Consider the following 115,343-nt stretch of genomic DNA (forward strand, 5'->3'; position numbering starts at 1 on the left):
GCCACTGTCGCCTGGCTCGCGGGTCCTGATAGCCCTAATCCGGGTCTATCAACGCCTGATCAGTCCGCTGCTTGGGCCGCATTGCCGTTTCACTCCAACGTGTTCAAGCTACGGAATTGAGGCATTGCGCAGGTTTGGAGTGATAAAAGGCAGTTGGTTGACGGTGAAACGCGTATTAAAATGCCACCCTTTACACCCTGGTGGTGACGATCCCGTCCCGCCCGGACCATTTGATACCAGAGAACACTAACGATGGATTCGCAACGCAATCTTTTAGTCATCGCTTTGCTGTTCGTGTCTTTCATGATCTGGCAAGCCTGGGAGCAGGATAAAAATCCTCAACCTCAGACCCAACAGACCACGCAGACAACGACCACCGCAGCGGGTAGCGCCGCCGACCAGGGCGTACCGGCCAGTGGCCAGGGGAAACTGATTACGGTTAAGACTGACGTGCTTGATCTGACCATCAACACCCGTGGTGGTGATGTGGAACAGGCCCTGCTGCCAGCTTACCCGAAAGAACTCGGTTCCAGCGAACCGTTCCAACTGCTGGAAACTACGCCGCAGTTTATCTATCAGGCTCAGAGCGGTCTGACAGGTCGTGACGGCCCGGATAACCCGGCTAACGGTCCACGTCCGCTGTACAACGTCGAAAAAGACGCCTTTGTACTGGCTGATGGTCAGAACGAGCTGCAGATCCCGATGACCTATACGGATGCCGCGGGTAATACCTTTACCAAAACGTTTGTCCTCAAACGTGGTGACTATGCGGTTAACGTGAACTACAGCGTGCAGAACGCCAGCGAGAAACCGCTGGAGATCGCCACCTTTGGTCAGTTGAAGCAATCCATCAATCTGCCGTCTCATCGTGACACCGGAAGCAGCAACTTCGCACTGCATACTTTCCGTGGCGCAGCGTACTCCACGCCAGATGAGAAATATGAAAAATACAAATTTGACACCATCGCGGATAACGAAAACCTGAACGTCAATGCGAAAGACGGTTGGGTCGCGATGCTGCAACAGTATTTTGCAACGGCATGGGTGCCACGTAACGACGGTACCAACAACTTCTACACCGCGAACCTGGGCAACGGCATTGCCGCTATCGGCTATAAATCTCAGCCGGTACTGGTTCAGCCAGGCCAGTCTGGCGCAATGACCAGCACCCTGTGGGTTGGCCCGGAAATTCAGGATAAAATGGCGGCCGTTGCACCGCACCTGGATCTGACCGTAGATTACGGTTGGTTGTGGTTCATCTCTCAGCCGCTGTTTAAACTGCTGAAATGGATCCATAGCTTCGTCGGTAACTGGGGCTTCTCCATTATCATCATCACCTTTATCGTTCGTGGCATCATGTACCCGCTGACCAAAGCGCAGTACACCTCCATGGCGAAGATGCGTATGCTGCAGCCGAAGATTCAGGCAATGCGTGAGCGTCTGGGCGATGACAAACAGCGTCAGAGTCAGGAGATGATGGCACTGTACAAGGCTGAGAAGGTTAACCCACTGGGTGGCTGCTTCCCGCTGATCATCCAGATGCCTATCTTCCTGGCGTTGTACTACATGCTGATGGGCTCCGTGGAACTGCGTCATGCGCCGTTTGCCTTGTGGATCCATGACTTATCTGCACAGGACCCGTACTACATCCTGCCGATCCTGATGGGTGTAACGATGTTCTTCATCCAGAAGATGTCGCCGACCACCGTGACCGACCCGATGCAGCAGAAGATCATGACCTTTATGCCGGTCATCTTCACCGTGTTCTTCCTGTGGTTCCCGTCAGGTCTGGTGCTGTACTACATCGTCAGCAACCTGGTGACCATTATTCAGCAGCAGCTGATTTACCGTGGTCTGGAAAAACGTGGTCTGCATAGCCGCGAGAAGAAAAAATCCTGATTCGGTTGTAGGCCGGGTAAGCGAAGCGCCACCCGGCGGAAGGAACAGTAAAAAAGGGCGGTCATCAGACCGCCTTTTTTACATTTACGAAGAGAACTATCATGAGCCATAACGACACTATCGTCGCCCAGGCAACCCCACCGGGACGCGGTGGTGTTGGTATTCTGCGTATCTCCGGCCTGAAGGCGCGTGAGGTAGCCGAAGCCGTTCTGGGCAAGCTGCCCAAACCTCGTTACGCCGACTATCTGCCGTTTAAAGATGCCGACGGTACTGCGCTGGACCAGGGGATCGCCCTGTGGTTTCCCGGCCCTAACTCGTTTACCGGCGAGGACGTACTGGAGTTGCAGGGACACGGCGGGCCGGTCATTCTCGACCTGCTGTTAAAACGTATTCTGACGCTGCCGGGTCTGCGTATTGCCCGACCCGGCGAGTTCTCTGAACGCGCGTTTCTCAATGATAAGCTCGACTTAGCCCAGGCGGAGGCAATTGCCGACCTGATTGACGCCAGCTCAGAGCAGGCCGCGCGCTCGGCGTTGAACTCGTTACAGGGGGCGTTTTCCGCCCGCGTTAACCATCTGGTGGAAGCACTCACTCACCTGCGCATCTATGTTGAAGCGGCCATCGACTTTCCGGATGAAGAGATAGACTTCCTGTCCGATGGCAAAATCGAAGCGCAGTTGAATGGCGTGATTGCCGACCTCGATGCCGTCCGCGCTGAAGCGCGTCAGGGGAGCCTACTGCGTGAAGGAATGAAGGTGGTTATTGCCGGACGCCCTAATGCCGGAAAATCGAGCCTTCTGAACGCGCTGGCGGGCCGTGAAGCCGCCATTGTTACCGACATCGCCGGTACCACGCGCGACGTGCTGCGTGAACACATCCATATCGACGGCATGCCACTGCACATTATCGACACAGCCGGTCTGCGAGAGGCCAGCGACGAAGTCGAACGTATCGGTATTGAGCGTGCCTGGCAGGAAATTGAGCAGGCGGATCGCGTACTGTTCATGGTGGATGGTACTACCACGGATGCCGTTGACCCGACTGATATCTGGCCGGACTTCATCGCCCGTTTGCCGTCAAAACTGCCGATTACCGTGGTACGTAACAAAGCGGATATCACCGGCGAGCCGCTGGGTATCAGCGAGGTGAATGGTCACTCACTGGTTCGCCTTTCGGCACGTACCGGTGAAGGCGTGGACGTGCTGCGTAACCATCTCAAACAGAGCATGGGTTTCGATACCAATATGGAAGGCGGTTTCCTGGCCCGTCGTCGTCACCTGCAGGCGCTGGCAGAAGCCGCTGAGCATCTCCAGCAGGGCAAAGCTCAACTGTTAGGCGCGTGGGCGGGTGAACTACTGGCTGAAGAGCTACGTCTGGCGCAGCAAAGCTTAAGTGAGATAACCGGTGAGTTTACCTCCGACGATCTGCTGGGACGGATTTTCTCCAGCTTCTGTATCGGTAAGTAATCCCGTAGCCCCGAATTAATCGACGGTTAATTCGGGGCGTTATCGTTTTATAAGAGGATCCCTTTTTATGGAACATAAACGTTTACTTGACTGCACGGCGTCAGATTTCGCGTGCATGGACAAAACCGCGCTGCTGTATGCAATCCGCGCCAGTGAAGGCCGCATCCTGGTCAGTGAAACTATCGCCATTACCCAACCGCTGCTCAATAACGTCACCAATGCCGAACTTGCCGCGTCGCAGGGGGCGGACATTCTGCTGATTAACATGTTCGATAGCGAAGCACCGTTGATCCAGGGAATGCCTGCCGGTACTGCACCGGATCAGACGTTGCATGAACTGCAGCGCCTGACCGGTCGCATCATTGGCGTCAACCTGGAGGCCGTTGATCCTGAGTTTGCCATTGCGCATGATGACATCTGGAAGATGAAGCCAGGCCGTGCCGCAACCGCAGAGAATGCCCGCAAACTGGTCGAGATGGGGGCGAAGATCCTGGTACTGACGGGAAATCCCAATAACGGCGTCAGCAATCACTCTCTGGGAAAAGCCGTGAAAGCGATCCGCGAAGCCGCGGGTGACCGCGCCATTATCATCACCGGTAAAATGCACGGTGCAGGCATCGTGCGTGAGAGCGGCAGCGCGATTATCAGCGAAAGTGACGTCGCCGCATTTGCGGAGCAAGGCGCAGATATTGTGCTCATACCGGCTCCGGGAACCGTGCCTGGCATGAGCCAGCAAAAGGTAGAGTCGCTGATCGCGTGTGCGCACGCGCACGGTGCGCTGGCAATGACGGCAATCGGCACCTCTCAGGAGGGCGCAGACGTCAGTACGATTCGCCAGATAGCCCTGATGAGTAAGATGGCGGGGGCAGATCTCCATCATATTGGCGATACCGGCTATATGGGGATGGCATTGCCAGAAAATATCCTGGCCTATAGCGTAGCGATTCGTGGCGTCAGGCATACCTATACGCGTATCGCGCGTTCGGTGAATCGTTAACGTAATATTGTAATTAGGATTTTATTGAATGATCCTTAATTAATTCGATTTTAATTTAACTGTGATTTTTATCACAGTTAAATTATTCTCTCATAGACAAATATTTTCATTACCATAATGTAGCCTTGTGTCTAAAGAGGATAACTCATCATGATTATCTTAAGTTCATACATCATTTCAAAATGGTTTAATGTTGACAATAAAATTGTCAATCACCACCCTTAAGTTTCCCTGCCTTTATTTTGCCAGAGCATAGGCTATTCGTAGTCTGTTCATTTGGCACATTTCAAACATAACTCAATTCCTCATTGTGGTTGCATATCGCAACGCCACGTATGCCTGTTCGTTTTTTAAAACGAAAAGACAGTCATGGCTGAAATAAATGTGGAATGAATTGTGCCGGGCATATATATGCCCGTATGTCGACGTATTGATTCAATACCGTCAAATAAATTAAAGGATTATGTCATGGATAACTTTAAACATTTACCAGAACCCTTCCGTATTCGTGTTATTGAACCGGTAAAACGTACAACCAGAGATCATCGGGATAACGCAATCATTAAATCAGGAATGAACCCTTTTCTGTTGGATAGTGAAGATGTCTTTATTGACCTGCTAACCGATAGTGGTACTGGCGCAGTGACACAGAATATGCAAGCTGCAATGTTGCGTGGAGATGAAGCTTACAGCGGCAGTCGCAGTTATTATGCGCTGTCTGAAGCAGTGAAAACCATTTTCGGCTATCAATATACTATTCCAACGCATCAGGGCCGCGGTGCAGAGCAAATTTATATTCCAGTATTAATCAAAAAGCGTGAGCAGGAAAAAGGGTTAGACAGAAGTAAAATGGTGGCATTCTCCAACTACTTCTTCGACACCACCCAGGGACACAGTCAAATCAACGGCTGCACCGTACGCAACGTGTATATCAAAGAGGCTTTTGATACCGGCGTTCGTTACGACTTTAAGGGAAATTTTGATCTCGATGGATTAGAGCGCGGCATTCAGGAAGTTGGCGCAAACAACGTACCGTATATTGTGGCGACCATCACAAGCAACTCTGCGGGTGGGCAACCTGTTTCATTAGCCAACCTGAAAGCCATGTATAATATCGCTAAAAAATATGATATTCCGGTGGTGATGGACTCCGCACGTTTTGCCGAGAATGCTTATTTTATCCAGAAACGCGAAGCAGAATACAGGGACTGGAGCATCGAAGAAATTACCCGCGAAACCTACAAATATGCCGATATGCTGGCAATGTCCGCGAAAAAAGATGCGATGGTGCCGATGGGTGGCTTACTGTGCGTTAAAGACGACCGCTATTTTGACGTTTATACCGAGTGCAGAACCCTGTGCGTCGTACAGGAAGGCTTCCCAACTTACGGTGGTCTGGAAGGTGGGGCAATGGAGCGTCTTGCGGTGGGCCTGGTTGATGGCATGAATCAGGACTGGCTGGCCTATCGTATCGCACAGGTACAATATTTGGTCGATGGCCTCGAAGCGATTGGTGTCACCTGCCAACAGGCTGGCGGACATGCGGCATTTGTGGATGCGGGTAAATTATTGCCGCACATTCCGGCAGAACAGTTCCCGGCTCAGGCTCTCGCTTGCGAACTTTATAGAGTGGCCGGTATTCGGGCCGTTGAAATCGGGTCATTCTTATTAGGCAGAGATCCTAAAACTGGTAAGCAGCTACCTTGTCCGGCTGAGCTCCTGCGTTTAACTATCCCCAGGGCGACATATACCCAATCTCATATGGACTTCATTATCGAAGCCTTTGAGCATGTCAAAGAAAATGCAGTGAACATTAAAGGGCTAACCTTCACTTACGAACCTAAAGTATTACGTCATTTCACCGCTAAACTGAAAGAAGTTTAATTATAAATATTATGGGTGGTTATACGATAATAACCACCCCAGCGATAAATCCACTTCCTTTACATTGTTGCATAATTAAAAGGTTATAGGCTCACTATAATTAATGAGGCATCATGGAAGAAAATTCGAACGCTAAACATTCCTCCTTTTGGGGAATTATGGTTATAGCCGGCACGGTGATTGGCGGGGGGATGTTTGCTCTCCCCGTTGATTTGTCGGGTGCATGGTTTTTTTGGGGGGCGTTTATCTTAATCATCGCCTGGTTTTCAATGTTGCATTCTGGACTCTTGTTATTAGAGGCAAATTTAAATTACCCCGTCGGATCCAGTTTTAACACTATCACCAAAGATCTTATTGGCAATAAATGGAACATTGTGAGTGGATTTACAGTCGCCTTTGTTCTCTATATTCTCACTTACGCCTATATATCTGCAAATGGTGCCATCATTAGTGAAACGATCTCAATGAATATGGGATATCGCGTTAACCCCAGAATTGTCGGGATCTGTACCGCCATTTTTGTCGCCAGCGTGCTGTGGATCAGTTCACTGGCAGCCAGCCGAATCACCTCCCTGTTCCTGGGAATTAAAATCATCTCTTTTATAATCGTTTTTGGATCGTTTTTCTTCCAGGTCGATTTTTCTATATTGCGGGATACGGCAGGCCAGGCCCAAAACGACGCCTCCTATTTCCCCTATATTTTTATGGCGCTACCGGTATGTCTGGCATCATTTGGCTTTCACGGAAACATTCCCAGCCTGATCATCTGCTATGGCAAGAGAAAAGATAAATTAATAAAAAGCATTGTCTTTGGTTCTTTGCTGGCGTTGGTGATTTATCTATTCTGGTTGTATTGCACCATGGGTAACATTTCACGGGAAAGCTTCAGTGAGATCATCGCCTCAGGTGGTAATGTTGACTCATTAGTGAAGTCATTCCTCGGTACCAGACAAAGCGGAATCATCGAATTTTGTCTGCTGGTTTTTTCAAACCTGGCCGTTGCCAGCTCCTTTTTTGGCGTGACTTTGGGGCTATTTGACTATCTTGCGGATCTGTTCAAATTCGACAATTCATCAGTGGGTCGTTTTAAAACCGTCTTGTTAACCTTCCTGCCTCCGGCGCTTTTATACTTAATCTTCCCGAACGGTTTTATCTATGGCATCGGCGGTGCAGGGCTGTGCGCAACGATATGGGCGGTGATCATCCCTGCGGTACTGGCTCTGAAAGCCCGGAAGAAATTTCCCAATAAAATGTTTACCGTCTGGGGCGGCCTCATCATTCCAACCATCGTTATCCTGTTCGGCGTAGCAGTCATTGTTTGCTGGTTTGGCAACGTCTTCCACCTCTTACCCCGATTCAGTTAACTCGCTGTATCTCCAGGCTGACATGCCGCCTCATTCAAGGCGGTATGTCCTTTCAGGAAATTGCTATTTGAAAGAGACGTGCCCGCCCATGCATGACACCTCTCACTCACCATGGGGAAACGTGTCAGTGATCCTCACCTTTGTGGATACCTCTCTAGCGAAACACGAGTTGATCCACACGACTGTCATCACCATAACCAACTCCACCAAGCCCCCCTTGTCGCCCATCCTCTGCCATTCAATGCCGCGTGCTGGAAAAACGGTTGATACCTTTTCCCCACTCTGGCACAACCGCAGCAGCCATAGCCCGAGATTCATCTGGTTAAGAGAGAACATCAACGCCCTGTATCACGACCGGTCCTGACGCAAAAACAGCCAATATGCACCAGGAAATGTAAATGCGCGTAAGGGAGGCTGATTCAGTCGTACTTTTTGGCGATTTACTCTGTCTATAAACCGAGTAAATGTTACTCTCGTCATTATCAACGACCATTAATCATGGAGAGAAAAATGGCGACCCATTTTGCCAGAGGGATCCTGACGGAGGGACACCTGATTTCTATGCGTCTCCCGTCATCCTGCCATCATGAAGCACGAAGACTGCCAACACATCGCCAGACCCGTTTTCTGGCATCCCGAGGCCTTCTCGCCGAGCTGATGTTTATGCTGTATGGCACGCTCGAGTTACCGGAAATCGTATACAAAGCCAAAGGTAAGCCGGCGTTTCGCGATAAAAATTTGCCGAGTTTTTCCATCGCCTATGCTGGCAATATGGTCGGCGTGACGCTGACAACCGAAAGGGGAATGTGGACTGGATATGGAACTCCAGCGCGCTACCCGAGGATTCATCAGCCCCCATTCCGTTGAGGTCCCGGCCTTTTCCAGCATTGAAAATCTGTGGATCAGCAAGCAAAACGATCCGGACGAAGCGCGTGCACAGATGATCACCTTGCGTCAGAGCGTCCTGAAACTGACGGGGGACGTCCGCAATGACGATCCGCGCGAGCTGCAGCTACTACCGGGTGCCGGGCGTCTGAAATGTGCACATGTTACCCAGATTGAAGCCATCTGTGATGCCGAAGACCTGCTGGTATGGTCGGTTGCGGTTACACCAGGCATTGATAAACTTCAGCTTTGGGAGTTTGATGGTAAGCAGGGCTGGAAAAGCCTGCCTGATATCCAGACCCGTGCGAATGCGCCAACGGGTCGTCTGATGCGATTCGCGCAATTATCTGCTGCGACGTCTTATACGCATAACTGATGGAGTTACCATGTCTGAAACGTTGAATGTTGTTACGTTACTGGGAAGCCTGCGCAAAGGTTCATTTAACGGTATGGTTGCCCGTACGCTGCCGAAAATAGCCCCGGCGGGGATGGAAGTGAGTGCGTTACCGTCTATCGGTGATATCCCACTTTACGATGCCGACGTGCAACAGGAAGAAGGTTTTCCGGCAAGCGTCGAAGCACTGGCTGAACAAATTCGCAATGCCGATGGCGTGGTTATCGTCACTCCTGAATATAACTACTCGGTGCCGGGTGGTCTGAAAAACGCCATCGACTGGCTGTCGCGCCTGCCCGATCAGCCACTTTCCGGCAAACCGGTGCTTATCCAGACCAGTTCAATGGGGGCGATTGGCGGTGCACGCTGCCAGTATCACCTGCGCCAGATTCTGGTCTTCCTGGATGCGATGGTGATGAACAAGCCCGAATTTATGGGCGGTGTGATTCAGAACAAAGTGGACCCGCAGACGGGTGAAGTGATCGATCAGAGTACCCTGGACCATCTGACTGGCCAGCTCACCGCGTTTGGCGACTATATCCAGCGGGTTAAAGCCTAATAAAAAGCCCGCTGGCGCTAGCGCTTACCGGGCCGACACTCTCCTGTAGGTCAGGTAGGCGTAGCGCTACCTGACACCACAAACTACATCCAGCGCGTGAAGGCGTAAAACCATCCGGCCTACGATCGCAATTTATAGGCCGGATAAGCGCAGCGTCATCCGGCAACGGCAACGGCAACGGCAAGAAGTTAGTGTGCGTCGATAAACACAATCTTCAGCACAAACAACAGCGCCACAACCACCACGCACGGGCTCAGATCGCGCAGACGACCGGTACCAATTTTCATCACGCAGTAAGAGATAAAGCCCAGCGCGATCCCTTCAGTAATTGAGAAGCTGAATGGCATCATCACGGCAGTGATAAACGCCGGCACAGATTCAGTAAGGTCATCCCACTTCACGCGCGCCAGGCTGGAGGTCATTAACACGCCAACGTAAATCAGCGCACCTGCAGCCGCATAGCCCGGCACCATCCCCGCCAGCGGCGACAGGAAGATAACCAACAGGAACAGCAAACCCACGATCACAGCGGTCAGGCCGGTGCGCCCACCGACAGAAACGCCGGAAGAGGACTCGATATAAGCGGTGACGGAAGAGGTACCGATAAATGCCCCGGTCACGGAGGAGACGCTATCAACAAACAGCGCCTGTTTCATGCGCGGGAATTTCCCTTTTTCATCCGCCAGACCGGCTTTGTCAGTCACGCCGATCAGTGTCCCGGAGGAGTCAAACAGGTTAACCAGCATGAAAGAGAAAATCACCCCAGCCAGACCGATGTTAAACGAGCCTGCCAGATCGACATGCCCAATCACCGACGAGACGCTCGGCGGCGCAGAGACAATACCGTTATAGTGCACATCACCCAGCATCCAGCCCAACAGCGTGGTGACGATGATAGACACCAGCACGGCAGCGTGAATGTTACGTGACGCCAGGATAGCGATGATAAAGAAACCGAGCACGCCCAACAGTACGCTGTGGGAGGTCAGATTACCGATGCTCACCAGCGTTTCAGGATTCGCGACGATCACGCCTGCGTTTTTCAGACCCATCATGCCGATGAATAAACCGATACCACTGGTAATACCCACACGCAGACTGACCGGAATATTGGCAATCATCCAGTAACGCACGCGGAAGATAGTCAGCAGCAGCAGACCGACGGCGCCCCAGAAAATCGCCCCCATACCGACCTGCCACGACAGACCCATCGCGCCGACCACAACGAAGGCAAAGAACGCATTCAGCCCCATCGCGGGCGCCAGCGCCACCGGCAGATTAGCAAACAGACCCATCAAAATGCTGCCAAACGCGGCAATCAGACAGGTGGTCACAAAGACGGCGCTGGTGTCCATGCCAGCCACGCCCAGAATTTGCGGGTTAACAAAAACGATGTAAACCATCGTCAGGAAGGTGGTAAAACCGGCTATCACTTCGGTCCGTGCCGTCGTGCCATGTTCGCGCAGTTTAAACACGCGTTCCAGCATCCCCTGACCAGACGTCTGGGTTGTGTGTTGTTGACTCATTATCAATTTCCAAACAAGGAGGGAAAATTCGTCGCTATCCTATACCAAAATGCGACAATAGGGGGTGATTGTGAGATGTTTTTTTCATTGCATTTGCTTATACGGCAACGATTGCGTTGCACAATCAGGCAGTACGTAAACGTTAAACTAGTGAAAAGGGAAAGGCATGTCCGGAATTGAAGCGGTATTTTTCGACTGTGACGGTACGCTGGTCGACAGTGAAGTGATCTGTTCCCGCGCGTATGTCGCAATGTTCCAGGAATTCGGTATCACCCTCGATCTCGAAGAAACTTTTAAACGCTTTAAGGGCGTAAAACTCTACGAAATCATTGATATCATAAATGAGGAACATGGGGTGACGTTGGCAAAAGCCGACTTAGAACCCGTCTACCGCGCCGAGGTCGCACGCCTGTTCGACTCAGAGCTGGAAGTGATCCCTGGTGCGAATACACTGCTGGACAGCATGACGGTGCCGATGTGCGTGGTCTCTAACGGTCCGGTCAGCAAAATGCAGCACTCGCTGGGTAAACTGGGCATGCTGCACCATTTCCCGGACAAGCTGTACAGCGGTTACGATATTCAACGCTGGAAGCCCGATCCGGCGCTGATGTTCCATGCGGCAAAAGCCATGAACGTTAACGCACAGAACTGCATTCTGGTAGACGACTCTTCTGCGGGTGCACAGTCAGGAATTGATGCAGGAATGGAAGTGTTCTACTTCTGCGCCGATCCGCATAACAAACCGATCGATCATCCGAAAGTGACAACCTTTACCAGCCTGGAACAGTTGCCAGCGTTGTGGAAGGCGCGCGGGTGGAATATTACGCGATAATAAAAAAGCCGGATGGCGTTCGCGCTTATCCGGCCTACAGGATCCATGGTTTTGTAGGGCGGGTAAGCGAAGCGCCACCCGCCAAAAAAATCACTCTTTCGGATCTTTACCCGCCAGCAGCTTATCCAGCTCATCGCCACCCACGTGGCGGAAATCCTGACCCTTCACGAAGTAAAAAATGTATTCGCAGATATTCTGGCAGCGGTCGCCAATACGCTCAATAGAGCGTGCGCAGAACAACGCGGTCAGCACGCTGGGAATCGTACGCGAATCTTCCATCATATAGGTCATCAGTTGACGTACGATCCCTTCGTATTCCTGGTCAACTTTCTTGTCTTCACGGTAGATACGAACCGCTTCGTCCAGATCCATACGCGCAAACGCATCCAGCACGTCGTGCAGCATCTGTATGGTATGACGACCCAGTGACTCCAGGCTCACCAACAGCGGCTGGTGCTGCTGGGAGAATTTCTCCAGCGCAGTACGACAAATTTTATCCGCCACGTCGCCAATACGCTCCAGCTCGGCGATGGTTTTGATGATAGCCATCACCAGACGCAGGTCGCTCGCCGTGGGCTGACGCTTGGCGATGATGCGAACACAGGCTTCATCGATCGCCACTTCCATCATGTTGACGTGCTTATCGCCATCAACAACGCGTTTCGCCAGCTCGCTGTCCTGATTGTGCATCGCGGTAATAGCATCAGAAAGCTGCTGCTCAACCATGCCGCCCATCGTCATTACCTGAGTGCGGATGCTTTCCAGTTCGGCGTTGAACTGACCGGAAATGTGTTTATTAAGGTTTAAATTGTCCATCATTTCTCCAGATGCCCGGGCATATCAACCGTAGCGGCCAGTAATGTAATCTTCGGTTTGTTTCTTCGCGGGCTTAGTGAACAGGTCGTCCGTGTTGCTGAACTCAATCAACTCGCCCAGGTACATAAACGCCGTATGGTCGGAACAACGCGCAGCCTGCTGCATGTTGTGGGTCACGATCACCACGGTGTAATCCTGTTTCAGCTCAGTAATCAGCTCTTCGATACGACCCGTTGAGATAGGATCCAGCGCTGAACATGGCTCATCCAGCAGCAAGACTTCCGGGCGAATGGCGATACCCCGCGCGATGCACAGACGCTGCTGCTGACCACCGGAGAGAGAGTACCCGCTCTGGTGCAATTTATCTTTGGTTTCATTCCACAGTGCGGCCTTGGTCAACGCCCACTGCACGCGCTCATCCATATCCGCACGGGACAGCTTCTCAAACAGACGCACGCCAAAAGCGATGTTGTCGTAGATAGACATCGGGAACGGCGTCGGCTTCTGGAATACCATCCCAACTTTGGCACGCAGCAGAGCGATATCCTGGGTGTTGGTGAGGATATTGTCACCATCCAGCAGAATTTCACCTTCCGCACGCTGTTCCGGATACAGTTCAAACATCTTGTTGAACGTACGCAGCAGCGTCGATTTACCGCAGCCAGAGGGCCCGATAAACGCCGTCACCTGATTCTTCGCGATATCCAGGTTGATGTTCTTCAGGGCATGGAATTTGCCGTAGTAGAAGTTCAAATCACGAACCTGAATCTTACCCGGAGCAGTATCAACCATACTCATTTCAATCTATTCCTTATTCATCATGCCTGATGGCGCTGCGCTTATCAGGCCTACGAAGAGGTAGGCCGGATAAGGCATTTGTGCCGCCATCCGGCAGTTTTTAACCGTGTTTACTCTTGGCGAAAATAACGCGTGCCAGAATGTTCAGCAGCAGTACGCACAGCGTAATGATCAGCACCCCGGCCCACGCCAGTTGCTGCCATTCAGCAAACGGGCTCATCGCAAATTTAAAGATGGTGACCGGCAGGTTGGCGATCGGCTGCATCATGTCGGTACTCCAGAACTGGTTGGAGAGCGCAGTAAACAGCAGCGGGGCGGTTTCACCCGCGATACGCGCAATCGCCAGCAGGATACCGGTCATAATCCCGGAAACAGACGCTTTCAACGTAATCGCGGAGATCATTTTCCACTTCGGCGTCCCCAGCGCATAAGCCGCTTCACGCAGGCTGTCCGGCACCAGTTTCAACATGTTCTCGGTGGTTCGAATCACGATAGGCACCTGCAGCAGCGCCAGCGCGATTACGCCCGCCCAGCCGGAGAAATGCTCCATCTGCGCCACCACGATGGTGTACACGAACAGACCAACCACAATAGACGGGGCGGAAAGCAGAATATCGTTGATGAAACGAATCACTTCCGCCAGCCACGATTTACGACCATATTCCGCCAGATAAATCCCGGCCATGATGCCCAACGGCGTACCAAACACGGTCGCCCAGAGGATCAACAAACCACTGCCCGCCAGGGCATTCGCCAGACCGCCACCCGTCGTGTTCGGCGGCGGCGTCATTTCGGTGAACAGCGCCAGCGACATTCCGTCGATACCGCGGGTAATCGTGGACATCAGTATCCAGACGAGCCAGAACAGGCCAAACGCCATCGTCGCCATTGAGAGCGTCAGCGCGATACGGTTTTTCATCCGGCGACGCGCCTGCATTTTGCGGCGGGATTCCGCCAGCGCTGCGGTGGTTTGCATTTCAAGCGTAGCCATTAGCGTGCCCCCTCGTTCTTCGCAAGGCGCAAAATCATAAACTTAGACGCTGCCAGCACGATGAAGGTAATCACAAACAGAATCAGCCCCAGTTCCATCAACGCCGCAACGTGCAGACCGGATTCCGCTTCCGCAAATTCATTCGCCAGCGCCGAGGTAATGCTGTTACCAGGCATATACAGCGACGCGCTGTCGAGCTGGTAGGTATTACCGATGATAAAGGTGACCGCCATCGTTTCACCCAGAGCACGACCCAGCCCCAGCATGATGCCGCCAATCACCCCATTTTTGGTGAACGGCAGTACGATGCGCCAGATAACCTCCCAGGTGGTGCAGCCGATACCGTAGGCAGACTCTTTCATCATCACCGGCGTTTGTTCGAACACATCACGCATTACCGCCGCAATGTAGGGAATTATCATGATGGCGAGGATCACCCCTGCCGCCAGAATACCGATACCAAACGCCGGGCCGGAGAACAGCGCGCCAACAAACGGAATGTTGGAAAGGATATTCCCGACCGGTTCCTGGAAATAAGTCGCAAACAACGGCGCAAAGATAAACAGGCCCCACATGCCGTATACGATACTCGGGATAGCCGCCAGCAGTTCAATTGCGATGCCCAGCGGGCGACGCAGCCAGCCAGGCGCAAGTTCCGTCAAAAACAGGGCAATGCCGAAGCTCACCGGAACGGCGATCAGCAGTGCGATAAAGGAGGTGACCAGCGTACCGTAGATCGGTACCAGCGCACCGTAGATGTCGTTTGGCGCGTCCCAGTCTTTCGTCCAGAGGAATGAGAAACCAAATTTCTCAATGCTGGGCCAGGAGGAGATGATCAGAGAGACAATAATGCCACCCAACATCAATAGCACAATCAGCGCAGCCAGTTTTACCAGCGCGCTGAAGATTTTGTCACCCTTTTTACCCGGCGGGTTAAAAGCAGGCTTGGTTGCAGCCATAAATCACTCTTTCCATTAAACGCGTTTACGAAGTTGCCCCAGCCGGATGGCGCTACGCTTATCCGGCCTACAAAGCGGACCTACATTCACAACTGTAGGGCGGATAAGCGTAGCGCCATCCGCCAATTCGTCAAAGATATTCTGTTAGTACAGCGCTTTACCGCTGCTGTCTTTCACATTGGTCTTCCATGCCGCACGGATCTGCTCAACCACGCTGTCCGGCAGGCTGGCGTAATCCAGGTCATTAGCCTGTTTGCCGCCATTTTTGTATGCCCAGTCGAAGAATTTCAGCACTTCAGCACCCTGCTCAGGTTTCTTCTGCTCTTTGTGAACCAGGATGAAAGTGGTGGAAGTAATTGGCCACGCACCGTCACCTTTCTGGTTCGTCAGATCCTGCGCGAAGGATTTGCTCCAGTCAGCACCTTTCGCGGCGTTGGCGAAGTTCTCTTCGGTCGGGCTAACCGGTTTGCCATCAGCTGAAATCAGCTTGGTATACGCCAGGTTGTTCTGCTTAGCGTAAGCGTATTCAACGTAACCGATGGAGCCTGGCAGACGCTGTACGAACGCGGCGATACCGTCGTTACCTTTACCGCCGAGGCCTGTCGGCCAGTTAACGGTAGAGCCTGCGCCCACTTTGGTCTTCCACTCTTCGTTGACTTTTGCCAGATAGCTGGTGAAGACGAAGGAGGTACCGGAACCATCAGCACGACGCACGACGGCGATGTTCTGAGAAGGCAATTTCACGCCCGGGTTCAGTTTGGTGATGGCTTCATCATCCCACTTCTTAATTTTACCCAGGTAGATGTCACCCAGCGTTTTACCATCCAGCACCAGTTCGCCAGACTTCAGACCCGGGATGTTCACCGCCAGTACCACGCCGCCAATAACGGTCGGGAACTGGAACAGGCCTTCCTGATTCAGTTTTTCGTCAGACAGCGGCGCATCAGAGGCACCGAAATCAACGGTATTCGCTGTAATTTGTTTAACACCACCGGAGGAGCCGATACCCTGGTAGTTGACTTTACTACCGGTCTCTTTCTGATAAGTATCAGCCCATTTGGCATACACCGGCGCAGGAAAAGTTGCACCTGCACCTGTCAGACTTGCTGCTGCTAACGCAGAGAAAGCGCTCATAGATAAGGTCGCGGCGACAACAGTTGCGACAGTGGTACGCATAACTTTCATAATGTCTCCTGCAAGATTTTCGTAAATCATTGTTAAGTGGCTACGATGAGCAAAATAGGACAAACAGGTGACAGTTAAATGTACGAAATATGACAGTTTTATGACAATGAAAATTTAAGTTAAATATAAATCATTTTTTTACTATTTATCATAAAGTTAACTAACACTATGACAATAGCTTTTCAGGAAAATTTTATTTCTGTGACACTGAAAAAAGTAGCTGAAGATGACGATTTGTCACATTAAAACGGCAGGAGAATTGATTAAAAACAGAGCGGAAGTGAAAAAAATGCCCCGCTTTCGCAGGGCATGAACGTTTTACTCGACGGTAACCGATTTAGCCAGGTTACGCGGCTGATCTACGTCGGTGCCTTTAATCAGCGCCACGTGATAGGCCAGCAGTTGTAGCGGCACGGTGTAGAAGATCGGTGCAATCACCTCTTCTACATGCGGCATCTCAATGATATGCATATTGTCGCTGCTGGCAAAACCGGCGTCCTGATCGGCGAAGACATACAGCTGGCCACCACGGGCGCGCACTTCTTCGATGTTGGACTTCAGTTTTTCCAGCAGTTCGTTGTTCGGGGCAACAACGATAACCGGCATATCGGCATCAATCAGCGCCAGTGGGCCGTGTTTCAGCTCACCTGCCGCATAGGCTTCTGCGTGAATGTAGGAGATCTCTTTCAGCTTCAACGCGCCTTCCAGCGCGATCGGATACTGATCGCCACGGCCCAGGAACAGAGCGTGATGTTTGTCAGAGAAATCTTCAGCCAACGCTTCAATGCGCTTGTCCTGAGAAAGCATTTGCTCGATACGGCTCGGCAGCGCCTGCAGACCATGAACGATGTCATGCTCAATGGACGCATCCAGACCTTTCAGGCGCGCCAGTTTCGCCACCAGCATCAGCAGAACGGTTAACTGAGTGGTAAACGCTTTCGTTGACGCCACGCCGATTTCCGTGCCGGCGTTGGTCATCATCGCCAGATCCGATTCACGCACCAGAGAAGATCCCGGAACGTTACAGATGGCGAGCGAGCCCAGATAGCCCAGCTCTTTCGACAAACGCAGGCCAGCCAGCGTATCTGCCGTTTCGCCAGACTGAGACAGGGTGATCATCAGGCTGTTACGGCGTACTGCTGATTTGCGGTAACGGAATTCTGAGGCGATTTCAACGTCGCACGGAATACCGGCCAGCGATTCAAACCAGTAGCGAGAAACCATCCCGGAGTTATAGGACGTCCCACACGCGATGATCTGGATATGCTCAACCTGAGACAACAGCTCGTTGGCCTTCGATCCAAGTTCGCTTAAATCTACTTCGCCGTGGCTAATGCGCCCGGTCAGAGTGTTTTTAATCGCGTTCGGCTGTTCGTAGATCTCTTTCTGCATGTAGTGGCGATAGATACCTTTATCACCCGCGTCATATTGCAGATTAGATTCAATGTCCTGACGTTTCACGTCCGCGCCAGTTTTATCAAAAATCGCGACAGAACGACGGGTCACTTCCGCAATATCGCCTTCTTCAAGGAAGATAAAGCGACGGGTTACCGGCAGCAGCGCCAACTGATCGGAGGCGATAAAGTTCTCGCCCATACCCAGACCGATAACCAGCGGACTACCCGAACGCGCAGCCAGCAACGTATCCGGATGACGGGTATCCATGATAACCGTACCGTACGCACCGCGCAGTTGCGGGATGGTGCGCAGCACGGCATCACGCAGTGTACCGCCCTGTTCCAGTTCCCAGTGCACTAAGTGAGCAATCACTTCGGTGTCTGTTTCTGAAACGAAGGTATAGCCGCGCGCTTTCAGTTCTTCACGCAGCGGTTCATGGTTTTCGATGATGCCGTTATGCACCACCACAATGTGTTCAGAAACATGCGGATGCGCGTTTGCTTCCGAAGGTTCGCCATGCGTAGCCCAACGGGTGTGAGCAATACCGGTGCCACCGTGCAGCGGATGTTCTTCCGCAGCCTGAGACAGCATCTGTACTTTACCCAGACGACGCAGACGGGTCATATGCCCTTCTGCGTCCACCACGGCCAGACCAGCAGAGTCGTAACCGCGGTATTCCAGACGACGTAAACCTTCAAGAAGGATTTCAGCTACATCACGTTGCGCGATAGCGCCAACAATTCCACACATATTTTTTTATTCCGAATCAAGGCATTATGCCTGTCGTTGTCTTTCGACCTGTATGCCCGTTTTTCGGGCGCCCCGAGCCTTGTAGAGAGTGGGGTTATTTTTATAGGTACTGCTTTTGGGCGGGAGGTATATGTTTACTTCCTCTCCCGGGTTTGCCTGATGACGGCTACGCCTTATCAGGCCTACTCAATCGTAGGGCGGGTAAGCGTAGCGCCACCCGCCTTATTGTTACTTTTTCTTCACCGGACGCTTCCAGCCCTGCTTATGCACCTGTGGCACACGGCTGATGACCAGTTCATTATCAGCGACGTCACGGGTGACGGTGGTCCCCGCTGCAATGGTCACCCCATTACCCACGGTCACCGGTGCCACCAGCTGGGTATCGGATCCGACAAACACATCATCGCCAATGATGGTTTTAAACTTGTTCGCGCCATCGTAGTTGCAGGTGATCGTACCTGCGCCAATATTCACGTTATCGCCAATTTCCGCATCGCCCAGATAGGTCAGGTGACCGGCTTTCGAGCCTTTACCGAGACGCGCTTTCTTCATCTCAACGAAGTTGCCCACGTGAGCACCTTCCATCAGCTGTGCACCAGGACGCAAACGAGCGAACGGCCCAATAGTGCATGCCGCGTCCAGATGGGCATCTTCCACCACGCTGTACGGACTGATTTCACAGTCATCGCCAATGACGCTGTTTTTAATGACGCAACCCGTCCCAATCTTCACGCGATGACCAAGCGTGACGTGACCTTCGATGATAACGTTAGTATCAATTTCGACATCTCGCCCGTGAGCGAGCGTACCGCGCAGGTCAAAACGCGCCGGATCGCGCAGCATCACGCCCGCCAGCAGCAGTTTTTCCGCTTGCTCGGACTGATAAACGCGTTCCAGACGGGAAAGTTGCAGACGGTTGTTTACACCTTCAACTTCACTCAGACGATCGGGATGAACTGCCGCGATTTCACGACCTTCCTGATAAGCCAGCGCAATGATATCGGTGATGTAGTATTCACCCTGTGCATTGTTATTGGTCAGTTTAGACAGCCAGCGCTTCATGTCAGCGCCGTTTGCAATCAGTATCCCGGTATTGATTTCCTGGATCTGACGCTGTTCATCGCTGGCATCTTTATGCTCAACGATACCGGTCACTTTGCCATTTTCACGCGTGATACGACCATAGCCGCTCGGATCGTCCAGCTTAACCGTGAGCAGACCAATCCCCCCCTGGGGTTTAGCATCGCGCAGGCGCTGTAAGGTTTCAATCGAGATCAGCGGGACGTCGCCGTAGAGCATTAAAATGTCTTCATCATCGCCAAAGAAAGGCGCTGCCTGCTGCATAGCGTGGCCTGTGCCCAACTGCTCCGCCTGCAACACCCAGTTCAGGTTGTCTTCTTTCAGGCTTTTTTTAAGCAGTTCGCCACCGTGGCCGTAAACGAGGTGCACCTGTGATGAACCTAATTCATTAGCAACATCAATGACATGCTGAACCATCGATTTCCCGGCAAGGGTATGCAGTACTTTTGGAAGATCGGAATACATACGTGTGCCTTTGCCTGCGGCAAGGATCACTACGCTCATCGCTTTATTCAACATACGCGTCCTGACTGTAATTTGAGAACGAATTTATACCGTTTCACGTTGAAATACTACATTTTTTTCATCGTGAAATGGGCAGAGGATAAAACGCACAATCGCGAGTTTTCCCCAACGGAGATAGAGACATTTTCGTCCATTGCTGCGGCTTTTGTCTTCTGAAAAGTCACCTGATACCGTGATTAACACGCCAGGCCAATGTTTTTGCTCTTTTTTTGATCCATAAAGAAAGATGACGCAACAGTACAAAAATAGCAGGCAAAAAAAAACCAGCCTGAAATCAGACTGGTTTTTGTTTTTCAACCCGGTGTTACATCGCTTTTTTGGTCAACTCGATAACGCGCAGTTTCGCGATCGCTTTGGCCAGTTCCGCTGATGCCTGAGCGTAATCCACGTCACCATGAGAGCTCTTAATATGCTCTTCAGCCTTACGTTTCGCTTCCAGGGCTCTCGCTTCATCGAGATCCTGCCCGCGAATCGCGGTATCAGCCAGTACGGTCACGCTGCCAGGTTGCACTTCGAGAATGCCGCCAGACAGGTAGATAAACTCTTCATGACCGAACTGTTTAACGATGCGGATCATACCAGGCTTAATGGCGGTGAGCAGTGGGGCATGCCCAGGGAAAATCCCCAGTTCACCTTCACTACCCGTTACCTGGATTTTCTCGACCAGACCAGAGAACATTTGTTGCTCTGCGCTGACGACGTCCAGGTGGTAAGTCATTGCCATATCACCCTCCGATTAAGGCGTTAAAGTTTTTTGGCTTTTTCTACGGCTTCGTCGATAGAACCAACCATGTAGAACGCCTGCTCTGGCAGGTGGTCATACTCGCCTTCCATGATGCCTTTAAAGCCACGGATGGTGTCTTTCAGGGAAACGTATTTACCCGGAGAACCGGTGAATACTTCCGCAACGAAGAACGGCTGGGACAGGAAGCGCTGGATCTTACGCGCACGTGCTACCACCAGTTTGTCTTCTTCAGACAGTTCATCCATACCCAGGATGGCGATGATGTCTTTCAGTTCCTGATAACGTTGCAGCAGGGACTGTACGCCACGCGCGGTGTCGTAGTGTTCCTGACCAACCACCAGTGGATCCAGCTGACGGCTGGTGGAATCCAGCGGGTCAACGGCCGGGTAGATACCCAGAGACGCGATCTGACGGCTCAGTACCACGGTTGCATCTAAGTGAGCAAAGGTGGTGGCTGGTGACGGGTCAGTCAAGTCATCCGCAGGTACATATACCGCCTGAACGGAGGTAATAGAACCGGTTTTGGTAGAGGTGATACGTTCCTGCAGAACACCCATCTCTTCCGCCAGGGTCGGCTGGTAACCTACCGCTGATGGCATACGGCCCAGCAGTGCGGAAACTTCCGTACCGGCCAGGGTGTAACGATAGATGTTATCGACAAACAGCAGTACGTCACGACCTTCGTCACGGAATTTCTCTGCCATGGTCAGACCGGTCAGCGCAACGCGCAGACGGTTTCCCGGCGGCTCGTTCATCTGGCCATATACCAGGGATACTTTATCCAGAACGTTGGAGTCGGTCATTTCGTGGTAGAAGTCGTTACCCTCACGAGTACGTTCACCTACGCCCGCAAACACAGAGTAACCGGAGTGCTCGATCGCGATGTTACGGATGAGCTCCATCATGTTTACGGTTTTACCTACACCCGCACCACCGAACAGACCGACTTTACCGCCCTTCGCAAACGGACACATCAAGTCGATAACTTTGATACCGGTTTCCAGCAGTTCCTGAGAGCTGGACAGCTCTTCATAGGACGGCGCTGCGCGGTGGATAGCCCAACGCTCTTCTTCACCGATATCGCCTTTCATGTCGATCGGGTGACCCAGGACGTTCATGATACGACCCAGGGTTGCTTTACCTACCGGGACTTCGATCGGGTGCTCGAGGTCTTTCACTTCCAGACCACGACGCAGACCGTCGGAAGAACCCATTGCGATGGTACGTACGATACCGCCGCCGAGCTGCTGCTGAACTTCCAGCACCAGACTCTCTTTACCATTCATAACCTCAAGAGCATCGTACACGCGCGGTACGGCATCCTGAGGGAATTCGACGTCAACCACGGCGCCGATTACCTGGACAATTTTTCCAGTAGCCATCTTGAATCCTCTACGAATTAACCTGGTTATACCGCGGATGCACCACCGACGATTTCGGTGAGTTCCTGAGTAATGCTGGCCTGACGAGCTTTGTTGTATACCAACTGCAGCTCTTTAATCAGGCTGCCGCCATTGTCGGTCGCGGCTTTCATCGCCACCATACGTGCGGCCTGCTCGCTGGCCAGGTTTTCTACCACGCCCTGATAAACCTGAGACTCAACGTAACGACGCAGCAGGGTATCCAGCAGCGGTTTCGGATCGGGTTCATACAGGTAATCCCAGGCTTTTTGTTTTAACTCTTCATCTTCTGATGCCGGTAATGGCAGCAGTTGAGTGAGAGTCGGAACCTGAGACATGGTGTTGATAAATTTGTTGCTGACAACGTACAGTCTGTCCAGACGACCTTCATCGTAGGCCTGCAGCATCACTTTAACCGGACCGATCAGTTCGGACAGGGAAGGGTTATCCCCCATACCGGTTACCTGAGCAACCACGTTACCACCAACGGAATTAAAGAAAGACACGCCCTTAGAGCCGATCATTGCGATATCGCACTGAACGCCTTTATCGGACCATGTTTTCATATCCGCCAGCAGCTTTTTGAACAGGTTAATGTTCAAGCCACCGCACAGACCACGGTCAGTCGACACCACCAGGTAGCCCACGCGTTTAACGTCGCGTTCTTCCAGGTACGGGTGCTTATATTCCAGATTACCATTCGCAAGGTGACCAATCACTTTGCGCATGGTCTCTGCATAAGGACGGCTGGCCGCCATGCGATCCTGCGATTTACGCATTTTGGAAGCGGCGACCATCTCCATCGCTTTAGTGATCTTCTGCGTGTTCTGGACGCTTGCGATCTTACTACGTATCTCTTTTGCGCCGGCCATGAGCTTCTCCTCAATGCCTTGCGGCCTGTCCTAAGACAAGCCGCCAGACGTTACCAGGACTGGGTTGCTTTGAAGGAATCGAGGATAGCTTTCAGCTTGCCTTCGATTTCGTCGTTATAGCCACCGGACTGGTTAATCTCTTGCATCAGCGGAGCGTGATCACGGTCGACGTAAGCCAGCAGAGCGGCTTCGAAGCTACCGATTTTCGCCAGTTCCACATCTTCGAGGTAACCGCGTTCAGCCGCAAACAGCACCACGCCCTGTTGTGCAACAGACATTGGGGCATACTGTTTCTGCTTCAGCAGTTCAGTTACTTTCTGACCGTGGCTCAGCTGCTTACGAGTAGCTTCATCCAGGTCGGAAGCGAACTGAGAAAACGCTGCCAGTTCACGATACTGTGCCAGCGCGGTACGAATACCACCGGACAGTTTCTTGATGATCTTGGTCTGCGCTGCGCCACCTACACGAGATACGGAGATACCCGGGTTAACAGCCGGACGAATACCGGAGTTGAACAGGTTGGTTTCCAGGAAGATCTGACCATCGGTAATAGAAATTACGTTGGTCGGAACGAACGCAGAAACGTCACCCGCCTGGGTTTCGATAATCGGCAGAGCGGTCAGGGAGCCGGTTTTACCTTTCACTTCACCATTGGTGAATTTCTCAACGTATTCCGCGTTAACGCGGGATGCGCGCTCCAGCAGACGGGAGTGGAGGTAGAATACGTCACCCGGGAAGGCTTCACGTCCTGGCGGACGACGGAGCAGCAGGGAAACCTGACGGTAAGCAACAGCCTGTTTAGACAGGTCATCATAAACGATCAGAGCATCTTCACCGCGGTCACGGAAGTATTCGCCCATTGCACAACCGGCATACGGCGCCAGGTATTGCAGTGCAGCAGATTCAGACGCGGTCGCCACCACAACAATGGTGTTGGCAAGTGCACCGTGTTCTTCCAGCTTACGAACCACGTTAGAAATAGTGGACGCTTTCTGGCCGATAGCCACGTACACACATTTGATGCCGGAGTCACGCTGGTTGATGATGGCATCGATTGCCATCGCGGTTTTACCGGTCTGACGGTCACCGATGATCAACTCACGCTGACCACGACCGATTGGGATCATGGCATCAACGGATTTATAACCGGTCTGCACCGGCTGATCGACGGACTGACGTTCGATTACGCCCGGTGCGATAACTTCGATTGGCGAGAAGCCATCGTTATCAACCGGACCTTTACCGTCAATCGGAGAACCCAGCGTGTTCACCACACGACCCAGCAGGCCACGGCCAACCGGAACTTCCAGAATACGCCCAGTACACTTAACCTTCATGCCTTCGGCGAGGTCAGCGTATGGACCCATCACCACTGCACCCACGGAGTCGCGCTCCAGGTTCAGTGCGATAGCGTAACGGTTACCCGGCAGGGAAATCATCTCACCCTGCATACAATCGGCCAGGCCGTGAATGCGGATAACACCGTCACTTACAGAAACAATAGTACCTTCGTTGTGAGCTTCACTCACAACATTGAACTGAGCAATGCGCTGCTTGATCAGTTCGCTGATTTCGGTGGAATTCAGTTGCATGCTCCAGTCCCCTTAAGACTGCAAGACGTCTGCAAGGCGTTCAAGACGGCCGCGTACGCTGCCATCAATGACCATATCACCCGCACGGATGATTACGCCCGCCATTACAGACTTATCGATTTTGCAATTCAGCTTAACTTTGCGTGACAGACGTTTTTCCATCGCAGCACTAATCTTCGCAAGCTGTTCTTCACTCAGTTCGTTCGCGGACGTGACTTCTACCTCAGAGATAGACTCACTCGCGGCACGCAGGTGAATAAACTGCTCAAGAACATCCGGGAGCGCGTTCAGACGGTTATTTTCAGCCATCACCTTAATCAGGTTCTGACCGTTTTCGTCCAGTTGCTCACCGCAAACTGCGATAAACGACTTAGCGAGCGTTTCCGGCGCCAGCGCGCCAGAGAGAAGCTCTGCCATTTGTTCGTTCTTAGTCACCTCAGCGGCAAACGCCAGCATGTCCTGCCAGCGCTCTACACATTGGTGTTCAACGGCAAAGTCAAAAGCTGCTTTGGCGTAGGGGCGAGCTACCGTAATAAATTCAGACATCAGCCCCTCCCTCCTTACAGTTCAGCGACAAGTTTATCCACGATGTCGCTGTTAGCAGCTTCATCCACGGAACGTTCGATGATCTTCTCGGCGCCAGCAACAGCCAGGATAGCAACTTGCTTACGCAGCTCTTCACGGGCACGTTTACGCTCGGCATCAATTTCCGCCTGCGCCTGGGCCACGATTTTAGTACGTTCCTGCTCTGCTTCCGTTTTGGCTTCGTCCAGGATCTGAGCGCGACGTTTGTTCGCCTGCTCGATGATTACCTGAGCTTCCGCCTTCGCTTTTTTCAGCTGGTCGGTCGCGCTGGCCTTTGCAAGGTCAAGATCCTTGTGTGCGCGTTCAGCAGAAGCGAGACCGTCAGCAATTTCTTTTTGACGCTTCTCGATGGCAGCCATTAACGGCGGCCATACATACTTCATGCAGAACAGAACAAACAGGACAAACGCGATGGCCTGGCCGAGGATTGTTGCGTTAAGATTCACAGCACAATGCCTCTATTTAGTTAACGTTCTGATATTGCTCTTAATTCAAGCAACGCTTACTACGCGACAGCGAACATCACGTACAGACCCAGACCTACAGCGATCATCGGGATAGCATCCACCAGACCCATAACGATAAAGAACTGAGTACGCAGCAGAGGAATCAGATCAGGTTGACGCGCTGCGCCTTCCAGGAATTTACCCCCGAGGATGCCGATACCGATCGCAGCACCGATTGCCGCCAGACCCATCATCACAGCGGCAGCCATGTACAGCAGATCCATATTCAGGTTTTCCATGACAGTCTCCAGTTTGTTTCAGTTAAAACGTAGTAGTGTTGGTAAATTAATGCTCTTCAGACGCCATCGACAGATAGACAATCGTCAGAACCATGAAGATGAAGGCTTGCAGCGTAATAATCAGGATGTGGAAAATGGCCCAGGGCACATTCAGGATCCACTGTGACCACCACGGCAACAGACCAGCAATCAGAATGAAAATCAGCTCACCGGCATACATGTTGCCGAACAGTCGCAGACCGAGAGAAACCGGTTTAGATAGCAGACTTACCCCTTCAAGGATTAAGTTGACAGGGATGAACGCCCAGTGATTGAACGGCTGCAGCGTCAACTCTTTCGTGAAGCCACCGATGCCTTTCATTTTGATGCTGTAGAACAGAATGAGGATAAATACGCCGAGCGCCATGGACAGGGTAATGTTCACGTCAGCAGACGGAACCACACGCAGTGCAGGCAGACCGAAGATATGCTCGCCGATGTACGGCAGCAAGTCGATTGGCAGTAAGTCCATCAGGTTCATCAGGAATACCCAGACGAAGATAGTCAGGGCCAGCGGTGCAATCAGCTTGCTTTTGCCATGGTACATGTCTTTCACGCTACCATGCACAAAGCCGATTACCAGCTCAATCGCGGTCTGAAACTTACCTGGTACGCCGCTGGTCGCCTTTTTGGCCACGCTGCGGAACATAAGCAGGAACAACAGACCCAGCACCACCGAGAAAAACATGGAGTCAATATTGATCGTCCAGAAGGTGGCTGGGGGGTTATACGGATCTACCAGCGAGAATGTACGCAGGTCCAGCTGAAGGTTGTTCAGGTGGTGTCCTATGTAATCCTGCGGCGTCATATTTTCTGAAGCCATGATGCCTTTTACCCTTTGTTGTTAATTACAGCCGGCGCCAGTATCTGAACCACCAGCACCAAAACCCACGTAACTATTAGCGGCAAAAATACCGCCTTGAAAACCGCCAGCGCCACCACCAGCAACATCAGCATCGCTAACACCTTGAAGGCTTCGCCGAAGGCGAACGTCCAGGCCACTCGGCCTTTAGCAGGTGTATGCGCCTGGTGACGCCAGGCAAATATCATAAACAACACGTTAGGCAGAAAGACTGCCATACCGCCGCATATTGCGGAAGTGCCCCAGAAGAGGTCTTTGAGGCTGAACAGCAATCCACTTGCTACTACCGCCAGAAACTGAATGAACAGAAGCTTACGAGCAACGTTTCGACTCAAGAGCGACACAGACATCACGTTTTTAACTCCTGCTCCCTTCGAGGTATGCCGCGTGTCGTATAAAACGTTCTTTAAGGCTTAGAGTCAAGCATCAAAAAGCGGTCAAATTATACGGTGCGCCCTCGTGATTTCAAACAATAAGTAGCTAAAAGGTGAATAAATGTTTAAATATTTTTCCCTGGCCCACATTTATGACTTTTAGCCAAACTGTGAACGATCATGCAAAACTGCAAATAGCGCGTAAACACTGGTGTTAAAGCGTGCTTCAGATCACACATTGAGCATATTCGCCCCGACGGTATTTATTTACTTGGCAAATGATGCCTTTTCAACTTTCTGATATTTAAGCCTAAAATCACTCACTCTTTTAAAAACGACTGATTACATCTCAAAAACCAATCATTGACATTTTTAATAAAAATTCAACACCAGGGAGTGGTTCTCTACCTGGATTTTTAGCAGCCTGATATTTTCAGTGTTGACTAATTTTGTCTTTAGCCAAAAACGCCACGTTGCTCTGTTGATAATAGACAGTGAACGTGGCGTTAAGTGTAACGACTTATATCAGCAAAAATGTCTCAGTGTTTTAACAACAAAAAGTCCGATTTTTTTCTATTTTTTTTGATAAATATTAAATTTTGTTTGGCTTAATCACCACCAAATGGCGTTCACCTTCCAAATGCGGTACCTGGAGTTTAATGACAGCCTCAACGCAAAACTCAGCAGGCAGCGACGCAATCTCATCTTCCGGCAACTGACCTTTCAGCGCATAAAAACGGCCTTTCTCGTCTGGCAGGTGATGACACCAGCTCACCATGTCATTGAGTGATGCGAACGCCCGGCTGATCACACCATCAAACGGCGGTTCAGCGGGAAATTCTTCAACCCGACTCTGTACCGGCGTGATGTTATCCAGTTTCAGCTCATGCTGGACCTGACGCAGGAAACGCACGCGTTTACCGAGACTGTCGAGCAGGGTGAAATGCGCTTGTGGACGCACAATGGACAACGGTATTCCTGGCAATCCCGGTCCGGTACCGACATCAATAAAACGCTCCCCCTGCAAATGCGGCGCAACGATAATGCTGTCGAGGATGTGACGAACCAGCATCTCGTTGGGATCCCGCACCGAAGTCAGGTTGTACGCTTTGTTCCATTTGTGCAGCATCTCAACATACGCAATCAGCTGATTTTTCTGGTGATCGGTAAGTGAAATGCCGGCGTCTGCCAGCAGGCGAGAGAGTTTGTTGAGCACGGTGATTACCTGTTCTACATAATTAGCCCGGTAAGCGAAACGCTACCGGGCAATATTCAACACATTAAGCGCTGCGGCGCAGCATACCCTGTTTTTTCAGCCACACCAGCAGAATGGAGATGGCCGCAGGCGTAACGCCGGAGATACGCGATGCCTGACCGATCGAAACCGGCTTGTGATCGTTCAGCTTGGCAATCACTTCGTTCGACAGGCCGGACACCTGACGGTAATCCAGCGTCGCAGGCAGCAGCGTGTTTTCATTGCGCAGCTGTTTTTCGATCTCATCCTGCTGACGTGCGATATAACCTTCGTACTTCACCTGGATTTCTACCTGCTCAGCGGCCTGCACGTCTTCCAGTGCGGGTGCAAAAGGGGTCAGGGTCGTGAGCTGCGCATAGGTCATTTCCGGACGTCGCAGCAGATCTTCACCACTGGCTTCACGAGACAGCGGCGCGGTAAGGTGAGCGTTCACTTCGTTGGCTGATTCCGCCGCAGGCGTCACCCAGGTGGATTTCAGACGTTGACGTTCACGTTCGATGTTCTCCAGCTTCTCGTTGAAGCGAGCCCAGCGGGCGTCATCCACCAGCCCCAGTTCACGACCCATTTCGGTCAGACGCAGATCGGCGTTGTCTTCACGCAGCATCAGACGGTATTCAGCGCGCGAGGTGAACATGCGGTACGGCTCTTTGGTTCCCAGCGTGCACAAGTCGTCGACCAGTACGCCGAGATAGGCCTGAGAACGCGCCGGTGCCCAGCCCTCTTTGTCCGCGGACAGGCGTGCAGCGTTGAGCCCTGCAAGCAGTCCCTGCGCAGCGGCTTCTTCGTAGCCAGTGGTACCGTTAATTTGTCCGGCAAAGAACAGCCCCTGGATGAATTTGCTTTCCAGCGTCGGTTTCAGGTCACGCGGATCGAAAAAGTCGTACTCAATGGCATAACCCGGACGGACGATTTTCGCGTTCTCCATCCCTTCCATGGAACGGACAATCTGCATCTGCACGTCGAAAGGCAGGCTGGTGGAGATCCCGTTCGGGTAAATTTCGTTAGAGGTTAGCCCTTCCGGCTCCAGGAAGATCTGGTGCTGGTTCCTGTCGGCAAAGCGCATCACTTTGTCTTCGATCGATGGGCAGTAACGCGGGCCGATCCCTTCGATCACGCCAGCATACATCGGGCTACGATCGAGGTTATTGCGGATCACGTCATGGGTTTTCTCATTGGTGTGCGTGATATAGCACGGCACCTGCTGTGGGTGTTGGGCTGCATTGCCCATGAACGAGAAGACCGGCATCGGGTTATCGCCATGTTGCTGCGCCAGCACGCTGAAATTAATCGTGCGCGCATCGATACGTGGCGGCGTGCCGGTTTTAAGACGGCTTACGCGCAGCGGCAGTTCTCGCAGGCGGCGAGAGAGTGGAATGGACGGCGGATCGCCAGCACGGCCACCGCTGTAATTATCCAGACCAATATGAATTTTGCCGTCGAGGAATGTCCCGACGGTCAGCACCACGGCTTTGGCGCGGAACTTCAGCCCCATCTGGGTCACGGCGCCAACGACACGATCGTTTTCGACGATAAGATCTTCAACCGCCTGCTGGAAAATCATCAGGTTCGGTTGGTTCTCCAGCGCGGTACGCACCGCCTGACGATACAGCACACGATCCGCCTGAGCACGGGTGGCGCGGACCGCGGGCCCTTTGCTCGCGTTTAGTATCCTAAACTGGATCCCCGCCTGGTCGATCGCTTTTGCCATCAGCCCGCCGAGCGCATCCACTTCTTTTACCAGGTGTCCCTTCCCAATACCGCCAATCGCCGGGTTGCAGCTCATCTGCCCCAACGTGTCGATATTGTGTGTCAAAAGCAGGGTTTGTTGACCCATACGCGCTGCGGCCATCGCGGCCTCAGTGCCTGCATGACCCCCGCCAATGATGATGACGTCAAAAGGATCCTGATAAAACATGGTAATTGCCTCGCATAACGCGGTGTGAAAATGGATTGAAGCCCGGGCGGTGGATTCTACTCAACTTTGTCGGCTTGAGAAAGACCCCGGGATCCTGGGTATTAAAAAGAAGATCTTTTTATTTAGAGATCTGTTCTATTGTGATCTCTTATTAGGATCGCCACTCGCTGTGGATAAGCCGGATCCGGGCATTAAGATCAATACGTTGGTAAGGATCATTAGCTGTGAATGATCGGTGATCCTGGTCCGTATAAGCTGGGATCAAAATGAAGGGTTATACACAACTCAAAAACTGAACAACGGTTATTCTTTGGATAACTACCGGTTAATCCAAGGTTCCTGACAGAGTTATCCACACTTAATCGCACGATCTTTACACTTATTTGAGTAAATTAATCCAGGATCCCAGCCAGGCTTCTGCCGGATCTTCCGGAATATCGTGTTCAAGGATGTTGATCTTCAGCGTTTCGCCAATCTGTTTGGCGCCTGAAAGCTTCAGTTCAGCTTCGATCTTCTCGATAGCGCCACAGAAGGTGTCATATTCACGACTGCCGATACCGATCGCGCCAAAACGAACCTGCGACAGATCCGGTTTTTGCGACTGAAGATCTTCATATAAAGGAACAAGGTTATCCGGAATGTCCCCCGCGCCGTGCGTGGAGCTAATGACCAGCCAGATCCCCGTTGCAGACAGAGAGTCTAACAGCGGACCGTGCAGTGTTTCGGTTGAAAAACCGGCATCTTCCAGCTTTTCAGCCAGGTGTTCTGCAACATATTCAGCGCCGCCGAGGGTGCTGCCGCTAATAAGAGTAATGTCAGCCATACGAGCCCATCCTTTTAAAAGCCTATCCCATTAGGCTATTTTATTCGTCATTTTGGCTCCGGGCAGTGCTCGAAATCCTCACGTACTGTAGTACGCTCCGGTTTCTGTGCGCTGGCCGCAGCCAAACTGATTTCAACAACTACGCCTACTGGGATAGGCTTACGAGGCTGCATTGTACGCTGTGAACGAGCTGGGATCTACCTGTGGAAAAATGTGGGATTAAAATTGGCGATCACGGCCTGATGGTACGCATGATAGGGTTTTGCAGGACGATCAACGTCTCGGTGGACTGAATTTCATCAATTGTTTGGATCTTGTTGATAAGTACATGCTGGAGCGCATCGATCGACCGACACATGACCTTGATAAAGATGCTGTAGTGGCCGGTGGTGTAGTACGCCTCGGTGACTTCATCCAGACTCTCCAGTCTGGCCAGCGCCGAAGGGTAGTCTTTGGCGCTTTTGAGGATGATGCCGATAAAGCAGCCGACGTCGTAACCAAGTTGCTTCGGACTGACATCAATACGCGCGCCGGTAATGATCCCCGCCTGCTTCATTTTTTCTACACGGACGTGAATGGTCCCCGGACTGACGCCAAACTGTTTCGCCAGTTCGGCGTAGGCGGTACGGGCATTTTCCATTAAGGCATCCAGAATGCCGCGGTCCAGATTGTCGATCTGATAATTTTCCATAGGTTTTTCTTATGTGTATTAATGATTCACTCTATTTTAGCGGTTTATTTTAACGAATCAAAATCGAATGCGGCTTTTTGTTTGTAGATTATTGAATATTGCCCCCATTCTGTTGCTTAATCATAGGCAACAGGACGCAGGAGTAATACAAATGAAAACCGCTTACATTGCCAAACAACGCCAAATTAGCTTCGTGAAATCTCACTTCTCTCGTCAACTGGAGGAGCGTCTGGGTCTGATTGAAGTCCAGGCACCGATCCTTAGCCGTGTAGGGGATGGCACGCAGGATAACTTGTCGGGCTGTGAAAAAGCGGTGCAGGTGAAAGTGAAAGCGCTGCCAGATGCCCAGTTTGAAGTAGTTCATTCACTGGCTAAATGGAAACGTCAAACTCTGGGACAACACGACTTCAGCGCGGGCGAAGGGCTCTACACGCACATGAAAGCCCTGCGCCCGGATGAAGATCGTCTCTCTCCGCTCCACTCGGTCTATGTCGATCAGTGGGACTGGGAACGCGTGATGGGCGACGGCGAGCGTCAATTCTCCACTCTGAAAAGCACGGTAGAGGCTATCTGGGCGGGAATTAAAGCGACCGAAGCGGCGGTAAGCAAAGAATTTGGTCTGGCACCGTTCCTGCCAGAGCAGATCCACTTTGTTCACAGCCAGAAATTACTGAGCCGTTATCCGGGTCTTGATGCAAAAGGTCGTGAACGTGCGATCGCCAAAGAGTTAGGTGCGGTCTTCCTGGTGGGGATTGGCGGCAAGCTCAGCGACGGTCACCGCCATGACGTTCGTGCGCCGGACTATGATGACTGGAGTTCTGCATCCGAACTGGGGTATGCCGGTCTGAACGGCGACATCCTGGTCTGGAACCCGGTGCTGGAAGATGCGTTCGAGCTTTCTTCCATGGGGATCCGTGTCGATGCCGATGCGCTGAAACATCAACTTCGGCTGACCGGTGATGAAGATCGCCTGAGTCTGGAATGGCACCAGGCGCTGCTGCGTGGTGAAATGCCGCAGACTATTGGCGGTGGCATTGGCCAGTCGCGTTTAACCATGCTGCTGCTGCAACTGCCGCACATTGGCCAGGTTCAGTGCGGCGTATGGCCCGCACAGGTTCGTGAAAGCGTTGCCTCTTTGCTGTAATCTTATCGCCGCCAGCGTCTGAGCAGGCGGCTTCGCATCCCGGTATCAAAGCGCCAGATATGATCGAAAATGCGCATGATGCCGGGTTTGCCATGTGCTGACATTGCCACCGCATGAAAGCGATGCTGATGGACACGCTGTAACTCCCCGACTTTACTTACCACGTCGTCAGGCAAGCGCTGGGCGATAAAATCTGAAATCACCACCGCATCAGCATCAAACCATTCCCGTCCCTGCATGCGTTCAATAATGGCGCGAAAACAGCTGGCGATGTCCGTACCGCCGCGAAATCGTTGGCTCAGAAAGCGGATAGCTTGCTCAATACCTTGCGGACCGGAAAGCTCGTAGCGCACCACTTCCGTGGAAAACAACATAATGAAGCAGCGACGGTTATCGGCAAGGGCGATGCGCATTAAGGCCAGGCAAAAGGCCTTCGCGCACTGTTCATTAAAGCCGCCCATCGAACCGGAGGCGTCTACACACACAATGAACGGTCCGCGTGGCTGTTCGTCGAAATCCTGATGAATTACAGGTCGCTCGGTTACCTTCTCGCGCCAGGCTTCACCGTGTAGACGATAAGTGAGCAACTGCTTTTCCACCAGCCGCCGGTAGAACTCATACTCCAGTTCCGTTATGCCGAGCGTGGCCAGTTCCGGCGGCAACAGACGTAAAATATCGTCACTCTGCTGTATACCGTCAACCTGCTCGGGTACCGTTGCAGGCTCGCGCACCAGCGTGCGAAAGGTCTCCATCGGTGCATCTTTTCGCGGGACGGATTTGGCTTCTCTGGAGCGGCCCAGTTGCTCAGCCAGCCGCATCAGCTCTGGCTGTTCGCTCAGGAAATCACCGTACTTCACGATCAACTGATAATCACCCCGTCTGAGCTGGCCTGCGCTCATATCCCACAGCCGACCTGCAGCGGTCTCGTTTTCCGCCAGAACCGGATCCAGTTGACCGCTCAGGGTCATTCGTTCCTGAACTTCACTGAGCAGTTGCTCACGTTCTTCTTCAAGCAACTGTTGATTGAGCGTGGTGGCCTGCACCACCAGACTTAAGCGCCAGCGCTGCAAAAAGAGCGTGTGCAGGGCGGGAGTGAATATGGCGTTGCTGTCCACCAGTTGCTGTGCCTGTCCGCCATACGGTGAGTGCAGGCGGTGCAAAAGTGTCAGTATTTGTGGTAGCTGGACGATAAACTGCGGGGTGGAGAGGAGCTGGCTTTGCTGATAACACATCACCTCTTCCGTCAGCTCCGGCGGAACGCGCGCGTCCTTTAACCGACTGCGTAGCGCTTCGCGCCAGCGCGGTAGATCGTTGGTGATTGCCGCTTTCAGGCGGGGGAATTTTTCAAAAAAAACCGCCAGCTGTGGCGAGGCCAGCAGCGCGAGGATCATCTCTTCGATCATCCCCTCTTCACTGACGGCTAACATGACATTGAGCGTATCCAGTGTCAGCATTGTTGCGCCTGGCGGATCTGCTCACCCACATCCTGAAGGCTGGCCTCGATACGACCTAACCAGTCGCTATGAATAAACAGGCACTTTTGTTGCTCGCTAAAGCGGGTATGCTGCTGACGCCAGTCGTTTTCCAGCTCTTCCAGTTGCTGCTTAATCTCGCCTGGCATGGCCTCTTCCGATGAACCAGGAAGTGCCAGTCGCGTGCCCTGTAAACTGACATCACGTACCACCAGATGCTGGGCGCTATCGACTTCCATATTCAACGTCTGGGCAAATCCGATCCCGTTGAGTTTGCCGCGGATCTCGCCCCCTTTCGCCAGCCATTGCTCCAGCGCACTGCGTTCAAAAGCGATATGGATCACTTCCATATCGTGCAGTTTCAGCGGTTTTTGCAGGAGCAGCGTCAGGTTTGCTGCGGTAACCTCGGCTGGCAAATCGTAATGCGGACGGCGACTGAACATGCCCCCCTGACGCAGCACCGTAAAAGCGGTTTTATCGCTTTGCTGCTGCTGCAACTGAATGCGTCGCTGAACGATACCGCCGAGGCGCGTCAGCATTGCCTGCTGTTGCCAGGCGTGCCCGGTCATCAATATTTCGAGCTGCTGTTGCATCAGGTTCAGGCTCTGGGCGTCATACCACAGGCAATCCTTCAGCAGGATGAGATCAATAGGGGCGACAGCGTCGCGTCCGCTAAAGAAAGCGCTGGCCTGTAACAGACGAATGGCTTTTTTCCAGCGGCGGTCTGAGACGTAGGGCGCATTCGGCAGATTATCCAGTTGCTGGCGCAGTGTAAAAATCAGCTCAAAAACATGATCGGGCAGCGTAATGGCGCCAATGTCCTTCTGCCACCGGTAATACTCTTCATCGCTCACCTGTAGCGAGGCGGGAACCGGGTTTTCGCTTTCGTTATGTTGGCCGATCAGCAGGGAACGAAAGTTGGCTTTATCCTGCACTTTGTCCAACCAGAGGCGGATCAGCATACGGTCGTACAGCGCTTCCAGGCTGCTGTCTGCTTCCGGCAGTTCGTTGGAGGCCGCCACCAGCAGACGCATAGGGATTTTCTCTTCGTGCGCGCCGTTGCGAAAATGACGTTCGTTAATGGCGGTCAGCAAGGTATTGAGGATTGCCGGACCGGCTTTCCAGATCTCATCGAGAAAAACGATTTCCGCTTCAGGAAGGTAGCCCGCGGTTAAGCGTTCGTAACGACCTTCATCTTTTAGCGCCTGAATAGAGAGCGGGCCAAAAACCTCTTCCGGCGTGGAGAAACGCGTCATCAGATATTCAAATGCGCGGGCATTCTGGAAGGCAAACTTCAGCCGACGGGCGATTAAGCTTTTGGCTATCCCCGGAGGGCCAAGCAGGAAAACACTTTCGCCGCTCAGGGCGGCCAGCAGGCAAAGCCGGATGGCGTGACTGCGCTCATAGAGACCTTTTTCCAGCGCATTGCTCAGGCGGGAAATTCTTTCCGCTAATAAATGTGGGTGAGCCATAATAGAGTGGCGTCCTTTCATTAAATATACTGCGTTAACAGCGAGTATAGCCGTTTCAGCTCAGAGGCTGAACTTGTCCAGGAGGCTGTTTATTTTTCTTTGAGCCAGGTTAATCTGGACTCATTTAGGGGTACGATTTTGCTTTGAATCGTGCATACTGTGCGCTTTTTGTGGGCCAAGGGACTACGCACACATTTCTTTATATATGAAAGACTAGTCTATGAGCACTGATAATAAGCAATCATTGTCTGCGGTAACCCTCGCAGCCATTGGGGTTGTCTACGGTGATATTGGTACCAGCCCACTTTATACACTTCGTGAATGTTTGTCCGGTCAGTTTGGTTTTGGCGTTGAACGCGATGCCGTTTTTGGTTTTTTGTCGCTGATTTTCTGGCTACTCATCTTTGTGGTTTCCATTAAGTATCTGACTTTCGTCATGCGTGCAGATAACGCTGGTGAAGGGGGGATCCTGACGCTGATGTCGCTGGCGGGACGTAATACCTCCGCGCGAATGACCTCTATGCTGGTCATCATGGGCTTAATTGGCGGCAGCTTCTTTTATGGCGAGGTGGTGATCACCCCGGCCATCTCGGTGATGTCGGCCATTGAAGGTCTGGAGATCATCGCGCCACAACTGGATACCTGGATTGTCCCGCTGTCGATTATCGTCCTGACGCTGCTGTTTATGATTCAGAAGCACGGTACCGGGATGGTGGGGAAGTTGTTTGCGCCCATTATGCTGGCCTGGTTTTTGATTCTGGCTGTACTTGGCCTACGCAGTATTATTGCCAATCCGGAAGTGCTGCAGGCGTTGAACCCAATGTGGGCGGTCCATTTTTTCCTTGAATACAAGACCGTCTCCTTTATCGCGCTTGGTGCAGTGGTGCTGTCGATTACCGGCGTTGAAGCGTTGTATGCCGATATGGGGCATTTTGGTAAGTTCCCTATTCGCCTGGCATGGTTTACGGTGGTCCTGCCATCGCTGGTGCTCAACTACTTTGGCCAGGGGGCGCTGCTATTAAAACACCCGGAAGCGATAAAAAACCCGTTCTTCCTGCTGGCGCCGGACTGGGCATTGATTCCCCTGCTGATCGTTGCGGCACTGGCGACGGTGATCGCTTCACAGGCGGTAATTTCAGGCGTCTTCTCGCTGACGCGTCAGGCGGTTCGTCTGGGATATCTGTCGCCCATGCGCATCATTCATACGTCAGAAATGGAGTCCGGGCAGATCTATATTCCGTTCGTCAACTGGATGCTCTATATCGCGGTGGTGATAGTGATTGTCAGCTTCGAGCACTCCAGTAACCTGGCGGCAGCGTACGGGATCGCCGTAACCGGTACGATGGTACTGACTTCGATTCTCTCGACAACCGTGGCGCGTAAAAACTGGCACTGGAATAAGTATTTCGTGGCGCTGATCCTCGTCGCGTTCCTGTGTATCGATATTCCGCTGTTCTCGGCAAACCTCGATAAACTGCTGTCAGGCGGTTGGCTGCCGCTGTCGCTGGGGCTGGTGATGTTCACCATCATGACCACCTGGAAGAGCGAACGTTTCCGCCTGTTGCGCCGTATGCACGAGCACGGTAACTCTCTGGAAGCGATGATCGCCTCGCTGGAGAAATCCCCGCCGGTACGCGTACCGGGCACTGCGGTGTATATGTCTCGCGCGCTGAACGTGATCCCCTTTGCCCTGATGCATAACCTCAAGCACAACAAGGTGTTGCATGAGCGGGTTATCCTGCTGACGCTGCGTACTGAAGATGCGCCGTACGTGCATAACGTCCGTCGTGTGCAGATTGAGCAGTTGTCACCGACCTTCTGGCGCGTCGTTGCCAGCTACGGCTGGCGTGAAACGCCGAATGTTGAAGAGGTCTTCCACCGCTGCGGTCTGGAAGGGTTGAGCTGCCGGATGATGGAGACGTCGTTCTTTATGTCGCACGAGTCGTTAATCGTCGGCAAGCGTCCCTGGTATTTACGTTTGCGTGGCAAACTCTATCTTCTTCTCCAGCGTAACGCCCTGCGCGCGCCCGATCAGTTTGAAATCCCGCCTAACCGCGTGATTGAACTGGGGACACAGGTCGAGATTTAATATCTGCAACACCTTCGCCCGGCGGCGCTGCGCTTTCACGGGCCTACGAAAATGGTAGGCCGGGTAAGCGCTGCGCCACCCGGCAAAAAACCTCTCCACATGCCACTCTATTTCACTTAGCGAAACGTTTCGACGGCGATCACAAATCTGTTACGTCATGATGGTTATTTGCTCACATCTCAGACTACACTAAACACCAGCGAAACGTTTCGCTAGTGGAGCAAGAAAATGAAGAAAGGCACAGTACTCAATTCAGAGATTTCATCGGTTATCTCCCGTCTGGGGCATACCGATACGCTGGTGGTGTGTGATGCAGGTTTACCCATCCCACACAGTACAACACGTATCGATATGGCATTAACCCAGGGCGTACCTTCTTTTATGCAGGTACTGGATGTGGTGACCCGTGAAATGCAGGTTGAATCGGCCATTCTCGCAACGGAAATTAAACAACATAATCCGCAACTCCACGAAACGTTGCTCAGCCACATTGAGCAACTGCAACAACACCAGGGAAACACCATAGAAATTCGTTACACCACGCATGAACAATTTAAAAAACAAACCGCAGACAGTCAGGCGGTAATTCGCAGCGGGGAGTGTTCCCCGTATGCGAATATCATTCTCTGTGCTGGCGTCACTTTCTGAGGCCGTCATGGACGCATTACTGCAACTCAAAGGGATCGATAAAGCGTTCCCTGGCGTGAAAGCGCTATCCGGCGCCGCACTCAATGTTTACCCCGGTCGCGTGATGGCGCTGGTGGGGGAAAACGGTGCCGGCAAATCCACCATGATGAAGGTGCTGACGGGCATTTATACCCGCGATGCCGGTTCACTGTTGTGGCTGGGGAAAGAAACGACCTTTAACGGTCCTAAATCATCCCAGGAAGCGGGGATCGGCATCATCCATCAGGAACTTAACCTGATCCCGCAACTTACCATTGCGGAGAATATTTTCCTCGGCCGCGAATTCGTTAACCGCTTCGGCAAAATAGACTGGAAGAAGATGTATGCCGAAGCGGACCTTCTGTTAGCTAAACTCAACCTGCGCTTTAAGAGCGACCGTCTGGTGGGTGAATTGTCGATTGGCGACCAGCAGATGGTCGAAATCGCCAAAGTGCTGAGCTTTGAGTCGAAAGTCATCATTATGGATGAGCCAACGGATGCGCTCACCGACACCGAAACCGAATCCCTGTTCCGCGTGATCCGCGAACTGAAGTCGCAGGGACGCGGTATTGTCTATATTTCTCACCGAATGAAAGAGATCTTCGAGATTTGCGATGACGTGACCGTTTTCCGGGACGGACAGTTTATTGCCGAACGTGAAGTGGCCTCACTGACCGAAGATTCGCTGATTGAGATGATGGTGGGCCGTAAGCTCGAAGAACAGTATCCGCGCCTGGATAAAGCGCCGGGTGAAGTCCGCCTGAAGGTCGATAACCTGTGCGGACCAGGCGTGAACGATGTCTCTTTTACCCTGCGTAAAGGTGAAATCTTAGGGATTTCGGGCCTGATGGGGGCCGGACGTACCGAACTAATGAAAGTTCTGTATGGTGCACTGCCGCGTACCAGCGGGTATGTCACGCTCGATGGACATGAAGTGGTTGCGCGTTCCCCGCAGGACGGACTGGCAAACGGCATTGTCTATATTTCTGAAGACCGCAAGCGCGACGGTTTAGTGCTCGGCATGTCGGTGAAAGAGAATATGTCGCTGACCGCGCTGCGCTATTTCAGCCGCAGCGGCGGTAGTCTTAAGCATAAAGATGAGCAGCAGGCGGTGAGCGATTTTATTCGCCTGTTCAATGTGAAAACTCCGTCGATGGAACAGGCTATTGGGTTGCTGTCCGGGGGCAACCAGCAGAAAGTGGCGATTGCCCGTGGCCTGATGACCCGACCGAAGGTGTTGATCCTCGATGAGCCCACCCGCGGTGTGGACGTCGGGGCCAAGAAAGAAATTTATCAGTTAATTAACCAGTTTAAGGCCGACGGCCTGAGCATCATTCTGGTCTCATCTGAGATGCCAGAAGTATTAGGCATGAGCGATCGCATTATCGTCATGCATGAAGGGCATCTCGGCGGTGAATTCACTCGCGAGCAGGCCACCCAGGAAGTTCTGATGGCTGCCGCTGTGGGCAAGCTTAATCGCGTGAATCAGGAGTAAAAAAGATGACTACCCAGGCTGTTTCTGGTCGCCGTTATTTCACCAAAGCGTGGTTGATGGAGCAAAAGTCTCTCATCGCCCTGCTGGTGCTGATCGCGATTGTCTCGACGTTGAGCCCTAACTTTTTTACCGTCAATAACCTGTTCAACATTCTTCAGCAGACATCCGTGAACGCCATTATGGCGGTGGGGATGACGCTGGTTATTCTGACGTCGGGTATCGATCTGTCAGTCGGTTCCCTGCTGGCGCTCACCGGCGCGGTTGCGGCTTCAATTGTAGGGATTGAAGTTAACGCGCTGGTGGCCGTTGCAGCAGCCCTGGCATTAGGTGCCGCTGTAGGCGCAGTAACGGGCGTGATTGTGGCGAAAGGCCGTGTGCAGGCGTTTATCGCCACGCTGGTCATGATGCTGCTGCTGCGCGGAGTGACGATGGTGTACACCAACGGGAGTCCGGTTAACACGGGCTTTACCGATAACGCCGATCTGTTTGGCTGGTTCGGCATTGGCCGTCCGCTGGGTGTGCCGACGCCAGTCTGGATCATGGGGATTGTTTTCCTGGCGGCATGGTACATGTTGCACCACACTCGTCTGGGTCGCTATATCTATGCGCTGGGCGGTAACGAAGCGGCAACGCGTCTGTCCGGTATCAGCGTCAGTAAAATCAAGATTATCGTCTATTCACTGTGTGGGCTGCTGGCGTCGCTGGCCGGTATCATTGAAGTGGCGCGTCTCTCCTCTGCCCAGCCGACTGCCGGTACAGGCTATGAGCTGGATGCCATCGCGGCCGTTGTGCTGGGTGGGACCAGTCTGGCGGGCGGCAAAGGACGTATTGTTGGGACCTTGATCGGCGCATTAATTCTGGGTTTCCTCAATAATGGTTTGAATTTGTTAGGTGTTTCCTCCTATTACCAGATGATCGTCAAAGCGGTGGTGATTTTGCTGGCGGTGCTGGTAGACAACAAAAAGCAGTAACAACGACTACAGGACATCTTAAATATGAACATGAAAAAACTGGCTACCCTGGTTTCTGCTGTTGCGCTAAGCGCCACCGTGAGCGCGAACGCAATGGCGAAAGATACCATTGCGCTGGTGGTCTCTACGCTTAACAACCCGTTCTTCGTCTCGCTGAAAGATGGGGCGCAGAAAGAAGCTGATAAACTGGGTTACAACCTGGTGGTACTGGACTCCCAGAACAACCCGGCGAAAGAGTTGGCGAACGTTCAGGATTTAACCGTACGTGGTACCAAAATTCTGCTGATCAACCCGACGGATTCCGACGCGGTGGGTAACGCAGTGAAAATGGCGAACCAGGCCAATATCCCGGTCATCACCCTTGACCGTCAGGCAACCAAAGGCGACGTCGTTAGCCACATCGCGTCTGATAACGTACTGGGTGGGAAAATCGCCGGTGATTACATCGCCAAAAAAGCGGGTGAAGGTGCGAAAGTTATTGAACTGCAAGGTATTGCCGGGACTTCAGCGGCGCGTGAGCGTGGTGAAGGTTTCCAGCAGGCCGTTGCGGCACACAAATTTAACGTCCTGGCCAGTCAGCCAGCAGACTTCGACCGTACTAAAGGTCTGAACGTGATGCAGAACCTGCTGACTGCGCATCCGGACGTGCAGGCTGTCTTTGCACAGAACGATGAAATGGCACTGGGTGCGCTGCGTGCTCTGCAAACCGCAGGTAAATCTGATGTGATGGTGGTCGGATTTGACGGTACGCCTGATGGCGAAAAAGCGGTAAATGATGGCAAACTGGCTGCGACTATCGCACAGTTACCGGACCAGATCGGCGCGAAAGGCGTTGAGACGGCAGATAAGGTACTGAAAGGCGAGAAAGTTCAGGCCAAGTACCCTGTTGACCTGAAGCTGGTCATCAAGCAGTAACTGGCGATTCAGGCGACCGCGCGTTGCCTGAGGGACTAAATATAAAGAAAAGAAAGTGTGGCATACGCCACCGGGTAATACCGGTGGCGATCTCTGATGGACACCCCGAACATGAAAACCGCAGGCAATCTTGTCGTTCTTGGCAGTATTAATGCCGACCATATCCTGAACCTTAAAACATTCCCGACGCCAGGTGAAACCGTCACCGGAAACCACTATCAGGTGGCTTTTGGCGGTAAAGGCGCGAATCAGGCGGTGGCTGCGGGTCGCAGTGGGGCGAATATTGCGTTCATTGCCTGCACGGGCGATGACGATGTTGGACGTAACATCCGCAAACAGCTTATTAGTGACAACATTGATGTCGAACCGGTCAGCGTCATCAGCGGTGATTCCACCGGCGTGGCGCTGATTTTTGTGAATGGCGACGGTGAAAACGTTATTGGTATCCATGCTGGCGCTAATGCGGCGCTTTCCCCTGCGTTAGTCGAGGTGCAGCGCGAGCGTATTGCTCAGGCATCCGCCTTGTTGATGCAACTTGAGTCGCCGATCGAAAGCGTGCTGACGGCCGCGAAAATCGCAAAGCAAAACAACACGATTGTGGCGCTGAATCCGGCTCCGGCACGTGAGTTATCTGACGAACTGCTGGCGCTGGTGGATATCATCACCCCGAACGAAACTGAAGCGGAAAAGCTGACGGGGATCCGTGTCGAAAACGATGAAGACGCGGCGAAAGCAGCCCAGGTCCTGCACGAGAAAGGCATTCATACCGTTCTGATTACGTTAGGGAGCCGGGGCGTCTGGGTCAGTGTGAATGGCGAAGGCCGCCGGGTTCCTGGATTTAAAGTTGACGCTGTCGATACTATCGCTGCGGGCGATACCTTCAACGGCGCGCTGATCACCGCTCTGCTGGAAGAAAAGCCGCTGTCTGACGCGATTCGCTTTGCCCATGCCGCTGCGGCGATTGCTGTGACCCGTAAAGGCGCGCAGCCTTCCGTGCCGTGGCGTGATGAAATTGAGGCGTTTTTAGGTCAGCAGAGGTAACGCTTGGCTACCATGAAGGATGTTGCCCGCCTGGCGGGCGTTTCCACCTCGACCGTTTCGCACGTCATTAATAAGGATCGCTTTGTCAGTGAAGCGATAACTGAAAAAGTTGATGCAGCGATCAAGTCATTAAATTACGCGCCTTCTGCGCTGGCGCGTAGCCTGAAGCTGAATCAGACGCGTACCATCGGCATGCTGATCACGGCGAGTACCAACCCTTTTTACTCCGAACTGGTGCGTGGCGTTGAGCGCAGTTGTTTTGAGCGCGGCTATAGCCTGGTGTTATGCAATACCGAAGGCGATGAGCAGCGCATGAACCGTAATCTGGAAACCCTGATGCAAAAGCGGGTGGACGGCTTACTGTTGCTCTGTACCGAAACACACCAGCCGTCGCGTGAAATCATGCAGCGCTACCCCTCAATCCCTACCGTTATGATGGACTGGTCGCCTTTTGATGGTGAAGGGGATAGCGATCTTATTCAGGATAACTCGTTACTCGGTGGCGACCTGGCTACGCAGCATCTTATTGATAAAGGCTTTACTCGCATCGCCTGTATTACCGGGCCGCTTGATAAAACCCCTGCGCGGTTGCGTCTGGAAGGGTATCGCGCTGCGATGAAGCGCGCCGGGCTGGTTATCCCGGACGGTTACGAAATTACCGGTGATTTTGAATTTGGCGGTGGGTTTGAGGCCATGCAGAAACTGCTTTCTCATCAACCTCGTCCGCACGCTGTTTTTGCCGGCAACGATGCGATGGCGGTAGGTGCTTATCAGGCGTTGTATCAGGCCGGATTGCGAATTCCGCAGGATATGGCGGTGATTGGCTACGACGACATAGAACTGGCGCGTTACATGACGCCGCCGCTTACCACCATTCATCAACCAAAAGATGAACTGGGTGAATTGGCCATCGATGTGCTGATTCATCGTATGGCGCAACCCGCCCTACAACAGCAGCGTCTGCAACTTACTCCTGTTCTGATGGCGCGGGGCTCGGTGTAGGCTTGTGTCGCTCTTTGATCAGGTTGCGACCATCTTTGGCTCTCAGCAACATGAACATCAGGGCTGACACGACAGTAATCGCGCCCATCGTAATAAAGGTGTAGTGGAACTGTTCGACCGTATTGGTTCCCTCCATCCCTTCATAGATGCGTAGTACCGCTGCGCTGATCGCCACCCCTAAACTGATGGACAACTGCTGCGTAACAGCCAGTACGCTGTTGCCGCTGCTGGCGTTGTCATCAGTCAGATCGGCCAGCGTAATCGTGTTCATCGCGGTGAATTGCGTTGACATCGCCATCCCCAGAATGAACAACGGTAGAATTAACAGCCAGACGGGCATGGCGGGGGATTGCAGAGAGAACTGCGCGATCATTAGCCCAATGAAGACAGTGATGCCCACCAGTGTGGTTCGATAACCCAGACGGCGCAGCACTTGCGTTACCATCGATTTCGCCAGTATTGAGCCCAGTGCGGTGGGCGCCATCATGCAACCGGCAATCAGCGCCGGGAAGCCAAATCCCACCTGTAACATCAGCGGCATCAGGAACGGCACACATCCCGTCCCAAGACGGGTAGCAAGGTTGCCGGAAATACCGACAGAGAAGGTGCGGGTCTTAAACAATGACAGCGATATCAGCGGAGTCGGGTGGCGTCGCGCGTGACGAACATAAGCCAGCAGTAACAGAATGCTCAACAGGATAATGGTCAGCGCTATCCAGGTGGCGACAATTTTCTCGCCAAACAACTCCATCCCGCTGGAAAAGAGGACCAGGCTCAGACCAAAAAGAAAGAAGCCGGTCATATCAAATTTGCGCCGTGGGGTAGTGAAGTTCGGCATATATTTGCGCGCATACAGAATGCCGGCGACGCCTATCGGAATATTGATCAGGAAAATCCAGTGCCAGCTGGCCCAGGTAACCAGAACGCCACCCAGTACCGGACCCAGGATGGGGCCGACCAGTCCAGGCATAGTCACAAAGTTCAGCACCGGCAGCAGTTCGCTGCGCGGGTAAGCTCTTAATAATGCCAGGCGTGCAACCGGCATCATCATTGCGCCACCAATCCCCTGAATCACGCGAAAAAGGACCAGCTCCGGTAGCGTACTCGAAAGTGCGCAGGCGAGGGAACCGAGCGTAAACAGGCTGACGGCAACCATGAATACACGTCGGGTGCCGAAGCGATCGGCCAGCCATCCACTTACTGGGATCAACATAGCAACCGTCAGGGTGTAACTGATAATCGCAGACTGCATTGCCAGGGGGGAGCGATTGAGGCTCTGGGCGATAGCGGGTAAAGCGGTATTAAGGATGGTGGCGTCCAGTGCTTGCATGAAGAAGGCCATTGCCGCTATCCACGGCAATCCAGCCATACTGCGTGCTTTTTTGTTGGTCATGCACAATCCTGGTCGTTTTCTGGACGTTCATTCGGGGCTATCAGCAGAGCCTGACAAGCCTTAAACGCACCGTCGCCGTCGCTTTGTGCAATGGCGTCGACAATGGCCTGATGCAAATCCAGCTTCACAACGGTGTTATAAGTAATTGAATTAAAGTAGGTGTGGTAGACAGAATGAAACAACGAAGCAAAAGAGGTTAAGAACGGGTTCGCGCTCATTTCGTAAATATGCTCATGCCAGGCCATATCCACTTCAATCCAGCGTTCGCGCTTAAAGTTCTTTTTCAGCGCGACCATCTCTTCCATTAATGTATTCAGATGTGCTTTTTGCTCCGCTGTGCCAATTGTCGCTGCCAGCGAGCACGCCTGAGGCTCCAGGCTGATACGCATCACCAGAAAGTGTTCGATAACCTGCTGAAAATTTTCTTCGGTCATCCACCAGGTGAGTAATTCCTGATCGAGGAAGTTCCAGTTTGCCTGTGGCATCACGCGGGTGCCAATACGAGGGCGCGGCAGCACCATCCCTTTGGCAGTTAATGTTTTGACTGCTTCCCGAACGGCGGTCCGGCTTACACCAAACTGTTCGCCCAGTTCTATTTCGCCAGGGAGAATAGTGCCAGGGGCATATTCACCTTTGAGGATCTGCTGCGCGAGCTTCTCAGCCAGAACATAGGAAAGGTTTTTTTGTGCAGCCAGCTGCTGTGCGCTTAAAGACATTACGCTTTGTCCTTTATCTTTTTCTTACTCATTAGTATGCCACCAGGAAGTGTGATTGCGGTTGCAAAAACAGCAAAACGCTTATTTTATGGCATGTTAATACCCGTTTTGGATAAATATTACGCACTCGGAAAATTATTTTAAATTTCCCCTTGTCAGCCTGAAATAACTCCCTATAATGCGCCTCCACTGACACGGAACAACGGCACGCAAGCCGCCGGGTCAGCGGGGTTCAGAGATGAACGCCCACAGAGAAAAGCGAAATAAATGCTTGACTCTGAAGCGGGAAAGCGTATTATGCACACCCCGCGCCGCTGAGAAAAAAGCGAAGCGGCACTGCTCTTTAACAATTTATCAGACAATCTGTGTGGGCACTCAAAGTGACATGGATTCTTAATGTCTTCGGACAATAAATGAATACCAAGTCTCAAAGAGTGAACACGTAATTCATTACGAAGTTTAATTCTACGAGCATCAAACTTAAATTGAAGAGTTTGATCATGGCTCAGATTGAACGCTGGCGGCAGGCCTAACACATGCAAGTCGAACGGTAACAGGAAGCAGCTTGCTGCTTTGCTGACGAGTGGCGGACGGGTGAGTAATGTCTGGGAAACTGCCCGATGGAGGGGGATAACTACTGGAAACGGTAGCTAATACCGCATAACGTCGCAAGACCAAAGAGGGGGACCTTCGGGCCTCTTGCCATCGGATGTGCCCAGATGGGATTAGCTAGTTGGTGAGGTAACGGCTCACCAAGGCGACGATCCCTAGCTGGTCTGAGAGGATGACCAGCCACACTGGAACTGAGACACGGTCCAGACTCCTACGGGAGGCAGCAGTGGGGAATATTGCACAATGGGCGCAAGCCTGATGCAGCCATGCCGCGTGTATGAAGAAGGCCTTCGGGTTGTAAAGTACTTTCAGCGGGGAGGAAGGTGTTGTGGTTAATAACCGCAGCAATTGACGTTACCCGCAGAAGAAGCACCGGCTAACTCCGTGCCAGCAGCCGCGGTAATACGGAGGGTGCAAGCGTTAATCGGAATTACTGGGCGTAAAGCGCACGCAGGCGGTCTGTCAAGTCGGATGTGAAATCCCCGGGCTCAACCTGGGAACTGCATTCGAAACTGGCAGGCTTGAGTCTCGTAGAGGGGGGTAGAATTCCAGGTGTAGCGGTGAAATGCGTAGAGATCTGGAGGAATACCGGTGGCGAAGGCGGCCCCCTGGACGAAGACTGACGCTCAGGTGCGAAAGCGTGGGGAGCAAACAGGATTAGATACCCTGGTAGTCCACGCCGTAAACGATGTCTATTTGGAGGTTGTTCCCTTGAGGAGTGGCTTCCGGAGCTAACGCGTTAAATAGACCGCCTGGGGAGTACGGCCGCAAGGTTAAAACTCAAATGAATTGACGGGGGCCCGCACAAGCGGTGGAGCATGTGGTTTAATTCGATGCAACGCGAAGAACCTTACCTGGTCTTGACATCCACAGAACCTTGTAGAGATACGAGGGTGCCTTCGGGAACTGTGAGACAGGTGCTGCATGGCTGTCGTCAGCTCGTGTTGTGAAATGTTGGGTTAAGTCCCGCAACGAGCGCAACCCTTATCCTTTGTTGCCAGCGGTCCGGCCGGGAACTCAAAGGAGACTGCCAGTGATAAACTGGAGGAAGGTGGGGATGACGTCAAGTCATCATGGCCCTTACGACCAGGGCTACACACGTGCTACAATGGCATATACAAAGAGAAGCGACCTCGCGAGAGTAAGCGGACCTCATAAAGTATGTCGTAGTCCGGATTGGAGTCTGCAACTCGACTCCATGAAGTCGGAATCGCTAGTAATCGTGGATCAGAATGCCACGGTGAATACGTTCCCGGGCCTTGTACACACCGCCCGTCACACCATGGGAGTGGGTTGCAAAAGAAGTAGGTAGCTTAACCTTCGGGAGGGCGCTTACCACTTTGTGATTCATGACTGGGGTGAAGTCGTAACAAGGTAACCGTAGGGGAACCTGCGGTTGGATCACCTCCTTACCTTAAAGAACCTGCCTTTGTAGTGCTCACACAGATTGTCTGATGAAAAGTGAATAGCAAGACGGCTACGAAGTCGTGACACATCGTGTCCCCTTCGTCTAGCGGTTAGGACTCCGCCCTTTCACGGCGGCAACAGGGGTTCGAATCCCCTAGGGGACGCCACTTGCTGGCTGTGAGTGAAAGGCACAACCAATCAGTATCTCAAAACTGACTTCAGAGTCATGTTTGAGATATTTGCTCTTTAAAAATCTGGATCAAGCTGAAAATTGAAACGACACACAGTCAATGTGTGTTCGAGTCTCTCAAATTTTCGCAACGCTGACGGTGTTTTACGAAACATCTTCGGGTTGTGAGGTTAAGCGACTAAGCGTACACGGTGGATGCCCTGGCAGTCAGAGGCGATGAAGGACGTGCTAATCTGCGAAAAGCGTCGGTAAGGTGATATGAACCGTTATAGCCGGCGATGTCCGAATGGGGAAACCCAGTGCAATTCGTTGCACTATCGTTAAGTGAATATATAGCTTAACGAGGCGAACCGGGGGAACTGAAACATCTAAGTACCCCGAGGAAAAGAAATCAACCGAGATTCCCCCAGTAGCGGCGAGCGAACGGGGAGCAGCCCAGAGCCTGAATCAGCATGTGTGTTAGTGGAACGGTCTGGAAAGGCCGGCGATACAGGGTGACAGCCCCGTACACAAAAGTGCATGTGTTGTGAGCTCGATGAGTAGGGCGGGACACGTGGTATCCTGTCTGAATATGGGGGGACCATCCTCCAAGGCTAAATACTCCTGACTGACCGATAGTGAACCAGTACCGTGAGGGAAAGGCGAAAAGAACCCCGGCGAGGGGAGTGAAAAAGAACCTGAAACCGTGTACGTACAAGCAGTGGGAGCCTCTTTATGGGGTGACTGCGTACCTTTTGTATAATGGGTCAGCGACTTATATTCTGTAGCAAGGTTAACCGAATAGGGGAGCCGAAGGGAAACCGAGTCTTAACTGGGCGTTAAGTTGCAGGGTATAGACCCGAAACCCGGTGATCTAGCCATGGGCAGGTTGAAGGTTGGGTAACACTAACTGGAGGACCGAACCGACTAATGTTGAAAAATTAGCGGATGACTTGTGGCTGGGGGTGAAAGGCCAATCAAACCGGGAGATAGCTGGTTCTCCCCGAAAGCTATTTAGGTAGCGCCTCGTGAACTCATCTTCGGGGGTAGAGCACTGTTTCGGCTAGGGGGTCATCCCGACTTACCAACCCGATGCAAACTGCGAATACCGAAGAATGTTATCACGGGAGACACACGGCGGGTGCTAACGTCCGTCGTGAAGAGGGAAACAACCCAGACCGCCAGCTAAGGTCCCAAAGTCATGGTTAAGTGGGAAACGATGTGGGAAGGCTCAGACAGCCAGGATGTTGGCTTAGAAGCAGCCATCATTTAAAGAAAGCGTAATAGCTCACTGGTCGAGTCGGCCTGCGCGGAAGATGTAACGGGGCTAAACCATGCACCGAAGCTGCGGCAGCGACACTATGTGTTGTTGGGTAGGGGAGCGTTCTGTAAGCCTGTGAAGGTGTGCTGTGAGGCATGCTGGAGGTATCAGAAGTGCGAATGCTGACATAAGTAACGATAAAGCGGGTGAAAAGCCCGCTCGCCGGAAGACCAAGGGTTCCTGTCCAACGTTAATCGGGGCAGGGTGAGTCGACCCCTAAGGCGAGGCCGAAAGGCGTAGTCGATGGGAAACAGGTTAATATTCCTGTACTTGGTGTTACTGCGAAGGGGGGACGGAGAAGGCTATGTTGGCCGGGCGACGGTTGTCCCGGTTTAAGCGTGTAGGTGTGTGTTCCAGGTAAATCCGGTTCACTTTAACACTGAGGCGTGATGACGAGGCACTACGGTGCTGAAGTAACAAATGCCCTGCTTCCAGGAAAAGCCTCTAAGCATCAGGTAACATCAAATCGTACCCCAAACCGACACAGGTGGTCAGGTAGAGAATACCAAGGCGCTTGAGAGAACTCGGGTGAAGGAACTAGGCAAAATGGTGCCGTAACTTCGGGAGAAGGCACGCTGATATGTAGGTGAAGTGATTTACTCATGGAGCTGAAATCAGTCGAAGATACCAGCTGGCTGCAACTGTTTATTAAAAACACAGCACTGTGCAAACACGAAAGTGGACGTATACGGTGTGACGCCTGCCCGGTGCCGGAAGGTTAATTGATGGGGTTATCCTTAGGGAGAAGCTCTTGATCGAAGCCCCGGTAAACGGCGGCCGTAACTATAACGGTCCTAAGGTAGCGAAATTCCTTGTCGGGTAAGTTCCGACCTGCACGAATGGCGTAATGATGGCCAGGCTGTCTCCACCCGAGACTCAGTGAAATTGAACTCGCTGTGAAGATGCAGTGTACCCGCGGCAAGACGGAAAGACCCCGTGAACCTTTACTATAGCTTGACACTGAACACTGGTCCTTGATGTGTAGGATAGGTGGGAGGCTTTGAAGTGTGGACGCCAGTCTGCATGGAGCCAACCTTGAAATACCACCCTTTAATGGCTGGTGTTCTAACGTGGGCCCGTAATCCGGGTTGCGGACAGTGTCTGGTGGGTAGTTTGACTGGGGCGGTCTCCTCCTAAAGAGTAACGGAGGAGCACGAAGGTTAGCTAATCCTGGTCGGACATCAGGAGGTTAGTGCAAAGGCATAAGCTAGCTTGACTGCGAGCGTGACGGCGCGAGCAGGTGCGAAAGCAGGTCTTAGTGATCCGGTGGTTCTGAATGGAAGGGCCATCGCTCAACGGATAAAAGGTACTCCGGGGATAACAGGCTGATACCGCCCAAGAGTTCATATCGACGGCGGTGTTTGGCACCTCGATGTCGGCTCATCACATCCTGGGGCTGAAGTAGGTCCCAAGGGTATGGCTGTTCGCCATTTAAAGTGGTACGCGAGCTGGGTTTAGAACGTCGTGAGACAGTTCGGTCCCTATCTGCCGTGGGCGCTGGAGAATTGAGGGGGGCTGCTCCTAGTACGAGAGGACCGGAGTGGACGCATCACTGGTGTTCGGGTTGTCATGCCAATGGCACTGCCCGGTAGCTAAATGCGGAAAAGATAAGTGCTGAAAGCATCTAAGCACGAAACTTGCCCCGAGATGAGTTCTCCCTGACCCTTTAAGGGTCCTGAAGGAACGTTGAAGACGACGACGTTGATAGGCCGGGTGTGTAAGCGCAGCGATGCGTTGAGCTAACCGGTACTAATGAACCGTGAGGCTTAACCTTACAACGCCGAAGCTGTTTTGGCGGATTTGAGAGAATTTTCAGTTCAGCTTGATAACAGATTATGTCACTTCGAGGAAACGGGGTGATAAAACAGAATTTGCCTGGCGGCTGTAGCGCGGTGGTCCCACCTGACCCCATGCCGAACTCAGAAGTGAAACGCCGTAGCGCCGATGGTAGTGTGGGGTCTCCCCATGTGAGAGTAGGGAACTGCCAGGCATCAAATTAAGCAGTAAACTGGTGTAAAAATCAGTGGTTGTAGAAAAATTCGGTGGAGCGGTAGTTCAGTTGGTTAGAATACCTGCCTGTCACGCAGGGGGTCGCGGGTTCGAGTCCCGTCCGTTCCGCCACCCTAATTAGGGGCGTAGTTCAATTGGTAGAGCACCGGTCTCCAAAACCGGGTGTTGGGAGTTCGAGTCTCTCCGCCCCTGCCAGAAAATAATCCTTAGCATTTGCTAAGGATTTTTTTTATCTATAGAACGCCTCTCCAGATACCGATCTCTTCCTTTAATGGCATCCTTGCCAACGTCATTTACACTTACTCTTCCAGTACCTCTACCTTTAGAAGATCTTTGATCAGCGCATGTTTATCGCTATTTTGCAGCCAAATAGCGTACAACGGACGCGAAAGTGTTGCGCTGTCTGCTACGGTATGCAACTCGCCCTTTTCTTTGGCCCAACGCGTGGGTAACCAGGTGCAACCATTCAGAGCGTGGAGTTGCTGTCTGGCCAGTTCAGCAGAACTGGTGGTAAGTACCGGAATTTCATCGGCGGCTATTAATCCCACTTCATTCTGTTGAAAATCCGGCCCCCACTCCAGACGCAGATAATTAAGCGCCTCTTTCATCGTCGAAGGGCTGGTGCAATATAACGCCAGGGTGAAATACCCCAGTAACTGGCTGCTAAATTCATCCATTTTTGGGGCTTCTGTGGTGATAAGTAGATCAAGCTGGCGTTCATGTAACTGTTTTACCAGTGACTGACGCTGTGCGATGCGGGCCTCGAATTGCAGACCGTTCTGGGGCTCTTGTGACTGGTACAAGCGCCCTAACCAGCCGTTAAGCATACACTCCCACAGCGACGCACTGGCACCGATTGAAAACTCATTATGCCTTGATGTATGGGCGACCTCTTTACGTGCCGCCTGCCATGTATTCATCAGCGTTTCTGCATAAGGCAGAAGCTTCTCGCCGGCCGCCGTTAAGCGGATATTATTTCTGTGACGGGTAAAAAGATTCACACCGAGTTGGTTTTCCAACTGTCTGATGCGAAAGCTAACCGCCGACTGAGTCAGGTAGAGCGCTTCCGCAGCCCGGCCAAAGTGGCGCGTTCGGCTAACTTCCAGGAAAGTTTTTAACAATTCCGTATCCACAGTGCTCTCCGCAAAATTATTTGTCGTTATGATTTAAATGTTTTGTTTTACACTCTGTCAAGCGTAACTAATACTCCGCGCCATAAATAGCTCGGCCAAAAGAATTAGGAGCGTGCAGGATGGCGGAAAGCTTTACGACGACTAATCGATATTTCGACAATAAATATTATCCACGCGGTTTCTCTCGTCATGGTGATTTCACCATCAAAGAGGCGCAACTGCTTGAACGTCATGGTTATGCCTTCAATGAGCTGGATCTGGGCAAACGTGAGCCGGTTACCGAAGAAGAGAGGCTCTTTGTTGCGGTATGTCGTGGTGAACGTGAGCCAGTGACCGAAGCGGAACGTGTCTGGTCTAAATACATGACGCGTATCAAGCGTCCAAAACGTTTCCACACCTTGTCCGGCGGTAAACCGCAGATGGAAGGTGCTGAGGACTACACAGAGTCTGATGACTAGTAAAAAAAGGGCCCAGGCCCTTTTTTTATATCAGTTGTTTCTGCAAGTGAGCAAGCAGTCGATCTATCGCCCGGTAGCTGACCGCTTCCTGCAAGTGTCGCCGCGAAATATGTTCGGCTTGCGCAAGGTCGGCAATGGTCCTTGAGACCTTTAATAAACGCTGCCAGGCCCGTATGGACAACCCAAGATGGATGAGTGTCTCCTCAAGCCACAGAGCATCTTCATCCGATAACGGACAGTGTTCACGTATCTCCCTGTTTTGCAGGAGCGCATTCAGTTTGCCCTGGCGTTTATGCTGACGTTCCTGCGCGGCAATGACCCGCTGTTTAACCGTAAAGCTGTTTTCTCCTTTTACACCGGGCTGGCTGAGTATCCCTGGCGGTGGTAAAGGGATTTCGAGAGAAAGATCAAAGCGGTCCAGAAAGGGACCTGAGAGCCGACTGAGATAACGTAATGTCTGTTCTGGTGTACTCCGGTTATGGTTACCCTGATAGTGTCCTGTGGGACTGGGATTCATTGCAGCCACCAGTTGAAAGCGCGCAGGATAGGTGATCTTAGCGCGCGTACGTGAAAGGTGGATCTGGCCAGACTCTATGGGTTCACGTAGGGCATCTAATGTTCGTCGTTCAAACTCAGGCAATTCATCAAGAAACAGTATGCCGTTGTGTGCCAACGAAATTTCGCCGGGTACGGGGATGGAACCGCCACCTACCATCGCTGTCAGGGATGCGCTGTGGTGCGGCGCGCGAAAAGGTCGCTGCTTCCACAGTTTTTGCACGCTGGTTGAGTTGACCAGGCTGAGGATGGCGGCGCTTTCCAGGGCCTCCTCATTACTCAACGCCGGTAACAGACCATTAAGGCGGCTGGCAAGCATCGTTTTCCCTGTACCCGGTGGGCCAACTAACAGCAGGTTATGCCCGCCTGCGGCGGTGATCTCAAGGCTGCGCTTTCCTTGCTCCTGACCAATAACATCGCTGAGATCGTCAGATGACGCGCAGGTCGTCCCGTCGCTAACTCCAGGATGGCTAAGATCATGCTTTCCTTCCAGGAATGCACAGACGTCTTGTAAATGATCGGCAATCAGACATCCCTCGCCATCAATCAGTCCAACCTCTTCTTCATTCTCTTTTGCCACAATAATGCCTCTTCCCGCTCGTATCGCTTCGGTTGCACTGGATATGGCGCCGGGAACGCCGCGTAATGCGCCTGTAAGCGCTAATTCACCCACTAACTCATATTGGTCGAGTTTATGTGTTGTAAGCTGCTCAGATGCAACCAGAAGCGCCACAGCAATAGGTAAATCATATCGCCCGCCCTCTTTAGGAAGATCGGCAGGGGCGAGATTGATGGTGATTTTCTTTGCGGGAAAGTCATATCCGCTATTAATGATCGCGCTGCGTACTCGGTCGCGCGCCTCTTTGACGGTTGTTTCTGGTAACCCCACCAGTGTTAAACCGGGCAGACCGTTACTGATATGTACTTCGATGGTAATCGCCGGTGCATTCACCCCCAGCGCAGCGCGTGTATGAACAATTGACAGTGACATAATCCCTCCAGGTGTCACTATTATGTCTGAACTCTTCTCTGCAATATCATTGCAGAATGGCGTTTATTCGCTGTGGTTTCCGCACTTTTAATGCAATTTGTCTGAGCTTTCTGTTTTACTGGAAGGGGGCTCACAGTCAGTTTTCCCCCTTCCCTGGCGCTTTGAAAAAGGGGTTTACTTCCGCCCCGGAAGTGAAATTTTTTCAATTCCTGGTTTTTGCATAAAAAACAATGGGTTTTCGCTAATCTGTTAGCTGAGTCAGAAAAATGAAAAGAAAAAAATCTTGTGCTATTGGCGAAATCTATGGTAACTCTTTAGGTATTCCTTCGAACAAGATGCAAGAATAGACAAAAATGACAGCCCTTCTACGAGTGATTAGCCTGGTCGTGATTAGCGTGGTGGTGATTATTATCCCATCGTGCGGGGCTGCACTTGGACGAGGAAAGGCTTAAAAATCAAGCCTTAACGAACTAAGACCCCCGCACCGAAAGGTCCGGGGGTTTTTTTTGACCTTAAAAACACAACAGAGGAACAGAAAATGAATAACAGCATAAAATTCTGTTTCTTAAGATTTACGACGGGGAACTAACTATGAATGGAGCACAGTGGGTGGTACATGCGTTGCGTGCACAGGGTGTCGAGACAGTATTCGGCTATCCCGGTGGCGCAATTATGCCGGTCTACGATGCGTTGTACGACGGTGGCGTGGAACACCTGCTGTGCCGACACGAACAGGGAGCGGCGATCGCTGCCATCGGTTATGCCCGTTCCACCGGTAAAACCGGAGTCTGCATTGCCACCTCTGGTCCCGGGGCAACCAACCTGATCACCGGACTTGCAGATGCACTGTTAGATTCGGTCCCTGTTGTGGCGATCACCGGGCAGGTTGCTGCGCCGCTTATCGGTACCGATGCGTTTCAGGAAGTGGACGTATTGGGGCTGTCCCTGGCCTGTACCAAGCACAGTTTTCTGGTGCAGTCGCTGGAAGAGTTGCCGCGCATCATGGCTGAGGCGTTTGAAGTCGCTAACTCTGGTCGTCCCGGCCCGGTTCTGGTGGATATCCCAAAAGATATCCAACTAGCCCGAGGGGAGTTGGAGCCGTACTTCACGACTGTCGAAAATGCGGCCGTTTTCCCTCACGCCGACGTTGAGCGGGCGCGAAAAATGCTGGCCCAGGCGCAAAAACCGATGCTGTACGTGGGGGGCGGTGTCGGGATGGCGCAGGCGGTTCCAGCGCTGCGTGAGTTTATTGCGGTAACGCAAATGCCGGTTGCCTGTACGCTGAAAGGATTGGGTGCTGTCGAGGCGGACTATCCTTACTATCAGGGGATGCTGGGCATGCATGGCACCAAAGCCGCGAACTTCGCCGTGCAGGAGTGTGATTTGCTGATTGCGGTAGGCGCTCGTTTTGATGACCGGGTGACCGGCAAACTGGATACCTTCGCGCCGCACGCCAGTGTGATTCATATGGATATCGACCCGGCTGAACTGAACAAACTGCGCCGGGCGCATGTCACCTTGCAGGGCGATTTGAATGCGTTGCTGCCAGCTCTGCAACAGACGCTCAACATCAATGAATGGCGTCAGCGTAATGCGGAACTGCGTACTGACCACACCTGGCGCTACGATCATCCAGGGGAAGCTATCTATGCGCCACTGCTGTTGAAACAACTGTCGGATCGTAAACCAGCCAACTGTGTGGTGACGACAGATGTCGGTCAGCATCAGATGTGGTCCGCGCAACATATGACGTACACTCGCCCGGAGAATTTCATCACCTCCAGCGGTTTAGGTACGATGGGCTTTGGTTTACCGGCTGCCGTTGGGGCGCAGGTTGCGCGACCGGACGACACCGTTATCTGTATCTCCGGTGACGGCTCCTTCATGATGAATGTTCAGGAGCTGGGCACCGTAAAACGTAAGCAGTTACCGTTGAAGATTGTCTTACTGGATAACCAACGGTTAGGTATGGTTCGACAATGGCAGCAGCTGTTTTTCCAGGAACGATATAGCGAAACCACCCTGACCGATAACCCCGATTTCCTCACGTTAGCCAGCGCCTTCGGCATCCCTGGCCAACACATCACCCGAAAAGACCAGGTTGAAGCGGCACTCGATACCCTGCTGAACAGCGACGGGCCATACCTGCTTCATGTCTCAATCGACGAACTTGAGAATGTCTGGCCACTGGTGCCGCCCGGCGCCAGCAATTCTGAAATGCTGGAGAAATTATCATGATGCAACATCAGGTCGCCGTAGAAGCTCGCTTTAATCCGGAAACACTGGAACGCGTATTACGTGTGGTACGCCATCGTGGTTTTCAGGTGTGCGCCATGAATATGGGCTCCGCTCGGGACGCGCAGAATATAAATATTGAATTGACCGTTGCCAGTCCGCTGTCGGTCGACTTACTGTTTAGTCAGTTAAGTAAGCTGGTCGATGTGGCACATGTTGCCATCTGCCAGAGCACAACCACATCACAACAAATCCGCGCGTAAGCGCAACAGGAAGAAGAAATGACGACGAAAAAAGCTGATTACATTTGGTTCAATGGCGAGATGGTTCGTTGGGAAGAGGCGAAAGTTCACGTGATGTCCCACGCGCTGCACTACGGTACGTCTGTATTTGAAGGCATCCGTTGCTATGACTCGCACAAAGGCCCGGTGGTGTTCCGTCATCGCGAACATATGCAGCGCCTGCATGATTCAGCCAAAATTTATCGTTTCCCGGTCTCCCAGAGTGTGGATGAGCTGATGGAAGCCTGCCGTGAGGTGATCCGTAAAAACAACCTGACCAGCGCCTATATTCGTCCACTGGTGTTTGTTGGCGATGTGGGGATGGGCGTGAATCCACCTCCGGGATACACCACTGACGTCATTATCGCCGCGTTCCCGTGGGGTGCGTACCTGGGTGCCGAAGCGCTGGAACAAGGGATCGATGCGATGGTTTCCTCGTGGAACCGTGCCGCGCCAAACACAATCCCGACTGCGGCAAAAGCGGGGGGGAACTACCTCTCGTCACTGCTGGTAGGTAGCGAAGCACGTCGTCATGGCTATCAGGAAGGCATCGCGCTGGATGTGAATGGCTACATTTCTGAAGGTGCCGGTGAAAACTTGTTTGAGGTGAAAGACGGTGTGCTGTTTACCCCGCCATTTACCTCTTCCGCGCTGCCGGGGATCACCCGTGACGCTATCATCAAACTGGCGAAAGAACTGGGTATTGAAGTCCGCGAGCAGGTTCTGTCCCGCGAATCCCTGTATCTGGCGGATGAAGTGTTCATGTCCGGTACAGCGGCGGAAATCACGCCGGTTCGCAGCGTTGACGGTATCCAGGTAGGCGAAGGCCGCTGTGGACCTGTCACCAAACGCGTCCAGCAAGCTTTCTTCGGTCTGTTTACTGGCGAAACCGAGGACAAATGGGGCTGGTTGGATTCAGTAAACCAATAACAAAATTAATATTTCCCCCAAATAATTCACGTTGCAGGAAGGCGGCAACGCAGCGAGTTCCCAGGAGCTTACTTTAGTAAGTGACTGGGATGAGCGAGGCAGCCAACGCACCTGCGGCGTGAAGTATATAGGGGGAAAGACAGACGGGAGTTAATCAAGCATGCCTAAGTACCGTTCCGCCACCACTACTCATGGCCGCAATATGGCAGGAGCCCGCGCGCTGTGGCGCGCAACCGGAATGACCGATGCCGATTTCGGCAAACCGATCATTGCCGTCGTGAACTCATTCACCCAGTTTGTGCCAGGGCACGTGCATTTGCGCGATCTCGGTAAGCTGGTCGCTGAACAGATTGAAGCATCGGGCGGCGTGGCTAAAGAGTTCAACACCATTGCCGTGGATGATGGTATCGCCATGGGCCACGGGGGCATGCTTTATTCACTGCCGTCGCGCGAACTGATCGCTGATTCGGTGGAGTACATGGTGAATGCCCATTGCGCCGATGCAATGGTCTGTATTTCCAACTGCGACAAAATCACCCCGGGGATGCTGATGGCCTCTCTGCGCCTGAACATTCCGGTGATCTTTGTTTCCGGTGGTCCGATGGAGGCCGGGAAAACCAAGCTTTCTGACAAAATCATCAAGCTCGATCTGGTTGATGCCATGATTCAGGGAGCGGACCCGAAAGTCTCTGACGATCAGAGCAATCAGGTTGAACGCTCTGCCTGCCCGACCTGCGGCTCCTGTTCCGGGATGTTTACCGCGAACTCGATGAACTGCCTGACCGAAGCGCTGGGCCTGTCGCAGCCGGGTAACGGCTCGCTGCTGGCGACCCATGCCGACCGTAAGCAGTTGTTCCTCAATGCCGGTAAACGCATTGTTGAACTGACCAAACGTTATTACGAGCAGGATGACACCTCTGCGCTACCGCGCAATATTGCCTGCAAGGCGGCGTTTGAAAATGCGATGACGCTGGATATCGCGATGGGCGGCTCCACCAATACTGTTCTGCACCTGCTGGCAGCGGCGCAGGAGGCGGAGATCGACTTCACGATGAGTGATATCGACAAGCTTTCCCGTAAAGTGCCGCAGCTGTGCAAAGTGGCGCCGAGTACGCAGAAATACCACATGGAAGATGTTCACCGTGCGGGCGGCGTGTTGGGGATTCTGGGCGAACTGGATCGTGCGAGCCTGTTGAACCGGGACGTGAAAAACGTGTTGGGGCTGACGCTGCCGCAAACCCTTGAGCAGTACGACATCACGGTGACGCAAGATGATGCCGTGAAGCAGATGTTCCGCGCGGGTCCGGCGGGTATTCGCACCACAGAAGCGTTCTCACAGGATTGCCGCTGGGACTCGCTGGATGACGATCGCGCCGAAGGCTGTATCCGCTCGCTGGAACATGCTTACAGCAAAGACGGTGGCCTGGCGGTACTTTACGGTAACTTCGCGGAAAATGGCTGCATTGTCAAAACTGCCGGCGTGGATGACAGCATTCTGAAATTCACTGGCCCGGCCAAAGTGTATGAAAGCCAGGATGAGGCGGTTGACGCGATCCTCGGCGGCAAAGTGGTGGCAGGCGACGTGGTCGTAATCCGCTACGAAGGGCCAAAAGGCGGGCCAGGGATGCAGGAAATGCTCTACCCAACGACTTTCCTTAAATCGATGGGCCTCGGCAAAGCGTGTGCGCTGGTCACCGACGGTCGTTTCTCTGGCGGCACCTCCGGCCTCTCCATTGGTCACGTTTCACCGGAAGCGGCCAGCGGCGGTAATATCGCGATCATTGAAGATGGCGACATGATTGCTATTGATATTCCAAACCGTGGCATTCAGCTGCAGTTGAGCGATGCGGAAATTGCTGCGCGTCGTGAAGCGCAGGAAGCTCGCGGCGACAAAGCCTGGACACCGAAAGATCGTCAGCGCCAGGTGTCGTTTGCGCTGCGCGCCTATGCCAGCCTGGCGACCAGCGCCGATAAAGGCGCGGTACGCGATAAATCGAAACTGGGAGGCTGATGATGGCCGAATCACAACCTCTGTCAGCTGCCCCGGAAGGGGCAGAATATCTGCGCGCGGTGCTCCGCGCGCCGGTATACGAAGCCGCGCAGGTGACACCGCTGCAAAAAATGGAAAAGCTTTCGTCGCGCCTTGATAACGTGATTCTTGTGAAGCGTGAAGACCGACAGCCGGTTCACAGCTTCAAGCTTCGCGGTGCTTACGCGATGATGGCGGGGCTGACCGAGGCGCAAAAAGCTCACGGGGTGATCACCGCGTCTGCGGGCAACCATGCCCAGGGCGTGGCGTTCTCTTCCGCTCGTCTGGGCGTAAAGGCACTGATCGTGATGCCTGTTGCGACGGCGGATATCAAAGTCGATGCCGTTCGTGGTTTCGGCGGCGAAGTGCTGCTGCATGGTGCAAACTTTGATGAAGCAAAAGCGAAAGCGATTGAACTGTCGCAGCAGCAGGGTTTTACCTGGGTTCCACCGTTCGATCATCCAATGGTGATCGCCGGTCAGGGGACGCTGGCGCTGGAATTGCTCCAACAGGATGCTCATCTCGATCGCGTGTTTGTGCCGGTTGGCGGCGGCGGTCTGGCGGCGGGCGTCGCGGTACTGATCAAACAGCTGATGCCGCAAATCAAAGTCATTGCGGTGGAGGCGGAAGACTCCGCCTGTCTGAAAGCGGCGCTGGAGGCGGGTCATCCGGTCGATCTTCCCCGCGTCGGCCTGTTTGCAGAAGGCGTGGCGGTGAAGCGCATTGGGGATGAAACCTTTCGTCTGTGTCAGGAATATCTCGACGACATCATCACCGTGGATAGCGATGCGATTTGCGCGGCGATGAAAGACCTGTTTGAAGATGTGCGCGCAGTGGCAGAGCCTTCCGGCGCGCTGGCGCTGGCGGGAATGAAAAAGTACGTTGCCCAGCACAACATTCGCGGCGAACGTCTGGCGCATATCCTTTCCGGCGCTAACGTCAATTTCCACGGCCTGCGCTATGTTTCTGAGCGTTGCGAACTGGGCGAACAGCGCGAAGCGCTACTGGCGGTAACCATTCCGGAAGAAAAAGGTAGCTTCCTGAAGTTTTGCCAGTTGCTGGGCGGTCGCTCGGTCACCGAGTTTAACTATCGCTTTGCCGATGATAAGAACGCCTGCATTTTTGTCGGCGTTCGGCTGAGCAGGGGCATGGAAGAACGCACCGAGATCCTGAATCTGCTGCGCGACGGCGGCTATAGCGTGGTCGATCTCTCCGATGACGAAATGGCGAAACTGCACGTGCGCTACATGGTTGGTGGGCGTCCCTCTAAGCCGCTACAGGAGCGCTTATTCAGCTTCGAGTTTCCGGAATCTCCAGGCGCGCTGCTCAAGTTTTTGCATACGCTGGGCACCCACTGGAATATCTCATTATTCCATTACCGTAGTCACGGCACGGATTATGGCCGTGTACTGGCTGCGTTTGAACTGGGCGAGCACGAACCGGATTTCGAAACGCGACTGCAAGAACTGGGTTATGAGTGTCACGACGAAACAAACAACCCGGCATTCCGCTTTTTCCTCGCGGGTTAAGTGCTGCAGAACGAGGGATAACCTGAGTGGTTATCCCTCGCCATTTATTTTTCCCCTCTCTTAACCTTCTGCGTTGAATATTTTTGTTGTTAATGAATCTCTACCATAAAAATGTGATGTAATTCATAATAAAAAGCTCACCATGTTGCGCTAGACTTAGCTCATCTTTTGGGGGCAATACTCATCGCTTAACCATCGTTCCTGAATTAATATTGTCCTCAGTTAATTTTTAGCAGTTAGAGAGGATATTCGGATGAAAACGGATATAGTGAATGAGAATGAGCAGGGATGTGAATATTTTATGCCTCAACTCACGTTTCTCAATAAGCATTACAGTAATGCTACTGATTTTTTTTCTTCTATATTTTTATTGTTGAAAGAGAAAGGTTACGTCCGCGACTCTTTCCTTGACGCCATTCTTACTCGAGAGCAATTGTATCCTACAGGTCTACCTACGTCGCCAGTGGCCATTGCACTCCCTCATACTGACCCGCAACATATTCTCCATCCCTTTATCTCTGTGACACGTTTATCGCATCCCATCGCCTGGCAGGAAATGGGGAATAACGATAACACGCTCTATATTCAATTTATTGTCCTTCTGGGTTTTATTGACCACAGCAGTCACTTGACTGCGCTGCAAAAATTGATGGATTGCCTTGCTGATGAAGAGGTCGTCCAGGCGCTATGTGAAATAGACGATGTAGAGACCTTTCTCTGTGCTCTCACATCAAGACTGCAATTAAATAAGGATTTATGAGATGAAAAAAGTCATTGTTGCATGTGGAAGCGGCGTTGCGACCTCACAGACAGTTGCCAGTAAAGTGATGCGCTTATTGAATGAACGCAATCAGACGCACATTAAAGTTGAAGTTGTTGATCTTAAATCTCTCGAGAGCCATATCAAAGATAGTGCTGCTTATATCGCAATTACTAAAGTCGATAAACAATATCCTATCCCCGTGATTAACGGTATTGCATTTTTGACCGGTATGGGTATGGAGCAAGAATTACAAAAGATCATTGATGCCTGTAAATAAGGCGTAGCTCTTTAATCCGTATAATTATTTTTAGTGGGGAAGTGCTATGGACTTTCTTGGTGTAGTCATAAATTACATTCTGAATTTAGGTGCGCCGGTTTTTGTGCCCTTTATTATGCTGTTAGCCGGGTTGGTGGTACGGATGAAATTCCGTGATGCTGCTTCGGCAGCGATTACGCTGGGCGTGGCGTTTGTGGGAATGAGTATGCTGATCGGTTTTATGGTTGATGCTATCGGCGTTGCCGCACAAACAATGATGAATCGTACTGGTCTGGAACTGAGTATCGTTGATGGCGGCTGGACGACGATGGCGAATATTTCCTGGGCCTGGCCTTACGCTTTCGCTATGTTCCCGCTTCAGGTTGGCGTGAACATTGTGATGCTGATGCTGAACAAGACCAATACGTTTAACGCGGATCTCTGGAACGTCTGGGGAAAAATTTTCACCGCCTTTATCGTCGTCAGCGTCACCACCCCGCTGTTCGGTGCTGCCTGGAGCCTGGCATTAGCATTCCTCATTGCCGCCTTCCAGATTATCGTTGAACTTAACGCTGGGGACATTCACCAACACCGTATAGAAAAACTAACGGGTATACCCGGGGTGACCTGTACTCACCGTATGGTGTTCTTTGGCGCGATTTACTATCCGTTCGATCTGTTGCTGCGTAAAATCCCCGTATGTAATAAACCTATGGACGCCACGGCACTGCGCACCAAAGTAGGGGTGTTCGCGGAAAACCACATTATTGGTTTTATTCTGGGGATCTTGTTCGGGATTATTGCGGGCTACAGTGTAGCGAAAACGCTGACGCTGGGCGTCCAGGCTGCCACTGCACTTGTGCTGTTCCCGATGATTTCTAAGCTCTTTATGCAAGCGCTGTCACCGATCTCAGAAGCGATCAGTGATTACATGAACAAGAAATTCTCTGGGCGTAAGTTGTTTGTCGGAATTGACTGGCCGTTTATGGGGGGGGCCAGTGAAATCTGGTTCGCCATTATTGTTGCCATTCCTTTCACACTCATCTGGGCGTTGATTCTGCCCGGCAATAAGATTTTACCTTTCGCCGGTATTATCAACATTTCCCTGATCGTCCCGGCCTATCTGGTGACGAGGGGTAATACCTTGCGCATGGTGATCCTGAGTATTATTGGCGTACCGTTCTTCTTGTTTGTCGGGACGCAGTTCGCCCCAATGATCACCGAACTGGGACAAGCAACAAAGGCGATTACTATTCCGGCGGGTCAACTTATTTCAAACAGCTCAATTGATGCACCGGTCTTTACCTACGCCTTTTCTTTCTTGTTTAAATTCCTTGAAGGCAACCTTGTTCCGCTGATTTTCGCCATCTGGTGGGGATGCGGCTACTTCTTCTACTCCCGCGAATTACGCCGTGAAAGCAGCCTGGCGCAGCAGGAAGCCGAGCAGCAGGAGAAGATTCAACAAGCGTAACACGGGATTTTATCTCCCTGTCCGGCGGCAGAATCCGTTGCCGGACTTTCTCATCTCAGGAGAGTCGACATGGCTATGGATAAACGAGTCGTAGCGGTTCTGGACGCCATCGTGAACGAGCCCGGCATTACAGGGACGAAACTTGAAGAGCAGTTTCGCCTGACGCGAAAGCAATTAAGCTATACGTTGAAGAAGGTGAATGACTATCTGGAATCAAACCATTTTGATCGTATCAATCGTCTGAAAACCGGGAAGTTGCATATCCCGCGCCATGTGATTGAGCATTTTCGACAGAATCAGACTGCGCAAACCGATCATCGTTATCTCTTTTCAGAAGAGGAACGTGGGCAAATGATCATTTTCATGCTGCTGACGCGTAGCGAAAGACTGTCGCTACTGCATCTCTCTTCATCGCTGGGGGTGAGTCAGAACACCATCATTACTGACCTGAAAAAGGTGCGCCTGGAGGTGATTACGCACAGTCTGGAGATTAGCTATGACCGGGGTAATGGTTACCATATTCTTGGTGAGGAACTGGAGAAACGCTATCTTCTGCTGAACTGCCTGCGTCGAGTGCTGGAAATTCCTGTCGCGAAAAATATCATTGCGCAATACAACAATGTGATGAGTGAGCATCTGGAAAAGGTGGGGCAAATTTTTAGTGAAATTGAGAAGCGTTTTAAAATTCAATTTACCGACCGTCAACTTCAGGAATTGATCTATTTTATCAGTTTTGTCCTACACCGAATTAAATCCGGTAAGCACCTGGTCACAATTCCAGGCAGTTATGCTGATATCATTCGCAGCAGAGAATTTACCCTGATGCAAAGTGTTGTTAGTAAAATAAATATTAATAGTGATAATGAACTTATTTTTCTTACAGCATTGATACAAAGCTCTAATATTCAGAGTATCGCCGATAAATACTTTCATCTTGATACTATCTTGCTGGAAAGTGTAGTTTCAGTGGTTGATAGTTTTGAAAAAATAAGCTGTGTCACGATTAAAGAGAAAAACGAACTCATTGAAAAAATCTATCAGCACTGGAAGCCAGCCTATTATCGCATCCGTTATCATTTGCCTAATACCAGCAGTGTTTATGATCTGGTCGTAAAAGAATTTAGCCATCTGCACGAGATGGTGCGCCGTGCGGCAGTTCCGTTTGAGAAGCTATTACACTGCGTCATTCCCGATGAGGAGATGGCTTTTCTGACGGTGCTGTTTGGTGGTTGGCTGACGCGTGAAGGTGTTATCCACCAAATTAATCTACAGAAAACAGCGGTGGTGGTGTGTGAAAATAGTGCAACCATCTCAACTTATCTGTTTTTGACGTTGCAGGTATTGTTCCCGGAACTGCACTTTACCCATGTGTTGTCCCGACGCGAGTTTGAGCGCTACACCGGGCATTATGATGTGGTCTTCTCCACCACTCATCTGAATACCAGCAAAATCGTTTTTGTGGTAAATCCATCCATCAGCAACATCCATAAAAGCGCCTTTCGCAACCACGTGATCAGTGCGCTACAGGGCGTAGACCCAAACATTATCCAGATTGAACAGCTACTGCTGATTTTCGAGCGCTTTGGCAACATCATCGATCACAAAGGACTGCAGAGGGCGCTTGCCAGCTATATCTACGATGAGAATAACACCGCAAACGCGGTAGGCAGCATGGAGCCACCAACGCCGTCGCTGACCGATTTGCTCACGAAAGAACACGTCCAGTTTGTCGCTGAACTACCCGACTCCTGGCAGATGGCAATAACTCTTGCTTCGGAATCTTTGTTGCGCTCTGGAGTGATTGAGTCACGCTACGTGCAGATCATGCTGCACAAAATTACCGAGGAGCAACCCTGGATCATGCTGGCCGACGGGGTAATTATTGCCCATGCAGGCGTTGATGATGGCGCGCTGGATACCGGCATGGCGCTATTACGCCTGCCCTATAAGATTGCTATTGCCGATTATATGCAGGCCGATATTATCATCGTCCTCGCCACCCATAATCCGCAGAAGCACCTTAAGGCGCTTGCGCAATTAAATGAATTTCTTGAGTTCTATGATGGCGGAAATGTTATTCGCCGTGCGTTGGATGAATATGCGCTAATTAATGAATTAGTCCACCATCATTAAATATTAAAACTCTGCTGCAGTTTCTCGCTGCAGCGATATATCACGGCAATGGTTGTCGCGATAGCGCTCGCCCTTACCATCTGACACAGGATAAATATTATGTTAGAGATTCAGAAAAAACACGTCGTTGAAATGGCCAGAACCGCTCAACAGTGGGGATTATGTAAACATAAAGCGGGTAATTCCAGCGTAAGAGATAAAGACTCAGGGCTTATTCTGGTGACCCCGACCACCCTCGATAAAATGCAGCTAACCCCCAGAGATATTGTCGTGATGGACGTTGAGGCGAACGTGATTGAAAGTGAAGCCGGTTTACGCCCAACCAGTGAATGTCTGATGCATATTGAGATCTATAAGGCGCGACCAGACATTTTCGCCATTTCCCATACTCACTCCCTCTATGCTACCTCATTTGCCGTGCTGAATAAGCCTATCCCGGCAGTGGTGTATGAATGTGCAATCCTCAATCTGAAAGATGGGATGATCCCAGTGGCGCCATATGGTCGCCCGGGCACGCTCGCATTGTCGACCAGTGTGATTGAACCGATTAAACGTGCCGACGCTATTCTGATGGAAAAACATGGCGCTATTGGCGTGGACAAAGATCCGTATGAGGCCGTGCTGAAATCTGCCTACCTCGAAGAGATGGCGCAGATTTATTACCACGCGCTGGTTATTAACGGGGGTAAAGAGCCAGAGTCCTTCGCTGCGGAAGAGTTGCAGCGCTGGGCGTACCCGTCACAGATTAAATTTGTCTGCTAATCGACGTCCCCGCCCACCGGGCGGGAAATTCATGGAGAGAACGCATGAAAAAATTTATCAATCAGGCAGAGGATTTTATTCCGGAGATGCTGGAAGGTATTTATCTGGCGCACCCTGACCGCTTCGGTTTCGTTAATGACGATCGGCATTGTCTGGTGACCGCGCGCCCGGTACCGGGAAAGGTCGGCATCATCACCGGTGGAGGTTCCGGACACTTGCCGTTGTTTCTGGGGTATGTCGGTCGGGGGATGCTGGACGGTTGCGCGATTGGCGATGTGTTCCAGTCACCCTCACCGGAGCAGATTCTGGCTGTCACTCAGGCGGTGGATAGCGGCGCGGGCGTGCTTTACCTTTACGGCAACTACAATGGCGATATTTTTAATTTTGACATCGCGGCGGAAATGGCCGACATGGAGAGCGATATTCGTACCCGTACCGTGGTCGCTGCTGACGATTCGGCTGGTGCGGCCTCGGGCAGCGAAGGGGTGATAACGCGACGCGGCGTGGCAGGGATTTTCTTTGTCTACAAATGCGCAGGGGCGGCGGCGGCCAGAATGGATGACCTCGATACGGTACAGCGTATCGCCCAAAAAGCCGGGGATCGCGTGCGTACGCTAGGTGTGGCGCTGTCGCCATGTATCGTCCCGCGAATGGGTAAACCGGGTTTTCACATTGGCGACAATGAGATGGAAATCGGTATGGGTATTCACGGTGAAAGTGGGATCCGTCGTGGACCGCTGCTGAGCGCCGGGAAGATTGCCGAAGAGATGATGTCCTGGTTGCTGGCCGACTCGCCTTGCCAGCAGGGTGATGAAGTGGCGGTCCTGATTAACGGTCTTGGCGCGACGCCGCTGGAAGAGCTGTATCTGATGTACCGCCATGTGCATCAGATTCTGGCACAGAGCAATATTCGTGTCTTCCGAGTCTGGGTTGGTGAGTTTGCTACGGCAATGGAGATGGCCGGGATGTCCATTAGTCTAATGCCGTTGGATGACGAGCTGAAGTCGCTACTGAATGCCGAAGCCGATACGCCGATGTTCCGGCAGTTATCGGCTTAAGGGGGCGAGATGGTGTTAGATGTTGAAAGCCTGCGCCCGCTTTTTGCCGAGTGGGCCCACGTGATGCAGAGTAACAAACAGGTGCTGACAGAACTGGATAGCGTGGTCGGCGACGGAGATCTGGGGCTGACCATGAGCGATGGTTTTGCGGCGGCGTATGCCTGTGCGCAGCAGAGTGACGAGTGCGATTTGGGGCGCTTTTTTTATAAGGTGGGCAAGGTAATGGCATCAGCGGTGCCCTCTACGATGGGCACGCTGATGGCCTCTGGCCTGATGCAGGTGGGCAAAGTGCTAAAGGGGCGAGAGACCCTGACTCTGTCAGATGCTGGCGTGTTGTTTCAGGCCTGGTTTGACGGCGTACAGCAGCGTGGTAAGGCGCAGCCGGGCGAAAAGACTTTTCTTGACGGTATGGTTCCGGCGCTGGCAGCGCTGCGTTCACCTGCTGCGCCACTGAAACAGGCACGAGAAGCGTTGTGGCTGGCGCAGCAGGGCGTGCAGCAGACCACCACTATGGTGGCTAAACATGGTCGTGCGGCTATCCACGGTGAGCGTTCCCGATCGTTTGTCGACCCGGGCGCGATGGTCGCCCAGCTTTTGATACAGGGTTATTTTAACTTTGTTCAGGCTATTTGCCCGGCTGACGGGCGGTGAAAAAGGAATTGCTACTATGTTGAAAGAGGTTGTGAGGATCAGTAATCAGCACGGTATTCACGCGCGCCCGGCAGGCGTTCTGGCTAAAGCCTGTGCTCAGTATCAATCACGGATTGAGATGATCTACGACGGCAAAACCATTAAGGGGAAAAGTATCATGAGCATCCTGGGTGCGGGGATCAAAGGAAAAGGTTCGCTGGAGATCATTTGCAGCGGTAGCGATGAAGAAGAAGCGATGGAGGAGCTGAAGATATTGTTTGCTGAAGGTTTTGGTTTTGACTAATGCGTCTCCAGAAACAACCTTAAAAACCGGCATACAGCGCCGGTTTTTTGTTTTCTGTTAACCAGACTAATTGGCGAATTCGGCCATAAACTGCAGAATCAACGCCATCGACACAGCGCCAGGATCGCAATGACCAATGGACCGTTCGCCGAGATTTTTTGCGCGGCCAAAACGTGCGACCATTGCGGAAGTGCTCTCTGCACCTGCCATCGCTGCCTGGGCGCAGTGTGATAACGCTTGCGGTAGCGGCAGGGCAATGTCGATTTCGGCCTGTTCTGATGCAGCAGCCAGAGCATCGACCATGGTTTTATCCCCTGGCTTCGCACCACCACGCTGATGGATAGCGTTACTACCAGCGTTCAGCCACTTTGCCAACGTGGTGGCGTCAAACTCAACACAACCCGTCAATTCTTTCCCTCCCGCGCGGAACAAGGTGCCGAAGATGGCACCGGAAGCGCCGCCCATGCTGGTCATCAGTCGTGTACCACTTTTCAGCAGGCATTCCCCGATATCCGTTGGAGAAAAATCTGGAGATGCGAGTTGCGCATGCAGGGCTGTGAAGCCGCGCTTGATACCAATGCCGTGATCGCCGTCGCCAATCATCTGATCGAGCGTGGTCAAGCGAGGCTCGCTGGCGATCATGCCTTCTGATACGTGTAGCAGGCAGGCGATAAATTGTGTGGTATTCATCTTATTTTCTCCAGCCTGGGGTGTTGATGGGATAGTCGTACAGTCGCTGCATTTCGTCATCCAGACGCAGCATACTGAGCGAAAAACCGGACATCTCCAGTGAAGTACAGAAGTGGCCAACCTGTACGTCATAGGTCGTGATACCACGCTCATTCAGCGCCATACCAACCTTACGGGTTATCACCATCAGTTCGGTGTTGCTTAAGGAGCCCAGATTATTGACGCTGATACAAATCTTATCGCCGCGGGTGAAGGGCAGATCGGCGCACAACCGTGCGATCATCATCTCGACCAGTTCATCAGTATGTGGCATGGGAATACGGCACAATCCCGGTTCACCATGAATGCCGATACCCAGCTCGATCTCGTTATCCGCCAGCGTAAAGTTAAAAGTGTCGGACTGAGGTAGCGCACAGCCGCTGAGCGCCACACCGAGAGTACGTGTATTGTGGTTGGCTTTCTGCGCCAGCGCTTCCAGCGCAGGCAACGAGTAGTGCTCAAACTGCGCCGCCGCCCCTGCCAGTTTGTACAAAAACGCCAGCCCACCGACACCTCTACGGTCGGATATTCTTTCTGGCGGTGCAGAGGCGATATCATCAGTGGCGCGAACAGTACGGCACTCAATGCCCTCTTCCGCCAGAATTTCAGCGGCGATGTCAAAGTTCATGCCATCACCTGAATAGTTGCCGTAGAGGAAAAGCACGCCGTTGCCCTGATGGACTGCGCGGCTGGCTTCGATAATCTGGTCGGGAGAGGGCGAGGTAAAGACCTCGCCCAGCGCGCAGGCATCGATACCACCTTCGCCAACAAATCCAGCAAATGTCGGCTCGTGGCCGCTGCCACCGCCGCTGACAATCACTACCTGCTCATCCTGCGGCATGGTGCGATAAACTGCGCAGTACTCCGGCAAGGTGTGAATTTTTCCCATCCCGACGTACTCCAGCCCCTGCAGGATTTCACTGCGGATATTATCGGTATTATTGAACAGCTTTTTCGGTTTTTGCATCGTCTCACCCTCTCGTAAGGTACTGTTTCTTTAGTGACGATTTTACCTGTGACGCTCGCTCAGCCCTGGTTCCTTTGATACCAATTAATCTCCTGCCTGAGGGGCATGATTTCAGGTTGCTATTTGAGGATTTTCTGGATAGTTATGAGGGAGGTAATAGACATCGTTAAGCGAGGCAAGCAGATGGCTGGACGCTTTCAGGGATTTGCACAGGAAGGGCTGACGTTTCTTCAGCAGGTAAAAATTGAAAACGATAAAACGTGGTTCGAGGAGCACCGTTTTATTTACGATCGCAGCATACTCACGCCGTTTCGGGCACTGGTGGATGACTTAGCGCCGGTGATGTCAGAGATTGATCCGCTGCTGGAAACCCGTTCCGCTATCGGCAAAACGCTATCGCGTATTCACCGTGATACCCGTTTTTCCCATGACAAATCGCTTTACCGCAGCCGGATGTGGCTGACCTTCAAACGTTCAGCCAAGAACTGGACCGATGCCCCCGCGTATTTTTTTGAAATCAGCCCGGATACATTGCGTTACGGACTGGGTTATTACAGCGCCAGTAAGCCGACGATGGATCTGTTTCGTCATACGCTAAAACAGCGGCCCACGCAGTTTCTGGAAGTGGCTGACTGTTGTCGGGCGCCGTTTGAGCTGGTGGGGGAGCGCTATAAGCGACTGCTGGTAAAGGATCTTGATCCGACGATTTCCGACTGGTATCACCGTAAATCCTTTGCGGCAATGGCAACGGATACTGATGTGGAAAAACTCTTCCGCGCCGATCTGGTGACGCTGCTGGCTGACGGTTTCCGCCAACTGGAACCGCTGTACCAATGGTTAATGCAGGTAGAAACCCTGAAGCAAATAGACCCGGCGGATCTGTAACCGTTACCGACCTTCGTCGATTTTCCTCTCAAGGACAATTTTCCAGAACGCGTCGATGAGCGGCTCATGCAGCCGCTTTTTCGGTGCGCAGACGCCCAGCTCAAACGGCGTTTTCTCATCGCTACGTTCCAGAATCATCACGCGATTGCGCACCGGTTCGGGGCTGTTTTCCAGTACCACTTCGGGCAACAACGCCACACCGCAGCCAAGCGCGACCATCGACACCATCGCTTCATGACCGCCCACGGTGGCGTAAATTTGCGGATTGCTGATTTTATGACGACGGAACCACAGTTCAATGCGGCGGCGCACCGGTCCCTGATCGGCCATGATGAAGGGCACTGTAGACCAGTCGGGTTTCTCCACTGACACCTGATTGCGTACCGGGCAGGGTAGCGCCGGGGCAATGAGCACCACCGCCAGATTTTCCAGCATCGAAAACGCCACCGCGCCGGGCAGTGTCTCCGGCTTTCCGGCAATCGCCAGATCCGCTTCGCCGGTCACTACCTTTTCCATTGCATCGGCGGCGTCGCCGGTGGTGAGCTTTATTTCTACCGAGGGATGTTCAGCGCGAAATCTGTCGAGGATCGGTGGCAGATGGCTATAGGCTGCGGTAACCGAACAGAAGATATGCAATTCACCCGACAACGACGGGCCTTGCTGATCGAGGGTGTGGCGCAGCTGCTGATACTGCAATAGCGTCTGTTGGGCAAACGTTCGCAGCTCTTCACCCGCTTCGGTCAGCGTGACCGTGCGGTTATCGCGGACAAACAGCGGCTGGCCGAGGTCTTCCTCAAGGCGTTGGATCTGCCGTGATAACGTCGAAGGGCTGACGTGCATGGCCCGCGCGCTGCGGCCAAAGTGGCGGCTTTCCGCCAGATGCAGGAACATTTTCAGATCGCGTAAATCCACGGACTTCACTCCACCTTTTGACATTGCAAATATTGCAACGTGACGTTGTGAATATATCAATTTCCGCAATAAATTTCCTGTTGTAAGGTGGTTTCAATCTCGCAAAACGCGAACCGAACAATAAGACAGTACAACATCACGAGGAATCACCATGGCTAACTACTTCAACACACTGAATTTGCGTCAGCAGCTGGCGCAACTGGGTAAATGTCGCTTTATGGGCCGCGACGAATTTGCCGATGGTGCAAGCTACCTTCAGGGTAAAAAAGTGGTCATCGTCGGCTGTGGCGCGCAGGGCCTGAACCAGGGTCTGAACATGCGTGATTCCGGGCTGGATATCTCCTATGCGCTGCGTAAAGAGGCGATTGCTGAGAAGCGCGCGTCCTGGCGTAAAGCGACGGAAAACGGCTTCAAAGTGGGCACTTACGAGGAGCTGATCCCGCAGGCGGATCTGGTGGTTAACCTGACGCCAGACAAACAGCACTCCGACGTGGTGCGCTCTGTACAACCGCTGATGAAAGACGGCGCAGCGCTGGGTTACTCTCACGGCTTCAACATTGTTGAAGTGGGCGAGCAGATCCGTAAAGACATCACCGTGGTGATGGTAGCGCCGAAGTGTCCGGGTACCGAAGTGCGTGAAGAGTACAAACGTGGTTTCGGCGTGCCGACGCTTATCGCGGTTCACCCGGAAAACGATCCGAAAGGCGAAGGCATGGCGATTGCGAAAGCCTGGGCTGCGGCGACCGGTGGTCATCGTGCGGGTGTACTGGAATCCTCTTTCGTTGCGGAAGTGAAATCGGACCTGATGGGCGAGCAGACCATTCTGTGCGGTATGCTGCAGGCCGGTTCTCTGTTGTGCTTCGATAAGCTGGTGGAAGAAGGCACCGATCCGGCCTATGCCGAAAAACTGATTCAGTTCGGCTGGGAAACCATCACCGAAGCGCTGAAGCAGGGCGGTATCACGCTGATGATGGACCGCCTGTCCAACCCGGCGAAACTGCGCGCTTACGCACTCTCCGAACAGCTGAAAGCGATTATGGCACCGCTGTTCCAGAAACATATGGACGACATCATCTCCGGTGAGTTCTCTTCCGGCATGATGGCGGACTGGGCCAACGACGATAAGAAACTGCTGACCTGGCGTGAAGAGACCGGTAAAACCGCGTTTGAAACCGCCCCGCAGTTTGACGGAAAAATCGGCGAGCAGGAGTACTTCGATAAAGGCGTACTGATGATCGCCATGGTGAAAGCGGGCGTTGAGCTGGCGTTTGAAACGATGGTGGATTCCGGCATCATTGAAGAATCTGCGTACTACGAATCACTGCACGAGCTGCCGCTGATTGCGAACACCATCGCGCGTAAGCGTCTGTACGAAATGAACGTGGTCATTTCTGATACCGCAGAATACGGTAACTACCTGTTCTCTTACGCTTGCGTACCGCTGCTCAAAGAGTTCATGACCACGCTGCAGGCAGGCGATTTGGGTAAAGCGATCGCCGAAGGCGCGGTGGATAACGCGCAGTTGCGTGATGTGAACGAAGCCATCCGCAGCCATGCTATCGAGCAGGTAGGTAAGAAACTGCGTGGGTATATGACGGATATGAAGCGCATTGCTGTTGCGGGTTAAGGCCTGACAAGAATTGCCGGATGGCGCTACGCTTATCCGGCCTACGAAACGGTCATTTTTTTGTAGGCCGGATAAGGCGTTTACGCCGTCATCCGGCAAAAAAAGCCCAGAGTCTGAACGCTCTGGGCTTTTGCTTAGTTACGGTACAGCACTTTAATGATGTGGTAACCGAACTGGGTGTGCAGCGGGCCGGTAGGCTCCAGCACCGGGCAGGAAAAGACCACTTTATCGAACGCCGGAACCATCTGGCCCTGACGGAATTCGCCTAAGTCACCGCCTCTTTTGCCTGACGGGCAGATAGAGTGTTTCTTCGCCAGTTTGCCGAAGTCGGCGCCGTTTTTAATCTGTTCCAGAAGATCCTGTGCCAGTTTCTCTTCTTTAACCAGGATATGCAGTGCTGCTGCGGTTTTTGCCATTATTACGTTCTCATGTCTCAAAGGTTGCCCGCCACTTTATCATTCCTCTGGGCGTCAGACATATACTCTTCGCCAGCGCAGGACAGATGTCTCATCGGGTGTATTGAATCGGGAGATAGACAGCACTTTCGTCGGGTGTATTCCTGAGAGGCGGGACAGCGGTCCTGTCTTTCCGTCAGTGGAGAGAGATAACATGGACACAATGAAAAAAGCAGATTTTTCAGGCGACTGGCTTATCGGGTTAACTCAGGTTGTACATGACCCTCTGTTGTATGAACTCCTCAAATACTGCCCGCTGGAGGTCATGCAGCGCTGGCGTTTTGACGATATCCCGTGCGGCGCGCTGATTTGTCGTCAGGGCGAGGTCTGTCGACAGTTTTCACTGATTGTATCAGGTGAAGTGGATGTCTTTTACGAGGCTGAAGATGGTCGTCGTTATCGACAGGCGCATTACTGCAAAGGTGACATGCTGGGAGAGCTGGAGATATTTGAGTCGCGGCATTACATCTGCTCGGTGGTGGCTGTGGGTCATGTCCAGCTGCTAAGTCTGTCGCAGGAACATTTTAGTCACTGGCTGGCTCTGGATAATCATTTCAACCAGCGAATGTTGCGCTTCTTTAGTCAGCAATATTATCAGCTGTCGAAAAAGGCCAGTAGCGACAATTTATATTCACTGCACCAGCGGGTATGCCAGGCATTATGGCTGCGATATCAACACAATAAATCGACGTCTATTTTGTTGGATAAACAAAATCTGAGTCAGGAATTTGCAGCAACTACACGCAGTATTAACCGTATTTTGCACGATCTTAAATCATTGAAAATTATTGATAGCGATGGGGATCGTATTGTTCTGCTGGCTCCTGAAAAACTGAAGCAGGAGGCGGAGAGTTAAACGCCCTGGGGCGTAAGGAGACGAGAGATGCAACCCCATATTCGATTAAGCAAAAGCATGACGAGGGCAAAGTATGCGCTATTGCCTGGCGATCCTGAACGGGTGGATCGGATAGTCCGTTTCCTTGATAACCCCGAAATGCTGGGACAAAACCGGGAGTTTCGCGCGGCGCGTGGTGAATATAAGGGCGTTGAAATTCTGGTGCTATCGACGGGAATAGGCGGACCCTCGACCGCTATCGCGGTTGAGGAGTTACGCCAGATTGGCATCGACACGCTGATCCGGATCGGAAGTTGCGGAGCATTGCAGGATACGCTGGCGCTGGGCGAGGTGATTATCGCCCACGGCGCGGTCGCGGATGATGGCACCAGTAAAACCTATGCGCCAGCCAGCTATCCGGCATGTGCGGATCCGCAACTTACGGCAACGCTGATGCAGCTGGCGTTGCAAATGAACATTCCCGCGAGTTGTGGACTGGTGCGCAGCCACGACAGTTTTTACACCGACCGCGAGGCTGAACTGGATGCCGAATGGTCCGCCCGCGGTATCCTTGGCGCCGATATGGAGACGGCCGCACTGATGGTGGTCGGTGCATTACGCGGGTTACGTACGGCGTCGTTGCTCAATGTGGTTGTCGCCCATAACGGCTGTCTGGACAGCAGTATCAACAATTATGTGCAACAAGAAACGCTGTGTCAGCAGGGGGAAGTTCATCAGATTTCCCTGGCGTTACAGGCCATTTACTTCGACAGTCAGCAAGGAGAGCAATGATGGACTTTTTCAGTATTAACAACGTAATGGTCAACATTCCTCTCGGAGAGGGCGGGTACGCACTCTCATGGATTGAGGCGATCGGTACCGTTTTTGGTTTACTGTGTATCTGGTGCGCCAGCAGGGAAAAAATTATTAATTACCTGTTCGGCCTGATTAACGTCACCCTGTTTGCCGCAATCTTTTTCCAGATCCAACTGTATGCCAGTTTGCTGCTTCAGGTGTTCTTCTTTGCGGCGAATATCTACGGCTGGTATGCGTGGAGTCGCCAGAATGAGGAACAAGAGGCGGCGTTGAAGGTTCGCTGGCTTTCCCGGCAGCAAACGCTGGTGCTGGGCAGTGTCTGCATTGTCGCTATCCTGTTGATGACGTTGTTTATTGATCCGGTATTTGCGACGCTCACCCGGATCATGATTGCGCTGTTGCACACCGTGGGGATGTCAGTGGCAATGCCTGAACTACAGCCGGATGCTTTCCCGTTCTGGGATTCTACTATGCTGGTGCTGTCGATTGCCGCAATGGTGTTAATGACCCGCAAGTATGTGGAAAACTGGTTGCTGTGGGTGCTCATTGATGTCATTAGCGTGGTGATTTATGCGGTTCAGGGCGTTTATGCCATGTCGCTTGAGTATGTTCTGCTGACAGCCATTGCGGTGATGGGTTCTTACAGCTGGATTCTGAGCGCGAAACGTAACGGCTATACGCCACTCGCTGCCAGCGCATCCTGATTGATATTTTTCAGGCTGCCTGACAGGCAGCCTCAGACCGCTGACAAAGAAGGATAAAACGTGGTTTTTCCTTCTTTGTGGTTATCAGCCGAAAATCAATACATTGATTTTCCTGGTTTATAATTAGGTTATCTCTGCTTACCCGGTATCGGGATGAGGTTTGTCATCACTCTCAGGCTGCCTGACAGGCAGCCTGTTACTCCCTTGGCCTCGCTTTCTGCTACAATTCGTCCCCCGTTCGAAGATTGAGCACTTTTTCCTATGCGTTTAAATCCCGGCCAACAACAAGCTGTCGAATTCGTCACCGGACCTTGCCTGGTGCTGGCGGGTGCGGGTTCCGGTAAGACTCGCGTTATCACCAATAAGATTGCTCACCTGATCCGTGGCTGCGGCTATCAGGCGCGGCACATTGCGGCTGTGACTTTTACCAACAAAGCGGCGCGTGAGATGAAAGAGCGTGTCGGACAGACGTTGGGGCGCAAAGAAGCGCGCGGGTTAATGATCTCCACTTTCCATACGCTGGGGCTGGAGGTGATTAAACGCGAATACGCCGCGCTGGGGATGAAATCGAATTTCTCGCTGTTTGACGATACGGACCAGGTTGCGCTGCTAAAAGACCTGACGGAAGGGCTGATTGAAGACGACAAAGTTGTGCTGCAACAGCTGATATCGACAATCTCAAACTGGAAGAACGATCTCAAAACGCCGGCGCAGGCGGCAGCCAGTGCGAAAGGCGAACGCGATCGTATCTTCGCGCACTGCTACGGTCTGTACGATGCGCATATGAAAGCCTGTAACGTCCTCGACTTTGACGATCTGATTTTGCTGCCGACGTTGCTGCTACAGCGCAATGAAGAAGTGCGCGAGCGCTGGCAGAACAAGATTCGCTACCTGCTGGTGGATGAATATCAGGATACCAACACCAGTCAGTACGAGCTGGTGAAACTGCTGGTGGGAAACCGGGCGCGATTCACCGTCGTGGGTGATGACGATCAGTCGATCTACTCCTGGCGCGGTGCGCGTCCGCAAAATCTGGTGCTGTTAAGTCAGGATTTCCCGGCGTTACAGGTGATCAAACTGGAGCAAAACTACCGCTCTTCCGGGCGGATCCTGAAGGCGGCGAACATCCTCATTGCCAACAACCCTCACGTTTTTGAAAAGCGTCTCTTTTCCGAACTGGGATACGGCGCAGAGCTCAAAGTCCTGAGTGCGAATAATGAGGAACACGAAGCCGAGCGGGTGACCGGGGAGCTGATCGCCCATCACTTTGTGAATAAAACGGAATATAAAGATTACGCCATTCTGTATCGTGGCAATCACCAGGCGCGGGTGTTTGAAAAATTCCTCATGCAGAACCGTATTCCATACAAAATCTCCGGCGGGACGTCGTTCTTCTCACGCCCGGAGATTAAAGATTTGCTGGCTTATCTACGGGTATTGACCAACCCGGATGATGACAGCGCGTTCCTGCGGATTGTGAATACGCCAAAACGTGAAATCGGCCCCGCCACGCTGCAAAAGCTGGGCGAATGGGCGATGACACGTAACAAAAGCCTGTTTACCGCCAGTTTTGATTTGGGATTGAGCCAGACGCTCACCGGGCGCGGCTATGACTCGCTCACCCGTTTTACCCACTGGCTGGGCGATGTTCAAAGGCTGGCTGAACGTGAGCCGATCGCCGCCGTCCGCGATCTCATCCACGGAATAGATTACGAATCCTGGCTTTATGAAACCTCCCCCAGCCCAAAAGCGGCTGAAATGCGTATGAAAAACGTCAACCAGCTGTTTAGCTGGATGACCGAAATGCTGGAAGGAAGCGAACTGGATGAGCCCATGACGCTCACTCAGGTTGTCACGCGTTTCACGCTGCGCGACATGATGGAGCGCGGCGAGAGTGAGGAAGAGCTGGACCAGGTGCAACTGATGACGCTGCACGCCTCGAAAGGGCTGGAGTTCCCGTATGTGTTTATGGTGGGAATGGAAGAAGGATTCCTGCCACACCAGAGCAGTATCGATGAAGACAACATCGACGAAGAGCGACGCCTGGCCTATGTTGGGATCACCCGTGCGCAGAAAGAGCTGATTTTTACGCTGTGTAAAGAGCGGCGTCAGTATGGTGAACTGGTGCGCCCGGAGCCGAGCCGCTTCCTGCTGGAGTTACCGCAGGACGATCTGATCTGGGAGCAGGAGCGTAAAGTGGTGAGCGCCGAAGAGCGAATGCAGAAAGGGCAAAGCCATTTGGCGAATCTGAAAGCCATGATGGCGGCAAAGCGCGGCCAATAAAATAATGCCGGGTGGCGGCTTCGCCTTACCCGGCCTACAATTTATTTATATATCAAAGAATTGAAAAATCTCTCTGTAGGTCGGATAAGCGTAGCGCCATCCGACATCAGGTTTACCCGCCGCTTTCTTACTGTACTTCTAAAGGCCAGTGGACATAGCTCTGCCACTGGCTTTCTTGTTCAATCAACTCTTTCCCAAGCGGATGCTGTTCCAGCCAGTCCGGCGGCAGCGTTAAGGCGAGAATTTCATTCGACGCCTGCAGCGTAATGGCCGGCACCAGATCGTCACGACGGCGGCTGGCAAAGATAATCGCCAGTCTGAGCAGACGGCAGAGATGCTCCGCCACGCGCGGCGGTACGGCGTTTTGCTGATGTAACGACGAGAGATCGACCGGGTTGGTCTGATTTAACAGCAGCGTGGCGAGCAGTTTTTTCTGTGCAGGTGTGAAGCCCGGCAAATCCAGATTGCGAACCAGATAGGCGGCATGCGAAGGCGCTTGCTTGAAATCAACGCTCAGGCCTATCTCATGCAGTTGGCAGGCGCTGATCAGCAGTTCGCGACTGATCGGCTCAAGATGCCACTCATTTTCTACCTGATCGAGAAAACTCACCGCCAGATTCGCGACGCGATGCGCCTGTTCGGTATCTACCATAAACCGGCGTTGAATGTTACGCAGCGTGCGGCTGCGAATATCCTGATCCACTGCGAGATGCAGCATTCCGTAGACCAGTCCTTCGCGCAACGCCCCACCGGCCAGGGTCATGCATTGAATATTAAGTTCGGTGAAGATCGCGATCAGAATGGCCAACCCGCTGGGGAACACCAGCGCGCGTTCCAGAGTTAACCCTTCAATTTCCAGCTCTTCCAGACGGCCACAGTGAATGGCTCGCTGTTTCAACTGCTGCAATTTTGCCAGCGTGATGCGCTCATCCATCCCCTGCGCCATCATGATTTCCTGCAACGCCTGAACGGTACCGGAGGCTCCGACGCAGACTTTCCAGCCATGATAGCGAAGTTCATCGGCAACCGGACGCAGCACATCTCGCGCGGCTTTTTCCGCTTCGTCGAAATTTTCTTGCGCCAGATTGCGATCGGTAAAGTAGCGTTCAAGCCAGGTGACACAGCCCATCGACAGGCTGAACAACGAGGTGGTTTGTGCGCCTGTTCCGGTGACCAGTTCGGTGCTGGCACCGCCAATATCGACGACCAGACGCTGATCCGCTCCGCCAGTGGTGTGCGCCACGCCCTGATAAATCAGGCGCGCTTCTTCTTCACCGCTGATGACCTGAACCGAACAACCGAGGATTTCCTGCGCTTTAGCGATAAACTCGCTGGCATTCACTGCGATACGCAAGGTTGCCGTGGCGACCACGCGGATTTGAGGCTGTGGAATATCCTGAAGGCGCTCAGCGAACAGACGCAGGCATTGCCAACCGCGCTCCATTGCATCAGCAGAAAGGACATTGTTACTGTTCAGACCGGCGGCCAGACGCACTTTGCGTTTAATGCGCGTGAGCGTCTGGATACTGCCCGCTACCTCGCGTACTACCAGCATATGAAAACTATTGGAACCGAGATCAATGGCTGCGTACAACGAGGTAGAGTTCATACACTTCATCCTTCAACCTGTATCTGTGTTGGCTGCATTCTCTCACCCGAATCACTGACTAAAGTAAGCTCATCGTGATGCGTTTTCTTGCCGCCTTGATACAGGCTGAATAATTTTGTGTATGGCATAACTTTTCTTAACCTGAGCGACGACGATTACGCGGGGCTCCGCCAGAGCGACGCGGGCCATTGCCAGGACGCGTGCGCGTCAGGCGCAGCGGCTTCGGCAGGTTGTTCATCAACGCATCCGGATTATATTTACTCACCGGAATTGAGTGACCAATGTAGGTTTCAATTGCGGGCAGGTTCAGGGCGTACTCTTCACAGGCCAGGCTGATGGAGTGACCGCTTGCGCCAGCACGGCCCGTACGACCAATACGGTGTACGTAGTCTTCGCAATCGTCCGGCAGATCGTAGTTAAAGACGTGCGTGACGGCAGGAATGTGCAGGCCGCGCGCGGCGACGTCGGTCGCTACCAGAATATCCAGATCGCCACGGGTGAATTCGTCGAGGATACGCAGACGTTTTTTCTGCGCTACGTCGCCAGTCAGCAAGCCGACGCGATGACCGTCAGCGGCAAGGCTACCCCAGATATCTTCGCAACGGTGTTTGGTGTTCGCGAAGACGATGGCGCGATCCGGCCACTCTTCTTCGATCAGCGTTTGCAGTAAGCGCATTTTCTCTTCGTTAGACGGATAGAAAAGCTCTTCTTTAATACGGTGACCCGTTTTTTGTTCCGGCTCGACTTCAACGTATTCGGCGTTGTTCATTTGTTCGAACGCCAGTTCACGCACGCGGTAAGAAAGGGTGGCAGAGAACAACATGTTCAGGCGCTGGTTGGCCGGCGGCATGCGGCGGAACAGCCAGCGGATATCTTTAATAAAGCCCAGATCGTACATGCGATCGGCTTCATCGAGGACCACCACCTGGATGGCGCCCAGATTGATGTGATTCTGTTTCGCGTAGTCGATCAGACGACCCGTGGTGCCGATTAAAATATCGACGCCGCTTTCCAGCACTTTCAGCTGTTTGTCGTAACCGTCACCGCCGTAAGCGAGGCCCAGCTTCAGACCGGTCGTCTGTGCCAGCGGCTCGGCATCGGCGTGGATCTGCACGGCTAACTCACGCGTCGGCGCCATAATTAAGGCACGTGGCTGGTTCACCTTGCGATCGTCAATCGCGGGATGAGAGAGAAGATAATGAAACGTTGACGTCAGGAACGCCATCGTTTTTCCGGTACCGGTTTGCGCCTGCCCTGCAACATCGCGACCAGCCAGCGTAAGCGGCAGTGCGAGGGCCTGAATGGGCGTGCAGTTATGAAAGCCTTTATTTTCAAGGGCTTCAATAACCTTTGGGTGCAGGGCGAAGTCGGAAAACTTCTGTTCTGTTAAATGTGTTTTGCTCATAGTGTGGTAGAATATCAGCTTACTATTGCTTTACGAAAGCGTATCCGGTGAAATAAAGTCAACCTTTAGTTGGTTAATGCTATACACAAATCATTCATGATGCGTCGAGGCGGCAAGCAAATGCGTCCACAGGAGCGTACAGAGTACGTGACTGGGGCGATGAGCGAAGCCAACAAAGAGGCCGCTTGAAGGATGATGTTGTATATACCAACACACCAGGCTTTTTCCTGTGGAGTTTATATGAGCGATAAAATTATTCACCTGACTGACGACAGTTTTGACACGGATGTACTCAAAGCGGACGGGGCGATCCTCGTTGATTTCTGGGCAGAGTGGTGCGGACCGTGCAAAATGATCGCCCCGATTCTGGATGAAATCGCTGACGAATATCAGGGTAAATTGACGGTTGCTAAACTGAACATTGACCAAAACCCAGGCACCGCGCCGAAGTATGGTATCCGTGGCATCCCGACCCTGCTGCTGTTTAAAAACGGTGAAGTTGCAGCAACCAAAGTGGGCGCACTGTCCAAAGGTCAGTTGAAAGAGTTCCTCGACGCTAACCTGGCGTAAGCCGGACGTCTCATGTTCGGGCGACCAGGATCCTAAATGATTCGGATGACTGGACGCCCGACGTGAGTCGTGCTAAGTTAGTGTTGACTTCGAATTAAACATACCTTATTTAAGTTTGAATCTTGATAACTCCAATACTTCCCGTTTTTTCTCGCACGAGAAGTGGACAGATTCCTGGCTTATCATTCAATCCGTCTTGTCGTTTCAGTTCTGCGTACTTTCCTGTGACCAGACAGCGAACAGACATGAGTTGATGGCCGCAAACAGGCATGGATGACCCTGCCATACCATTCACAACATTAAGTTCGAGATTTACCCCAAGTTTAAGAACTCACACCACTATGAATCTTACCGAATTAAAGAATACGCCGGTTTCTGAGCTGATCACTCTCGGCGAAAATATGGGGCTGGAAAACCTGGCTCGTATGCGTAAGCAGGACATTATTTTTGCCATCCTGAAGCAGCACGCAAAGAGTGGCGAAGATATCTTTGGTGACGGTGTGCTGGAGATATTGCAGGATGGATTTGGTTTCCTCCGTTCTGCAGACAGCTCCTATCTCGCCGGTCCTGATGACATCTACGTTTCCCCCAGCCAAATCCGCCGTTTCAACCTCCGCACTGGTGATACCATTTCTGGTAAGATTCGCCCGCCAAAAGAAGGCGAACGCTACTTTGCGCTGCTGAAAGTTAACGAAGTTAACTATGACAAACCGGAAAACGCCCGTAACAAAATTCTCTTCGAAAACTTAACCCCGCTGCACGCAAACTCTCGTCTGCGTATGGAACGTGGTAACGGTTCTACTGAAGACTTAACGGCGCGCGTTCTGGATCTGGCTTCGCCAATCGGTCGTGGTCAGCGTGGTCTGATCGTCGCACCGCCGAAAGCCGGTAAAACCATGCTGCTGCAAAACATTGCGCAGAGCATCGCTTACAACCACCCAGACTGTGTGCTGATGGTGCTGCTTATCGACGAACGTCCGGAAGAAGTGACCGAGATGCAGCGTCTGGTGAAAGGTGAAGTTGTTGCTTCTACCTTTGACGAACCGGCATCCCGTCACGTTCAGGTTGCGGAAATGGTTATCGAGAAAGCGAAACGTCTGGTTGAACATAAAAAAGACGTTATCATTCTGCTCGACTCCATCACCCGTCTGGCGCGCGCTTACAACACCGTGGTTCCGGCTTCCGGTAAAGTGCTGACCGGTGGTGTGGACGCTAACGCCCTGCATCGTCCGAAGCGTTTCTTCGGTGCGGCACGTAACGTGGAAGAGGGCGGCAGCCTGACCATCATCGCCACGGCGCTGATCGATACCGGTTCTAAGATGGATGAAGTTATCTACGAAGAGTTTAAAGGCACCGGTAACATGGAGCTGCACCTCTCTCGTAAGATTGCTGAAAAACGCGTCTTCCCGGCTATCGACTACAACCGTTCCGGTACCCGTAAAGAAGAGCTGCTCACCACTCAGGAAGAGCTGCAGAAAATGTGGATCCTGCGTAAGATTATTCACCCGATGGGCGAAATCGACGCAATGGAATTCCTCATTAATAAACTGGCGATGACCAAGACTAACGACGACTTCTTCGACATGATGAAGCGCTCGTAAACTCGCTCTCAGCCGAAAACGCCACGTTTTTACGTGGCGTTTTGCTTTTATGTCTGTAATCTTAACGACAAGCAAACAAATAATGGGTTATCACCCCCCGTCGCGTGCACGTCAGTCATCAAGTGCGACGCATGGTTAATAATTATACAAAACAGACGGTTCGGGATGGAGTTTCCCTTCTGAATACAGACCGTCGTGGTTATACTTCTGCTAATAATTTTCTCTGAGAGCACGCATTGTGAATTTACTGACAGTCAGTACTGATCTCATCAGTATTTTTTTATTCACGACACTGTTCCTGTTTTTTGCACGCAAGGTCGCAAAAAAGGTCGGTTTAGTGGATAAACCCAACTTCCGTAAACGCCACCAGGGATTGATACCGTTGGTTGGGGGCATCTCAGTTTATGCGGGGATTTGTTTCACATTCAGCATTGTGAATGTTTATATTCCCCATGCGGCTCTCTATCTGGCTTGTGCCGGTGTACTGGTCTTTATCGGCGCACTGGACGATCGCTTTGATATTAGCGTAAAAATTCGTGCCACCATTCAGGCCGCTATCGGCGTGATCATGATGGTGGTGGGCAAGCTTTACCTCAGTAGCCTCGGCTATATCTTTGGTCCGTGGGAGATGGTGCTCGGGCCATTTGGTTATTTCCTCACACTCTTCGCCGTATGGGCTGCGATCAACGCATTCAACATGGTGGATGGTATCGACGGCTTATTAGGCGGACTCTCAAGCGTCTCATTTGCCGCGATGGGACTTATCCTGTGGTTTGATGGACAGACAAGTCTGGCTATCTGGTGCTTTGCCATGATCGCCGCCATCCTGCCATATATTCTGCTGAACCTCGGTGCACTCGGCCGTCGCTATAAAGTGTTTATGGGCGACGCTGGCAGCACGCTGATTGGTTTTACCGTTATCTGGATCCTGCTAGAAACTACCCAGGGGAAAACGCACCCGATAAGCCCGGTGACCGCACTGTGGATCATCGCCATTCCGCTGATGGATATGGTGGCCATCATGTACCGTCGTCTGCGTAAAGGGATGAGCCCGTTCTCGCCAGACCGTCAGCATATTCATCATTTGATCATGCGCGCAGGCTTTACTTCACGTCAGGCGTTTGTCCTGATCACGCTTGCCGCCGCGATACTGGCCTCGATTGGCGTGCTTGCGGAATATTCTCATTTTGTCCCGGAATGGGCCATGTTGGTGCTCTTTTTGCTAGCATTCTTCCTCTACGGTTACTGCATTAAACGTGCCTGGAAGGTGGCGAGGTTCATCAAACGCATGAAGCGCAGATTACGAAGAAACCGTGATAACAATCCGAAATTAACCAAGTAAATGAGGGTGCGATGACTCAACCATTGCCGGGGGCACACGCTGTGAGCGCTGAGAATGAACTGGATATACGTGGGTTGTTTCGTACCTTGTGGGCCGGGAAGGTGTGGATTGTCGGTATCGCGCTGTTATTCGCGCTGATCGCGCTGGCGTATACTTTTTTTGCTCGTCAGGAGTGGAGTGCGACCGCAATCTCCGATCGCCCCACGGTGAATATGCTGGGCGGTTACTATTCCCAGCAGCAGTTTTTGCGGAATCTGGACATAAAAGCCGATAACGCGTCAGGCGATCAACCTTCGGTCATGGATGAAGCTTATAAAGAGTTCGTGATGCAACTGGCCTCCTGGGATACGCGCCGCGACTTCTGGCTGCAAACCGACTACTACAAGCAGCGAATGGTCGGCAACAGCAAAGCCGATGCCGCCATGCTTGATGAGATGATCAATAACATTCAGTTCACCCCCGGTGATTTCGCCCGCGCGATTAACGACAGCGTCAAACTCATTGCCGAAACCGCGCCTGATGCGAACAATTTGCTGCGTCAGTATGTGGCGTTCTCCAGTCAGCGCGCGGCAAGCCATCTCAACGAAGAACTAAAAGGCGCGTGGGCCGCGCGGACCGTGCAAATGAAGGCGCAGGTCAAACGTCAGGAAGAGGTGGCGAAAGCTATTTTCTCTCGCCGCGTGAGCAGTATTGAGCAGGCGCTTAAGATCGCTGAACAGCACAATATCTCCCGCAGTGCGACCGATGTGCCGGCAGATGAATTACCGGATTCTGAGCTGTTTCTGCTCGGACGTCCGATGCTCCAGGCACGCCTTGAAAATTTACGGGCGGTTGGTCCCTCATTCGACCTGGACTACTTCCAGAATCGAGCCATGCTAAATACATTGAATGTGGGGCCAACTCTGGACCCGCGTTTTCAGACCTATCGCTATTTGCGTACGCCGGAAGAACCGGTAAAACGCGATAGCCCGCGCCGTGCCTTCCTGATGGTGATGTGGGGCATCGTGGGGGGGCTTATCGGCGCAGGTGTTGCGTTAACCCGCCGCCGCACGATTTAGCACGACTGCCGCAGTGAGGGGCTGGGCCCTCACTGACTATTCGAAGAGAATCGATGTGAAAGTACTGACTGTATTTGGCACGCGACCGGAAGCCATAAAAATGGCACCTCTGGTGCATGCGCTGGCAAAGGATCCTGATTTCGACGCAAAAGTCTGCGTCACCGCGCAGCACCGGGAGATGCTCGATCAGGTATTGAACCTCTTTTCTATTGTCCCTGACTACGATCTCAACATCATGCAGCCAGGTCAGGGGTTGACAGAAATTACCTGTCGGATACTGGAAGGGCTGAAGCCTATCCTCGCTGACTTCAAGCCGGATGTGGTGTTGGTTCACGGAGATACCACTACCACCATTGCGACCAGTCTGGCCGCGTTTTACCAGCGCATACCGGTAGGTCATGTCGAAGCCGGGCTACGCACTGGCGATCTCTATTCCCCGTGGCCGGAAGAAGCAAACCGTACGCTAACCGGGCATCTGGCGATGTATCACTTTGCACCGACGGAGAACTCACGGCAAAACCTGCTGCGCGAGAACATCGCCGACAGTCGTATCTTTGTCACCGGCAATACGGTGATTGATGCGCTGATCTGGGTGCGCGACCGCGTTCTGGCGAGCAATACGCTGCGTTCAGAACTGGCCGAACAGTATCCGTTCCTCAGCTCTGATAAGAAGCTGATCCTGGTGACCGGTCATCGTCGTGAAAGCTTTGGTCGCGGGTTTGAGCAGATTTGCCATGCCCTGGCGGAGATTGCGGCCGTCAATCAGGATGTGCAGATTGTCTACCCAGTGCACCTGAACCCGAACGTCAGCGAGCCGGTCAACCGTATTCTCGGCCATGTTAAAAACGTGACGCTGATTGAACCGCAGGACTATCTGCCCTTTGTCTGGCTGATGAATCACGCCTGGCTGATTCTGACGGACTCCGGCGGGATTCAGGAAGAGGCCCCGTCACTGGGTAAACCGGTGCTGGTGATGCGCGAAACGACCGAACGCCCCGAGGCCATTACCGCGGGTACTGTGCGTCTGGTGGGGACAGACCCACAGCGCATTGTTGAAGAAGTCACGCGTTTGCTGCATGACGAAAATGAATATCAGACCATGAGCCGCGCCCATAACCCTTACGGTGACGGGCAGGCCTGTGGCCGTATTTTACACGCGTTAAAAAACAATCGGGTATCGCTATGAGTTTTTCTACCATTTCTGTTATTGGGCTGGGATATATCGGTTTGCCGACGGCGGCTGCCTTTGCTTCGCGCCAAAAGCAGGTGATTGGGGTGGACGTTAACCCGCATGCGGTGGAGACCATCAATCGCGGTGAAATCCATATTGTTGAGCCGGATCTGGATAACGTGGTGAAAACAGCGGTGGAAGGCGGCTTCCTGCGCGCCACCACCACGCCCGTTGACGCTGATGCGTATCTGATTGCAGTGCCGACGCCGTTTAAAGGCGAACATGAGCCGGACATGACCTATGTCGAAGCGGCGGCGAAATCCGTTGCGCCGGTGCTGAAAAAGGGCGCGCTGGTGATCCTCGAGTCGACCTCTCCGGTCGGTGCGACCGAACAGATGGCGGCGTGGCTGGCAGAAATGCGCCCGGATCTCACTTTCCCGCAACAGGCTGGAGAGCAGGCGGATGTGAATATCGCCTATTGTCCTGAGCGTGTGCTGCCGGGGCAGGTGATGGTGGAACTGATCAAGAATGACCGGGTGATCGGCGGCATGACGCCGGTGTGCTCGGCGCGCGCCAGTGAACTGTACAAGATATTCCTTGAAGGCGAGTGCGTGGTGACGAATTCCCGTACGGCAGAAATGTGTAAGCTGACGGAAAACAGCTTCCGCGACGTCAATATCGCCTTTGCCAACGAACTGTCGCTGATTTGCGCCGAGCAGGGGATTAACGTCTGGGAGCTGATTCGCCTGGCGAACCGCCATCCGCGTGTCAACATTCTCCAGCCGGGACCGGGCGTCGGCGGGCACTGTATTGCTGTCGATCCGTGGTTTATTGTGGCGCAGAATCCGCAGCAGTCGCGTCTGATTCGTACCGCGCGTGAAGTGAACGACAGCAAACCGCACTGGGTTGTCGGTCAGGTCAAAGCCGCCGTTGCGGACTGCCTGGCGGCGACGGACAAGCGCGCCAGCGAAGTGAAAATCGCCTGCTTCGGCCTTGCATTCAAACCCAATATCGACGATCTGCGTGAAAGCCCGGCGATGGGGATCGCGAAAAGTATCGCCCAGTGGCACAGCGGTGAAACGCTGGTGGTGGAACCGAATATCCACCAACTGCCGAAAAAGCTGGATGGTCTTTGCACACTGGCAGAACTTAACGATGCGCTGGCCACTGCCGACGTGCTGGTGATGTTGGTCGATCACAGCCCGTTTAAAGCCATCCCGGGTGATGCCGTGCATCAGCAGTACATCGTGGATACCAAAGGAGTGTGGCGTTAATGAAACGGATTCTGGTGACTGGTGGCGCAGGTTTCATCGGTTCAGCGGTGGTACGGCATATCATTAATGAGACGGCGGATGCGGTGGTGGTGGTGGATAAACTCACCTACGCCGGCAATCTGATGTCGCTGGCGCCGGTAGCGCAGAGCGAGCGCTTTGCCTTCGAGAAAGTGGATATTTGCGATCGCGCCTCGCTGGATCGGGTTTTTCAACAGTATCAGCCAGACTGCGTGATGCATCTGGCTGCCGAAAGCCATGTCGATCGCTCTATCGACGGCCCGGCGGCGTTTATCGAAACCAACATTGTTGGTACCTACACGCTGCTGGAAGCGGCGCGGGCGTACTGGGGTGAACGGGCTGATGAGAAAAAATCGGCGTTTCGCTTCCATCATATCTCGACGGATGAAGTGTATGGCGATTTGCACTCGACGGATGATTTCTTTACTGAGACGACGCCGTACGCCCCAAGCAGCCCCTATTCCGCGTCAAAAGCCAGTAGCGATCACCTGGTGCGCGCCTGGCTGCGTACCTACGGCTTCCCGACGCTTATCACCAACTGCTCTAACAACTATGGCCCATACCACTTCCCGGAAAAACTGATCCCGTTGATGACGCTCAATGCGCTGGCGGGTAAACCGCTGCCCGTGTATGGCAACGGACAGCAGATCCGCGACTGGCTCTATGTGGACGATCACGCCAGAGCGCTGTACTGCGTGGCGACCACCGGGGAAATCGGTGAAACGTATAACATCGGCGGTCATAACGAGCGTAAGAATCTGGATGTGGTTGAGACGATTTGCGACCTGCTGGAAGAACTGGCACCGAACAAACCGCAGGGTATCGCGCACTACCGCGACCTGATTACCTTTGTGGACGATCGTCCTGGTCACGACTTACGTTACGCCATTGACGCGTCGAAAATCGCCCGTGAGCTTGGCTGGACGCCGCAGGAAACCTTTGAAAGCGGTATGCGTAAAACCGTGCAGTGGTATCTGGCGAATGAGGCCTGGTGGAAGCCCGTGCAGGATGGCAGCTATCAGGGCCAACGTTTGGGTCTGAAGGGGTGATTACCCGGAGGAAGAAGGCATGAAAGGTATCATTCTGGCGGGAGGGTCCGGCACCCGTCTGCATCCTATCACGCGCGGCGTGTCTAAACAGCTGCTGCCCATTTACGATAAACCGATGATTTATTATCCGTTATCGGTGCTCATGCTGGCAGGCATTCGCGAGATCCTGATTATTACCACGCCGGAAGATAAAGGGTACTTTCAGCGCCTGTTGGGTGACGGTTCTGAATTCGGCATTCATCTGCAGTATGCCGAACAACCGAGTCCGGATGGTCTGGCGCAAGCGTTTATCATCGGTGAGACGTTCCTTAACGGTGAACCTTCCTGCCTGGTGTTAGGCGATAATATCTTCTTCGGTCAGGGGTTTAGCCCCAAATTGCGTCATGTGGCTGCGCGTACCGAAGGGGCAACCGTGTTTGGCTATCAGGTGATGGATCCGGAACGGTTTGGCGTGGTGGAGTTTGATGACAATTTCCGCGCCGTCTCGTTAGAAGAGAAACCGAAGCAGCCTAAATCTAACTGGGCGGTGACCGGACTTTATTTCTACGACCGCAACGTGGTGGAGTACGCAAAGCGTGTGAAACCGTCTGAACGCGGCGAACTGGAGATCACCTCTATCAACCAGATGTATCTTGAAGCGGGCGATCTGACGGTTGAGTTGCTGGGGCGCGGTTTTGCCTGGCTCGATACCGGGACGCATGACAGCCTGATTGAGGCGAGTACCTTTGTGCAGACGGTTGAAAAGCGTCAGGGATTCAAAATTGCCTGTCTGGAAGAGATTGCCTGGCGCAATGGCTGGCTGGATGATGACGGCGTGAGACGTGCCGCCAGCGCCTTAGCGAAAACGGGCTACGGCCAATATTTGCTGGAGCTGCTTCGTGCACGTCCGCGCCAGTATTGAACCGCTGGGTTGGGAAAACCGCTTCTTTGGCGTGGACAGTGCGATTGTCCGGCTGGATCCCGTGGCGCCGTTTTTAACCGCTGAAGTCTTACAGCCCTGGTCACGGGTGCAGGCTAAAATTCCGGCGGCCAATACCGCCGCGCTGGATGCCTTGCAACAGCTTGGCTTTGCGCTGGTGGAAGGGGAAGTGGATCTTGCCGTCAGCGTCGGGAAAACCTGCGGGCAAACCGGCGCAGAAATTGCACAACTGACGGACATTCCGGCATTGCGTCAACTCGCTGCGGCGGCCTTTGCGCAAAGTCGCTTTCGTGCGCCGTGGTACGCGCCTGACGCCAGCGCCCGCTTTTATGCACAGTGGATTGAAAACGCGGTACACGGCACGTTTGATCATCAGTGTCTGGTGCTTCGTACCTCAAACGGCGATATTCGCGGCTATGTTTCACTGCGCGAACTTGGTGACCGTGAGGCGCGCATCGGCTTACTCGCCGGGCATGGCGCAGGAGCCGAGCTGATGCAGGCGGCGCTGGGCTGGGCGCAGGCGCGCGGCAAAACAACATTGCGGGTGGCGACCCAGATGGGCAACACCGCCGCGCTTAAACGTTATATACAAAGCGGTGCGAATGTAGAAAGCACCGCGTACTGGTTATACAGGTGACAACATGATTCCGTTTAACGCACCGCCGGTGGTGGGAACCGAACTCGACTATATGCAGTCTGCGATGGGCAGCGGCAAACTGTGCGGCGATGGCGGCTTTACTCGTCGTTGTCAGCAGTGGCTGGAGCAGCGTTTTGGCAGTGCGAAGGTGTTGCTGACGCCTTCCTGTACCGCCTCCCTGGAGATGGCGGCACTGCTGCTGGATATTCAGCCGGGTGATGAAGTGATCATGCCGAGTTACACCTTCGTGTCGACCGCGAATGCGTTTGTGCTGCGCGGTGCCAAAATCATCTTTGTGGATATCCGTCCGGATACCATGAACATCGACGAAACACGTATTGAAGCGGCGATCGGCGAAAAAACGCGGGCGATTGTGCCTGTTCATTACGCGGGCGTGGCCTGTGAGATGGACACCATCATGGCGCTGGCGGATAAGTACAACCTGTTTGTCGTGGAAGATGCCGCGCAGGGCGTCATGTCGACTTACAAAGGCCGTGCGCTGGGAACGATAGGCCACATCGGCTGCTTCAGCTTCCACGAAACGAAAAACTACACGGCGGGTGGCGAAGGCGGCGCAACGCTGATTAACGATCGCAGCCTTATCGAGCGTGCGGAAATCATTCGCGAAAAAGGCACTAACCGCAGCCAGTTCTTCCGCGGTCAGGTCGACAAATATACCTGGCGCGATATTGGTTCCAGCTATTTGATGTCCGATCTACAGGCCGCCTATCTCTGGGCACAACTGGAAGCGGCGGACCGTATTAATCAGCAGCGTCTGGCGCTGTGGCAGACCTACTACGATGCCCTCGCACCGCTGGCGCGTGCCGGCAGAATTGAACTGCCGTCCATTCCGGATGACTGTAAACAGAACGCCCATATGTTTTATATCAAGCTGCGCGACATTGACGATCGTAATGCGCTGATTAACTTCCTGAAAGAAGCTGAAATTATGGCGGTGTTCCATTACATTCCGCTGCATGACAGCCCGGCGGGCGACAAGTTTGGTGAATTTTCCGGCGAGGATCGCTACACCACCAAAGAGAGTGAGCGCCTGCTGCGCCTGCCGCTGTTTTATAACCTGTCGGCAGTGAATCAGCGTACGGTGATGACGACATTGCTTAACTATTTCGCCTGATATGTCGCTTGCGAAAGCGTCCTTGTGGACGGCGGCCAGCACGCTGGTCAAAATTGGCGCGGGGTTACTGGTCGTTAAGTTGCTGGCGGTGTCTTTCGGTCCGGCTGGCGTCGGCCAGGCAGGAAACTTCCGTCAGATGGTCACCGTACTCGGTGTCCTGGCGGGGGCCGGGATTTTCAATGGCGTCACCAAATACGTCGCGCAGTCCCATGATAATCCGGAACAACTGCGGCGGGTTGTCGGTACGTCCTCGGCCATGGTGCTGGGTTTTTCGACGCTGCTGGCGCTGGTGTTTCTGCTCGCGGCGGCACCGATTAGCCAGGCGCTATTCGGCCATACTCAGTATCAGGGGCTGGTGCGCTTAGTGGCGCTGGTGCAGATGGGGATTGCCTGGGCCAACCTGCTGCTGGCGTTGATGAAAGGATTTCGTGATGCGGCCGGAAATGCGCTGTCACTGATGGTCGGCAGCCTGGTGGGCGTCGTTGCCTACTATGGCTGTTACCGATTGGGCGGCTATGAAGGCGCGCTCCTCGGTCTGGCGCTGGTGCCCGCGCTGGTGGTGATCCCTGCGGCTGCCATGCTGATGAAACGCGGGACGATCCCGCTGCGCTATCTGCGGCCGTCCTGGGACAAGGGGCTGGCGGGGCAACTCAGCAAGTTTACCCTGATGGCGCTGATCACCTCCGTCACGCTGCCCGTGGCGTATGTGATGATGCGAAACCTGCTGGCTGCGCACTACAGCTGGGACGACGTCGGGATCTGGCAAGGGGTGAGCAGTATTTCGGATGCTTACCTACAATTTATTACCGCTTCGTTCAGCGTCTACCTGTTGCCGACGCTGTCGCGCCTCACCGAAAAACGGGATATCACGCGAGAAGTGGTGAAGTCGCTGAAGTTTGTTCTGCCCGCGGTGGCCGCCGCGAGTTTCACCGTCTGGCTGCTGCGTGATTTTGCTATCTGGCTGCTGTTCTCTGAGAAATTCACCGCCATGCGCGATCTGTTTGCCTGGCAGTTAATCGGAGATGTGTTGAAGGTCGGGGCGTATGTCTTCGGTTATCTGGTGATCGCCAAAGCATCACTGCGATTTTATATTTTGGCTGAAATCAGCCAGTTCATTTTACTGACGGCATTTGCGCACTGGCTGATCCCGGCACACGGCGCGCTGGGTGCGGCACAGGCCTACATGGCCACGTACGTCGTCTATTTCTCTCTGTGTTGTTGCGTATTTTTACTCTGGCGTAGGCGGGCATGACAGTATTGATTCACGTACTGGGATCGGATATCCCTCACCATAATCAAACCGTGCTGCGGTTTTTCAACGATACGCTGGCATCGACCAGCGAGCATGCCCGTGTCTTCATGGTTGCGGGTCAGGATGCCGGGCTGACGGAAAGCTGCCCGGCGCTGTCCATTCGTTTCTTCAGCGGTAAAAAATCGCTGGCGGAGGCGGTGATTGCGCAAGCCAAAGCGAACAGACAACAGCGCTTCTTCTTCCACGGTCAGTTTAATACGACGCTGTGGCTGGCATTACTGAGCGGGGGAATCAAGCCCAGCCAGTTTTACTGGCATGTCTGGGGCGCAGATCTGTATGAAGTCTCCAGCGGACTGAAATTCAAACTGTTTTACCCGATTCGCCGCCTGGCGCAAAGCCGTGTCGGGGGCATTTTTGCCACCCGTGGCGATCTGAACTATTTCGCTCAACAGCACCCGCGCGTGCCGGGTGAGCTGCTCTATTTCCCGACGCGAATGGATCCCTCGCTCAACAATAGGGTGAACTTTCGCCAACGCAGCGGAAAAATGACCATTCTGGTGGGTAACTCTGGCGATCGCAGTAACGAACATATTGCTGCGCTGCGGGCGGTGCATCAGCAGTTTGGCGACACGGTAAACGTGGTGGTCCCGATGGGCTATCCGCCGAACAACGAAGCGTATATTGCCCAGGTCCGCCAGGCGGGACTGAGCTTGTTCAGCGCAGATAACCTGCAGATCCTCAGCGACAAGCTGGCGTTCGACGACTATCTGGCGCTGCTGCGTCAGTGCGATCTCGGGTACTTTATTTTTGCCCGTCAGCAGGGAATTGGCACCTTATGCTTGCTAATTCAGGCGGGTGTACCGTGCGTGCTGAACCGCGAGAATCCGTTCTGGCAGGACATGGTGGAACAGCATCTTCCGGTGCTTTTCACGAGCGACGAGCTGAACGAACAGGTGGTGCGCGAGGCGCAGCGCCAACTGGCATCCGTGGATAAAAACGCCATTACCTTCTTTAGCCCGAACTATTTGCAGCCCTGGCATCACGCATTGCAGGTCGCCGCAGGGGAGGCACTATGAGCCTGATGCAGTTCAGCGGCCTGTTTGTCGTCTGGCTCCTCTCCACGTTGTTTATCGCTACGCTGACCTGGTTTGAATTCCGCCGCGTGCGCTTCAACTTCAACGTGTTTTTCTCGCTGCTGTTTTTACTGACCTTCTTTTTTGGCTTTCCGCTGACCAGCGTGCTGGCGTTCCGCTTTGACGTCGCCGTCGCGCCGCCGGAAATCCTGCTACAGGCGCTGCTTTCCGCCGCCTGTTTCTACGCGATCTACTATGTGACCTATAAGACCCGCTTACGCAAACGGGTGGCAGATGTGCCGCGCAAACCGCTGTTCACTATGAACCGGGTGGAAACCCATCTTACCTGGGTGATTCTGATGGGGATTGCGCTCATCAGCGTGGGCATTTTCTTCATGCACAACGGCTTTTTGCTGTTCCGCCTACAGTCGTACAGCCAGATTTTCTCCAGTGAAGTCTCCGGTGTGGCGCTAAAGCGCTTCTTTTACTTTTTCATCCCGGCGATGCTGGTGGTCTATTTCCTGCGCCAGGACAGCAAAGCGTGGCTGTTCTTCCTGGTCAGCACCGTCGCATTTGGCTTACTGACGTATATGATCGTCGGCGGTACCCGCGCCAATATCATCATCGCCTTCGCCATTTTCCTGTTCATCGGCATTATTCGCGGCTGGATCTCGTTGTGGATGCTGGCGGCGGCGGGTGTGCTGGGGATTGTCGGCATGTTCTGGCTGGCGCTGAAGCGCTACGGACTGAACGTCAGCGGTGACGAAGCGTTCTACACGTTTCTCTATCTCACCCGCGACACGTTTTCTCCGTGGGAGAACCTGGCGCTGCTGCTGCAAAACTACGACAAGATTGAGTTCCAGGGGCTGGCGCCGATTGTCCGCGATTTCTATGTCTTTATTCCCTCCTGGCTGTGGCCGGGGCGACCGAGCGTGGTGCTGAATACCGCGAACTATTTTACGTGGGAAGTGCTGAACAACCATTCCGGTCTGGCGATCTCGCCGACGCTGATTGGGTCGCTGGTGGTGATGGGCGGGGCGTTGTTTATCCCGCTGGGAGCGATTGTGGTGGGATTGATCATCAAATGGTTCGACTGGCTGTATGCGCTGGGTAATCGTGAGACAAACCGCTACAAGGCCGCGATTTTGCATAGTTTCTGCTTTGGCGCGATTTTTAATATGATCGTGCTGGCGCGAGAGGGACTGGACTCGTTTGTCTCGCGTGTTGTTTTTTTCCTGGTGGTTTTTGGTGCCTGTTTGCTGGTGGCAAAACTTTTGTTCTGGCTGTTTGACCAGGCCGGACTGATCCATAAACGTTTGCGAGCCCTGCCAGACAAACAGGTTGAAGGATAGCAATGACTGATAATACAACGGCACCGATTTACGATCTGCGCGGGCTCCAGCTGATTGGCTGGCGAGATATGCACCATGCGCTGGACTATCTCTACGCTGGCGGCCAGCTTAAGCAAGGTACGCTGGTGGCGATTAACGCAGAAAAGGTTCTGACGGCGGAAGATGACCCGGAAGTCCGCGCCCTGATTGAGGCGGCTGAGTATAAATATGCCGACGGGATTAGCGTCGTGCGCTCGGTACGCAAAAAATTTCCGGATGCCCAGGTTTCTCGCGTGGCGGGTGCCGATCTCTGGGAAGCGCTGATGGCCCGCGCGGGCGAGGAAGGTACGCCGGTATTCCTGGTGGGCGGAAAACCAGACGTGCTGGCGCAAACGCAAGCGAAACTGCGCGCCCAGTGGAATGTGAACATTGTGGGTAGCCAGGACGGCTATTTTACGTCAGAGCAGCGTCCTGCGCTGTTTGAGCAGATCCATGCCAGCGGGGCGAAGATCGTTACCGTGGCGATGGGATCGCCAAAACAGGAAATCTTTATGCGCGATTGTCGACAGGTGCATCCGCATGCGCTCTATATGGGCGTCGGCGGCACCTATGACGTCTTCACCGGTCACGTAAAACGCGCGCCGAAAGTGTGGCAGAACCTGGGGCTGGAGTGGCTGTATCGCCTGCTGTCGCAGCCAAGCCGCATTACTCGTCAACTCCGTTTACTGCGTTACCTGCGCTGGCATTACAGCGGAAATATCTGACCCCCCTTCCTCGTGCGGGTAGCGCATTCTGCTCCATGCGCTACCTCACTGCCGCATTTTTGCTCCGTTATTACACAAAATATGCATTTTTTTAATGCTTCGTTTGCCATTTTGCCAAATTTGCGAAAACATGCGCCCCCAGCGATGTACCCATAACAATAACCGGCAATGCCGGGAAGCAAGCAAACACGACAAGAGGATTTATGGCAGAGAAAAAACCTGAGCTACAGCGTGGGCTGGAGGCTCGTCATATCGAATTGATTGCCCTGGGGGGCACCATTGGCGTCGGACTGTTTATGGGGGCGGCAAGCACCCTGAAATGGGCAGGACCATCGGTGTTGCTGGCGTATATCGTCGCCGGCCTGTTCGTCTTTTTCATTATGCGCTCAATGGGCGAGATGCTGTTCCTGGAGCCGGTTGCCGGCTCTTTCGCCGTTTATGCTCACCGCTACATGAGCCCGTTCTTCGGTTATCTCACCGCGTGGTCATACTGGTTTATGTGGATGGCGGTCGGTATCTCGGAAATCACCGCGATCGGCGTTTATGTCCAGTTCTGGTTCCCGGAGATGGCGCAATGGATACCGGCGCTGATAGCCGTCGGACTGGTGGCACTGGCAAACCTGGCGGCCGTTCGTCTGTATGGCGAAATTGAGTTCTGGTTTGCGATGATTAAAGTCACCACGATCATCGTGATGATCGTGGTGGGGCTGGGCGTGATTTTCTTCGGCCTGGGCAACGGCGGTCAGCCGATTGGCTTTGGCAACCTGACTGAGCACGGCGGCTTCTTTGCTGGCGGCTGGAAAGGCTTCCTCACCGCGCTGTGTATTGTGGTCGCCTCTTATCAGGGGGTGGAGCTGATCGGGATTACGGCGGGTGAAGCCAAAAATCCGCAGGTTACGTTGCGTAGCGCGGTTGGCAAGGTGTTATGGCGCATTCTGATCTTCTACGTGGGTGCGATATTCGTGATCGTCACCATCTTCCCGTGGAACGAAATTGGCAGCAACGGCAGTCCGTTCGTCCTGACCTTTGCCAAAATTGGTATCACCACCGCCGCGGCGATTATCAACTTTGTCGTGCTGACCGCTGCGCTGTCTGGCTGTAACAGCGGAATGTACAGCTGTGGGCGTATGCTCTACGCGCTGGCGAAGAACCGTCAACTGCCGGCGGCGATGGCGAAAGTCTCTCGTCATGGCGTTCCGGTGGCGGGCGTGGCGCTATCGATTCTGATTCTGCTGGTCGGTTCGTGCCTGAACTACATCATTCCTAATCCGCAGCGCGTCTTCGTCTATGTTTATAGTGCAAGCGTGCTGCCGGGGATGGTGCCGTGGTTTGTGATTCTGATTAGCCAGCTGCGTTTTCGCCGGGCGCATAAAGCGGCGATGGCCAGCCATCCGTTCCGTTCGATTTTGTTCCCGTGGGCAAACTATTTGACGATGGCGTTCCTGGTTTGCGTTCTGATCGGTATGTACTTTAATGAAGATACCCGTATGTCGCTGTTTGTCGGTATCATCTTCCTGTGCGCCGTGACGCTTGTTTACAAGGTTTTTGGCCTCAACCGTCAAGGTATCGCCCAGAAAACGGGGGAATAAGCGGCAAAACGCGCAAAGCGTAACCAAACGCGCATTTTATTTAAAAAGGCACTAGACAGCGGGGTGTGAAGTCCGTATTATCCACCCCCGCAACGGCGCTAAGCGCCCGTAGCTCAGCTGGATAGAGCGCTGCCCTCCGGAGGCAGAGGTCTCAGGTTCGAATCCTGTCGGGCGCACCATTCACCCGGTGCTGGAGCTGCGGTGGTTTCGATACCGCGTAAAAAGATTTGTAGTGGTGGCTATAGCTCAGTTGGTAGAGCCCTGGATTGTGATTCCAGTTGTCGTGGGTTCGAATCCCATTAGCCACCCCATTATTAAAAGTTGTGAAATGCGAAGGTGGCGGAATTGGTAGACGCGCTAGCTTCAGGTGTTAGTGTCCTTACGGACGTGGGGGTTCAAGTCCCCCCCCTCGCACCACGACTTAATGAATTGAACTAAAAATTCAAAAAAGCAGTACATCGGCGAGTAGCGCAGCTTGGTAGCGCAACTGGTTTGGGACCAGTGGGTCGGAGGTTCGAATCCTCTCTCGCCGACCAATTTTGAACCCCGCTTCGGCGGGGTTTTTCTTTTTCTGCATCACTTAATTTCTTCTTCTTTTCTGCTGTTGCTTCTCAGAGACAACCCTGTTTGCCATTGTCGCCATTTGGTGACGATTAACTTTATGATATTTCAGCGCTTTCGTGTATCGGGTGAGATCTGTCTCTGCTGAGCGACAATTCATCGCGTGTCCGGCAGGCAGAAATAGGGAAAGCTGCCGACAACCCGCGCCAGCACAGGGATCGTGAATTGTCTTAATCCTTATTTTTAGCGGTGCAATCCTGGCATGCAATGTGCAATAATATACGGGTAGATGCTCATTCCATCTCTTATGCTCGCCATAGTGCCTCATAAACTCAGGAATGATGCAGAGCCGTTTACGGTGCTTATCGTCCACAGACAGATGTCGCTTCGGCCTCATCAAACACCATGGACATAACGTTGAGTGAAGCACCCATTTATGTTGTCATACAGACCTGTTTAACGCCTGCTCTAAAAGAGCAGGCGTTTTTTTATTTCTGCGGTGGGGAAATTTGTAGGCCCGGTAAGTGAAGCGCCACCGGGCGTTAGGGCGTTACTGCGGGGGCGTGTTTTGTAACGTCAGCATCAGGCCGTCACGGCGCATGGTGGCCGCTTCTTCCGGTTGATGCAGGCGGTCGAGCGCGTCAGCAAGCCAGGCGTAATCGTACGCATCCGGGCGTTGCTTGAGCGCCGCGCGGAAGGCAACGGTCGCTTCCTGCCATTCGCCATGCTTCATCAGCGACTGGCCCAGCGTGCTCCATAGCAGCGGACGATCGCCGACGGTCTTGATCTGCTGACGCAGCACTTTTTCCAACTGTTCCGGGTTATTGGTTTTCAGACGAGGAATTGGCAGCACCAGGCGATCGTCATATTGACGCTTCAGACCGTCGATAATAATCTGCTGCGCCATATCGTGATCGTCGCATTCAATCAGATGCTCAGCCATTGCCACCTGCAGGGCGACCTGATGGCGGGTTTTACGGCTCTGGTTTTTCCACCATTCGCGTAGACCATCGCTGCCCTGATCGGCACGCGCCTGATCCATCAAACCAATCCACGCCTGCTGTTCCAGCATCGCACGATGTTCTTCATCACCGACGTTAGCTTTCGCCATTGACGGGATGATATCGAGCAGAGAACTCCAGGCGCCGGTACGGATGTAGGCCTGTTCCGCCAGACGTAATACTTCCGGATGACGCGGAGTCACCTCCAGCAGTTTGTCCACGCCGTGGCGCGCGGCATGATTCTCGTTGCGCGCCAGTTGCAGGCGGACACGTGAAATCTCAACCGGGATCGTGTCGTTACCGGCGAGTTCTGCCGCACGTTCCAGATGCTGGTTCGCACGGGCTTCATCGCCGCGCTGTTGCGCCGCTTCTGCGGCGAGCAGGTAGTTCACCACCGGCTGCTCAGCATGATCGGCATTTTTTGCCATTAGCTTCTCAACCTGCTGATAGTCACCTTCCGCCAGTTTCAACAGCGCCTGTTCGGTCTGTTTGCGGGCGCGACGACGTTTACGGCCAACAAACCAACCGCGCGTATGTGCGCCGGTACGGAAGATGCGGCGTAACAACCACTCAATGGCAAACAGGACGACCATCGCCAGGATCAGGATGATGACCAGTCCTGTTACGCTGGTTTCAATGTTGTACGTGTCGGTCTGGATCAGGACGTAACCCTGATGACCGGCAATCATCGGGCCGATCACGATACCCGCGATCAGCAGCACAAAGAGCAATAATACTTTTAGCATCATTATTCTCCTTGCGGCACGGCTGCCGGGGCTTCTGCCTGCGGTGCTTCAGGCGCAGGGACGGGCGCCGCTTCAGACGGTGCGGCAGCCGGTTGTGCCAGCAGGTTGCGTACGCGGGTTTGCATCAGTTTTTCGAGGATCGCCTGGCTTTGCAGCGTTTCCGGTACGTTCATCGTGATGCTCTGCTGGCTTAGCTTGTCCACTTCCTCAAGGAACGCTTTCGTCGTGGCGTCGTCGGTATCGTAGTAAGCACGTACCCAGGTGGAGACGTTATCCAGCGCCTGACGGTAGGTCTCTTCCTGATGGCGCGGCACTGCCTGTGCGGCAACCAGCAGACGAGAGCGGATATTTTCCCGCAGATAAACATCCTGATTCGGCGCTAACAGCGGGACGGCGGTATCATCGCGACGACGGATGGTGATAAAGCTGTCCATAAAGTTCTGCCAGCTTTTTTGCAGATTGACGCGCCACTCGCTGATCGAACTGGAAAGCTCAGGGCTGTCGGAGTCCATCGGCGAACCGTCGCTGTCGTTGTCTGCCAGACGCAGGTTATCTATCTGGTTAGAGAGCTGGTTAATTTTCAGGATGATGCCGTCGTAATCGACCTGAGCCACAGAGGAAAGGCTGGCGATATCATCGGTGATTGCCCGGCGCGCGGTAATCAGGCTGGGATCGTTCATGTCCGCGAGGCTCGCATCAGCACTCTTGAGCAGCGCGGCCGCCGTCGTGACATCCTGATCGCTCCACAGCTTACGCCCGGCCAGTTTGACCAGGAAATCGGCCTGCGCGAGCAGCCAGGTTTTGGCATCGCTGCCGGAGATGGTGGCGACTTTCTGTTGGACTTCATCCAACTGTTTCGCCAGCTCAGTTTGCTGACGGTTGGCCTGCTCCAGTTGTGCTGCCTGCTGTTTAATGACGCCTTCCAGTTCCGCTTTTTGGCTTTCCTGCGCTTTTTGCAGCGCGGTCAGTTGATTAGCCAGCGCATCGCTGGTTGCGGTCTGCGTGGTCGCCTGTTGTTTTCCCCAGCCATAGAGCCCAACACCTGCGGCCAGCGCAATGGCAATCGCCACCGCACTCAGTATCAGCGCAGTGCCGTTTTTACTCTTTTTTTCAGCAGTAGCTGGCTGTGGCTGAGTCTCCACGGCCTCCCTGGTCTCTTCAACCACGGCGGAGGATTTTTCTTGTTCCGTCATTATGGCTTCCCATTATGAGAGTTATTGTAATGCGCGCAGTAGCGCATCGTTGTCGGCGTTATCAGCGACCTTAATATCTTGCCAGCCCAGTTCCCGGGCGAGGTGCGCCAGACGCTCGCTGACGACGATAAGCCGACAGCGTAGTAACCAGTTTTCACGATACCACTGCGGGATCAGCGCGTTGAGCTGTTGCAGCATTTCCCCGCTGGTGACCACTACCGTTGTCACGCCGCGCGACTGCCAGCGCATCGCTTCCTGTGCTCCATCGTAATGTTTAGCACTACGTTGATAACATTCATAAAACGTGACATCAGCGCCGCGTGCCGTTAGGGTTTCACCTAACAGCTCGCGACCGCCGTTGCCGCGTAAAATCAGCGCACGTTTGCCCGCAATATTTTGTAATTCAGGTAATTGTAGCAAGACTTCGCTGATTTCCCGATCCAGCGGATAGCGAATGTCGTATCCGCTGACGGTATGCAGTGCCAGAGCGGTCGTGCGACCAATGGCAAAATAGCGCGCGGCGGCGGGCCACTTCAGCCCTTCACGTTCCAGTTGCGCATGGGCAAAAGAGACCGCGTGCTGTGATAACACAAAGAGCAGATCGTTATCGGTGATCGCCGAAAACGCCCCGGCCAGCCGCGATAAATCCCGACCCGGGGTAAATTCGATGAGCGGAAAACTCCAGGCCTCCTGCCCCAGTGTGCGCAGACGGCTCACTAACGCTTCCCCTGCGGGAGACGGGCGGGTGACCAGGATACTCATGCGGGGGATTCTCCGTTATAGACCTCGGTCAGAATGGCGCGGGCACCGTTATCCAGCAGCTCTTCGGCCAGTGAAATGCCCATCTGTTCCGCCTGTTCGGGCGAGCCACGGCGCTCTCCGCGTACCATTTGCGAACCGTCTGGCGAACCGACCAGCGCACGTAGCCAAATCTCACCGTTATTGAATTCAGCATAGCTGCCAATTGGCACCTGACAGCCTCCTTCCAGGCGGGTATTCATCGCGCGCTCGGCTTTGACGCGCAGTGCAGTGATTTCATCATTCAGCGGCGCCAGCAACGCCTGAGTCCGGCTGTCGTCGAGGCGGCATTCGATACCCACCGCGCCTTGTCCCACGGCCGGCAACGACACTTCTGGCGGTAGCGCAGTGCGAATACGTGATTCCAGCCCTAAGCGTTTTAAACCGGCAACGGCCAGGATAATGGCATCGTAGTCGCCGTTATCCAGCTTGCTCAGGCGGGTTCCAACGTTGCCGCGCAGAGAACGGATGACGAGATCCGGACGGCGTTCAGCCAGTTGACACTGACGGCGTAAACTGGAGGTTCCCACGATGCTGCCAGCAGGCAGTTCATCAAGGGTGTTGTAAGTGTTCGAGACAAAGGCGTCGCGCGGATCTTCGCGTTCGCAGATGGTGACCAGTCCCAGACCTTCCGGGAATTCGACCGGAACATCTTTCATCGAGTGCACCGCGATGTCGGCACGTTTTTCGAGCAGCGCAACTTCCAGCTCTTTTACGAACAAGCCTTTACCGCCTACTTTCGCCAGTGGGGTATCAAGAATTACGTCGCCACGCGTCACCATAGGCACCAGTTCCACGACCAGGCCGGGGTGGTTCGCCATCAGGGCGTCTTTGACATAATGTGCCTGCCAGAGCGCAAGGGGGCTTTGGCGTGTGGCAATTCTTAAAACATTGTCTAACATGCTTGTTACCGTCATTATCGTCCGTGGTTCATCCTAACATCCTTACAAGTGGGATGTCAGTGTTACGGTCAAAGGTAAGTCAAGGATAAGGCGCTGCGTTGCGGCTGGCACTATTTAATGACGAGGAACCGTCCGATCGTACCTCAGAATTTACGCGAAGCGATTAGTGCTACACTTGTATGTAGCGCATCTTTCTTTACGGTCAATGAGCAAGGTGTTAAATTGATCACGTTTTAGACCATTTTTTCGACTGAACGCACAAAAAAAAGGTCGTAAAAGGTAACGGTTATTTTTGTCATTTGGTTTATCCCGAATGGTGGTGGTTGTTGGTAAGCGGATCGCGCTGCGGCAATCGACAGCATGACGGGTAGCAACATCAGGCGATACGTCTTGTACCTCTATATTGAGACTCTGAAACAGAGGCTGGATGCCATTAATCAACTGCGTGTAGATCGCGCGCTTGCTGCCATGGGCCCTGCTTTCCAGCAGGTATACAGTCTTCTGCCGACATTATTGCACTATCACCATCCGCTGATGCCAGGGTACCTTGATGGTAACGTTCCCAGAGGCATTTGCTTCTACACGCCTGATGAAACCCAACGCCACTATCTGAACGAACTGGAACTGTATCGCGGTCTGGCGCCGCAGGATCCGCCAAAAGGTGAACTGCCGATCACCGGCGTTTATTCCATGGGCAGCACCTCCTCTGTGGGACAAAGCTGTTCGTCGGATCTTGATATCTGGGTGTGCCACCAGTCCTGGCTCGACAGCGACGAACGGCAACTGCTGCAGCGTAAATGCAGCCTGCTGGAAAGCTGGGCTGCCTCGCTGGGAGTGGAAGTCAGCTTCTTCCTGATTGATGAAAACCGTTTCCGCCATAATGAAAGCGGCAGTCTGGGGGGTGAAGACTGTGGCTCGACGCAGCACATTCTGCTGCTGGATGAATTCTATCGTACCGCGGTGCGTCTTGCCGGTAAGCGTATTCTGTGGAATATGGTGCCGGGCGATGAAGAAGAGCATTACGACGACTACGTCATGACGCTCTACGCCCAGGGCGTGCTCACGCCGAACGAATGGTTGGATCTGGGCGGCTTAAGCTCGCTCTCTGCTGAAGAGTACTTTGGCGCAAGCCTCTGGCAGCTGTATAAAAGTATCGATTCACCGTACAAAGCGGTGCTGAAAACGCTGCTGCTGGAAGCCTACTCCTGGGAATATCCCAATCCACGCCTGTTGGCGAAAGACATTAAACAGCGCCTGCATGATGGTGAGATCGTCTCGTTTGGTCTTGACCCATACTGCATGATGCTGGAACGCGTGACCGAATACCTCACGGCGATTGAAGACCCGACGCGCCTGGATTTGGTGCGCCGATGTTTCTATTTAAAAGTGTGTGAGAAACTGAGCCGCGAACGTGCCTGCGTGGGCTGGCGTCGTGAAGTGCTCAGTCAGTTAGTGAGTGAGTGGGGATGGGACGACGCCCGTCTGTCTATGCTCGACAACCGGGCGAACTGGAAGATCGATCAGGTGCGTGAAGCGCACAACGAACTGCTCGATGCCATGATGCAGAGCTACCGTAATCTGATCCGCTTTGCGCGTCGTAATAATCTCAGCGTCAGCGCCAGCCCGCAGGATATTGGCGTTCTGACCCGTAAGCTGTATGCCGCGTTTGAAGCGTTGCCGGGTAAAGTCACGCTGGTAAACCCGCAGATTTCACCGGACCTCTCCGAACCGAATTTAACGTTTATCCACGTTCCGCCGGGTCGTGCCAACCGTTCAGGTTGGTATCTCTACAACCGTGCGCCAAACATGGATTCCATCATCAGCCATCAGCCGCTGGAATATAACCGCTATTTGAATAAGTTGGTGGCCTGGGCGTGGTTTAACGGTCTGCTGACGTCGCGCACGCATCTGTTTATTAAGGGCAATGGCATTGTCGATCTGCCGAAGTTGCAGGAGATGGTGGCCGATGTGTCGCACCACTTCCCGCTGCGCCTGCCTGCGCCGACGCCGAAAGCGCTCTACAGCCCGTGTGAAATTCGCCATCTGGCGATTATCGTCAATCTCGAATATGACCCGACAGCGGCGTTCCGCAATCAGGTGGTCCATTTTGACTTCCGTAAGCTGGATGTCTTCAGTTTTGGCGAAGAGCAGAATTGCCTGGTGGGCAGCGTAGATCTGCTGTATCGCAACTCGTGGAACGAAGTGCGAACGCTGCATTTCAACGGCGAACAGGCGATGATAGAAGCGCTGAAAACGATTCTGGGCAAAATGCACCAGGACGCCGCGCCACCCGATAGCGTAGAAGTGTTCTGCTACAGCCAGCATCTGCGCGGTTTGATTCGTACCCGCGTGCAGCAGTTGGTTTCAGAGTGCATCGAGCTGCGTCTCTCCAGTACCCGTCAGGAAACAGGACGCTTTAAGGCGCTGCGCGTTTCCGGTCAAACCTGGGGTCTGTTCTTTGAACGCCTGAACGTGTCGGTACAGAAGCTGGAAAACGCCATCGAATTCTACGGCGCGATATCGCATAACAAACTGCATGGTCTGTCCGTTCAGGTGGAGACCAATCAGGTGAAACTGCCGTCGGTCGTGGATGGTTTCGCCAGCGAGGGAATCATTCAGTTCTTCTTTGAAGAGACTGGCGATGAGAAGGGCTTTAACATCTACATTCTGGACGAGAGTAATCGTGCGGAAGTGTATCACCACTGCGAAGGCAGCAAAGAGGAGCTGGTGCGTGATGTCAGCCGTTTCTACTCCTCATCGCACGACCGCTTTACCTATGGCTCCAGCTTCATCAACTTCAACCTGCCGCAGTTCTATCAGATTGTGAACACGGAAGGGCGCGCACAGGTGATCCCGTTCCGCGCGCAGTCGCTTGGCAACGTTCCGCCAGCCAATCAGGATAACGACACGCCGCAGTTGCAGCAGTATTTCTCGTAATGGTTTTGCCGGATGCCATCCGGCAAATAAGACTTAACGAAAGCTGACGTCTTCGCCCGCCTGGTGCGTAGCCGCCTGTTCCAGCAGATCCCAGAAGGTTTCCCCGCTTCGGTCACAAACCCATTCGTCGCCTTTCAGGTCGAAATGGTAGCCGCCCTGTTTGGTCGCCAGCCACACCTGGTGCAGCGGCTCCTGACGGTTGATAATGATTTTGCTGCCGTTTTCAAAGCTAATGGTCAGCACGCCGCCGTTGATTTCACAGTCGATATCGCTGTCGCCATCCCAGTCGTCAAGACGCTCTTCGATGGTCATCCACAGGGTATCGGCCAGGCGATGAAATTCACTGTCGTTCATTGTCGTTTCCCGTTTTTTCGTGATGGCGGCAGTATAACCTGAAACAAATCGCGTTGCAGATTACAGGCAAACTCTTGCTTTTACGCCTTCTCCTGCGATGATAGAAAACAGAAAGTATGAACTTACAGGCAATCCATAATGAAAAACGTGTTTCAGGCACTCGCTGTTCTTCTCACTCTGTTCAGCCTGACGGGGTGTGGCCTCAAAGGGCCACTCTACTTCCCACCGGCTGATAAAACCGCACCGCCGCCGACTAAACCGGTTGATACACAAACGCAATCAACTCAGCCCGAACAAAACGATCGTGCTACGGGAGATGGGCCTTCCCAGGTGAACTACTGACGGTGTGTTTCTGTACCCGCGTGAACGGAGTGAACAATGCAATTCTCTAAAATGCATGGCCTTGGCAACGATTTTATGGTCGTCGACGCGGTAACGCAGAATGTCTTTTTTTCGCCAGAATTGATCCGTCGCTTATCAGACAGACATCTGGGGGTGGGATTTGATCAACTGCTGGTGGTTGAACCTCCGTACGATCCTGAGCTGGATTTTCATTACCGCATTTTTAATGCCGACGGCAGCGAAGTGTCGCAATGCGGCAATGGCGCGCGCTGCTTTGCCCGTTTTGTGCGCCTCAAAGGGTTAACCAACAAACGTGACATTCGCGTCAGCACGGCGAATGGGCGGATGGTGCTGAGCGTGACGGACGATGAACTGGTGCGCGTCAACATGGGCGAACCCAACTTTGAACCGTCGCAGGTGCCTTTTCGCGCTAACAAAGCGGAAAAGACCTATATTATGCGAGCAGCGGAACAAACAATATTGTGCGGTGTGGTTTCAATGGGCAACCCGCACTGCGTGATTCAGGTCGATGATGTCGACACGGCGACTGTGGAAACGCTGGGACCGGTTCTGGAAAGCCACGAACGTTTTCCTGAACGGGCAAATATTGGTTTTATGCAGGTCGTGAAGCGCGAGCATATTCGTTTACGCGTTTATGAGCGCGGTGCGGGAGAGACGCAGGCTTGTGGGAGCGGCGCATGCGCGGCCGTCGCCGTCGGCATCCAACAAGGTTTGCTGGCGGAAGAAGTCCGCGTGGAATTACCTGGCGGTCGCCTTGATATCGCCTGGAAAGGCCCGGGTCATCCGTTATACATGACTGGCCCGGCGGCACATGTCTATGACGGGTTTATCCATCTATGAAGCAACCAGGGGAAGAACTACAGGAAACGCTTACGGAACTCGATGACCGGGCGGTCGTCGACTATCTGCAGAAAAACCCTGAGTTTTTTATCCGCAACGCGCATGCTGTGGAAGCCATGCGGGTGCCGCACCCGGTGCGGGGCACCGTCTCGCTCGTCGAGTGGCATATGGCCCGCGCGCGCAACCACATCAACGTCCTTGAAGAAAACATGTCGTTGTTGATGGCGCAGGCGAATGCGAACGAAAGCCTGTTTTATCGCCTGCTGCATTTGCAGGGACGTCTGGTCGCAGCCACCAGCCTTGATGATATGCTGATGCGCTTTCATCGCTGGGCGCGTGAACTGGGCCTTGCCGGTGCGACGGTGCGTCTGTTTCCCGATCGCTGGCGTCTCGGCGCGCCGTCGAGCTATACCCATCTGGCGTTAAGCCGTCAGGCCTTCGAACCGCTGCGGATACAGCGGCTGGGGCAGGAACAGCACTATCTGGGCACCCTGAATGGTCCGGAACTGCTGGTGGTGCTTCCCGAGGCGAAGGCGATTGGTTCGGTGGCGATGTCGATGCTGGGACGTGACGGCGATCTGGGCGTCATTCTGTTCAGCAGTCGCGATATGCATCACTATCAGGCGGGCCAGGGAACGCAACTCTTGCATGAAATTGCGCTGATGATGCCGGATCTGCTGGAGCGCTGGATTGAACGTGTATGACGGACTTCACCACCGATGTTACCCGCTTTCTGCGCTATCTGGGCGTAGAACGCCAGCTTAGCCCCATCACGCTGAAGAACTATCAGCGTCAGCTTGATGCCATCATCGCCTTAGCCGGAGAAGCTGGGCTGCAAAGTTGGCAACAATGTGACGCTGCAATGGTGCGCAGTTTTGCGGTGCGCAGTCGCCGCAAAGGCCTTGGGCCCGCGAGCCTCGCGCTACGTCTTTCTGCTCTGCGCAGTTTCTTCGACTGGATGGTCAGCGAAGGCAAGCTGAAAGCCAATCCGGCGAAAGGGGTACAGGCACCCAAAGCGCCGCGCCATTTGCCGAAAAATATCGACGTTGATGACGTTAACCGTCTGCTGGATATCGACCTTAACGATCCGCTCGCCGTGCGCGACCGCGCGATGCTCGAGGTGATGTACGGCGCGGGTCTGCGTTTGTCGGAACTGGTGGGACTGGATATCAAACATCTGGATCTCGACACCGGCGAAGTGTGGGTGATGGGGAAAGGCAGCAAAGAGCGTCGCCTGCCTATTGGTCGCAATGCGGTCGCGTGGATTGAGCACTGGCTGGATCTGCGCGGGCTGTTTGGCAGTGATGAAGACGCGCTGTTTTTGTCAAAGCTGGGCAACCGTATATCCGCGCGCAACGTGCAAAAGCGTTTTGCCGAATGGGGCATTAAGCAGGGGTTAAACAGCCACGTGCATCCACATAAGCTGCGTCACTCCTTTGCCACGCATATGCTGGAGTCGAGCGGCGACCTGCGAGGCGTACAGGAACTGTTGGGGCACGCCAACCTCTCGACCACGCAAATCTATACTCATCTTGATTTTCAACACCTGGCCTCGGTGTACGATGCGGCGCATCCACGCGCCAAACGGGGGAAATAATGCGTTTTTACCGGTCTCCAGGACCCATCTCAGCGATCACTTTCGATCTTGATGACACCCTTTACGATAACCGTCCGGTTATCCAGCGCACCGAGCAGGAAGCGCTCGCCTTTGTGCAAAGCTACCATCCGGCACTCCGTACGCTACAAAATGCCGACCTGCAACGTTTGCGTCAGGCGGTGCGTGAAGCCGAGCCGGAAATTTATCACGACGTGACCCGCTGGCGGCATCGCGCTGTTGAGCGGGCGATGCTGAACGCCGGGCTTTCCGCGGAAGAGGCGGTGGCTGGCGCGAACGCCGCGATGATGAACTTTGCGAAGTGGCGCAGTCGGGTCGATGTCCCGCAAGAGACACACGATACGCTGAAAGCCTTAGCGAAAAAGTGGCCGCTGGTGGCGATCACCAACGGTAACGCGCAGCCGGAACTGTTTGGCCTCGGCGATTACTTCGAATTTGTACTGCGTGCCGGTCCGGACGGACGCTCAAAACCGTTCAGTGATATGTACTTCCTGGCGGCGGAAAAGCTGAATGTACCGATCGGCGAGATCCTGCACGTGGGCGACGATCTGACGACCGACGTTGCCGGGGCGATCCGCAGCGGATTGCAGGCCTGCTGGATCAAGCCAGAAAATGCTGACCTGATGCACACCGTTGACAGCCGTTTACTGCCGCATATCGAAATTTCACAGTTGGCATCTCTGACCTCGCTGATATAATCACCCGCAGTTCTGTATAAAATTCCAGGGTTTTGGCGGATGGCGCTACGCTTATCCGCCCTACGCTGACTGCGATCACGTAGGCCCGATAAGCGAAGCGCCATCGGGCATTTCGCAGTTTATCTATTCCTAACGCGGCGGTGCCAATGGACGTTTCTTACCTGCTCGACAGCCTCAATGATAAACAGCGCGAAGCGGTGGCCGCGCCACGTAGCAACATGCTGGTTCTCGCGGGGGCGGGGAGTGGTAAAACACGCGTGCTGGTACACCGTATCGCCTGGCTGTTGACGGTAGAAAATAACTCACCGTACTCGATTATGGCGGTCACCTTTACCAACAAAGCGGCGGCGGAGATGCGTCACCGCATCGGCCAGATTATGGGCACCAGCCAGGGCGGCATGTGGGTGGGCACCTTCCACGGTCTGGCGCACCGACTGCTGCGCGCGCATCACATGGATGCGAATTTGCCGCAGGACTTCCAAATCCTCGACAGTGAAGACCAGCTGCGCCTGCTTAAGCGTCTGATCAAGGCGATGAACCTCGACGAGAAGCAGTGGCCGGCGCGTCAGGCGATGTGGTACATCAACGGGCAGAAAGACGAAGGTCTGCGCCCGCATCATATTCAGAGCTTTGGTAACCCGATTGAGCAAACCTGGCAAAAGGTTTATCAGGCCTATCAGGAAGCGTGCGATCGTGCGGGACTGGTGGATTTCGCCGAACTGCTGCTGCGCGCGCATGAGTTGTGGCTCAATAAGCCGCATATTCTTCAGCACTACCGCGAGCGTTTCACCAATATCCTGGTGGACGAATTCCAGGATACCAACAACATTCAGTATGCCTGGATTCGTCTGCTGGCTGGCGATACCGGCAAAGTGATGATTGTCGGCGATGACGACCAGTCTATCTATGGCTGGCGCGGCGCGCAGGTAGAGAACATCCAGCGCTTCCTGAACGACTTCCCCGGCGCACAAACGATCCGCCTTGAGCAGAACTACCGCTCCACCAGCAATATCCTCAGCGCGGCTAACGCCCTGATCGAGAACAACAACGGGCGTCTGGGTAAAAAACTGTGGACCGATGGCGTCGAAGGCGAGCCGATTTCGCTCTACTGCGCGTTTAACGAACTGGATGAAGCGCGTTTTGTCGTCAACCGGATCAAAACCTGGCAGGACAACGGCGGTGCGCTTGAGCAGTGCGCCATTCTCTATCGCAGTAACGCCCAGTCGCGTGTGCTGGAAGAGGCATTGTTACAGGCCAGCATGCCGTACCGTATCTACGGTGGCATGCGCTTCTTCGAACGTCAGGAAATCAAAGACGCCCTCTCTTATCTGCGTTTGATTGCCAACCGTAATGATGACGCTGCCTTTGAACGCGTGGTGAATACCCCAACGCGCGGGATTGGCGATCGGACGCTGGACGTGGTGCGCCAGGCTTCGCGCGATCGCCAGCTCACGCTGTGGCAGGCGTGTCGTGAACTGTTGCAGGAAAAAGCGCTGGCCGGTCGTGCCGCCAGTGCGCTGCAACGTTTTATGGAACTGATCGACGCGCTGGCGCAGGAAACCGCCGACATGCCGCTGCATGTACAGACCGACCGGGTGATTAAAGACTCAGGCCTGCGCATGATGTATGAGCAGGAGAAAGGCGAGAAAGGCCAGACGCGCATCGAGAACTTAGAGGAACTGGTGACGGCGACGCGTCAGTTCAGCTACAACGAAGAAGACGAAGACCTGATGCCGTTGCAGGCATTTCTCTCCCATGCGGCGCTGGAAGCGGGCGAAGGGCAGGCGGATACCTGGCAGGACGCGGTACAGCTCATGACGCTGCACTCGGCGAAGGGGCTGGAGTTTCCGCAGGTGTTTATCGTCGGGATGGAAGAGGGGATGTTCCCCAGCCAGATGTCGCTGGACGAGGGCGGACGACTTGAAGAAGAGCGTCGTCTGGCCTACGTCGGCGTGACCCGTGCGATGCAAAAACTGACGTTAACCTATGCCGAAACGCGCCGGCTGTATGGCAAAGAGGTGTATCACCGTCCATCACGCTTCATCGGCGAGTTGCCGGAAGAGTGCGTTGAAGAGGTGCGCCTGCGTGCAACGATCAGCCGTCCGGTGAGCCATCAACGGATGGGGACGCCGATGGCGGAGAATGACACCGGCTACAAGCTGGGCCAGCGTGTGCGTCATGCTAAGTTCGGCGAGGGCACCATTGTGAATCTGGAAGGCAGCGGCGAACACAGCCGGTTGCAGGTGGCCTTCCAGGGACAGGGAATCAAATGGCTCGTCGCCGCGTATGCGAAGCTGGAAACGGTCTAACTTATAGATAAATATCACTTAAATTTCCCTCTCTGCTAACCTTTCTGCATAAGGGGAAATTATTACTTTTTCGCGTTTCGTTGCGTGTTGACGGCAAATTTTTGCTGGCGTAACATGCGCGCACGATTACGCTAAGAGGACATTCGCCTTGGACACACCCAGTAGATACTGGCTCATTATCCTGTCATCCAGGATCAACTCCTAAGGCTATCCCTTTTTGCTGATAGCCTTAGCGGTTGTCAGCGACCTTCTCTATTTTCCCGTCGCGCTGAGTCAGGCTGTTTAATGGTCTGAAACCCAATTGTTTCTGTGTGCCCACCGAACTGTCCGATATTTTTAAGCATTGGGAGTCCCGGTCATGTTGAGCGCATTTCAACTGGAAAATAACCGACTCATCCGGCTGGAAGTCGAAGAGTCACAAACCCTGATTGATGCCGTATGGGTCGACCTGGTCGAGCCGGACGACGACGAGCGACTGCGCGTACAATCTGAGCTGGGCCAAAGCCTGGCGACACGTCCTGAACTGGAAGACATCGAAGCATCCGCCCGTTTCTTCGAAGACGAAGACGGTCTGCACATCCACTCCTTTTTCTTCTTCGAAGATGCGGAAGACCACGCGGGTAACTCCACCGTGGCATTCACCATTCGCGATGGCCGCCTGTTTACTCTGCGTGAACGTGAGCTGCCCGCGTTTCGTCTGTATCGTATGCGTGCCCGTAGCCAGGCCATGGTTGACGGTAACGCCTATGAACTGCTGCTGGATCTGTTCGAAACCAAAATTGAGCAATTGGCGGATGAAATTGAAAATATCTACAGCGATCTGGAAGAGCTGAGTCGGGTGATTATGGAAGGTCATCAGGGCGATGAGTACGATGAGGCGCTCTCGACGCTGGCGGAACTGGAAGATATCGGCTGGAAAGTTCGCCTGTGTCTGATGGATACCCAGCGCGCACTGAACTTCCTGGTTCGCAAAGCGCGTTTGCCGGGCGGACAACTGGAACAGGCGCGCGAGATCCTGCGAGATATCGAATCCCTGCTGCCGCACAACGAATCCCTGTTCCAGAAAGTGAACTTCCTGATGCAGGCGGCGATGGGCTTTATCAACATCGAGCAGAACCGGATCATCAAGATCTTCTCGGTGGTTTCCGTGGTTTTCCTGCCGCCGACGCTGGTGGCATCCAGCTATGGGATGAACTTCGAGTTTATGCCTGAGCTGCGCTGGAGCTTTGGTTATCCGGGCGCGATTATCTTCATGCTGCTCGCAGGTCTGGCGCCGTATCTGTACTTTAAGCGCAAGAACTGGCTGTAGTATCACGCCCGGTGGCGCTACGCTTACCGGGCTTACAAACCCCAGGTTTGCTCATTCTTAACCTTCAGCAGATAGAACCAGATATTCG

General features: G+C 53.3%; 103 protein-coding genes, 7 tRNA genes, 3 rRNA genes and 1 pseudogene (3 of these 114 only partly in view). 74 read left to right on the forward strand and 40 right to left on the reverse strand.

Features of this window, described 5'->3' with window-relative positions:
- Positions 1 to 29: the 3' portion of a ribonuclease P protein component gene (rnpA, locus tag GBC03_04360; GenBank protein ID QFS69500.1), read on the forward strand. 331 nt of this gene lie to the left of the window's left edge; only the last 29 of its 360 coding nucleotides appear in the window; its start codon lies off the left edge, out of view; it ends in the stop codon at positions 27 to 29.
- On the forward strand, positions 1 to 250 hold the 3' portion of the coding sequence (yidD, locus tag GBC03_04365) for a membrane protein insertion efficiency factor YidD (protein ID QFS69501.1). Its footprint begins 8 nt before the window's first position; the window shows 250 of its 258 coding nt (coding positions 9-258); its start codon lies off the left edge, out of view; the stop codon is at positions 248 to 250. Before rnpA ends, yidD begins: the two co-directional genes overlap by 37 nt.
- Before the next feature lie 2 nt (positions 251 to 252).
- Positions 253 to 1,899 carry a membrane protein insertase YidC gene (gene yidC, locus GBC03_04370; GenBank protein QFS69502.1) on the forward strand — a complete coding sequence of 549 codons (1,647 nt, stop codon included), beginning with the start codon at positions 253 to 255 and terminating at the stop codon, positions 1,897 to 1,899.
- A 101-nt stretch (positions 1,900 to 2,000) separates the two neighbouring features.
- The gene (mnmE, locus tag GBC03_04375; protein ID QFS69503.1) at positions 2,001 to 3,365 is read left to right on the forward strand and encodes a tRNA uridine-5-carboxymethylaminomethyl(34) synthesis GTPase MnmE; all 1,365 of its coding nucleotides are present in this window, start codon (positions 2,001 to 2,003) and stop codon (positions 3,363 to 3,365) included.
- 67 nt (positions 3,366 to 3,432) lie between these two features.
- Positions 3,433 to 4,362, forward strand: a complete 930-nt coding sequence (locus tag GBC03_04380) for a haloacid dehalogenase-like hydrolase (protein ID QFS69504.1) — start codon at positions 3,433 to 3,435, stop codon at positions 4,360 to 4,362.
- Between the two features lie 150 nt (positions 4,363 to 4,512).
- Positions 4,513 to 4,587 (forward strand): tryptophanase leader peptide, encoded by a 75-nt coding sequence (gene tnaC, locus GBC03_04385; GenBank protein QFS73911.1) that lies wholly within the window; start codon positions 4,513 to 4,515, stop codon positions 4,585 to 4,587.
- 243 nt (positions 4,588 to 4,830) lie between these two features.
- On the forward strand, positions 4,831 to 6,246 hold the full coding sequence (gene tnaA, locus GBC03_04390) for a tryptophanase (GenBank protein ID QFS69505.1): 1,416 nt from the start codon (positions 4,831 to 4,833) through the stop codon (positions 6,244 to 6,246).
- Between the two features lie 113 nt (positions 6,247 to 6,359).
- Complete coding sequence (tnaB, locus tag GBC03_04395) at positions 6,360 to 7,610, forward strand: low affinity tryptophan permease TnaB (protein QFS69506.1); 1,251 nt, start codon at positions 6,360 to 6,362, stop codon at positions 7,608 to 7,610.
- Between the two features lie 510 nt (positions 7,611 to 8,120).
- Positions 8,121 to 8,871 (forward strand): annotated as a pseudogene (locus tag GBC03_04400) (hypothetical protein).
- Positions 8,872 to 8,881: 10 nt separating this feature from the next.
- Positions 8,882 to 9,448 (forward strand): hypothetical protein, encoded by a 567-nt coding sequence (locus GBC03_04405; protein QFS69507.1) that lies wholly within the window; start codon positions 8,882 to 8,884, stop codon positions 9,446 to 9,448.
- A gap of 188 nt (positions 9,449 to 9,636) precedes the next feature.
- On the opposite strand, the gene GBC03_04410 is transcribed toward GBC03_04405, so the two are convergent.
- On the reverse strand, positions 9,637 to 10,974 hold the full coding sequence (locus tag GBC03_04410; protein ID QFS69508.1) for an NCS2 family permease: 1,338 nt from the start codon (positions 10,972 to 10,974) through the stop codon (positions 9,637 to 9,639).
- 166 nt (positions 10,975 to 11,140) lie between these two features.
- On the opposite strand from GBC03_04410, the gene yieH reads away from it, so the two are divergent.
- Positions 11,141 to 11,806 carry a 6-phosphogluconate phosphatase gene (gene yieH / locus GBC03_04415; GenBank protein QFS69509.1) on the forward strand — a complete coding sequence of 222 codons (666 nt, stop codon included), beginning with the start codon at positions 11,141 to 11,143 and terminating at the stop codon, positions 11,804 to 11,806.
- A gap of 90 nt (positions 11,807 to 11,896) precedes the next feature.
- Here yieH and phoU read toward each other — a convergent pair whose 3' ends face one another.
- From phoU to asnC, 20 genes are all read right to left on the reverse strand, one after another.
- Complete coding sequence (phoU, locus tag GBC03_04420) at positions 11,897 to 12,622, reverse strand: phosphate signaling complex protein PhoU (GenBank protein QFS73912.1); 726 nt, start codon at positions 12,620 to 12,622, stop codon at positions 11,897 to 11,899.
- Between the two features lie 24 nt (positions 12,623 to 12,646).
- Complete coding sequence (gene pstB / locus GBC03_04425) at positions 12,647 to 13,420, reverse strand: phosphate ABC transporter ATP-binding protein PstB (protein ID QFS69510.1); 774 nt, start codon at positions 13,418 to 13,420, stop codon at positions 12,647 to 12,649.
- 100 nt (positions 13,421 to 13,520) lie between these two features.
- Positions 13,521 to 14,411, reverse strand: a complete 891-nt coding sequence (pstA, locus tag GBC03_04430) for a phosphate ABC transporter permease PstA (protein ID QFS69511.1) — start codon at positions 14,409 to 14,411, stop codon at positions 13,521 to 13,523.
- Positions 14,411 to 15,370 (reverse strand): phosphate ABC transporter permease PstC, encoded by a 960-nt coding sequence (gene pstC, locus GBC03_04435; protein ID QFS69512.1) that lies wholly within the window; start codon positions 15,368 to 15,370, stop codon positions 14,411 to 14,413. The genes pstA and pstC overlap by 1 nt, the downstream gene beginning before the upstream one ends.
- Positions 15,371 to 15,514: 144 nt before the next feature.
- Complete coding sequence (pstS, locus tag GBC03_04440; GenBank protein ID QFS69513.1) at positions 15,515 to 16,555, reverse strand: phosphate ABC transporter substrate-binding protein PstS; 1,041 nt, start codon at positions 16,553 to 16,555, stop codon at positions 15,515 to 15,517.
- A 318-nt stretch (positions 16,556 to 16,873) separates the two neighbouring features.
- Complete coding sequence (glmS, locus tag GBC03_04445) at positions 16,874 to 18,703, reverse strand: glutamine--fructose-6-phosphate transaminase (isomerizing) (GenBank protein ID QFS69514.1); 1,830 nt, start codon at positions 18,701 to 18,703, stop codon at positions 16,874 to 16,876.
- Between the two features lie 228 nt (positions 18,704 to 18,931).
- Positions 18,932 to 20,302 carry a bifunctional UDP-N-acetylglucosamine diphosphorylase/glucosamine-1-phosphate N-acetyltransferase GlmU gene (gene glmU, locus GBC03_04450; protein QFS69515.1) on the reverse strand — a complete coding sequence of 457 codons (1,371 nt, stop codon included), beginning with the start codon at positions 20,300 to 20,302 and terminating at the stop codon, positions 18,932 to 18,934.
- A 310-nt stretch (positions 20,303 to 20,612) separates the two neighbouring features.
- A complete protein-coding gene (gene atpC, locus GBC03_04455; GenBank protein ID QFS69516.1) occupies positions 20,613 to 21,032 on the reverse strand; it encodes a F0F1 ATP synthase subunit epsilon in 420 nt (139 codons plus the stop codon).
- Positions 21,033 to 21,052: 20 nt separating this feature from the next.
- The gene (gene atpD / locus GBC03_04460; GenBank protein ID QFS69517.1) at positions 21,053 to 22,435 is read right to left on the reverse strand and encodes a F0F1 ATP synthase subunit beta; all 1,383 of its coding nucleotides are present in this window, start codon (positions 22,433 to 22,435) and stop codon (positions 21,053 to 21,055) included.
- 26 nt (positions 22,436 to 22,461) lie between these two features.
- Complete coding sequence (gene atpG, locus GBC03_04465; GenBank protein ID QFS69518.1) at positions 22,462 to 23,325, reverse strand: F0F1 ATP synthase subunit gamma; 864 nt, start codon at positions 23,323 to 23,325, stop codon at positions 22,462 to 22,464.
- Positions 23,326 to 23,375: 50 nt separating this feature from the next.
- Positions 23,376 to 24,917 carry a F0F1 ATP synthase subunit alpha gene (gene atpA, locus GBC03_04470; protein ID QFS69519.1) on the reverse strand — a complete coding sequence of 514 codons (1,542 nt, stop codon included), beginning with the start codon at positions 24,915 to 24,917 and terminating at the stop codon, positions 23,376 to 23,378.
- 12 nt (positions 24,918 to 24,929) lie between these two features.
- Positions 24,930 to 25,463, reverse strand: a complete 534-nt coding sequence (atpH, locus tag GBC03_04475; protein ID QFS69520.1) for a F0F1 ATP synthase subunit delta — start codon at positions 25,461 to 25,463, stop codon at positions 24,930 to 24,932.
- A gap of 14 nt (positions 25,464 to 25,477) precedes the next feature.
- Positions 25,478 to 25,948 (reverse strand): F0F1 ATP synthase subunit B, encoded by a 471-nt coding sequence (gene atpF, locus GBC03_04480; protein QFS69521.1) that lies wholly within the window; start codon positions 25,946 to 25,948, stop codon positions 25,478 to 25,480.
- Between the two features lie 59 nt (positions 25,949 to 26,007).
- Positions 26,008 to 26,247, reverse strand: a complete 240-nt coding sequence (gene atpE / locus GBC03_04485) for a F0F1 ATP synthase subunit C (protein ID QFS69522.1) — start codon at positions 26,245 to 26,247, stop codon at positions 26,008 to 26,010.
- Between the two features lie 46 nt (positions 26,248 to 26,293).
- Positions 26,294 to 27,109: a F0F1 ATP synthase subunit A gene (gene atpB / locus GBC03_04490; protein QFS69523.1), complete on the reverse strand. Its 816-nt coding sequence runs from the start codon at positions 27,107 to 27,109 to the stop codon at positions 26,294 to 26,296.
- Positions 27,110 to 27,117: 8 nt separating this feature from the next.
- Complete coding sequence (atpI, locus tag GBC03_04495; protein QFS69524.1) at positions 27,118 to 27,498, reverse strand: F0F1 ATP synthase subunit I; 381 nt, start codon at positions 27,496 to 27,498, stop codon at positions 27,118 to 27,120.
- A 616-nt stretch (positions 27,499 to 28,114) separates the two neighbouring features.
- Positions 28,115 to 28,738, reverse strand: coding sequence for a 16S rRNA (guanine(527)-N(7))-methyltransferase RsmG (rsmG, locus tag GBC03_04500; protein ID QFS69525.1), 624 nt, complete (start codon positions 28,736 to 28,738; stop codon positions 28,115 to 28,117).
- A 64-nt stretch (positions 28,739 to 28,802) separates the two neighbouring features.
- Positions 28,803 to 30,692, reverse strand: a complete 1,890-nt coding sequence (mnmG, locus tag GBC03_04505; protein QFS69526.1) for a tRNA uridine-5-carboxymethylaminomethyl(34) synthesis enzyme MnmG — start codon at positions 30,690 to 30,692, stop codon at positions 28,803 to 28,805.
- 379 nt (positions 30,693 to 31,071) lie between these two features.
- Positions 31,072 to 31,515, reverse strand: coding sequence for an FMN-binding protein MioC (gene mioC, locus GBC03_04510; GenBank protein QFS69527.1), 444 nt, complete (start codon positions 31,513 to 31,515; stop codon positions 31,072 to 31,074).
- 232 nt (positions 31,516 to 31,747) lie between these two features.
- Positions 31,748 to 32,206, reverse strand: a complete 459-nt coding sequence (gene asnC, locus GBC03_04515) for a transcriptional regulator AsnC (GenBank protein ID QFS69528.1) — start codon at positions 32,204 to 32,206, stop codon at positions 31,748 to 31,750.
- A gap of 151 nt (positions 32,207 to 32,357) precedes the next feature.
- On the opposite strand from asnC, the gene asnA reads away from it, so the two are divergent.
- Positions 32,358 to 33,350, forward strand: a complete 993-nt coding sequence (gene asnA, locus GBC03_04520) for an aspartate--ammonia ligase (protein QFS69529.1) — start codon at positions 32,358 to 32,360, stop codon at positions 33,348 to 33,350.
- Between the two features lie 2 nt (positions 33,351 to 33,352).
- Here the strand turns inward: asnA and viaA are convergent, their stop codons facing one another.
- Both viaA and ravA read right to left on the reverse strand, forming a co-directional pair.
- A complete protein-coding gene (viaA, locus tag GBC03_04525) occupies positions 33,353 to 34,804 on the reverse strand; it encodes an ATPase RavA stimulator ViaA (protein QFS69530.1) in 1,452 nt (483 codons plus the stop codon).
- A complete protein-coding gene (ravA, locus tag GBC03_04530; protein ID QFS69531.1) occupies positions 34,798 to 36,294 on the reverse strand; it encodes an ATPase RavA in 1,497 nt (498 codons plus the stop codon). Before ravA ends, viaA begins: the two co-directional genes overlap by 7 nt.
- 220 nt (positions 36,295 to 36,514) lie before the next feature.
- On the opposite strand from ravA, the gene GBC03_04535 reads away from it, so the two are divergent.
- The 7 genes from GBC03_04535 to rbsR all read left to right on the forward strand — a co-directional run bounded on the left by GBC03_04535 (position 36,515) and on the right by rbsR (position 44,473).
- A complete protein-coding gene (locus GBC03_04535) occupies positions 36,515 to 38,383 on the forward strand; it encodes a low affinity potassium transporter Kup (protein QFS69532.1) in 1,869 nt (622 codons plus the stop codon).
- A 228-nt stretch (positions 38,384 to 38,611) separates the two neighbouring features.
- Complete coding sequence (gene rbsD / locus GBC03_04540; GenBank protein QFS69533.1) at positions 38,612 to 39,031, forward strand: D-ribose pyranase; 420 nt, start codon at positions 38,612 to 38,614, stop codon at positions 39,029 to 39,031.
- Positions 39,032 to 39,038: 7 nt separating this feature from the next.
- Positions 39,039 to 40,544 carry a ribose ABC transporter ATP-binding protein RbsA gene (gene rbsA / locus GBC03_04545; GenBank protein QFS73913.1) on the forward strand — a complete coding sequence of 502 codons (1,506 nt, stop codon included), beginning with the start codon at positions 39,039 to 39,041 and terminating at the stop codon, positions 40,542 to 40,544.
- A 5-nt stretch (positions 40,545 to 40,549) separates the two neighbouring features.
- Positions 40,550 to 41,515: a ribose ABC transporter permease gene (gene rbsC / locus GBC03_04550; protein ID QFS69534.1), complete on the forward strand. Its 966-nt coding sequence runs from the start codon at positions 40,550 to 40,552 to the stop codon at positions 41,513 to 41,515.
- A gap of 24 nt (positions 41,516 to 41,539) precedes the next feature.
- A complete protein-coding gene (rbsB, locus tag GBC03_04555; protein ID QFS69535.1) occupies positions 41,540 to 42,430 on the forward strand; it encodes a ribose ABC transporter substrate-binding protein RbsB in 891 nt (296 codons plus the stop codon).
- A gap of 111 nt (positions 42,431 to 42,541) precedes the next feature.
- Positions 42,542 to 43,471 carry a ribokinase gene (gene rbsK, locus GBC03_04560; protein QFS73914.1) on the forward strand — a complete coding sequence of 310 codons (930 nt, stop codon included), beginning with the start codon at positions 42,542 to 42,544 and terminating at the stop codon, positions 43,469 to 43,471.
- A gap of 3 nt (positions 43,472 to 43,474) precedes the next feature.
- Complete coding sequence (gene rbsR / locus GBC03_04565) at positions 43,475 to 44,473, forward strand: ribose operon transcriptional repressor RbsR (GenBank protein QFS69536.1); 999 nt, start codon at positions 43,475 to 43,477, stop codon at positions 44,471 to 44,473.
- On the opposite strand, the gene GBC03_04570 is transcribed toward rbsR, so the two are convergent.
- Together GBC03_04570 and GBC03_04575 are read right to left on the reverse strand one after the other, a co-directional pair.
- The gene (locus GBC03_04570; protein QFS69537.1) at positions 44,439 to 45,866 is read right to left on the reverse strand and encodes a DHA2 family efflux MFS transporter permease subunit; all 1,428 of its coding nucleotides are present in this window, start codon (positions 45,864 to 45,866) and stop codon (positions 44,439 to 44,441) included. The two genes, rbsR and GBC03_04570, sit on opposite strands and share 35 nt — an antisense overlap.
- Positions 45,863 to 46,582, reverse strand: a complete 720-nt coding sequence (locus GBC03_04575; GenBank protein ID QFS69538.1) for an FCD domain-containing protein — start codon at positions 46,580 to 46,582, stop codon at positions 45,863 to 45,865. Before GBC03_04575 ends, GBC03_04570 begins: the two co-directional genes overlap by 4 nt.
- 482 nt (positions 46,583 to 47,064) lie before the next feature.
- Here GBC03_04575 and GBC03_04580 point away from each other — a divergent pair.
- The 6 genes from GBC03_04580 to GBC03_04605 all read left to right on the forward strand — a co-directional run bounded on the left by GBC03_04580 (position 47,065) and on the right by GBC03_04605 (position 52,296).
- Positions 47,065 to 48,616 (forward strand): 16S ribosomal RNA (locus tag GBC03_04580).
- 77 nt (positions 48,617 to 48,693) lie between these two features.
- Positions 48,694 to 48,768: transfer RNA gene (locus tag GBC03_04585), tRNA-Glu, on the forward strand.
- Between the two features lie 182 nt (positions 48,769 to 48,950).
- A 23S ribosomal RNA gene (locus tag GBC03_04590) occupies positions 48,951 to 51,882 on the forward strand.
- A gap of 83 nt (positions 51,883 to 51,965) precedes the next feature.
- Positions 51,966 to 52,081: ribosomal RNA gene (rrf, locus tag GBC03_04595) — 5S ribosomal RNA — on the forward strand.
- Together the 16S, 23S and 5S rRNA genes with 3 tRNA genes alongside form the textbook arrangement of a ribosomal RNA operon.
- A gap of 54 nt (positions 52,082 to 52,135) precedes the next feature.
- A tRNA-Asp gene (locus tag GBC03_04600) sits at positions 52,136 to 52,212 on the forward strand.
- Positions 52,213 to 52,220: 8 nt separating this feature from the next.
- Positions 52,221 to 52,296: transfer RNA gene (locus GBC03_04605), tRNA-Trp, on the forward strand.
- Between the two features lie 104 nt (positions 52,297 to 52,400).
- On the opposite strand, the gene hdfR is transcribed toward GBC03_04605, so the two are convergent.
- A complete protein-coding gene (hdfR, locus tag GBC03_04610) occupies positions 52,401 to 53,234 on the reverse strand; it encodes an HTH-type transcriptional regulator HdfR (GenBank protein ID QFS69539.1) in 834 nt (277 codons plus the stop codon).
- Positions 53,235 to 53,353: 119 nt separating this feature from the next.
- Here hdfR and maoP point away from each other — a divergent pair, with 119 nt between their 5' ends.
- Entirely contained in the window at positions 53,354 to 53,692 is a 339-nt protein-coding gene (maoP, locus tag GBC03_04615) for a macrodomain Ori organization protein MaoP (protein QFS69540.1), read from the forward strand.
- A 25-nt stretch (positions 53,693 to 53,717) separates the two neighbouring features.
- Here the strand turns inward: maoP and GBC03_04620 are convergent, their stop codons facing one another.
- The gene (locus GBC03_04620) at positions 53,718 to 55,238 is read right to left on the reverse strand and encodes a YifB family Mg chelatase-like AAA ATPase (protein ID QFS69541.1); all 1,521 of its coding nucleotides are present in this window, start codon (positions 55,236 to 55,238) and stop codon (positions 53,718 to 53,720) included.
- Between the two features lie 353 nt (positions 55,239 to 55,591).
- On the opposite strand from GBC03_04620, the gene ilvL reads away from it, so the two are divergent.
- The 14 genes from ilvL to GBC03_04690 all read left to right on the forward strand — a co-directional run bounded on the left by ilvL (position 55,592) and on the right by GBC03_04690 (position 69,619).
- Entirely contained in the window at positions 55,592 to 55,690 is a 99-nt protein-coding gene (gene ilvL / locus GBC03_04625; protein ID QFS69542.1) for an ilv operon leader peptide, read from the forward strand.
- Positions 55,691 to 55,829: 139 nt separating this feature from the next.
- Positions 55,830 to 57,476: an acetolactate synthase 2 catalytic subunit gene (locus tag GBC03_04630; GenBank protein QFS69543.1), complete on the forward strand. Its 1,647-nt coding sequence runs from the start codon at positions 55,830 to 55,832 to the stop codon at positions 57,474 to 57,476.
- A complete protein-coding gene (ilvM, locus tag GBC03_04635) occupies positions 57,473 to 57,736 on the forward strand; it encodes an acetolactate synthase 2 small subunit (protein QFS69544.1) in 264 nt (87 codons plus the stop codon). Before GBC03_04630 ends, ilvM begins: the two co-directional genes overlap by 4 nt.
- Positions 57,737 to 57,754: 18 nt before the next feature.
- Entirely contained in the window at positions 57,755 to 58,684 is a 930-nt protein-coding gene (gene ilvE, locus GBC03_04640) for a branched-chain-amino-acid transaminase (GenBank protein QFS69545.1), read from the forward strand.
- A gap of 160 nt (positions 58,685 to 58,844) precedes the next feature.
- On the forward strand, positions 58,845 to 60,695 hold the full coding sequence (gene ilvD, locus GBC03_04645) for a dihydroxy-acid dehydratase (protein ID QFS69546.1): 1,851 nt from the start codon (positions 58,845 to 58,847) through the stop codon (positions 60,693 to 60,695).
- Positions 60,696 to 60,697: 2 nt separating this feature from the next.
- Positions 60,698 to 62,242: a threonine ammonia-lyase, biosynthetic gene (gene ilvA, locus GBC03_04650; protein ID QFS73915.1), complete on the forward strand. Its 1,545-nt coding sequence runs from the start codon at positions 60,698 to 60,700 to the stop codon at positions 62,240 to 62,242.
- A 253-nt stretch (positions 62,243 to 62,495) separates the two neighbouring features.
- The gene (locus tag GBC03_04655) at positions 62,496 to 63,002 is read left to right on the forward strand and encodes a PTS sugar transporter subunit IIA (GenBank protein ID QFS69547.1); all 507 of its coding nucleotides are present in this window, start codon (positions 62,496 to 62,498) and stop codon (positions 63,000 to 63,002) included.
- Between the two features lies 1 nt (position 63,003).
- Positions 63,004 to 63,282 (forward strand): PTS galactitol transporter subunit IIB, encoded by a 279-nt coding sequence (locus tag GBC03_04660; GenBank protein QFS69548.1) that lies wholly within the window; start codon positions 63,004 to 63,006, stop codon positions 63,280 to 63,282.
- A gap of 46 nt (positions 63,283 to 63,328) precedes the next feature.
- Positions 63,329 to 64,732 (forward strand): PTS galactitol transporter subunit IIC, encoded by a 1,404-nt coding sequence (locus tag GBC03_04665; GenBank protein ID QFS69549.1) that lies wholly within the window; start codon positions 63,329 to 63,331, stop codon positions 64,730 to 64,732.
- Positions 64,733 to 64,801: 69 nt separating this feature from the next.
- On the forward strand, positions 64,802 to 66,865 hold the full coding sequence (locus GBC03_04670; protein QFS69550.1) for a PRD domain-containing protein: 2,064 nt from the start codon (positions 64,802 to 64,804) through the stop codon (positions 66,863 to 66,865).
- A 99-nt stretch (positions 66,866 to 66,964) separates the two neighbouring features.
- Complete coding sequence (locus GBC03_04675; GenBank protein ID QFS69551.1) at positions 66,965 to 67,627, forward strand: class II aldolase/adducin family protein; 663 nt, start codon at positions 66,965 to 66,967, stop codon at positions 67,625 to 67,627.
- A gap of 44 nt (positions 67,628 to 67,671) precedes the next feature.
- Positions 67,672 to 68,685: a dihydroxyacetone kinase subunit DhaK gene (gene dhaK / locus GBC03_04680; protein QFS69552.1), complete on the forward strand. Its 1,014-nt coding sequence runs from the start codon at positions 67,672 to 67,674 to the stop codon at positions 68,683 to 68,685.
- 9 nt (positions 68,686 to 68,694) lie between these two features.
- Positions 68,695 to 69,336, forward strand: a complete 642-nt coding sequence (locus tag GBC03_04685; protein QFS69553.1) for a DAK2 domain-containing protein — start codon at positions 68,695 to 68,697, stop codon at positions 69,334 to 69,336.
- 16 nt (positions 69,337 to 69,352) lie between these two features.
- Positions 69,353 to 69,619, forward strand: coding sequence for an HPr family phosphocarrier protein (locus GBC03_04690; GenBank protein ID QFS69554.1), 267 nt, complete (start codon positions 69,353 to 69,355; stop codon positions 69,617 to 69,619).
- 66 nt (positions 69,620 to 69,685) lie between these two features.
- On the opposite strand, the gene dhaL is transcribed toward GBC03_04690, so the two are convergent.
- Positions 69,686 to 70,309: a dihydroxyacetone kinase subunit L gene (gene dhaL / locus GBC03_04695; protein QFS69555.1), complete on the reverse strand. Its 624-nt coding sequence runs from the start codon at positions 70,307 to 70,309 to the stop codon at positions 69,686 to 69,688.
- A 1-nt stretch (position 70,310) separates the two neighbouring features.
- Positions 70,311 to 71,315, reverse strand: coding sequence for a dihydroxyacetone kinase (locus GBC03_04700; protein QFS69556.1), 1,005 nt, complete (start codon positions 71,313 to 71,315; stop codon positions 70,311 to 70,313).
- Between the two features lie 183 nt (positions 71,316 to 71,498).
- On the opposite strand from GBC03_04700, the gene GBC03_04705 reads away from it, so the two are divergent.
- Positions 71,499 to 72,200, forward strand: a complete 702-nt coding sequence (locus tag GBC03_04705) for a TIGR02453 family protein (GenBank protein ID QFS69557.1) — start codon at positions 71,499 to 71,501, stop codon at positions 72,198 to 72,200.
- 3 nt (positions 72,201 to 72,203) lie between these two features.
- On the opposite strand, the gene ilvY is transcribed toward GBC03_04705, so the two are convergent.
- Positions 72,204 to 73,112, reverse strand: a complete 909-nt coding sequence (gene ilvY / locus GBC03_04710) for an HTH-type transcriptional activator IlvY (GenBank protein QFS69558.1) — start codon at positions 73,110 to 73,112, stop codon at positions 72,204 to 72,206.
- Positions 73,113 to 73,263: 151 nt separating this feature from the next.
- Here ilvY and ilvC point away from each other — a divergent pair, with 151 nt between their 5' ends.
- The gene (gene ilvC / locus GBC03_04715; protein ID QFS69559.1) at positions 73,264 to 74,739 is read left to right on the forward strand and encodes a ketol-acid reductoisomerase; all 1,476 of its coding nucleotides are present in this window, start codon (positions 73,264 to 73,266) and stop codon (positions 74,737 to 74,739) included.
- Positions 74,740 to 74,873: 134 nt separating this feature from the next.
- Here ilvC and GBC03_04720 read toward each other — a convergent pair whose 3' ends face one another.
- Positions 74,874 to 75,155: a peptidylprolyl isomerase C gene (locus GBC03_04720; protein ID QFS69560.1), complete on the reverse strand. Its 282-nt coding sequence runs from the start codon at positions 75,153 to 75,155 to the stop codon at positions 74,874 to 74,876.
- Between the two features lie 193 nt (positions 75,156 to 75,348).
- On the opposite strand from GBC03_04720, the gene GBC03_04725 reads away from it, so the two are divergent.
- The 4 genes from GBC03_04725 (at position 75,349) to rep (ending at position 79,832) form a co-directional block, all read left to right on the forward strand.
- On the forward strand, positions 75,349 to 76,050 hold the full coding sequence (locus GBC03_04725; protein QFS69561.1) for a cyclic nucleotide-binding domain-containing protein: 702 nt from the start codon (positions 75,349 to 75,351) through the stop codon (positions 76,048 to 76,050).
- A 27-nt stretch (positions 76,051 to 76,077) separates the two neighbouring features.
- Positions 76,078 to 76,821 carry a nucleoside phosphorylase gene (locus GBC03_04730; protein ID QFS69562.1) on the forward strand — a complete coding sequence of 248 codons (744 nt, stop codon included), beginning with the start codon at positions 76,078 to 76,080 and terminating at the stop codon, positions 76,819 to 76,821.
- Positions 76,821 to 77,549 (forward strand): nicotinamide riboside transporter PnuC, encoded by a 729-nt coding sequence (gene pnuC / locus GBC03_04735; protein ID QFS73916.1) that lies wholly within the window; start codon positions 76,821 to 76,823, stop codon positions 77,547 to 77,549. Before GBC03_04730 ends, pnuC begins: the two co-directional genes overlap by 1 nt.
- A 261-nt stretch (positions 77,550 to 77,810) precedes the next feature.
- On the forward strand, positions 77,811 to 79,832 hold the full coding sequence (gene rep / locus GBC03_04740) for a DNA helicase Rep (GenBank protein ID QFS69563.1): 2,022 nt from the start codon (positions 77,811 to 77,813) through the stop codon (positions 79,830 to 79,832).
- 127 nt (positions 79,833 to 79,959) lie between these two features.
- On the opposite strand, the gene gppA is transcribed toward rep, so the two are convergent.
- Positions 79,960 to 81,441 carry a guanosine-5'-triphosphate,3'-diphosphate diphosphatase gene (gppA, locus tag GBC03_04745; GenBank protein QFS69564.1) on the reverse strand — a complete coding sequence of 494 codons (1,482 nt, stop codon included), beginning with the start codon at positions 81,439 to 81,441 and terminating at the stop codon, positions 79,960 to 79,962.
- Between the two features lie 136 nt (positions 81,442 to 81,577).
- The gene (gene rhlB / locus GBC03_04750) at positions 81,578 to 82,846 is read right to left on the reverse strand and encodes an ATP-dependent RNA helicase RhlB (GenBank protein QFS69565.1); all 1,269 of its coding nucleotides are present in this window, start codon (positions 82,844 to 82,846) and stop codon (positions 81,578 to 81,580) included.
- 240 nt (positions 82,847 to 83,086) lie between these two features.
- Between rhlB and trxA the strand changes: the two genes are divergently transcribed.
- The 15 genes from trxA (at position 83,087) to rffM (ending at position 98,040) form a co-directional block, all read left to right on the forward strand.
- Entirely contained in the window at positions 83,087 to 83,416 is a 330-nt protein-coding gene (gene trxA, locus GBC03_04755; GenBank protein QFS69566.1) for a thioredoxin TrxA, read from the forward strand.
- 134 nt (positions 83,417 to 83,550) lie between these two features.
- Entirely contained in the window at positions 83,551 to 83,670 is a 120-nt protein-coding gene (locus tag GBC03_04760) for a rho operon leader peptide (GenBank protein QFS73917.1), read from the forward strand.
- Between the two features lie 87 nt (positions 83,671 to 83,757).
- Positions 83,758 to 85,017 (forward strand): transcription termination factor Rho, encoded by a 1,260-nt coding sequence (rho, locus tag GBC03_04765; protein QFS69567.1) that lies wholly within the window; start codon positions 83,758 to 83,760, stop codon positions 85,015 to 85,017.
- A 238-nt stretch (positions 85,018 to 85,255) separates the two neighbouring features.
- On the forward strand, positions 85,256 to 86,359 hold the full coding sequence (gene wecA, locus GBC03_04770) for a UDP-N-acetylglucosamine--undecaprenyl-phosphate N-acetylglucosaminephosphotransferase (GenBank protein ID QFS69568.1): 1,104 nt from the start codon (positions 85,256 to 85,258) through the stop codon (positions 86,357 to 86,359).
- Between the two features lie 11 nt (positions 86,360 to 86,370).
- Positions 86,371 to 87,417 carry an ECA polysaccharide chain length modulation protein gene (gene wzzE / locus GBC03_04775; protein ID QFS69569.1) on the forward strand — a complete coding sequence of 349 codons (1,047 nt, stop codon included), beginning with the start codon at positions 86,371 to 86,373 and terminating at the stop codon, positions 87,415 to 87,417.
- 55 nt (positions 87,418 to 87,472) lie between these two features.
- Positions 87,473 to 88,603: a UDP-N-acetylglucosamine 2-epimerase (non-hydrolyzing) gene (locus GBC03_04780; GenBank protein ID QFS69570.1), complete on the forward strand. Its 1,131-nt coding sequence runs from the start codon at positions 87,473 to 87,475 to the stop codon at positions 88,601 to 88,603.
- Positions 88,600 to 89,862, forward strand: coding sequence for a UDP-N-acetyl-D-mannosamine dehydrogenase (gene wecC / locus GBC03_04785; GenBank protein QFS69571.1), 1,263 nt, complete (start codon positions 88,600 to 88,602; stop codon positions 89,860 to 89,862). Before GBC03_04780 ends, wecC begins: the two co-directional genes overlap by 4 nt.
- Positions 89,862 to 90,929: a dTDP-glucose 4,6-dehydratase gene (gene rffG / locus GBC03_04790; protein QFS69572.1), complete on the forward strand. Its 1,068-nt coding sequence runs from the start codon at positions 89,862 to 89,864 to the stop codon at positions 90,927 to 90,929. Before wecC ends, rffG begins: the two co-directional genes overlap by 1 nt.
- 19 nt (positions 90,930 to 90,948) lie before the next feature.
- Positions 90,949 to 91,830, forward strand: coding sequence for a glucose-1-phosphate thymidylyltransferase RfbA (gene rfbA, locus GBC03_04795; GenBank protein ID QFS69573.1), 882 nt, complete (start codon positions 90,949 to 90,951; stop codon positions 91,828 to 91,830).
- Positions 91,808 to 92,485 carry a dTDP-4-amino-4,6-dideoxy-D-galactose acyltransferase gene (rffC, locus tag GBC03_04800; GenBank protein ID QFS69574.1) on the forward strand — a complete coding sequence of 226 codons (678 nt, stop codon included), beginning with the start codon at positions 91,808 to 91,810 and terminating at the stop codon, positions 92,483 to 92,485. The genes rfbA and rffC overlap by 23 nt, the downstream gene beginning before the upstream one ends.
- A 4-nt stretch (positions 92,486 to 92,489) precedes the next feature.
- Entirely contained in the window at positions 92,490 to 93,620 is a 1,131-nt protein-coding gene (gene rffA, locus GBC03_04805; GenBank protein ID QFS69575.1) for a dTDP-4-amino-4,6-dideoxygalactose transaminase, read from the forward strand.
- A gap of 1 nt (position 93,621) precedes the next feature.
- Positions 93,622 to 94,872, forward strand: a complete 1,251-nt coding sequence (gene wzxE, locus GBC03_04810) for a lipid III flippase WzxE (protein QFS69576.1) — start codon at positions 93,622 to 93,624, stop codon at positions 94,870 to 94,872.
- Positions 94,869 to 95,948, forward strand: a complete 1,080-nt coding sequence (locus tag GBC03_04815) for a TDP-N-acetylfucosamine:lipid II N-acetylfucosaminyltransferase (GenBank protein QFS69577.1) — start codon at positions 94,869 to 94,871, stop codon at positions 95,946 to 95,948. Before wzxE ends, GBC03_04815 begins: the two co-directional genes overlap by 4 nt.
- On the forward strand, positions 95,945 to 97,297 hold the full coding sequence (gene wzyE, locus GBC03_04820; protein ID QFS69578.1) for an O-antigen assembly polymerase: 1,353 nt from the start codon (positions 95,945 to 95,947) through the stop codon (positions 97,295 to 97,297). Before GBC03_04815 ends, wzyE begins: the two co-directional genes overlap by 4 nt.
- A 2-nt stretch (positions 97,298 to 97,299) precedes the next feature.
- A complete protein-coding gene (rffM, locus tag GBC03_04825; GenBank protein QFS69579.1) occupies positions 97,300 to 98,040 on the forward strand; it encodes a lipopolysaccharide N-acetylmannosaminouronosyltransferase in 741 nt (246 codons plus the stop codon).
- On the opposite strand, the gene GBC03_04830 is transcribed toward rffM, so the two are convergent.
- Positions 98,022 to 98,222 carry a hypothetical protein gene (locus GBC03_04830; GenBank protein ID QFS69580.1) on the reverse strand — a complete coding sequence of 67 codons (201 nt, stop codon included), beginning with the start codon at positions 98,220 to 98,222 and terminating at the stop codon, positions 98,022 to 98,024. The genes rffM and GBC03_04830 overlap by 19 nt on opposite strands.
- Before the next feature lie 21 nt (positions 98,223 to 98,243).
- Between GBC03_04830 and GBC03_04835 the strand changes: the two genes are divergently transcribed.
- From GBC03_04835 to GBC03_04855, 5 genes are all read left to right on the forward strand, one after another.
- Positions 98,244 to 99,629 (forward strand): amino acid permease, encoded by a 1,386-nt coding sequence (locus tag GBC03_04835; GenBank protein ID QFS69581.1) that lies wholly within the window; start codon positions 98,244 to 98,246, stop codon positions 99,627 to 99,629.
- Between the two features lie 102 nt (positions 99,630 to 99,731).
- Positions 99,732 to 99,808: transfer RNA gene (locus tag GBC03_04840), tRNA-Arg, on the forward strand.
- A gap of 56 nt (positions 99,809 to 99,864) precedes the next feature.
- Positions 99,865 to 99,940 (forward strand) — tRNA-His (locus GBC03_04845).
- A 19-nt stretch (positions 99,941 to 99,959) separates the two neighbouring features.
- Positions 99,960 to 100,046, forward strand: a tRNA-Leu gene (locus tag GBC03_04850).
- Positions 100,047 to 100,088: 42 nt separating this feature from the next.
- Positions 100,089 to 100,165, forward strand: a tRNA-Pro gene (locus GBC03_04855).
- A gap of 575 nt (positions 100,166 to 100,740) precedes the next feature.
- Here GBC03_04855 and hemY read toward each other — a convergent pair.
- The 4 genes from hemY to hemC are packed head-to-tail and all read right to left on the reverse strand — an operon-like array spanning position 100,741 to position 104,830.
- On the reverse strand, positions 100,741 to 101,940 hold the full coding sequence (hemY, locus tag GBC03_04860; protein ID QFS69582.1) for a protoheme IX biogenesis protein HemY: 1,200 nt from the start codon (positions 101,938 to 101,940) through the stop codon (positions 100,741 to 100,743).
- Positions 101,940 to 103,130, reverse strand: coding sequence for a uroporphyrinogen-III C-methyltransferase (gene hemX, locus GBC03_04865; GenBank protein QFS69583.1), 1,191 nt, complete (start codon positions 103,128 to 103,130; stop codon positions 101,940 to 101,942). The genes hemY and hemX overlap by 1 nt, the downstream gene beginning before the upstream one ends.
- Before the next feature lie 21 nt (positions 103,131 to 103,151).
- The gene (hemD, locus tag GBC03_04870; GenBank protein QFS69584.1) at positions 103,152 to 103,892 is read right to left on the reverse strand and encodes a uroporphyrinogen-III synthase; all 741 of its coding nucleotides are present in this window, start codon (positions 103,890 to 103,892) and stop codon (positions 103,152 to 103,154) included.
- The gene (gene hemC, locus GBC03_04875) at positions 103,889 to 104,830 is read right to left on the reverse strand and encodes a hydroxymethylbilane synthase (GenBank protein QFS69585.1); all 942 of its coding nucleotides are present in this window, start codon (positions 104,828 to 104,830) and stop codon (positions 103,889 to 103,891) included. Before hemC ends, hemD begins: the two co-directional genes overlap by 4 nt.
- Positions 104,831 to 105,220: 390 nt before the next feature.
- Here hemC and cyaA point away from each other — a divergent pair, with 390 nt between their 5' ends.
- Complete coding sequence (cyaA, locus tag GBC03_04880) at positions 105,221 to 107,767, forward strand: class I adenylate cyclase (protein ID QFS69586.1); 2,547 nt, start codon at positions 105,221 to 105,223, stop codon at positions 107,765 to 107,767.
- Positions 107,768 to 107,800: 33 nt separating this feature from the next.
- Here the strand turns inward: cyaA and cyaY are convergent, their stop codons facing one another.
- Entirely contained in the window at positions 107,801 to 108,121 is a 321-nt protein-coding gene (gene cyaY / locus GBC03_04885; GenBank protein QFS69587.1) for an iron donor protein CyaY, read from the reverse strand.
- Positions 108,122 to 108,259: 138 nt separating this feature from the next.
- Between cyaY and GBC03_04890 the strand changes: the two genes are divergently transcribed.
- The 7 genes from GBC03_04890 (at position 108,260) to corA (ending at position 115,255) form a co-directional block, all read left to right on the forward strand.
- On the forward strand, positions 108,260 to 108,463 hold the full coding sequence (locus tag GBC03_04890) for a hypothetical protein (protein ID QFS69588.1): 204 nt from the start codon (positions 108,260 to 108,262) through the stop codon (positions 108,461 to 108,463).
- 36 nt (positions 108,464 to 108,499) lie between these two features.
- Positions 108,500 to 109,324 (forward strand): diaminopimelate epimerase, encoded by an 825-nt coding sequence (gene dapF, locus GBC03_04895; GenBank protein ID QFS69589.1) that lies wholly within the window; start codon positions 108,500 to 108,502, stop codon positions 109,322 to 109,324.
- Entirely contained in the window at positions 109,321 to 110,028 is a 708-nt protein-coding gene (locus GBC03_04900; GenBank protein ID QFS69590.1) for a DUF484 family protein, read from the forward strand. The genes dapF and GBC03_04900 overlap by 4 nt, the downstream gene beginning before the upstream one ends.
- Positions 110,025 to 110,921: a tyrosine recombinase XerC gene (xerC, locus tag GBC03_04905; protein ID QFS69591.1), complete on the forward strand. Its 897-nt coding sequence runs from the start codon at positions 110,025 to 110,027 to the stop codon at positions 110,919 to 110,921. Before GBC03_04900 ends, xerC begins: the two co-directional genes overlap by 4 nt.
- On the forward strand, positions 110,921 to 111,637 hold the full coding sequence (gene yigB / locus GBC03_04910; protein ID QFS69592.1) for a 5-amino-6-(5-phospho-D-ribitylamino)uracil phosphatase YigB: 717 nt from the start codon (positions 110,921 to 110,923) through the stop codon (positions 111,635 to 111,637). Before xerC ends, yigB begins: the two co-directional genes overlap by 1 nt.
- A 146-nt stretch (positions 111,638 to 111,783) precedes the next feature.
- The gene (gene uvrD, locus GBC03_04915) at positions 111,784 to 113,946 is read left to right on the forward strand and encodes a DNA helicase II (GenBank protein QFS69593.1); all 2,163 of its coding nucleotides are present in this window, start codon (positions 111,784 to 111,786) and stop codon (positions 113,944 to 113,946) included.
- Positions 113,947 to 114,304: 358 nt separating this feature from the next.
- Positions 114,305 to 115,255: a magnesium/cobalt transporter CorA gene (gene corA / locus GBC03_04920; GenBank protein QFS69594.1), complete on the forward strand. Its 951-nt coding sequence runs from the start codon at positions 114,305 to 114,307 to the stop codon at positions 115,253 to 115,255.
- 32 nt (positions 115,256 to 115,287) lie between these two features.
- On the opposite strand, the gene GBC03_04925 is transcribed toward corA, so the two are convergent.
- Positions 115,288 to 115,343: the final stretch of a DUF2628 domain-containing protein gene (locus GBC03_04925; GenBank protein ID QFS69595.1), read on the reverse strand. 325 nt of this gene lie beyond the right edge of the window; only the last 56 of its 381 coding nucleotides appear in the window; its start codon lies off the right edge, out of view; the stop codon is at positions 115,288 to 115,290.

This window comes from Citrobacter telavivensis (assembly GCA_009363175.1).
GTDB lineage: Bacteria > Pseudomonadota > Gammaproteobacteria > Enterobacterales > Enterobacteriaceae > Citrobacter_A > Citrobacter_A telavivensis.

Bases quoted from the DNA above. Each gene is read 5' to 3' on its own strand.
- ilvA (QFS73915.1), top strand. From the start codon at position 60,698: ATGGCCGAATCACAACCTCTGTCAGCTGCCCCGGAAGGGGCAGAATAT.
- xerC (QFS69591.1), top strand. From the start codon at position 110,025: ATGACGGACTTCACCACCGATGTTACCCGCTTTCTGCGCTATCTGGGC.
- hemX (QFS69583.1), bottom strand. From the start codon at position 103,130: ATGACGGAACAAGAAAAATCCTCCGCCGTGGTTGAAGAGACCAGGGAG.
- GBC03_04575 (QFS69538.1), bottom strand. From the start codon at position 46,582: ATGTCTTTAAGCGCACAGCAGCTGGCTGCACAAAAAAACCTTTCCTAT.
- rbsK (QFS73914.1), top strand. From the start codon at position 42,542: ATGAAAACCGCAGGCAATCTTGTCGTTCTTGGCAGTATTAATGCCGAC.
- GBC03_04670 (QFS69550.1), top strand. From the start codon at position 64,802: ATGGCTATGGATAAACGAGTCGTAGCGGTTCTGGACGCCATCGTGAAC.
- GBC03_04705 (QFS69557.1), top strand. From the start codon at position 71,499: ATGGCTGGACGCTTTCAGGGATTTGCACAGGAAGGGCTGACGTTTCTT.
- rho (QFS69567.1), top strand. From the start codon at position 83,758: ATGAATCTTACCGAATTAAAGAATACGCCGGTTTCTGAGCTGATCACT.
- corA (QFS69594.1), top strand. From the start codon at position 114,305: ATGTTGAGCGCATTTCAACTGGAAAATAACCGACTCATCCGGCTGGAA.
- rffA (QFS69575.1), top strand. From the start codon at position 92,490: ATGATTCCGTTTAACGCACCGCCGGTGGTGGGAACCGAACTCGACTAT.
- ilvD (QFS69546.1), top strand. From the start codon at position 58,845: ATGCCTAAGTACCGTTCCGCCACCACTACTCATGGCCGCAATATGGCA.
- glmS (QFS69514.1), bottom strand. From the start codon at position 18,703: ATGTGTGGAATTGTTGGCGCTATCGCGCAACGTGATGTAGCTGAAATC.
- uvrD (QFS69593.1), top strand. From the start codon at position 111,784: ATGGACGTTTCTTACCTGCTCGACAGCCTCAATGATAAACAGCGCGAA.
- GBC03_04700 (QFS69556.1), bottom strand. From the start codon at position 71,315: ATGCAAAAACCGAAAAAGCTGTTCAATAATACCGATAATATCCGCAGT.
- GBC03_04890 (QFS69588.1), top strand. From the start codon at position 108,260: ATGAAAAACGTGTTTCAGGCACTCGCTGTTCTTCTCACTCTGTTCAGC.
- GBC03_04690 (QFS69554.1), top strand. From the start codon at position 69,353: ATGTTGAAAGAGGTTGTGAGGATCAGTAATCAGCACGGTATTCACGCG.
- tnaB (QFS69506.1), top strand. From the start codon at position 6,360: ATGGAAGAAAATTCGAACGCTAAACATTCCTCCTTTTGGGGAATTATG.
- gppA (QFS69564.1), bottom strand. From the start codon at position 81,441: ATGAACTCTACCTCGTTGTACGCAGCCATTGATCTCGGTTCCAATAGT.
- GBC03_04835 (QFS69581.1), top strand. From the start codon at position 98,244: ATGGCAGAGAAAAAACCTGAGCTACAGCGTGGGCTGGAGGCTCGTCAT.
- atpI (QFS69524.1), bottom strand. From the start codon at position 27,498: ATGTCTGTGTCGCTCTTGAGTCGAAACGTTGCTCGTAAGCTTCTGTTC.
- atpA (QFS69519.1), bottom strand. From the start codon at position 24,917: ATGCAACTGAATTCCACCGAAATCAGCGAACTGATCAAGCAGCGCATT.
- GBC03_04685 (QFS69553.1), top strand. From the start codon at position 68,695: ATGGTGTTAGATGTTGAAAGCCTGCGCCCGCTTTTTGCCGAGTGGGCC.
- hemC (QFS69585.1), bottom strand. From the start codon at position 104,830: ATGTTAGACAATGTTTTAAGAATTGCCACACGCCAAAGCCCCCTTGCG.
- atpE (QFS69522.1), bottom strand. From the start codon at position 26,247: ATGGAAAACCTGAATATGGATCTGCTGTACATGGCTGCCGCTGTGATG.
- yieH (QFS69509.1), top strand. From the start codon at position 11,141: ATGTCCGGAATTGAAGCGGTATTTTTCGACTGTGACGGTACGCTGGTC.
- GBC03_04655 (QFS69547.1), top strand. From the start codon at position 62,496: ATGAAAACGGATATAGTGAATGAGAATGAGCAGGGATGTGAATATTTT.
- rffM (QFS69579.1), top strand. From the start codon at position 97,300: ATGACTGATAATACAACGGCACCGATTTACGATCTGCGCGGGCTCCAG.
- yigB (QFS69592.1), top strand. From the start codon at position 110,921: ATGCGTTTTTACCGGTCTCCAGGACCCATCTCAGCGATCACTTTCGAT.
- pstS (QFS69513.1), bottom strand. From the start codon at position 16,555: ATGAAAGTTATGCGTACCACTGTCGCAACTGTTGTCGCCGCGACCTTA.
- ilvM (QFS69544.1), top strand. From the start codon at position 57,473: ATGATGCAACATCAGGTCGCCGTAGAAGCTCGCTTTAATCCGGAAACA.
- GBC03_04410 (QFS69508.1), bottom strand. From the start codon at position 10,974: ATGAGTCAACAACACACAACCCAGACGTCTGGTCAGGGGATGCTGGAA.
- maoP (QFS69540.1), top strand. From the start codon at position 53,354: ATGGCGGAAAGCTTTACGACGACTAATCGATATTTCGACAATAAATAT.
- GBC03_04815 (QFS69577.1), top strand. From the start codon at position 94,869: ATGACAGTATTGATTCACGTACTGGGATCGGATATCCCTCACCATAAT.
- rbsB (QFS69535.1), top strand. From the start codon at position 41,540: ATGAACATGAAAAAACTGGCTACCCTGGTTTCTGCTGTTGCGCTAAGC.
- GBC03_04730 (QFS69562.1), top strand. From the start codon at position 76,078: ATGCAACCCCATATTCGATTAAGCAAAAGCATGACGAGGGCAAAGTAT.
- GBC03_04620 (QFS69541.1), bottom strand. From the start codon at position 55,238: ATGTCACTGTCAATTGTTCATACACGCGCTGCGCTGGGGGTGAATGCA.
- rhlB (QFS69565.1), bottom strand. From the start codon at position 82,846: ATGAGCAAAACACATTTAACAGAACAGAAGTTTTCCGACTTCGCCCTG.
- asnA (QFS69529.1), top strand. From the start codon at position 32,358: ATGAAAACCGCTTACATTGCCAAACAACGCCAAATTAGCTTCGTGAAA.
- GBC03_04720 (QFS69560.1), bottom strand. From the start codon at position 75,155: ATGGCAAAAACCGCAGCAGCACTGCATATCCTGGTTAAAGAAGAGAAA.
- rffG (QFS69572.1), top strand. From the start codon at position 89,862: ATGAAACGGATTCTGGTGACTGGTGGCGCAGGTTTCATCGGTTCAGCG.
- GBC03_04900 (QFS69590.1), top strand. From the start codon at position 109,321: ATGAAGCAACCAGGGGAAGAACTACAGGAAACGCTTACGGAACTCGAT.
- asnC (QFS69528.1), bottom strand. From the start codon at position 32,206: ATGGAAAATTATCAGATCGACAATCTGGACCGCGGCATTCTGGATGCC.
- tnaA (QFS69505.1), top strand. From the start codon at position 4,831: ATGGATAACTTTAAACATTTACCAGAACCCTTCCGTATTCGTGTTATT.
- viaA (QFS69530.1), bottom strand. From the start codon at position 34,804: ATGCTGACACTGGATACGCTCAATGTCATGTTAGCCGTCAGTGAAGAG.
- GBC03_04570 (QFS69537.1), bottom strand. From the start codon at position 45,866: ATGACCAACAAAAAAGCACGCAGTATGGCTGGATTGCCGTGGATAGCG.
- wzyE (QFS69578.1), top strand. From the start codon at position 95,945: ATGAGCCTGATGCAGTTCAGCGGCCTGTTTGTCGTCTGGCTCCTCTCC.
- GBC03_04630 (QFS69543.1), top strand. From the start codon at position 55,830: ATGAATGGAGCACAGTGGGTGGTACATGCGTTGCGTGCACAGGGTGTC.
- GBC03_04660 (QFS69548.1), top strand. From the start codon at position 63,004: ATGAAAAAAGTCATTGTTGCATGTGGAAGCGGCGTTGCGACCTCACAG.
- pstA (QFS69511.1), bottom strand. From the start codon at position 14,411: ATGGCTACGCTTGAAATGCAAACCACCGCAGCGCTGGCGGAATCCCGC.
- ilvC (QFS69559.1), top strand. From the start codon at position 73,264: ATGGCTAACTACTTCAACACACTGAATTTGCGTCAGCAGCTGGCGCAA.
- rbsD (QFS69533.1), top strand. From the start codon at position 38,612: ATGAAGAAAGGCACAGTACTCAATTCAGAGATTTCATCGGTTATCTCC.
- trxA (QFS69566.1), top strand. From the start codon at position 83,087: ATGAGCGATAAAATTATTCACCTGACTGACGACAGTTTTGACACGGAT.
- mioC (QFS69527.1), bottom strand. From the start codon at position 31,515: ATGGCTGACATTACTCTTATTAGCGGCAGCACCCTCGGCGGCGCTGAA.
- rbsA (QFS73913.1), top strand. From the start codon at position 39,039: ATGGACGCATTACTGCAACTCAAAGGGATCGATAAAGCGTTCCCTGGC.
- GBC03_04380 (QFS69504.1), top strand. From the start codon at position 3,433: ATGGAACATAAACGTTTACTTGACTGCACGGCGTCAGATTTCGCGTGC.
- hemY (QFS69582.1), bottom strand. From the start codon at position 101,940: ATGATGCTAAAAGTATTATTGCTCTTTGTGCTGCTGATCGCGGGTATC.
- atpD (QFS69517.1), bottom strand. From the start codon at position 22,435: ATGGCTACTGGAAAAATTGTCCAGGTAATCGGCGCCGTGGTTGACGTC.
- pnuC (QFS73916.1), top strand. From the start codon at position 76,821: ATGGACTTTTTCAGTATTAACAACGTAATGGTCAACATTCCTCTCGGA.
- pstC (QFS69512.1), bottom strand. From the start codon at position 15,370: ATGGCTGCAACCAAGCCTGCTTTTAACCCGCCGGGTAAAAAGGGTGAC.
- ravA (QFS69531.1), bottom strand. From the start codon at position 36,294: ATGGCTCACCCACATTTATTAGCGGAAAGAATTTCCCGCCTGAGCAAT.
- mnmG (QFS69526.1), bottom strand. From the start codon at position 30,692: ATGTTTTATCAGGATCCTTTTGACGTCATCATCATTGGCGGGGGTCAT.
- GBC03_04665 (QFS69549.1), top strand. From the start codon at position 63,329: ATGGACTTTCTTGGTGTAGTCATAAATTACATTCTGAATTTAGGTGCG.
- atpB (QFS69523.1), bottom strand. From the start codon at position 27,109: ATGGCTTCAGAAAATATGACGCCGCAGGATTACATAGGACACCACCTG.
- GBC03_04675 (QFS69551.1), top strand. From the start codon at position 66,965: ATGTTAGAGATTCAGAAAAAACACGTCGTTGAAATGGCCAGAACCGCT.
- dapF (QFS69589.1), top strand. From the start codon at position 108,500: ATGCAATTCTCTAAAATGCATGGCCTTGGCAACGATTTTATGGTCGTC.
- cyaY (QFS69587.1), bottom strand. From the start codon at position 108,121: ATGAACGACAGTGAATTTCATCGCCTGGCCGATACCCTGTGGATGACC.
- GBC03_04725 (QFS69561.1), top strand. From the start codon at position 75,349: ATGGACACAATGAAAAAAGCAGATTTTTCAGGCGACTGGCTTATCGGG.
- atpC (QFS69516.1), bottom strand. From the start codon at position 21,032: ATGGCAATGACTTACCACCTGGACGTCGTCAGCGCAGAGCAACAAATG.
- wecC (QFS69571.1), top strand. From the start codon at position 88,600: ATGAGTTTTTCTACCATTTCTGTTATTGGGCTGGGATATATCGGTTTG.
- ilvE (QFS69545.1), top strand. From the start codon at position 57,755: ATGACGACGAAAAAAGCTGATTACATTTGGTTCAATGGCGAGATGGTT.
- dhaL (QFS69555.1), bottom strand. From the start codon at position 70,309: ATGAATACCACACAATTTATCGCCTGCCTGCTACACGTATCAGAAGGC.
- GBC03_04405 (QFS69507.1), top strand. From the start codon at position 8,882: ATGTCTGAAACGTTGAATGTTGTTACGTTACTGGGAAGCCTGCGCAAA.
- rbsC (QFS69534.1), top strand. From the start codon at position 40,550: ATGACTACCCAGGCTGTTTCTGGTCGCCGTTATTTCACCAAAGCGTGG.
- atpH (QFS69520.1), bottom strand. From the start codon at position 25,463: ATGTCTGAATTTATTACGGTAGCTCGCCCCTACGCCAAAGCAGCTTTT.
- rep (QFS69563.1), top strand. From the start codon at position 77,811: ATGCGTTTAAATCCCGGCCAACAACAAGCTGTCGAATTCGTCACCGGA.
- mnmE (QFS69503.1), top strand. From the start codon at position 2,001: ATGAGCCATAACGACACTATCGTCGCCCAGGCAACCCCACCGGGACGC.
- dhaK (QFS69552.1), top strand. From the start codon at position 67,672: ATGAAAAAATTTATCAATCAGGCAGAGGATTTTATTCCGGAGATGCTG.
- wzxE (QFS69576.1), top strand. From the start codon at position 93,622: ATGTCGCTTGCGAAAGCGTCCTTGTGGACGGCGGCCAGCACGCTGGTC.
- yidC (QFS69502.1), top strand. From the start codon at position 253: ATGGATTCGCAACGCAATCTTTTAGTCATCGCTTTGCTGTTCGTGTCT.
- glmU (QFS69515.1), bottom strand. From the start codon at position 20,302: ATGTTGAATAAAGCGATGAGCGTAGTGATCCTTGCCGCAGGCAAAGGC.
- atpG (QFS69518.1), bottom strand. From the start codon at position 23,325: ATGGCCGGCGCAAAAGAGATACGTAGTAAGATCGCAAGCGTCCAGAAC.
- rfbA (QFS69573.1), top strand. From the start codon at position 90,949: ATGAAAGGTATCATTCTGGCGGGAGGGTCCGGCACCCGTCTGCATCCT.
- GBC03_04535 (QFS69532.1), top strand. From the start codon at position 36,515: ATGAGCACTGATAATAAGCAATCATTGTCTGCGGTAACCCTCGCAGCC.
- hemD (QFS69584.1), bottom strand. From the start codon at position 103,892: ATGAGTATCCTGGTCACCCGCCCGTCTCCCGCAGGGGAAGCGTTAGTG.
- phoU (QFS73912.1), bottom strand. From the start codon at position 12,622: ATGGACAATTTAAACCTTAATAAACACATTTCCGGTCAGTTCAACGCC.
- wzzE (QFS69569.1), top strand. From the start codon at position 86,371: ATGACTCAACCATTGCCGGGGGCACACGCTGTGAGCGCTGAGAATGAA.
- pstB (QFS69510.1), bottom strand. From the start codon at position 13,420: ATGAGTATGGTTGATACTGCTCCGGGTAAGATTCAGGTTCGTGATTTG.
- ilvL (QFS69542.1), top strand. From the start codon at position 55,592: ATGACAGCCCTTCTACGAGTGATTAGCCTGGTCGTGATTAGCGTGGTG.